The organism is Pseudomonas sp. GW821-FHT02H09, from assembly GCF_059421425.1.
In genome coordinates, this window is the sequence record NZ_JBWKVA010000013.1 from 57,672 (window position 1) to 173,014 (window position 115,343).

General features: G+C 57.0%; 105 protein-coding genes and 5 pseudogenes (1 of these 110 only partly in view). 68 read left to right on the forward strand and 42 right to left on the reverse strand.

The features are described 5' to 3' along the window. Window positions 1-405: the 3' portion of a pteridine reductase gene (locus AC07VR_RS18250; protein WP_495012070.1), read on the forward strand. The gene continues 354 nt to the left of window position 1, outside the view; only the last 405 of its 759 coding nucleotides appear in the window; the start codon falls outside the window, past its left edge; it ends in the stop codon at window positions 403-405. A gap of 75 nt (window positions 406-480) precedes the next feature. Here the strand turns inward: AC07VR_RS18250 and folE are convergent, their stop codons facing one another. After that, window positions 481-1,023, reverse strand: coding sequence for a GTP cyclohydrolase I FolE (folE, locus tag AC07VR_RS18255; protein ID WP_495012071.1), 543 nt, complete (start codon window positions 1,021-1,023; stop codon window positions 481-483). A 237-nt stretch (window positions 1,024-1,260) separates the two neighbouring features. Between folE and AC07VR_RS18260 the strand changes: the two genes are divergently transcribed. From AC07VR_RS18260 to AC07VR_RS18270, 3 genes are read left to right on the forward strand one after another with little or no spacing between them, the layout of a single operon-like run. Continuing rightward, on the forward strand, window positions 1,261-2,064 hold the full coding sequence (locus AC07VR_RS18260) for an enoyl-CoA hydratase/isomerase family protein (protein ID WP_495012072.1): 804 nt from the start codon (window positions 1,261-1,263) through the stop codon (window positions 2,062-2,064). 36 nt (window positions 2,065-2,100) lie between these two features. Further along, a complete protein-coding gene (locus AC07VR_RS18265) occupies window positions 2,101-3,021 on the forward strand; it encodes a crotonase/enoyl-CoA hydratase family protein (RefSeq protein ID WP_495012073.1) in 921 nt (306 codons plus the stop codon). A gap of 31 nt (window positions 3,022-3,052) precedes the next feature. Then, a complete protein-coding gene (locus tag AC07VR_RS18270) occupies window positions 3,053-3,283 on the forward strand; it encodes a biotin/lipoyl-containing protein (protein WP_495012074.1) in 231 nt (76 codons plus the stop codon). Window positions 3,284-3,334: 51 nt separating this feature from the next. On the opposite strand, the gene AC07VR_RS18275 is transcribed toward AC07VR_RS18270, so the two are convergent. Then, window positions 3,335-4,138 carry an enoyl-CoA hydratase/isomerase family protein gene (locus AC07VR_RS18275; protein WP_495012075.1) on the reverse strand — a complete coding sequence of 268 codons (804 nt, stop codon included), beginning with the start codon at window positions 4,136-4,138 and terminating at the stop codon, window positions 3,335-3,337. 240 nt (window positions 4,139-4,378) lie between these two features. Between AC07VR_RS18275 and AC07VR_RS18280 the strand changes: the two genes are divergently transcribed. The 6 genes from AC07VR_RS18280 to AC07VR_RS18305 all read left to right on the forward strand — a co-directional run bounded on the left by AC07VR_RS18280 (window position 4,379) and on the right by AC07VR_RS18305 (window position 12,258). After that, window positions 4,379-5,167: a cyclase family protein gene (locus tag AC07VR_RS18280; protein ID WP_495012076.1), complete on the forward strand. Its 789-nt coding sequence runs from the start codon at window positions 4,379-4,381 to the stop codon at window positions 5,165-5,167. A 33-nt stretch (window positions 5,168-5,200) separates the two neighbouring features. Continuing rightward, window positions 5,201-6,427 (forward strand): amidohydrolase family protein, encoded by a 1,227-nt coding sequence (locus AC07VR_RS18285; RefSeq protein ID WP_495012077.1) that lies wholly within the window; start codon window positions 5,201-5,203, stop codon window positions 6,425-6,427. 228 nt (window positions 6,428-6,655) lie between these two features. Then, window positions 6,656-8,782, forward strand: coding sequence for a PQQ-dependent dehydrogenase, methanol/ethanol family (locus AC07VR_RS18290; protein WP_495012078.1), 2,127 nt, complete (start codon window positions 6,656-6,658; stop codon window positions 8,780-8,782). Window positions 8,783-8,836: 54 nt separating this feature from the next. Beyond that, a complete protein-coding gene (locus AC07VR_RS18295) occupies window positions 8,837-10,036 on the forward strand; it encodes an acyl-CoA dehydrogenase family protein (RefSeq protein ID WP_495012079.1) in 1,200 nt (399 codons plus the stop codon). A gap of 10 nt (window positions 10,037-10,046) precedes the next feature. Beyond that, on the forward strand, window positions 10,047-11,237 hold the full coding sequence (locus tag AC07VR_RS18300) for an acyl-CoA dehydrogenase family protein (RefSeq protein WP_495012080.1): 1,191 nt from the start codon (window positions 10,047-10,049) through the stop codon (window positions 11,235-11,237). Window positions 11,238-11,247: 10 nt separating this feature from the next. After that, window positions 11,248-12,258 (forward strand): fumarylacetoacetate hydrolase family protein, encoded by a 1,011-nt coding sequence (locus AC07VR_RS18305; protein WP_495012081.1) that lies wholly within the window; start codon window positions 11,248-11,250, stop codon window positions 12,256-12,258. 70 nt (window positions 12,259-12,328) lie between these two features. On the opposite strand, the gene AC07VR_RS18310 is transcribed toward AC07VR_RS18305, so the two are convergent. After that, complete coding sequence (locus AC07VR_RS18310) at window positions 12,329-13,486, reverse strand: Gfo/Idh/MocA family protein (RefSeq protein WP_495012082.1); 1,158 nt, start codon at window positions 13,484-13,486, stop codon at window positions 12,329-12,331. A 58-nt stretch (window positions 13,487-13,544) separates the two neighbouring features. Continuing rightward, complete coding sequence (locus tag AC07VR_RS18315) at window positions 13,545-13,919, reverse strand: VOC family protein (protein ID WP_495012083.1); 375 nt, start codon at window positions 13,917-13,919, stop codon at window positions 13,545-13,547. 169 nt (window positions 13,920-14,088) lie between these two features. On the opposite strand from AC07VR_RS18315, the gene AC07VR_RS18320 reads away from it, so the two are divergent. The 21 genes from AC07VR_RS18320 (at window position 14,089) to pqqA (ending at window position 36,844) form a co-directional block, all read left to right on the forward strand. Further along, window positions 14,089-15,861 carry an FAD-binding protein gene (locus AC07VR_RS18320; protein WP_495012084.1) on the forward strand — a complete coding sequence of 591 codons (1,773 nt, stop codon included), beginning with the start codon at window positions 14,089-14,091 and terminating at the stop codon, window positions 15,859-15,861. A gap of 20 nt (window positions 15,862-15,881) precedes the next feature. Then, a complete protein-coding gene (locus AC07VR_RS18325) occupies window positions 15,882-17,543 on the forward strand; it encodes an aromatic ring-hydroxylating oxygenase subunit alpha (RefSeq protein WP_495012085.1) in 1,662 nt (553 codons plus the stop codon). Window positions 17,544-17,603: 60 nt separating this feature from the next. Beyond that, window positions 17,604-18,374 carry an SDR family oxidoreductase gene (locus AC07VR_RS18330; protein ID WP_495012086.1) on the forward strand — a complete coding sequence of 257 codons (771 nt, stop codon included), beginning with the start codon at window positions 17,604-17,606 and terminating at the stop codon, window positions 18,372-18,374. A 28-nt stretch (window positions 18,375-18,402) separates the two neighbouring features. Beyond that, window positions 18,403-19,236 (forward strand): NAD(P)-dependent oxidoreductase, encoded by an 834-nt coding sequence (locus tag AC07VR_RS18335; protein ID WP_495012087.1) that lies wholly within the window; start codon window positions 18,403-18,405, stop codon window positions 19,234-19,236. A gap of 1 nt (window position 19,237) precedes the next feature. Beyond that, on the forward strand, window positions 19,238-19,630 hold the full coding sequence (locus AC07VR_RS18340) for a carboxymuconolactone decarboxylase family protein (RefSeq protein ID WP_495012088.1): 393 nt from the start codon (window positions 19,238-19,240) through the stop codon (window positions 19,628-19,630). A 135-nt stretch (window positions 19,631-19,765) separates the two neighbouring features. Beyond that, window positions 19,766-20,977 carry a cytochrome P450 gene (locus tag AC07VR_RS18345; protein WP_495012089.1) on the forward strand — a complete coding sequence of 404 codons (1,212 nt, stop codon included), beginning with the start codon at window positions 19,766-19,768 and terminating at the stop codon, window positions 20,975-20,977. A gap of 44 nt (window positions 20,978-21,021) precedes the next feature. Continuing rightward, complete coding sequence (locus tag AC07VR_RS18350) at window positions 21,022-21,819, forward strand: SDR family oxidoreductase (RefSeq protein WP_495012090.1); 798 nt, start codon at window positions 21,022-21,024, stop codon at window positions 21,817-21,819. 50 nt (window positions 21,820-21,869) lie between these two features. Then, window positions 21,870-23,366 carry an aldehyde dehydrogenase family protein gene (locus tag AC07VR_RS18355; RefSeq protein WP_495012091.1) on the forward strand — a complete coding sequence of 499 codons (1,497 nt, stop codon included), beginning with the start codon at window positions 21,870-21,872 and terminating at the stop codon, window positions 23,364-23,366. An 8-nt stretch (window positions 23,367-23,374) separates the two neighbouring features. After that, window positions 23,375-23,542: a rubredoxin gene (locus tag AC07VR_RS18360; protein ID WP_495012092.1), complete on the forward strand. Its 168-nt coding sequence runs from the start codon at window positions 23,375-23,377 to the stop codon at window positions 23,540-23,542. A 32-nt stretch (window positions 23,543-23,574) separates the two neighbouring features. Continuing rightward, entirely contained in the window at window positions 23,575-24,093 is a 519-nt protein-coding gene (locus AC07VR_RS18365) for a MaoC/PaaZ C-terminal domain-containing protein (RefSeq protein WP_495012093.1), read from the forward strand. 46 nt (window positions 24,094-24,139) lie between these two features. Continuing rightward, entirely contained in the window at window positions 24,140-24,643 is a 504-nt protein-coding gene (locus AC07VR_RS18370) for a VOC family protein (protein WP_495012094.1), read from the forward strand. Between the two features lie 67 nt (window positions 24,644-24,710). Next, window positions 24,711-26,390 carry a class I adenylate-forming enzyme family protein gene (locus AC07VR_RS18375; RefSeq protein WP_495012095.1) on the forward strand — a complete coding sequence of 560 codons (1,680 nt, stop codon included), beginning with the start codon at window positions 24,711-24,713 and terminating at the stop codon, window positions 26,388-26,390. A gap of 45 nt (window positions 26,391-26,435) precedes the next feature. Then, entirely contained in the window at window positions 26,436-27,662 is a 1,227-nt protein-coding gene (locus tag AC07VR_RS18380) for an NAD(P)/FAD-dependent oxidoreductase (RefSeq protein WP_495012096.1), read from the forward strand. A gap of 35 nt (window positions 27,663-27,697) precedes the next feature. Then, window positions 27,698-28,018 (forward strand): 2Fe-2S iron-sulfur cluster-binding protein, encoded by a 321-nt coding sequence (locus tag AC07VR_RS18385; protein WP_495012097.1) that lies wholly within the window; start codon window positions 27,698-27,700, stop codon window positions 28,016-28,018. A gap of 64 nt (window positions 28,019-28,082) precedes the next feature. Next, on the forward strand, window positions 28,083-28,727 hold the full coding sequence (locus AC07VR_RS18390; protein ID WP_495012098.1) for a TetR/AcrR family transcriptional regulator: 645 nt from the start codon (window positions 28,083-28,085) through the stop codon (window positions 28,725-28,727). Between the two features lie 202 nt (window positions 28,728-28,929). Further along, window positions 28,930-29,439 carry a hypothetical protein gene (locus tag AC07VR_RS18395; RefSeq protein WP_495012099.1) on the forward strand — a complete coding sequence of 170 codons (510 nt, stop codon included), beginning with the start codon at window positions 28,930-28,932 and terminating at the stop codon, window positions 29,437-29,439. Between the two features lie 503 nt (window positions 29,440-29,942). Further along, window positions 29,943-31,601: a DUF1302 domain-containing protein gene (locus tag AC07VR_RS18400; protein ID WP_495012100.1), complete on the forward strand. Its 1,659-nt coding sequence runs from the start codon at window positions 29,943-29,945 to the stop codon at window positions 31,599-31,601. 29 nt (window positions 31,602-31,630) lie between these two features. Then, the gene (locus AC07VR_RS18405) at window positions 31,631-32,989 is read left to right on the forward strand and encodes a DUF1329 domain-containing protein (protein WP_495012101.1); all 1,359 of its coding nucleotides are present in this window, start codon (window positions 31,631-31,633) and stop codon (window positions 32,987-32,989) included. A gap of 132 nt (window positions 32,990-33,121) precedes the next feature. After that, window positions 33,122-34,216 carry a WD40/YVTN/BNR-like repeat-containing protein gene (locus AC07VR_RS18410; RefSeq protein WP_495012102.1) on the forward strand — a complete coding sequence of 365 codons (1,095 nt, stop codon included), beginning with the start codon at window positions 33,122-33,124 and terminating at the stop codon, window positions 34,214-34,216. A gap of 13 nt (window positions 34,217-34,229) precedes the next feature. Continuing rightward, the gene (locus AC07VR_RS18415) at window positions 34,230-36,716 is read left to right on the forward strand and encodes an efflux RND transporter permease subunit (protein WP_495012103.1); all 2,487 of its coding nucleotides are present in this window, start codon (window positions 34,230-34,232) and stop codon (window positions 36,714-36,716) included. Between the two features lie 56 nt (window positions 36,717-36,772). Further along, window positions 36,773-36,844, forward strand: a complete 72-nt coding sequence (gene pqqA, locus AC07VR_RS18420) for a pyrroloquinoline quinone precursor peptide PqqA (RefSeq protein WP_003243383.1) — start codon at window positions 36,773-36,775, stop codon at window positions 36,842-36,844. A 219-nt stretch (window positions 36,845-37,063) separates the two neighbouring features. Here the strand turns inward: pqqA and AC07VR_RS18425 are convergent, their stop codons facing one another. The 3 genes and pseudogenes from AC07VR_RS18425 to AC07VR_RS18435 form a co-directional block, all read right to left on the reverse strand. Further along, the gene (locus AC07VR_RS18425; RefSeq protein WP_495012104.1) at window positions 37,064-37,501 is read right to left on the reverse strand and encodes a hypothetical protein; all 438 of its coding nucleotides are present in this window, start codon (window positions 37,499-37,501) and stop codon (window positions 37,064-37,066) included. A gap of 1,002 nt (window positions 37,502-38,503) precedes the next feature. Then, window positions 38,504-38,608: pseudogene (locus AC07VR_RS18430) on the reverse strand (antitoxin Xre/MbcA/ParS toxin-binding domain-containing protein); the annotation flags it as partial. Window positions 38,609-38,930: 322 nt separating this feature from the next. Then, complete coding sequence (locus AC07VR_RS18435; RefSeq protein WP_495012105.1) at window positions 38,931-39,674, reverse strand: GntR family transcriptional regulator; 744 nt, start codon at window positions 39,672-39,674, stop codon at window positions 38,931-38,933. 135 nt (window positions 39,675-39,809) lie between these two features. Here AC07VR_RS18435 and AC07VR_RS18440 point away from each other — a divergent pair, with 135 nt between their 5' ends. The 4 genes from AC07VR_RS18440 (at window position 39,810) to AC07VR_RS18455 (ending at window position 44,835) form a co-directional block, all read left to right on the forward strand. Beyond that, window positions 39,810-40,649: an ABC transporter ATP-binding protein gene (locus AC07VR_RS18440; protein ID WP_495012106.1), complete on the forward strand. Its 840-nt coding sequence runs from the start codon at window positions 39,810-39,812 to the stop codon at window positions 40,647-40,649. Next, window positions 40,646-41,647, forward strand: coding sequence for an ABC transporter substrate-binding protein (locus tag AC07VR_RS18445; protein ID WP_495012107.1), 1,002 nt, complete (start codon window positions 40,646-40,648; stop codon window positions 41,645-41,647). Before AC07VR_RS18440 ends, AC07VR_RS18445 begins: the two co-directional genes overlap by 4 nt. A gap of 7 nt (window positions 41,648-41,654) precedes the next feature. Then, window positions 41,655-42,404 carry an ABC transporter permease gene (locus tag AC07VR_RS18450; protein WP_495012108.1) on the forward strand — a complete coding sequence of 250 codons (750 nt, stop codon included), beginning with the start codon at window positions 41,655-41,657 and terminating at the stop codon, window positions 42,402-42,404. 61 nt (window positions 42,405-42,465) lie between these two features. Then, window positions 42,466-44,835 (forward strand): CehA/McbA family metallohydrolase domain-containing protein, encoded by a 2,370-nt coding sequence (locus AC07VR_RS18455; protein ID WP_495012109.1) that lies wholly within the window; start codon window positions 42,466-42,468, stop codon window positions 44,833-44,835. Window positions 44,836-44,940: 105 nt separating this feature from the next. Here the strand turns inward: AC07VR_RS18455 and AC07VR_RS18460 are convergent, their stop codons facing one another. From AC07VR_RS18460 to AC07VR_RS18470, 3 genes are read right to left on the reverse strand one after another with little or no spacing between them, the layout of a single operon-like run. Beyond that, complete coding sequence (locus AC07VR_RS18460; protein WP_495012110.1) at window positions 44,941-46,323, reverse strand: LLM class flavin-dependent oxidoreductase; 1,383 nt, start codon at window positions 46,321-46,323, stop codon at window positions 44,941-44,943. Window positions 46,324-46,357: 34 nt separating this feature from the next. Then, the gene (locus tag AC07VR_RS18465) at window positions 46,358-47,179 is read right to left on the reverse strand and encodes an amino acid ABC transporter permease (protein WP_495012167.1); all 822 of its coding nucleotides are present in this window, start codon (window positions 47,177-47,179) and stop codon (window positions 46,358-46,360) included. A 20-nt stretch (window positions 47,180-47,199) separates the two neighbouring features. Next, the gene (locus AC07VR_RS18470; RefSeq protein WP_495012111.1) at window positions 47,200-48,021 is read right to left on the reverse strand and encodes an ABC transporter substrate-binding protein; all 822 of its coding nucleotides are present in this window, start codon (window positions 48,019-48,021) and stop codon (window positions 47,200-47,202) included. 255 nt (window positions 48,022-48,276) lie between these two features. Here AC07VR_RS18470 and AC07VR_RS18475 point away from each other — a divergent pair, with 255 nt between their 5' ends. From AC07VR_RS18475 to AC07VR_RS18495, 5 genes are all read left to right on the forward strand, one after another. Beyond that, the gene (locus AC07VR_RS18475; protein WP_495012112.1) at window positions 48,277-49,314 is read left to right on the forward strand and encodes an isopenicillin N synthase family dioxygenase; all 1,038 of its coding nucleotides are present in this window, start codon (window positions 48,277-48,279) and stop codon (window positions 49,312-49,314) included. Between the two features lie 28 nt (window positions 49,315-49,342). Continuing rightward, window positions 49,343-50,158 carry a MetQ/NlpA family ABC transporter substrate-binding protein gene (locus AC07VR_RS18480; RefSeq protein ID WP_495012113.1) on the forward strand — a complete coding sequence of 272 codons (816 nt, stop codon included), beginning with the start codon at window positions 49,343-49,345 and terminating at the stop codon, window positions 50,156-50,158. Next, the gene (locus AC07VR_RS18485) at window positions 50,155-51,135 is read left to right on the forward strand and encodes a methionine ABC transporter ATP-binding protein (RefSeq protein WP_495012114.1); all 981 of its coding nucleotides are present in this window, start codon (window positions 50,155-50,157) and stop codon (window positions 51,133-51,135) included. Before AC07VR_RS18480 ends, AC07VR_RS18485 begins: the two co-directional genes overlap by 4 nt. After that, a complete protein-coding gene (locus AC07VR_RS18490; RefSeq protein WP_495012115.1) occupies window positions 51,132-51,803 on the forward strand; it encodes a methionine ABC transporter permease in 672 nt (223 codons plus the stop codon). The genes AC07VR_RS18485 and AC07VR_RS18490 overlap by 4 nt, the downstream gene beginning before the upstream one ends. A gap of 392 nt (window positions 51,804-52,195) precedes the next feature. After that, a complete protein-coding gene (locus AC07VR_RS18495) occupies window positions 52,196-52,702 on the forward strand; it encodes a hypothetical protein (protein ID WP_495012116.1) in 507 nt (168 codons plus the stop codon). A gap of 66 nt (window positions 52,703-52,768) precedes the next feature. On the opposite strand, the gene AC07VR_RS18500 is transcribed toward AC07VR_RS18495, so the two are convergent. From AC07VR_RS18500 to AC07VR_RS18510, 3 genes are all read right to left on the reverse strand, one after another. Beyond that, a complete protein-coding gene (locus AC07VR_RS18500) occupies window positions 52,769-53,416 on the reverse strand; it encodes a helix-turn-helix domain-containing protein (protein ID WP_495012117.1) in 648 nt (215 codons plus the stop codon). Then, window positions 53,413-53,574, reverse strand: a complete 162-nt coding sequence (locus AC07VR_RS18505; protein WP_495012118.1) for a hypothetical protein — start codon at window positions 53,572-53,574, stop codon at window positions 53,413-53,415. Before AC07VR_RS18505 ends, AC07VR_RS18500 begins: the two co-directional genes overlap by 4 nt. Before the next feature lie 120 nt (window positions 53,575-53,694). Then, the gene (locus AC07VR_RS18510) at window positions 53,695-54,555 is read right to left on the reverse strand and encodes a LysR substrate-binding domain-containing protein (RefSeq protein WP_495012119.1); all 861 of its coding nucleotides are present in this window, start codon (window positions 54,553-54,555) and stop codon (window positions 53,695-53,697) included. Between the two features lie 252 nt (window positions 54,556-54,807). Between AC07VR_RS18510 and AC07VR_RS18515 the strand changes: the two genes are divergently transcribed. The 11 genes and pseudogenes from AC07VR_RS18515 to AC07VR_RS18565 form a co-directional block, all read left to right on the forward strand. Continuing rightward, a complete protein-coding gene (locus AC07VR_RS18515; RefSeq protein ID WP_495012120.1) occupies window positions 54,808-55,650 on the forward strand; it encodes a transporter substrate-binding domain-containing protein in 843 nt (280 codons plus the stop codon). Between the two features lie 67 nt (window positions 55,651-55,717). Further along, on the forward strand, window positions 55,718-56,569 hold the full coding sequence (locus AC07VR_RS18520) for a transporter substrate-binding domain-containing protein (RefSeq protein ID WP_495012121.1): 852 nt from the start codon (window positions 55,718-55,720) through the stop codon (window positions 56,567-56,569). Continuing rightward, the gene (locus tag AC07VR_RS18525) at window positions 56,566-57,990 is read left to right on the forward strand and encodes an FAD-binding oxidoreductase (protein WP_495012122.1); all 1,425 of its coding nucleotides are present in this window, start codon (window positions 56,566-56,568) and stop codon (window positions 57,988-57,990) included. Before AC07VR_RS18520 ends, AC07VR_RS18525 begins: the two co-directional genes overlap by 4 nt. Continuing rightward, complete coding sequence (locus AC07VR_RS18530) at window positions 57,987-59,198, forward strand: aminotransferase class I/II-fold pyridoxal phosphate-dependent enzyme (protein WP_495012123.1); 1,212 nt, start codon at window positions 57,987-57,989, stop codon at window positions 59,196-59,198. Before AC07VR_RS18525 ends, AC07VR_RS18530 begins: the two co-directional genes overlap by 4 nt. Further along, window positions 59,195-59,929, forward strand: a complete 735-nt coding sequence (locus AC07VR_RS18535; protein WP_495012124.1) for an amino acid ABC transporter permease — start codon at window positions 59,195-59,197, stop codon at window positions 59,927-59,929. The genes AC07VR_RS18530 and AC07VR_RS18535 overlap by 4 nt, the downstream gene beginning before the upstream one ends. Beyond that, window positions 59,919-60,707, forward strand: a complete 789-nt coding sequence (locus AC07VR_RS18540; RefSeq protein ID WP_495012125.1) for an amino acid ABC transporter permease — start codon at window positions 59,919-59,921, stop codon at window positions 60,705-60,707. Before AC07VR_RS18535 ends, AC07VR_RS18540 begins: the two co-directional genes overlap by 11 nt. Next, a complete protein-coding gene (locus tag AC07VR_RS18545; RefSeq protein WP_495012126.1) occupies window positions 60,694-61,530 on the forward strand; it encodes an amino acid ABC transporter ATP-binding protein in 837 nt (278 codons plus the stop codon). The genes AC07VR_RS18540 and AC07VR_RS18545 overlap by 14 nt, the downstream gene beginning before the upstream one ends. Window positions 61,531-61,545: 15 nt before the next feature. Next, complete coding sequence (locus tag AC07VR_RS18550) at window positions 61,546-62,142, forward strand: cysteine dioxygenase family protein (protein ID WP_495012127.1); 597 nt, start codon at window positions 61,546-61,548, stop codon at window positions 62,140-62,142. Beyond that, a complete protein-coding gene (locus AC07VR_RS18555) occupies window positions 62,139-62,795 on the forward strand; it encodes a glutathione S-transferase N-terminal domain-containing protein (RefSeq protein ID WP_495012128.1) in 657 nt (218 codons plus the stop codon). Before AC07VR_RS18550 ends, AC07VR_RS18555 begins: the two co-directional genes overlap by 4 nt. A gap of 24 nt (window positions 62,796-62,819) precedes the next feature. Then, a complete protein-coding gene (metC, locus tag AC07VR_RS18560; protein WP_495012129.1) occupies window positions 62,820-65,576 on the forward strand; it encodes a cystathionine beta-lyase in 2,757 nt (918 codons plus the stop codon). A gap of 614 nt (window positions 65,577-66,190) precedes the next feature. Beyond that, window positions 66,191-66,412 (forward strand): annotated as a pseudogene (locus AC07VR_RS18565) (integrase arm-type DNA-binding domain-containing protein); the annotation flags it as partial. Here AC07VR_RS18565 and AC07VR_RS18570 read toward each other — a convergent pair. Continuing rightward, window positions 66,399-66,542 (reverse strand): annotated as a pseudogene (locus AC07VR_RS18570) (LacI family DNA-binding transcriptional regulator); the annotation flags it as partial. The pseudogenes AC07VR_RS18565 and AC07VR_RS18570 sit on opposite strands and share 14 nt — an antisense overlap. A gap of 182 nt (window positions 66,543-66,724) precedes the next feature. Here AC07VR_RS18570 and AC07VR_RS18575 point away from each other — a divergent pair. Further along, window positions 66,725-66,922, forward strand: a pseudogene (locus tag AC07VR_RS18575) (fatty acid desaturase); the annotation flags it as partial. A 90-nt stretch (window positions 66,923-67,012) separates the two neighbouring features. Then, window positions 67,013-67,939, forward strand: coding sequence for a sugar ABC transporter substrate-binding protein (locus tag AC07VR_RS18580; RefSeq protein WP_495012130.1), 927 nt, complete (start codon window positions 67,013-67,015; stop codon window positions 67,937-67,939). On the opposite strand, the gene AC07VR_RS18585 is transcribed toward AC07VR_RS18580, so the two are convergent. The 5 genes from AC07VR_RS18585 to AC07VR_RS18605 are packed head-to-tail and all read right to left on the reverse strand — an operon-like array spanning window position 67,929 to window position 74,684. Continuing rightward, window positions 67,929-68,171, reverse strand: coding sequence for a TetR/AcrR family transcriptional regulator (locus AC07VR_RS18585; RefSeq protein WP_495012131.1), 243 nt, complete (start codon window positions 68,169-68,171; stop codon window positions 67,929-67,931). The two genes, AC07VR_RS18580 and AC07VR_RS18585, sit on opposite strands and share 11 nt — an antisense overlap. Window positions 68,172-68,190: 19 nt before the next feature. Continuing rightward, on the reverse strand, window positions 68,191-68,889 hold the full coding sequence (locus AC07VR_RS18590; protein WP_495012132.1) for a pentapeptide repeat-containing protein: 699 nt from the start codon (window positions 68,887-68,889) through the stop codon (window positions 68,191-68,193). Window positions 68,890-68,926: 37 nt separating this feature from the next. Continuing rightward, on the reverse strand, window positions 68,927-70,366 hold the full coding sequence (locus tag AC07VR_RS18595) for an efflux transporter outer membrane subunit (RefSeq protein ID WP_495012133.1): 1,440 nt from the start codon (window positions 70,364-70,366) through the stop codon (window positions 68,927-68,929). Between the two features lie 4 nt (window positions 70,367-70,370). Further along, on the reverse strand, window positions 70,371-73,505 hold the full coding sequence (locus AC07VR_RS18600; RefSeq protein ID WP_495012134.1) for a multidrug efflux RND transporter permease subunit: 3,135 nt from the start codon (window positions 73,503-73,505) through the stop codon (window positions 70,371-70,373). Between the two features lie 24 nt (window positions 73,506-73,529). Next, window positions 73,530-74,684: an efflux RND transporter periplasmic adaptor subunit gene (locus tag AC07VR_RS18605; protein WP_495012135.1), complete on the reverse strand. Its 1,155-nt coding sequence runs from the start codon at window positions 74,682-74,684 to the stop codon at window positions 73,530-73,532. A gap of 178 nt (window positions 74,685-74,862) precedes the next feature. Here AC07VR_RS18605 and AC07VR_RS18610 point away from each other — a divergent pair, with 178 nt between their 5' ends. Next, a complete protein-coding gene (locus AC07VR_RS18610) occupies window positions 74,863-75,417 on the forward strand; it encodes a TetR/AcrR family transcriptional regulator (RefSeq protein ID WP_495012136.1) in 555 nt (184 codons plus the stop codon). A 167-nt stretch (window positions 75,418-75,584) separates the two neighbouring features. On the opposite strand, the gene AC07VR_RS18615 is transcribed toward AC07VR_RS18610, so the two are convergent. The 4 genes from AC07VR_RS18615 to AC07VR_RS18630 all read right to left on the reverse strand — a co-directional run bounded on the left by AC07VR_RS18615 (window position 75,585) and on the right by AC07VR_RS18630 (window position 79,615). Continuing rightward, a complete protein-coding gene (locus AC07VR_RS18615) occupies window positions 75,585-76,607 on the reverse strand; it encodes a transketolase family protein (protein ID WP_495012137.1) in 1,023 nt (340 codons plus the stop codon). After that, a complete protein-coding gene (locus tag AC07VR_RS18620) occupies window positions 76,604-77,452 on the reverse strand; it encodes a transketolase (RefSeq protein WP_495012138.1) in 849 nt (282 codons plus the stop codon). Before AC07VR_RS18620 ends, AC07VR_RS18615 begins: the two co-directional genes overlap by 4 nt. Before the next feature lie 17 nt (window positions 77,453-77,469). Then, the gene (locus tag AC07VR_RS18625) at window positions 77,470-78,768 is read right to left on the reverse strand and encodes an MFS transporter (RefSeq protein ID WP_495001939.1); all 1,299 of its coding nucleotides are present in this window, start codon (window positions 78,766-78,768) and stop codon (window positions 77,470-77,472) included. 97 nt (window positions 78,769-78,865) lie between these two features. Then, window positions 78,866-79,615 (reverse strand): SDR family NAD(P)-dependent oxidoreductase, encoded by a 750-nt coding sequence (locus AC07VR_RS18630; RefSeq protein ID WP_495012139.1) that lies wholly within the window; start codon window positions 79,613-79,615, stop codon window positions 78,866-78,868. Window positions 79,616-79,813: 198 nt separating this feature from the next. On the opposite strand from AC07VR_RS18630, the gene AC07VR_RS18635 reads away from it, so the two are divergent. Continuing rightward, entirely contained in the window at window positions 79,814-80,728 is a 915-nt protein-coding gene (locus AC07VR_RS18635; RefSeq protein ID WP_008154195.1) for a LysR substrate-binding domain-containing protein, read from the forward strand. Window positions 80,729-81,361: 633 nt separating this feature from the next. Here AC07VR_RS18635 and AC07VR_RS18640 read toward each other — a convergent pair. The 6 genes from AC07VR_RS18640 to AC07VR_RS18665 form a co-directional block, all read right to left on the reverse strand. Beyond that, window positions 81,362-81,865 (reverse strand): hypothetical protein, encoded by a 504-nt coding sequence (locus tag AC07VR_RS18640; RefSeq protein ID WP_495012140.1) that lies wholly within the window; start codon window positions 81,863-81,865, stop codon window positions 81,362-81,364. A 31-nt stretch (window positions 81,866-81,896) separates the two neighbouring features. Next, window positions 81,897-82,673 carry a copper chaperone gene (locus AC07VR_RS18645; protein ID WP_495012141.1) on the reverse strand — a complete coding sequence of 259 codons (777 nt, stop codon included), beginning with the start codon at window positions 82,671-82,673 and terminating at the stop codon, window positions 81,897-81,899. Further along, the gene (locus tag AC07VR_RS18650) at window positions 82,664-82,930 is read right to left on the reverse strand and encodes a hypothetical protein (RefSeq protein ID WP_495012142.1); all 267 of its coding nucleotides are present in this window, start codon (window positions 82,928-82,930) and stop codon (window positions 82,664-82,666) included. The genes AC07VR_RS18645 and AC07VR_RS18650 overlap by 10 nt, the downstream gene beginning before the upstream one ends. 133 nt (window positions 82,931-83,063) lie before the next feature. Continuing rightward, window positions 83,064-83,489 (reverse strand): hypothetical protein, encoded by a 426-nt coding sequence (locus tag AC07VR_RS18655; protein WP_495012143.1) that lies wholly within the window; start codon window positions 83,487-83,489, stop codon window positions 83,064-83,066. A gap of 16 nt (window positions 83,490-83,505) precedes the next feature. Then, window positions 83,506-85,686: a multicopper oxidase family protein gene (locus AC07VR_RS18660; RefSeq protein WP_495012144.1), complete on the reverse strand. Its 2,181-nt coding sequence runs from the start codon at window positions 85,684-85,686 to the stop codon at window positions 83,506-83,508. Between the two features lie 115 nt (window positions 85,687-85,801). Further along, complete coding sequence (locus AC07VR_RS18665) at window positions 85,802-86,551, reverse strand: DJ-1/PfpI family protein (protein WP_495012145.1); 750 nt, start codon at window positions 86,549-86,551, stop codon at window positions 85,802-85,804. Between the two features lie 500 nt (window positions 86,552-87,051). On the opposite strand from AC07VR_RS18665, the gene AC07VR_RS18670 reads away from it, so the two are divergent. Then, complete coding sequence (locus AC07VR_RS18670) at window positions 87,052-88,659, forward strand: tyrosinase family protein (RefSeq protein ID WP_495012146.1); 1,608 nt, start codon at window positions 87,052-87,054, stop codon at window positions 88,657-88,659. Between the two features lie 282 nt (window positions 88,660-88,941). Here AC07VR_RS18670 and AC07VR_RS18675 read toward each other — a convergent pair whose 3' ends face one another. Next, window positions 88,942-89,799, reverse strand: coding sequence for a transporter substrate-binding domain-containing protein (locus AC07VR_RS18675; RefSeq protein ID WP_495012147.1), 858 nt, complete (start codon window positions 89,797-89,799; stop codon window positions 88,942-88,944). A gap of 96 nt (window positions 89,800-89,895) precedes the next feature. Next, on the reverse strand, window positions 89,896-90,684 hold the full coding sequence (locus AC07VR_RS18680; RefSeq protein ID WP_495012148.1) for a HalD/BesD family halogenase: 789 nt from the start codon (window positions 90,682-90,684) through the stop codon (window positions 89,896-89,898). 106 nt (window positions 90,685-90,790) lie between these two features. Here AC07VR_RS18680 and AC07VR_RS18685 point away from each other — a divergent pair, with 106 nt between their 5' ends. After that, complete coding sequence (locus AC07VR_RS18685; RefSeq protein WP_495012149.1) at window positions 90,791-91,702, forward strand: LysR substrate-binding domain-containing protein; 912 nt, start codon at window positions 90,791-90,793, stop codon at window positions 91,700-91,702. 149 nt (window positions 91,703-91,851) lie between these two features. Here AC07VR_RS18685 and AC07VR_RS18690 read toward each other — a convergent pair whose 3' ends face one another. The 6 genes from AC07VR_RS18690 to AC07VR_RS18715 form a co-directional block, all read right to left on the reverse strand. After that, on the reverse strand, window positions 91,852-92,643 hold the full coding sequence (locus tag AC07VR_RS18690) for an ABC transporter ATP-binding protein (RefSeq protein WP_494993198.1): 792 nt from the start codon (window positions 92,641-92,643) through the stop codon (window positions 91,852-91,854). 18 nt (window positions 92,644-92,661) lie between these two features. Further along, window positions 92,662-93,399 carry an ABC transporter permease gene (locus AC07VR_RS18695; protein WP_494993197.1) on the reverse strand — a complete coding sequence of 246 codons (738 nt, stop codon included), beginning with the start codon at window positions 93,397-93,399 and terminating at the stop codon, window positions 92,662-92,664. Between the two features lie 21 nt (window positions 93,400-93,420). Beyond that, window positions 93,421-94,137 carry an ABC transporter permease gene (locus AC07VR_RS18700; protein ID WP_493063474.1) on the reverse strand — a complete coding sequence of 239 codons (717 nt, stop codon included), beginning with the start codon at window positions 94,135-94,137 and terminating at the stop codon, window positions 93,421-93,423. Window positions 94,138-94,203: 66 nt separating this feature from the next. Then, window positions 94,204-94,968 (reverse strand): transporter substrate-binding domain-containing protein, encoded by a 765-nt coding sequence (locus AC07VR_RS18705; protein WP_494993365.1) that lies wholly within the window; start codon window positions 94,966-94,968, stop codon window positions 94,204-94,206. Between the two features lie 293 nt (window positions 94,969-95,261). Further along, window positions 95,262-96,941 carry a urocanate hydratase gene (hutU, locus tag AC07VR_RS18710; protein ID WP_495011039.1) on the reverse strand — a complete coding sequence of 560 codons (1,680 nt, stop codon included), beginning with the start codon at window positions 96,939-96,941 and terminating at the stop codon, window positions 95,262-95,264. A 688-nt stretch (window positions 96,942-97,629) separates the two neighbouring features. Further along, window positions 97,630-99,171: an HAL/PAL/TAL family ammonia-lyase gene (locus tag AC07VR_RS18715; protein ID WP_495012150.1), complete on the reverse strand. Its 1,542-nt coding sequence runs from the start codon at window positions 99,169-99,171 to the stop codon at window positions 97,630-97,632. A gap of 171 nt (window positions 99,172-99,342) precedes the next feature. On the opposite strand from AC07VR_RS18715, the gene AC07VR_RS18720 reads away from it, so the two are divergent. Beyond that, window positions 99,343-100,293 carry a LysR substrate-binding domain-containing protein gene (locus tag AC07VR_RS18720; RefSeq protein WP_495012151.1) on the forward strand — a complete coding sequence of 317 codons (951 nt, stop codon included), beginning with the start codon at window positions 99,343-99,345 and terminating at the stop codon, window positions 100,291-100,293. Window positions 100,294-100,416: 123 nt separating this feature from the next. On the opposite strand, the gene AC07VR_RS18725 is transcribed toward AC07VR_RS18720, so the two are convergent. The 3 genes from AC07VR_RS18725 to AC07VR_RS18735 are packed head-to-tail and all read right to left on the reverse strand — an operon-like array spanning window position 100,417 to window position 103,463. Further along, entirely contained in the window at window positions 100,417-100,767 is a 351-nt protein-coding gene (locus tag AC07VR_RS18725) for a RidA family protein (RefSeq protein ID WP_495012152.1), read from the reverse strand. A 28-nt stretch (window positions 100,768-100,795) separates the two neighbouring features. Continuing rightward, entirely contained in the window at window positions 100,796-102,040 is a 1,245-nt protein-coding gene (locus tag AC07VR_RS18730; protein ID WP_495012153.1) for an NAD(P)/FAD-dependent oxidoreductase, read from the reverse strand. Between the two features lie 4 nt (window positions 102,041-102,044). Then, the gene (locus AC07VR_RS18735) at window positions 102,045-103,463 is read right to left on the reverse strand and encodes an aminotransferase-like domain-containing protein (RefSeq protein ID WP_494993191.1); all 1,419 of its coding nucleotides are present in this window, start codon (window positions 103,461-103,463) and stop codon (window positions 102,045-102,047) included. A gap of 348 nt (window positions 103,464-103,811) precedes the next feature. Between AC07VR_RS18735 and AC07VR_RS18740 the strand changes: the two genes are divergently transcribed. The 5 genes from AC07VR_RS18740 (at window position 103,812) to AC07VR_RS18760 (ending at window position 108,453) form a co-directional block, all read left to right on the forward strand. After that, on the forward strand, window positions 103,812-105,245 hold the full coding sequence (locus AC07VR_RS18740) for an amino acid permease (protein ID WP_495012154.1): 1,434 nt from the start codon (window positions 103,812-103,814) through the stop codon (window positions 105,243-105,245). Window positions 105,246-105,329: 84 nt separating this feature from the next. Further along, a complete protein-coding gene (locus AC07VR_RS18745; protein ID WP_494993189.1) occupies window positions 105,330-106,295 on the forward strand; it encodes an ABC transporter substrate-binding protein in 966 nt (321 codons plus the stop codon). 48 nt (window positions 106,296-106,343) lie between these two features. Beyond that, complete coding sequence (locus tag AC07VR_RS18750) at window positions 106,344-107,120, forward strand: amino acid ABC transporter ATP-binding protein (RefSeq protein ID WP_493136926.1); 777 nt, start codon at window positions 106,344-106,346, stop codon at window positions 107,118-107,120. Window positions 107,121-107,123: 3 nt separating this feature from the next. Further along, a complete protein-coding gene (locus AC07VR_RS18755) occupies window positions 107,124-107,804 on the forward strand; it encodes an amino acid ABC transporter permease (protein WP_493136927.1) in 681 nt (226 codons plus the stop codon). 1 nt (window position 107,805) lies between these two features. Continuing rightward, entirely contained in the window at window positions 107,806-108,453 is a 648-nt protein-coding gene (locus AC07VR_RS18760) for an amino acid ABC transporter permease (RefSeq protein ID WP_494993188.1), read from the forward strand. Between the two features lie 66 nt (window positions 108,454-108,519). Here AC07VR_RS18760 and AC07VR_RS18765 read toward each other — a convergent pair whose 3' ends face one another. Next, a complete protein-coding gene (locus AC07VR_RS18765) occupies window positions 108,520-109,434 on the reverse strand; it encodes a LysR substrate-binding domain-containing protein (protein WP_494993187.1) in 915 nt (304 codons plus the stop codon). Between the two features lie 109 nt (window positions 109,435-109,543). Here AC07VR_RS18765 and AC07VR_RS18770 point away from each other — a divergent pair, with 109 nt between their 5' ends. From AC07VR_RS18770 to AC07VR_RS18785, 4 genes and pseudogenes are all read left to right on the forward strand, one after another. Next, the gene (locus AC07VR_RS18770; RefSeq protein WP_495012155.1) at window positions 109,544-110,356 is read left to right on the forward strand and encodes a phytanoyl-CoA dioxygenase family protein; all 813 of its coding nucleotides are present in this window, start codon (window positions 109,544-109,546) and stop codon (window positions 110,354-110,356) included. Between the two features lie 87 nt (window positions 110,357-110,443). Continuing rightward, window positions 110,444-111,412, forward strand: coding sequence for an ABC transporter substrate-binding protein (locus tag AC07VR_RS18775; protein ID WP_495012156.1), 969 nt, complete (start codon window positions 110,444-110,446; stop codon window positions 111,410-111,412). A gap of 139 nt (window positions 111,413-111,551) precedes the next feature. Further along, window positions 111,552-111,965: pseudogene (locus AC07VR_RS18780) on the forward strand (alcohol dehydrogenase catalytic domain-containing protein); the annotation flags it as partial. Window positions 111,966-112,215: 250 nt separating this feature from the next. Further along, entirely contained in the window at window positions 112,216-112,353 is a 138-nt protein-coding gene (locus AC07VR_RS18785; RefSeq protein ID WP_495012157.1) for a hypothetical protein, read from the forward strand. A gap of 717 nt (window positions 112,354-113,070) precedes the next feature. Here the strand turns inward: AC07VR_RS18785 and AC07VR_RS18790 are convergent. Further along, entirely contained in the window at window positions 113,071-113,808 is a 738-nt protein-coding gene (locus tag AC07VR_RS18790) for a UTRA domain-containing protein (RefSeq protein WP_495012158.1), read from the reverse strand. 395 nt (window positions 113,809-114,203) lie between these two features. Between AC07VR_RS18790 and AC07VR_RS18795 the strand changes: the two genes are divergently transcribed. Then, window positions 114,204-115,259, forward strand: a complete 1,056-nt coding sequence (locus AC07VR_RS18795) for an ABC transporter substrate-binding protein (protein WP_495012159.1) — start codon at window positions 114,204-114,206, stop codon at window positions 115,257-115,259. Window positions 115,260-115,343 lie beyond the last annotated feature (84 nt).

Genomic DNA, 115,343 nt, shown 5'->3' on the forward strand with positions numbered 1-115,343 from the left:
AACCTCAAGGCGCCTCTTTTCTTGAGCCAGGCACTGGCAACTGAGCTGAGATCGCGCCAGGGCTCCATTATCAACATCGCCGATGTCCACGCTGATCGCCCCCTTTCGCAACACCCGGTGTACTGCGCAGCGAAGGCCGGCAACATCATGCTGACCCAATCGCTGGCGAAGGATTTGGCACCCGATGTTCGGGTTAATGGAGTCGCCCCCGGAGCGATCCTCTGGCCTGAAAACGAAGGGGAGCTTAGCGATGACAACAAGCAGACGATCCTCGGCAAGATCGCCCTCAATCGGCTTGGCACGCCCAGGGACATTGCAAGAACGATACGATTCCTGGTGACTGATGCGCCTTATATCACCGGACAGATCATCGCTGTTGACGGCGGCCGGTCACTGGTGAGCTAGTCGCTCAAAATAATACCGGTTCCGTGGAAGTGGGTACGACAGGTCCTTCTAAGAGGTTGCCCCACCCGTTCCGCATCAATGAGCAATCAACGAAAGAAATTCGGAGCGGGTGCTGGGGTTGGTTCTGAATTCTCCCAGCATGGCGGAGGTCTTCATGCTGGAGTTCTGCTTTTCGACCCCGCGCATCATCATGCACATGTGCGTGGCTTCGATGATCACGCCTACGCCGGCGGCGTTAGTGACTTCAGCGATAGTCTCGGCAATCTGCATGGTGAGCTGTTCCTGAATCTGAAAACGGCGAGCGAACATATCGACGATCCGTGCCAGCTTTGACAGCCCGAGCACGCGACCGGTGGGAATGTAGGCGATATGTGCCTTACCCACAAACGGCAGCAGATGGTGCTCGCACAACGAATAGAGTTCGACATCCTTGACCAGAACCATCTCGCTGCAATCAGAAGGGAACAGCGCGCCATTGATGACCTCTTCCAGAGTCTGGCTGTAACCCCGGGTAAGGTATCGCATGGCCTCAGCGGCGCGATCAGGGGTGTCCTTCAAACCAGGGCGTGTGATGTCTTCGCCTACAGCAACGATGATACGGGAATACTCTGCTTTCATATCTTTCCTTCCGGGAAGCGCGGGTGGTATGGCCATAAAGGTGGCCTTTGCAACAATGCATCATTCATTTGATTCAATCAATCGATTGACAGTAAATATCCGCTTGGCTACCCTCCGGATACCTATTTCAGGTAGCTCCAAAGCCACGTCGTTTCGGTAGTCTTTGGCGCGTGACCTTCATAACAAGAATTCATGCTCGATACGTTCAGAGCGTGCTGCCGTCCGGGAGGCGACAAGGTGAGTGCAATACAGATCGATAGGCCCGCTGAGGGCATAGTTCGCCTGACCCTCAATCGCCCTGAATCGTTGAATGCGTTTACGTTCGACATGATCGAAACCTTCATCGCAACGCTTGAAGAGGTGCGCTTCGATCTTTCTGTGCGGGTGGTCATTATCACCGGTGCTGGAGAGCGTTTTTGTGCGGGCCTGGACACGCGAGCTAGCGGATTGCCGGGCTGGGTGGACGAGTCTGTGGGCAAGGCCCAGCGCATTCGGGCAGTGATGGCCAAGTTGGGATCAGTGCCGTTGTTGATGCGCAAGTTGCCACAACCGGTGATCGTTGCAGTGAACGGTGCGACGGCGGGCCTGGGTTACTCCATCGCACTGGCGGCAGATCTGTGTATCGCTGCGCAATCCTCCAAATTCGTCAATGCCTTCCACAACATGGGGACAGGCCACGAACTGGGTTTCAGCTACATGCTGCCGCGTCTTGTCGGCTATCAGCGAGCGGCAGAAATCATGCTCACGGGCCGGCAGATCATGGCGGACGAAGCAGCGGCTATCGGCATGATCCTGAGGTCTGTACCTGACGAAATACTTCAGGTCCAGGCTTTGGAGCTCGCCGGGCAGATCATGCTGAACTGCCCGATCGGCATTGACATCACCAAACAGTCGATGTGGCAAAACGCCGATGTCAGCAGCCTCGAATCAGCGATCGAGCTGGAAAATCGGGGCATTTTCATGAGTCAGAGTACTGAGGATGCTGCTGAGAAGCGCAGGTCCATGGTGGATAAACGCAAACCGGAATTCCATCAGCGGTAAGCCGAAACGCACGCGTGGTTAATAAGGGAGTAGGACATGTCCGAAAGTCGCAAGTGGCTCAAAACAACCGACAATATTACCTTTGAGGTCAAGGATCATATTGCGTTTATCACTTTGAATCGTCCGGAAAAGCGTAACGCGCTGAGTATGAAGACGCTCAAAGAACTTCACTCCGCGTTTCTCGAAGCCGATGACCGTCTGGACGTGAATGCCATCCTTCTGAGTGCTGCTGGCAAGGACTTTTGCGCCGGTTACGACTTATCTGACGGGTATGGTGGCGGTGGTCGGGAGGCGAGCGATCAACCTGGTGCCGATCTCTATCGTAGCGGAACCAGCAGGCTCGACGATGACATCTGGGCGCTGGAGCGGCAGCAGGATTACATGTCGATCATTTTCGATCTACACAAGCCGGTCGTTGCCAGCATCAAGGGCAACTGCTTGGCTGGCGGTACTGACCTGGCGTTCTCATGCGATATCGTCCTGGCTGCCGAGGATGCACGGATCGGATTCCCGGCCGCACGTGCTAACGGTACGCCTCCGAACAACTTCTGGATGTACCACTGCGGGCCGCAATGGACCAAGCGCATGCTGTTCACTGGAGATACCGTCAGTGGTCTTGATGCCGCGTGCCTCGGGCTTGTGCTGGAGTCCTACCCAGCAGAAGAGCTCGATGAACAAGTCGAACAACTGGTACGACGCATCGCCGCCGTAGATGCCGAGATCCTCGCAACCCACAAGCGGGTCGTCAATCGTCAGCTGGAACTGGCGGGGGCGCGTATTTCGCAGCGATATGCCGTGGAGCAGGATGCGATGGCGCATTTGTCTACCGGCCCGCGGCGTACCCAATTCCGCAAGGATGTGACAGAGACTGGGCTGCGCGAGGCGCTCAAGAACCGCGATGCGCCATTTGGCGACGGCAAGATTACCCTGCGTGCGCGGACACTTCAGCGCCGTTGAACAATACGTTAATCATAATGCGAGGACGAAAATGGCCGTTGAAGTGATTCTTCCAAAAATTGGCTTTTCAATGACTGAGGGCACGCTGTCGGAGTGGCTGGTGGCTGATGGTGGGCAGGTAAAACAAGGGGAGCCCTTGTTCTCGCTGGAGAGTGACAAATCCACTCAAGAGGTTGAAAGCCCGGCGTCTGGCACATTGAGAATTCGGGTTGCGACTAACGAAACCTATGACGTGGGAACGGTTTTGGCAGTCATCGAATAGCTTACTGATTGCCCTGCGGCGGCGGTCAATCCGCCACAGGGCTTCGATTTTTTAACAGCCCTTAAACCGGGGCTGTCGTCTCTCACGAAACGCCTGCATGCCCTCGGCATGGTCCTCGGTATATAGAGTCAGCAGATCGTAGGCCAACGACGTTTCAAAAGCGCCACCGATCAGCTGTTTCAGTAGCAGATTCACCGAGAGTTTGGCGTATGAAACGGCCAGGGGTGCACCTTGCGACAACCGAAGCGCCATTTGCTCGACGAAGTCATCGAGCTTGTCATTGTCAACGCAATGGTTGATCAATCCCATGTCTGCCGCTTTGCGCGCCGTAATGGTATCGCCCGTCATCAAATATTCCTTGGCTCTGTTGAAACCGATCAACAAAGGCCAGAGCGCCGCACCGCCATCACCTGGCGCGATACCGGCCTTGACGTGGGAGTCGCAGAAAACTGCATCCTCGCCGGCGATCACGATGTCTGCAGCCACGGCTATGCTCGCGCCGAGCCCATATGCCGGCCCCCGGACTTTGGCGATGATCGGCTTCTCGAAATCCAGCATGCTCCAAAACAATCGGCGCGCTCCCCGAGTGCGTGGGCGATTTGGTGGTTGCTGCTGATCCTGTGTTATGTCCTGCGCGCTGAAGTCCGCGCCCGTGCAGAACGCCTCACCTGCACCGGTCAAAATCACTGCGCGTACGTGGTCATCCGAGTCGAGGTCGTCCCATACGCGCTCAAGGTCGCGATGCATCTGCCAGGTAAGTGCGTTTTTCCGCCGCGGATTGGTGATGGTTACGACAGCGATTCCGTTCTCCTGCTTGCTGACGCTGATCAACTCGTTAGGGGTAGTTTCCGGCATGTGATTCTCCTGGCGTTTTTTGTGATGGCAGGCATTCAGATCAATTCAAACGTTTATGTACGTCGCCGTGTGCAGAGTGCTCCAAATACGCTCAAAACACTGTTATTTCCGAGGCTACAGGGGGCTTTACGGCTTAAGTCGATATTAATGCAGTTGGTTGACTCAATCAATTGATTGATTTAGTATCGATTCATGCAATTTAGAAATTGCGACTCCCAAGAAGCCCCCAGAGGACTCGTTATGCGGCGGTACGTTGACCTGTCGATTTGCATCGAGAATGAAATCATTAGTGACCCGCCTTTTGCGATCCCGGAAATCACCTACATGGATCATTCGCAAACTATCGGGCGCATGCAGCATTTCTTTCCTGAGCTCGAGCCCGGCAATTTGCCTGAAGAAGCGGCATGGGCGATTGAAAGAATCAAGCTGACTACCCACAACGGCACGCACATGGATGCGCCCTATCATTTTCATCCGACCATGAATCACGATTTGGTCGAGGGGGGCGAGCCCGCAGCGACGATCGACGAAATTCCGCTGGACTGGTGCTATCGGCCCGGCGTGAAACTGGACTTCCGCCATCTGCCTGACGGCTACGTGGTAACCGCACAGGACGTCGAGGAAGAGCTGGCACGCATCGATTGGCAGCTGTCGCCCTTTGACATTGTTCTGGTGAATACCCGGGCCGGGTCTCGCTACGGCCATGATGACTATCTCAAGGTCGGTTGTGGCATGGGGCGCGACGCAACCCTCTATTTATTGGAGCGCGGCGTGCGAATCACCGGGATCGACGCATGGAGTTGGGATGTGCCTTTTCAGTACACCAGTGAACGCGTAGAGCAGTCGGGTGACTACTCACTGGTTTGGGAGGGGCACAAGGCGGGACGCGAGCGAGCTTATTGCCACATGGAAAAGTTGCACAACCTAGAGGCTTTGCCCTCGACTGGATTCCAGGTGGTGTGTTTTCCGATAAAGATCAAGAAGGCTTCAGCCGGGTGGACCCGTGCAGTGGCCATCTTGAATGACTGAGCCGACAACAACGTTGATGAGTGGAGTGAACACATGTCCTTAGGAAATGCGAAAACCCAACCTGTGCGCCAGGTCTATGACGGCCCGATCTTCGATGCTGACACTCACCTTTTCGAGGCGTCGGACGCGTTCGTTAAATATCTTCCAGCCGAGTTGAAGGAAAAGTACACGATCGAATTTCGCATGGCGGAGGACGGTCGTCATGCGCTACACGTAGGCGATCGCAAAGTCGAGATCACTGCAGACCACTATGGCGATGGCAAGGTGCCGACGCCGGGCAAGCTTCACGAGTGGCTACGCGCGATCAAAGATGGCAAATCCGACATCGATCTGCGGGTCGAGATGACCCCCGACATGATCAATCCGGCGGATCGCGTGAAGAAGCTCGACGAGTGGGATGTGCGCTCGAGCATTCTTTTCATCGGCCACATGCTGGCAGCGCTCACTTATCTTGAAGGTGTGGAAGAGACGTACAAAGTACTCAACGCCTACAACGCCTGGATGCGTGATCACTGGACGTTCAACTACGACAACCGGATTTTCGCCGCGCCAGTGGTCACCCTGGAGAACCTGGATCTGGCCATCGAACAGGTGAAGTGGTGCATCCAGGAGGGCGCGCGCGTCATCCTCATGCCGATGGGGCCCTACAATGGTCGCGCACCTGCGCACACCGACCATGATGCGTTCTGGCAACTGGTCAACGACGCTGAAGTACGGGTCGTCTTCCATGTTGGCGAAGCTATGTACATGAAAGATCACATGGCAGTCTGGGGCGAGCGGATGCAACAGTCGCGGATGAAGCAGACCGCGTTCAACTGGATGATCGCCTACGGTGAGCGTCCGGTTGTTGAAACACTTTCCAGCTTTATTTTCTGGAACTTCTTCGAGCGGTTTCCGAAGATCAAGTTGCTGTCGGCAGAAAATGGTGCGGAATGGGTGCCTGACATGCTGGTGAAGATGGACAAGGTGCGCGGTATTGCGAAAAACGGTCATTGGCCGGCCGGGCAACTGAAGAAGCGTCCCAGCCAGATCTTCCTCGAAAACATTGCAGTGGTCGCATACCCGGAAGACGACATCAAAGGCATCATCGAGCAGACCGGTGCCTATAACTGGCTGCTCATGGGTTCTGATTACCCGCATTCCGAGGGTGTTGAAACTCCGCAGGTTTTTGCCCAGGAAGCCTGCGCTGAACTCACGCCCGAGCAGACTCGCGCGATCATGTATGAAAACGGCATGCGGTTTATGGACTTGCCGTACTGAGCAGCTCCCCAACGCCACAGGGATGTGGCACCTGATTTTGTGGGCGCTGATCGCACCTGCGGGAGGGATAGGCGTGCCAGCGTCAATTGGGGTCGGCAGGAGTGTTTGCAATCATCCTGAACGACACACTGCACGAGTACCACAGAACAAAAACAACAAGCATTGCACTAGGGCACATATTGATATTTCCAGCATGCGCGCCCTTTGCCACCACGAGGTCTGCCGTTCATGTTCTCAGGTAAATTGTTCCGGCTGTTGGCACTAGCGGTTCTGGTCACGGGGGTTGCCGGGTGTGATCGGGAACCGGAAAGTACAGCGCTTCTTCGCGACGACAGCAACGGTTCCGATTGGGCAAACTACGGGCGCACCTTCGGCCAGCAGCATTTCAGCCCGTTGAAAGATGTCAATACAGGCTCGGTAAAACGGTTGAACCTAGCCTGGTATCGTGATCTGCCAACGGGCAACAGTGTCAGCGAACCGATAGCGGTCGATGGCGTGCTCTATTACGTCCAGGGCCAAGCAGTCGTTCATGCCGTAGACGCGGCCACGGGCAAGGAACTTTGGGTCCACGATCCAAAGGTGGCCGAAGCGGCAGGGCCTAAGTTGCGTTATGCCTGGGGCTCGCGGGGGCTGGCCTGGTGGGGTGGCAAAATCTATGTCGGTACGATGGATGGGCGGCTGATCGCTATCGACGCCAAGACTGGTTCGCAAGTCTGGAGCGTGATGACTATTGATCCCAATGGATTCAACTACATCACCGGTGCGCCCCGTGTGTTTAATGGCAAGGTCGTGATCGGATTCGGTGGTGCCGACGTGAGTCGTGCGCGCGGCTACGTGACCGCCTACGACGCTACAACGGGTGAACAGGCATGGCGCTGGTTCGTTGTACCTGGCAATCCGGCTGACGGTTTCGAGAACGATGCCATGGCCATGGCTGCAAAAACCTGGCACGGCAAGTGGTGGGAGCTGGGGGGCGGTGGCACGGTATGGAATGCCATGTCCTATGATCCGGAAACCAACACGCTGATCATCGGTACCGGCAATGGTACCCCTTGGAACCATAAGGCACGTAGCGAAGGCAAGGGCGACAACCTATTCCTGGCATCGATCGTTGCGCTCGATGGCGATACCGGCCAATACAAATGGCACTATCAGATCAACCCTGGCGAGAGCTGGGATTATACGGCCACCCATGACATGGCATTCGCCGAGATTATGGTGGATGGCAAGCCACGCAAGGTGCTGGCTACAGCGCCAAAAAACGGCTTTTTCTATGTCATCGATCGCCTCAATGGCCAATTGATTTCGGCAGAGCCTTTTGCCAAGGTCAACTGGGCCAGCAAAATTGACATCAAAACTGGTCGGCCGGTTGAAAATCCTCAGGCACGCTATCCAGAAAACACTGAGTTCACCATCTGGCCCAGCTCACGCGGCGCCCATAGCTGGAACCCCATGGCTTTTAGCCCGGAAACCGGTTATGCCTACATCCCCGTTCTGGAAAAATCTTCGGTCTGGTCGAACTTCGGACTAAAGGGTGATGCGTGGAAAGCCATGCAGCCGAACGGTACAGGGCAGACAGCGGCTATCGAGTCGTATCCGGAAAGCAGTGACCCGCTCGATGGCACAACCAAGCTACTGGCGTGGGATATCCAGAACCAGAAAGCCGCCTGGTCACGGCCTATGCCAGGGCCTCAGGCTGGCGGTGTGATGGCTACTGCGGGAGGGTTGGTATTCAGTGGCAGTCTGGACGGCACCTTCAACGCTTATGCCGCGGATACCGGTCAGTTGGCTTGGAGCTTCCAGGCAGGGGCACCGATCATCGCGCCCCCTATTACCTATCGGGCGGGCAATATCCAGTACATCTCAGTGCTGACGGGGCAGGGTACTAGTGCTGCGTTGATTGGCAAGCCCATAGAACCGTATGCGCGTGATTACCACGCGATGCAACGGCGTGTCCTGACCTTTGCCATAGGAGGTAATGCGGTGCTCCCGGAAACGGTTGTAGCGCCTGTGCCGCTGCCCGAAGATCCAACCTACGCTGCGCAACCGGAAAGCGGCCTGCGCGGAGAAATGACCTACCTGTCGAACTGCGCGGTCTGTCACGGCTACAACGTGATCAGCTCAGGGTTTGCACCGGACCTACGCAAATCGTTCTTCCCGCTATCTGCCGAGGGCTTTGCCGGAGTCGTCAAAGAAGGACTGTTGCTGAGCAATGGAATGCCGAAGTTCGGCGAGTTCAAGCCCGATCAACTTCAGGATCTTCGTCAGTACATTCGCAGCCAGGCCGACCTACTGCGTCAGCAGCACCTTGCACAAGGCGCAACGGCGGACGAGGGCGGTGCCGGAAGCCTTTGAGGATTGAAGTTTGATTTTCAACGTATCAGCAGCACATGCGCACAGGAGCAATTTATGGATTTGGCATTGAGCGTGGCCGATGAGCAGTTTCGGGCCGAGGTGCGTCGCTTCCTGGTAGAGCATCTGCCTTCGGATATTGCCGAGCGCCAACGCAACATCATGACACTGACGTCCGATACACAGGATACGCTTCGCTGGATGGGCATCCTCGCGGAAAAAGGCTGGTCGGTACCTCACTGGGAACCGGCATATGGTGGTACTGGCTGGACGCCGCTTCAGATGCATATTTTCTCCGAAGAACTGAACCATGCGGATGCACCGGAATTTCACTGGGTCAGTACGCATATGGCCGGCCCGATAATTTACAAGTTCGGTTCGCCACAACAAAAGGAGAGGTTCCTGCCAGCAATCCGCGAGGGCGAATACATCTGGTGCCAAGGATTCTCGGAGCCCGGCTCGGGCTCGGATCTTGTCAGTTTGAAAACCACCGCAGTGCTGGAAGGTGATCATTATCGCGTTAATGGGCAGAAGATCTGGACCAGCGGTGCTTTCGAAGCACAGTGGGGCTTCTTCCTGGTGAAATCCGAACAGCACGCCAAGCCTCAGCAGAACATCTCGTTCCTGCTGATCGATATGCAGAGCCCCGGCATTACGGTGCGGCGTATCCCGCAGATCAGCGGCGAGGCCCATGTGTGCGAGGTATTCCTGGAAGATGTGCTGGTTCCTGTCGAGAACCTCGTGGGCGAGGCGGGCCACGGCTGGAGCTATGCAAAGGCGTTGCTCGAACATGAGCGGACAGTGAGTTCTTTCGTCTACTTCAATAAACGAGAGCTCAGGCGAGCCAAGGAGCTGGCAGCGATCGAGTACCAGGACGGCAAGCCGCTACTTGAAAATCCGGAGTTTCGCATGCGCCTGGCGCAACTTGATGCGCAGGTGACTGCACTGGAGTGGTCGGTGTTGCGCGTATTGGGGAACGAGCACAGTTCCTATGGGCCGATGATCGCGCCCTCGATCCTGAAAGTTACGGGTTCACGCCTGCAACAGGCGATCACGCAGTTGCAGGTCGATATGCTGGGTGTTCGCTCCATTCGTTACTTTGACCCGCACCTGATTGATGGCGAATACGATTCGCGATGGCCCGGGCATGTACGTGGTCGAATGAGCGCCGCGCTGACAGCCCGCGCGTCGACCATCTACGGCGGAACCGAGCAAATCCAGAAGAACATCTTAAGCAAGACAGCCTTCAATTTCTAAGGGTCATCTAATGTACTTCAATCTCACTGATGAACAAGCCATGGTGCGTGCCAGTGCTGAACGCCTGGTGAAACAGTTCGGTGTACTGGAACGCCGACGTGAGAGGATCAGCCGTGGCGAAGGCGATGACGGTCAGCTCTGGTCGCAAATGGTTGAGCTTGGGTGGCCTGCGTTATGTATCCCCGAAGAGGAGGGCGGGCTAGGCGGCACCATGACCGACGTGGCGCTGTTGTTGGTCGAATTAGGGCGTGGAATGTGCACATCTCCGATCCTCTCCAGCGCTGTATTGTGTGCTCGGCTTCTCGCTGATTCAAAATGGAGCGGGCGTACAGATTGGGTTGAAAGCGTAATATTGCAGGGCGCACGGCTTGCATTCGCACACCTAGAACCGGGTGAACGTATGGAGACGGTTGCGCCGCGGAACACAACTTACGAAGTGGTGAATGGACGCTATCGTCTCAATGGCAAGAAGCTGTTGGTGATGGATGGCGATGGCGTGCAGGCGTATCTAGTGACAGCCTCTTCAACCGACCGCTCGCAGTCGCTGATTGCGATGGTCCCGGCTGATGTCGTCGGCCTGTCTATTCAGGGGTACTCCTTGATCGACGGTACCCGCGCAGCAGACCTTACCCTGGACAACCTCGAACTGGACGAACTCAATATCGTCGCGCGTGGAGAGATTGCCGCGCTACTGATCGAGGATGCCCAGGCACGTGTCACGGTTGCCGCACTTGCTGCAGCCGTTGGGTCGATGGAGGCCTGTCTGGAGTTGTGCAGCGAGTACCTGAAGGTGCGTACACAATTCGGCCAGCCAATCGGCAAGTTTCAGGTTTTGCAGCACACTATGGCGGACATGCTAGTCGAGGCGCATAACGCGCGCTCCATGCTGTATTACGCCTTATCGAAATTCGATTTGGGCCGAAGTGTGCGTCAGGCGGCTATTTCGGCTGCCAAACTGATCATCGGTCAGGCCGGTCTCATGGTTTCCAGTTCAGGTATACAACTGCATGGTGGTTATGGCCTGACAGACGAGTTCGCCATCGGCCATCATCATCGCTTTCTCTGTCGAATCGAGAAATGTCACGGTGATACGCATGTTCACGTCAAGCTCTTGGGTGACTTAGTTCTGGGGGGGGCGACGTGTCGCCGATATCTCAATTCCAGGCACACTCATACGCTCAGGCCGACCTGCGAAGCATAGAGGTCGGAGTATGAAGCTGGCCTCTCTGCGACAAGGGCGCGACGGCAGATTGATCGTTGTCAGTGGCGACCTGGCTTTCTATACGCCTGCCGATCATATAGTAGCTACGCTGCAATCGGCGCTGGATGACTGGTCTAACATCGCACCCCGATTGCGCCAACTTTCAGTTGAGCTGACGGGGGGTGAGGCACCTTCTTATCCGCTGGATCAATCAGAACTGGCTGCTCCACTGCCCCGGGCTTATCAATGGGTTGATGGATCGGCTTACGTCAATCATGTGGACCTCGTCAGGAAGGCTCGCGGGGCGGAAATGCCAGAGTCGTACTGGGTCGAGCCACTGATGTACCAAGGTGCATCCGATGAAATGCTTGCTGCACGGTCGGGCATTGTGCTCGCAGACGAAACCTGGGGTTGTGATTTCGAAGGGGAGGTCGTGGTGGTGACGGGTGACATCCCGGCAGGTGCAAGTAGGGAGCAAGCGTTGCGAGGCATCGTCCTCGTAGGCCTTCTCAATGACGTTTCGTTGCGTTCATTGATCCCGACGGAACTGGCCAAGGGTTTTGGTTTTGTCCAGTCCAAGCCCGCTTGTGCTGTCTCGCCGGTCTTCGTGACACCTGAAGAGCTTGGCGATCGCTGGCGTGACGGTAAGCTGCACGGTCCCTTGAATGTCGAGTTCAATGGCGCATCATTCGGGTGCGCCGACGCCGGAATCGACATGACCTTCGATTTCGGCGAGCTGATCGCCCACGTCGCCAGGACCCGCAATCTCGTGGCGGGAACAATGGTTGGTTCGGGCACGGTCTCCAATCGGGGCCTAGATGGCGGACCGGGTGCAACTATAGCCGAGGGTGGGCAGGGCTACAGTTGCATTGCTGAAATCCGCTCCGTTGAGACACTGTTGCGCGGCGAGCCTCTGACACCCTATCTGAAGCGTGGCGACAAAGTCCGGATCTGGATGAATGACAATCAAGGACGCACGATCTTCGGTGCGATTGAACAGTCGGTTGTCAGTCGTGAGTAGCTTGTCAGTGAGTGGTAGGCGGGCCAGTTATGGATAGCTATCCATAACTGGCCCGCCTACTGGTGCTTCATTACCTCAGCATGGCCTTTCCATCTTTACTCACGTTTACCCAGGCTCCCGTAGCATTCGATTGATACAGCGCATCCACCAAGTGCTGGACTTCCATTGCGCGAGCGAATCCGGGCAAGGGTTCACTGCCGGTGCGAATGGCCTGAACAAACCCATAGAAAATCCGTGTCAGCGACAAATGCTGGCCACCAATTGCCGCGTCTGGAGGGGGCTGAGAAATCAGGCGGTCACCTACCGACAGCAGGTGTGCTGGGACCTCGACGAGATCACCGGAGGGGGACATCGTCGGCATGCCCTTTGATGCATACAGTTCTGCCGAAGTCATATCTGGGTAGCGTAGCGCACTGAGTTTTAAACGCCCCTTACTGCCCAGCACTTCGAGTGTGAAGCCTGGGCTGTCGGCGGCAGTCCACGACGTCACTAAACTTCCTGATGCACCGTTGGTAAATTTTAGTAGTGCGTGGCAGGTGTCTTCGGTTTCGACGGGCATCACACCTTCGCCCGGCACATTCCAGTGCTTGAGTTTGGTATCTAGATTGGCTACGACGGAGGTGATGGGGCCAGCGATGTGGCGAATGGCATGGAGCATGTGCGAACCGAAGTTTCTCGCGACGCTGACGCCGAGGCCTGACTTGCGGAACCATGAATACGAAAAGCCGGGAATGATCTCCAGGTAAAGGGCAAGCTGCCAAGAGCAGTTGACTTGATAAATCTCGCCCACGTAATCGTCGTCGATCATCTCTTTCATCAAGGCAAGATGAGGAAGCCCCATGATACTGGCGGCTGCCGCACCAACGACACCCTGGCTTTGTTGCAGCTCGACCAACTCTGCAGCGGCTGCTCCGGAGGTCGCGAACGGCAACTGGTTAAGCACATGCTTACCGCTCTTGAGCGCCGCTGTGACGATCTTTTCCCTCAGTACGGGCGTTGTTCCGGCATCAATAATATCAATGTGCGGATCGGCGCACATTGCTTCGTAGCTCCAAAATGGACGCGGTACTTTGAACTGAGCCGCCGCGACCTCGGCGGTCTCTTGGCGCGAGGTACAAATCGCTACAACCTCGACGTCCTCATGCAGCTCGCGCCAGGCTGGTAAATGCGCCATCGCACCCCAGTTGGCGCTGACGATGCCGACTCTGAGTTTTTCCTGTTCTTTCATTGTCATTTTCCAGGTCAATGCCGGCCATTCAGCGCCCGGCAGGTTTTTGAACGAGAGATCAATCCGTGCAGTAGGCGCACAACTTGTTACCGGAGGGGTCACGCAGGTAAGCCATGTAGTACCGGGCGCCGAACGCTTCTCGAATACCTGGAGGGTTTTCGCAGCTGGTGCCACCGTTGCCCACCCCGGCGCTATACCAATCGTTTACCTGATTTGGGGAGTGGCAGGTGAAGCCGATAGTGCCACCATTGGCGTAGGTGGCTGGCTGGCCATCGATGGGAAGGGTAGCAATGAAAGAGATCCCGTTCTGTTGATACATCACCCGAGCGTCATCAGAGAAAGAGCTCGTGATACCAAGGGCCCCCAAGACTGCGTCATAAAAGGTTTTGGCGCGGGAAACATCATGTGCGCCGACTACGACATGACTGAACATTTTACATCTCCTGATTTTTGTTGATGAGATGATGATTCAATCATTTGGTTGAGTCAATTAACTGATTGACACAATGCCGGTCACCTAGTTAGTGTTTGACCAAGATTGCAGGAACACACGGACTGATGCAGCCGAGTCCTGTCCACAACAAAAATAAGAGTGAACACCGATGCCAGAGGGAAACTACAGCTTCCTGAACGATCTCACGCCCACCTCGACAGAAGTCGCTCGGCCCCTGATGGTTGGGACCGCCAAAGATGTCAGCTGGGATCTGGAATGTGACGTGCTGGTGGTTGGCCTGGGGCTGGCCGGTGTGTCGACCATTCTCAAGGCATGCGAGGGTGCGAACCTGCAGATTGTCGGTGTAGACCGCGGTCTGGGTGGTGGTACCAGTGCACAAAGCGGTGGGGTGGTCTATGCCGGTGGTACTCGGGTGCAGCGGGACCTGAATATTGAGGACTCGGCCGAGAACATGGCGAACTACCTCCTTACCGAAACAGGAAGCGCAGTGCCGCCGGACATCGTGCGGCGATTCTGCCAGGCCAGCGCAGAGTTCATTCCTTGGCTGGAGAGTCATGGTGCGCGCTTCGGGGGCCCGCTTACCCACGCCAAGACTTCTTATCCGGCGACCGACTTTCTCTACTTTTCCGGTAACGAACGCTCGGCTGCGGCGCTTGAAAAGGCCGATGCCGCACCGCGCGGACACCGTGCCAAACCACCGGTTGGGGTCGAGCTCAAACCTGGGTCCCAGGTTAGTAGTGGGCCGTTCCTGATGGGGCCGCTGCTCGCCGCGGCTGAGCGGCAAACGAATGTACGTTTGTATCGCCAGAGTCGGGTGACCCGCTTAGTGATCGACGCCGACGGTGCCGTAGCGGGAGCGGAGCTACAACGCATGTCTTCGGGATTGGCTGCTAAGGCTCATGCGTTGTTGTACAGCTTGGGCAGTCATCAGGTCCTGGGCATGCTGGGGTTGTTGGGCCCCGTTCAGCGACTAGCTGCGCGTATCGAGCGCAGCTTTGCGAAGCCTTGCTTGGTCCGTGCGCGGAAAGCCGTTGTGTTAACTGCCGGGGGCTTCACCTATAACCGAGCAATGATGGACAAGACTGCGCCAGCATACCGGGCGTCTATGCCACTCGGGACGATTTCCGACGACGGTTCCGGCATCAAATTAGGGATGACGGCGGGAGGGACGGTCAGTCAGATGAACGTCGTATCGGCGTGGCGTTTTACCTATCCACCGGCCTCCTGGACCAAGTCAATCTCCATCGGCCCGCAAGGGCGACGTCTGGTCAACGAAGAGCTTTATTCGGCCCATGTCGGCAAGGCGGTATTCGAACACGCCGATGCCAAGGCCTGGCTAATTTACGATGCATCCCTGCGGGCCAAGGTTGATGAGGAAGCGGCGAGCAAGGAGCTAGGTTCCATCCTGCGTATGCAGGCGAAGTCTGCACTTCGCAGCTACACGATCAGTGCCCCGACGCTGACAGAGCTGGCGCGCAAGATTGGTGTGCCGGCGCTGAACCTCGTCGAGACGGTGGCTACCCATAACCAGCTAATTGCCAAGGATCAACCTGATGAATTTGGCAAGTCAGAGTCGTTGCGCCGTCCCGTTCTCGAAGCTCCTTACTACGCTACCAACATCGGCGCCCCCCTCAAGTTCTCCCCAATTGGAGCGGTGACCATGGGCGGTTTGGTGCTGGATGATATCACCGGCCAAGTACTTGATGACGCTGGCAAGGTGGTGGTCGGGCTATTCGCTGCGGGTCGCAGTGCAGTGGGAATCTGTTCGAACTACTACGTAAGTGGACTTTCACTGGCCGACTGCATCTGGTCTGGCTGGCGCGCTGCGGAAACGATCAAGGGTAATGGTGGGATCGATGCTTTTACCACCAGTCCTTCAGATGCCGTGACGACTGAGCAGAACGCCAGCCACATTCTCTGACCTAGAAGCGAAGGTGTCCTATGCGTAAGGATGTACATGCGATCAGTGGCGATATTTACGAAGAGATTGGGGACGGTATTGTCCGAGTCGAGAAAGCCAACGGCGATTACGGCGTGTTCTCCGTCGATGGTAATCATCTGGAAGGCGGTCTGACGTCGGCGGACAACCATCTAATTCAATACATCGGTGGTAAAGACCTTCCAGCCGGTAATGATCTGTACTGGGTCTACGCACCAGTCGGTGTCTACAACCGTCCCGGCATGCTTGAGCCATATGATCTGCAAATGCCTCGACAAGTGGCTGCGTATCAGCCGGATCCTGGTTGTATGACAGATCAGGGAATGCGTTCGGCGGGTCACATCGATGTCGACTACTTGCTCGACAAGGATCGGCAGCCCGAGCAAGTGCTAGATGTCTACCGCTTGAAGTCGCCAATGCCAGGAGGGCCCGAGAAGGTCGATGTGCGTTGCTATTACGAGCAAAGCTATCACGACCGTGAGGTCGAGGGGATCTGGAAACGCACTTGGCAGATGGCATGTCGAGAGGACGATATTCCGAACATTGGCGATCATCATGTCTATGAAATCGCTCATCTGTCTTTCTTGGTCGTGCGCACCGGGGAGAATACGTTCAAGGCCCACTACAACGCCTGTCTGCACCGTGGTCGCAAGCTGAAGGAGTGTGATGGCCGAAATGCGAAATTGTTGCGTTGCCCGTACCACGGCTGGAGCTGGAGTCTGGACGGCGCGTTAAAGGAAATTCCTGCCGAGTGGGACTTCCCAGGTGTGCGTGAAGATGTCTCTAACTTGCCTTCAGCAAGGTTGGCTACTTGGGCCGGCTTCATCTTCATCAACCCCGATCCAGAAGCGATTCCTCTTGAGGAATTCCTGGGGCCGGTGATGCTGGCGCATTACGAGAAGTTCAAGCTTCAGAATCGCTTCAAGCAGGCTCATGTGCAGAAGACCATTCAGGCTAACTGGAAGGTGGTAATGGAAGCGTTCATGGAGTCCTACCATGTGATCGCCACACACCCGCAACAGATATTTCTAACCGGCGACATGGCCAACACACCCTATGACGTATTTGGCAATTGGGGGCGTGCTGATCATATTCTGGGGGGCATCAACCGCGGCAGCCCGATGCGCGGCATTTTTCCGGACAAAGAGGAAGCGCTTGCTGCTTATCACATGGCCGCGGACAACGCCCGTGGGTTCCTACGCACGTTGATTGGGGATGAGGTGGAGCAGTACTCCGATGCCGACTTGAACTCCGAAGCCTCGTTCAACGATTTGTTCCCCAATCTGCATCCATGGGGTGGCTTCGCCCGTGTTGTGTTTCGTTTCCGTCCCAATGGCAGCAATCCAGATGAATGCCTTTTCGACGTAATGCTGCTGGGACCATGGCCGGAGGGTAAGCCCAAACCCGCGCCAGCGCCGCTGCGCGTGCTCGGCGTCGACCAGCCATGGACCGAAGCTCCAGAGCTTTTCATGCTCGCAAAAATCCTCGACCAGGATGTGACGAACGTGAAGCGGGTGCAAGAGGGGCTGAAGACGATGAGAGACCCCCATGCCTGGCTCTCGGCCTACCAGGAAGGAAAGATCAGGAACTTCCATCGCAACTACAACGAGGCACTCGCGACGGCGGCTACAGCGGACGAAACGGTTATCGCCAGAAGCCATTAAGCCACGCGCAGACGTGCCTATTCCATATCTGTGATTTGTTAATGTTCCGTGAGAGCCAACATGTCTGATATTTCGAATAACGAGTTGAAAGGTAAGGTCGCGATTGTGACCGGTGCTGCCACTGGCCTGGGCAAGCAGGTCGCGATCAAGTTGGTGGAGGCTGGCGCCCGTATCGCTATCCTGGGTCGCACGCGTCACAAGCTTGAGGCCTTGGCTGACATTTTGGGGCCGGCCGCCTTGCCGGTGGTTGCTGACGTGGCAAACCCGGATCAGGTGCGAGCCGCCTTCAATCAGGTCGATAGCCACTTCGGCCCGGTCGATATCCTGGTCAATAACGCGGCGCTCTACGTTCCGTTCCGTATTGAGGACGCCGACGACCAAGGGCTGATAGACACACTCAACACCAACCTGCTCGGTGCTGCGTTTTGCATCCGGGAAGCCACCAAACGCATGAAGACAAAAGGCCAAGGAGACATCATCAACGTCTCCTCGGAGTCAACCCGAAATCCATTCCCTTACCTGACGGTCTATGCGGCTAGCAAGGGCGGGCTGGAAACCCTTTCCGCCGGTCTGCGAGCAGAGCTTCACGAATACGGTATCCGAGTGGCGGTGCTGCGAGTTGGGCGCATGAAAGGCGAGGACGCCAATGCCAGCCTGGCCAATTGGAAGGAAGGTGAGCTCCAACAAGCACTCGCGCTCTGGGAAAAGACCGGTCACAACGCCTTTACCGGCGCAGGCATGGATACGTCGACTGTAGCTAGCGCGTTGCTGCATGCATTGACCCTGCCTCGTGAAGCCAACATGGACCTGTTTGAAGTCCGCAGCGCCTGATCTCAAACCAATTTTACTGGAGAAAACCATGATCAAGGCAGGTGTAATTGGTTTAGGGCAGATCGGCGGTGGCATTGCCCAGTGCCTGGCGCGTAGCGGAAGCCTGTCGGGGGCGTACGACGTTCGGCCGGAGGCCAGCGCTGGCTTGGAAGGTGTCGGGCCCTGCGCCACAAGTCCTATGGAGCTTGCGCGACAGTCCGACGCAATCATCATCGCGGTGGTCAACGCGCAGCAGGTCCAAGACGTGTTGAGTGGGCCTCAGGGAGTACTAGCGGGAGCTGCCCCGGGTTTTATGATCGTTATCCAGAGCACGCTCTCCATGGCAGATCTGTTGGCTATCACTTCGCTGGTCGGAGACCGGGCGACGGTGATTGATTGCGGCGTGACGGGAGGCGATAAGGCAGCAGCAAATAAGGGCCTGGTGTCGTTGGTGGGTGCACAGCCAGAGGTGTTCGAGCGCATTTATCCGCTGCTTGATCAATGCTCGGGCCGCGTACTGCACATGGGTGGACCGGGTGCTGGCATGGCGGCAAAAATTGCCCGCAATACCCTCGTCTACAACATTTGGCGCGCGGCTTACGAGGCGACTTGCCTGGCTCGTGCGGCAGGCGTGGATATCGGGAAGCTCGCCGAAGCAGTTGACTTTAGTGCGGCAGGCGTAGGGAGCCCGATGCTGTGGATGAATCGCGCTGCACCGGCGGACGTCGATGAACAGGAACTGGGTATTCGACGGCACGTTGCGGGGCTGTTGGATAAAGACCTGTCTGCAGCGCTCGAGCTGGCGGCTGATCTCGACGTGCAGTTGCCTATGGCCACCTTATCACTGCAGTCCGCGCGCAAGCTGGTCCAACTGGAGTACTGAAATGAGCAGGCACAACACGGGCGATGAAGCTCTGGATAGTGGCTTGGACATGATGGACAAGGTGTACGGGCCAGGAATTGCCGATCTTGTTCTTCCAGCTAAAGATCGACCCTACATCGATGAAACCATTCGACACCAGTTTGGGGAGATCTGGAGTCGACCGCATCTTTCTATCCGTGATCGCCGATTGCTGGTGATTGGCGCCACCGCCATGCTGGGACGTGCCGACTTGATCGAGACACAGGTCTATGGGGCACTGTGCAATGGCGAACTGGATGAACAGCAATTAGATGAGGCGGTGCTTCACCTGGCGTTTTACTGCGGTTGGGGCAATGCATCGGCGGTCGCCAGTGGCGTCGAACAGGCAAAGTCTCGCTTCAGAAACAAGGCATAACCTAGAAGATTTTCGAAGTAATAGAGGCCAGCCTCGAGTACTTGTTGAATCAATTGATTGACACAATTAAATCGCCTGTTTGTCTACGGAACTCTTAGGCGGTAGTTGGTCGAGTCTCAACCCTGGAGTTGAAACATGTTTGCATCTCAAGAGACAGAAATTCCATCCAATGTGCCAGAAGCACTGGTGCGTGATTTTGATATGTATGGCCGATTGTCCTGCGATGGTGATTATGCGTCATGGTTTTCCAGGATCAACGAACTTGGTTATCCCGATATCTTCTGGACGCCAGCCAACGGTGGGCACTGGGTTGTCACGCGCGGCAAGATGCTCAGGGAAGTATTGAGTAATGCCGAACTGTTTTCCTCACGCATCCTCATCGTACCGAAAGAGCGCATGTTGTCCCCTGCACCGGTGCCCATCACCCTTGATCCACCGGATCACAGCAAGTATCGCGTCATTCTCAACCCATACTTTTCACCAAAGGCCGTCGGTCCGATGGGCGATAAAGCTGCAGAGCTTACCCATGCTCTGATCGATGGCTTTGAGCAGTCTGGACAGTGCGAGTTTATGGGCCAACTCGCCTACCACTTGCCGATCGCGATCTTCATGGAAATGGCCGGGCTGCCCGCACATGACCGGGAGATGCTGCTGGCCCTGGTTGAGGAGATGATCCGCCCGACTAACGTCGAGAGTAACGAAGCGGGCGCAGCGCTGTCAGCCTATGCCCGCGAAGCTGTGCGACTGCGCAGGCTTAACCCAGGTGATGACCTGCTCAGCAAGCTTTCGCAGGACAAAGTGAACGGAGAACTCCTGACCGAGGACGAGCTCACCGGCTTAACCATGCTGTTGTTTTTGGGGGGGCTCGATACTGTGGCCGCCGTGCTTGGCTTCACGATGAATTACCTCGCGCGCAGCCCTCAAAAGCGTCGCGAGTTGATGGAGAAGCCTGAACGCATACCAAAAATGGTTGATGAATTGCTTCGCCGTTTCCCGGTATCCACCCTGGCGCGAATCGTTGCGCGTGACGAAGAGTTCAACGGCGTTCAACTTCGTGAAGGCGACATGGTCGTGGTCCCAACAATGGCCCACTGCATGGATGCGAGTGAGTTCGCCAATCCGACAGAGGTCGATTTTGATCGCCCGCAGGGTTTCCACGGTGCATTCGGCGATGGGCCTCATCGTTGCCTGGGTTCCATGCTGGCACGTGTCGAACTGAACGCATTCTTGCGTGTCTGGCTGACCCGACTTCCCGATTTCCGTGTCAAGCCTGGCGCTCAACTGACCGTAGACCGGGGCAATGTGTCTGCGCTACATGACCTGCCGCTTGAGTGGGATCTGAAATAGACAACGCTGCGTCGCAAGGTTTCTACCTCGATAACAACAATGGCTTGGTCGATGACGACCATCTGGGTGAGGGAACAACGATGAAATTCAATAATAAAGTGGCGATCGTAACCGGGGCTGCACAAGGCATCGGAGAAGAGTACGCGAAACGGCTGGCCCGCGAAGGTGCTGCGGTAGCCGTGGCCGACATGAATGAGGAAAAGGGGCGGGCAGTTGCCGCGGCGATCAACGCCAGTGGTGGTCGTGCGATCTTCGCTGGTGTCGACGTGTCATCCGCTCACTCCTGCATCGAACTGGCTGCGGTCGTTGAGCGCGAGTTGGGCGGAATCGATTTTCTCGTCAACAACGCTGCGATCTTTGCCGGCATGCGCTACGAAACGCCATTGACAGTCGATCTGGACTATTACCGCCGTTTCATGGAAGTGAACATGAACGGCGTGCTCTATATGAGCCGTGCGGTCGTGCCTCATATCGTCAAACGCGGTGGCGGCGTCATCATTAATCAGTCCTCTACTGCAGCCAACATGGATGCCACGGCCTCCTGTTTCTACTACGCACTGTCCAAATTGGGCGTGAACGGCCTGACATGTTCCCTGGCGGCCGAGCTGGGTGCCAGCGGTATTCGGGTCAATGCCGTATCGCCAGGTCCAACGCAAACCGAAGCGCTGGCTGCTGTGCCCAAGGAGCACCTGGACCATATCGTCGCAACCCTTCCATTGGGCCGCCTCGGGAAGACAGAAGACATCGCCAATATGGTGGTTTTTTTGCTGTCGGAAGAGGCCAGCTGGATCACCGGCAAGATCTTCTCGGTCGACGGCGGCCAGATTCGTCACGCGCTGTAGGGCGTGTTCACTCATTCCTTGAGTCCTTGTTCAACTTCGAGAATATTCACATGAGTGCAATTCCTTACACCGACCTGCAGTGTCTATATATCGACGGTCAGTACCGCAAGCCGCTGAGCAACCAGTACGAAAATGTCGACAACCCTGCTACCGAAGAAGTCATCGGTAAAGCTCCAGTGGCTGGCGCGGCAGATGCCACCGCGGCGATTGCTGCAGCCCGTAACGCTTTCGATAACGGCCCTTGGCCGCGTATGACGATGAAAGAGCGCTGCGCCATCATGCTGCGCTTTCGTGACGCATTGCTGCGACATGAGCAGGATGTGCGCAAATTGCTGCTCGCAGAGGTGGGGTCTACCCAGTTGCTGCTAAACGGTCCGCAGTTTTGCGGCGCTATCGAGGCCATAGAGCGTTGCGTTGAATTGGCCGAACGCATCCGCCCCGAGCCCACCGATGTGGTGGTTACTCCCAGCATCTTCGACCCTTCTGCAGCCGGTACTTTGGGTGGTGGTGTTACCTACCGTGATCCATATGGCGTAGTGGCGGGTATCAGTCCATACAACTTCCCGCTGTTGGTCTCCATGACCAAGATCGCACCGGCACTTGTAGTGGGGAATTGCCTGGTACTCAAGCCTTCGCCATTTACTCCATTCTCCACACTGATGCTCGGCAAGATTGCTGATGAGGCTGGGCTGCCACCAGGCGTGCTCAACATCATTACTGGTGGCGCAGAGGTCGGTGGACTGATGTGTTCAGACCCGCGAGTGGACTTGGTCAGCTTCACCGGCTCGGAGACCGTGGGCAAGGCAGTGGCTGCCCAGTCAGCGCAGACGCTCAAACAGGTCCATTTGGAGCTCGGCGGCAAGTCTGCGCTAATTGTCCGGCACGATGCAGATGTCTTTGCCGCGGCTGCGTTGGCCAGCTACGGGTTCACCGTACATGCAGGCCAAGGCTGTGCAATCCTTTCTCGCTTTATCGTTCACAACTCGATCCGCAAAGAGTTCGTCGAGGCGATGAAGACGATACTCAGTCAGATCAAAGTAGGTGATCCGGCCGAACCGGATACGGTAGTGGGCCCACTCATCTCCAATGCGGCTCGAGAAAAAGCAGAGTACTTCACCGATGTCGGACAAACCGAAGGTGCCAAGTTGGTATTCGGTGGGCGCAGACCTGCGCACCTCAAGCAAGGATACTTTTTCGAGCCAACATTGTTTGACGATGTCAACAATCGATCGAGCTTGGCGCAGGAAGAAGTTTTCGGACCTGTAGGTGTTGTAATCGGCTACGACCACGACGATGAAGCGGTCGCTATGGCCAACGATTCAGTTTACGGACTGTCGGGCGGTATCCAGTCGCGCGATAAAGTGCGTGCATTTGAAATGGCCAAGCAATTGCGCACAGGCGACGTACGCATCAACGGCGGAACGGGAGGGCTATATCTTCCAGGGCCGTTCGGTGGCTACAAACGCTCGGGTGTGGGCAGGGAGTTCGGGCCGGAATGGCTGGATACCTACCTGCTTAAAAAGTCCATTCAATATCCCGTAGGTTGAGTACGCAAATGAAAAGATGGCAGTGTTTTTTCTGTGGATATGTTTACGACGAAACCGATGGATGGCCGGATGAAGGAATTCCCGCCGGTACCCGTTGGGAGGACGTGTCAGACGACTGGATGTGTCCTGAGTGCGGCGCGGCGAAAAGCGATTTCGCGATGATCGAAATCGACTGAATTCGCGTCTCAGTAAGCGGTGTGGATAGGGCTTGCTGCGATTGTCATCGTGCAAGCCCTCCATCAACGTGGAAACCGTCGAGAGGTTCAATGTGGCACGCGATTATTTTTTTGAAGACATGCCAATAGGGTTCTATCGCGAAGGTGGCGAGTACCTGGTTAGCGAAGCGGAAGTGGTGGATTTCGGACTCCGTTTCGACCCTTTGCCGGTTCATATCGACCCTGTTGCGGCTGCCGCCAGCCCGTTTGGCAAACTGATCGCCTCAGGTTGCCATATCCTCGCGATCGCCACCCGCCTGACCTATGAACTGAACGAAGACAATCGATTCCACTACATCTGCGGCATGGGATTCGACGAAGTACGATTCCTTAAACCAGCCTACGTGGACGACGTGTTATCGGTGCGACTTGAGGTCATCGGCAGTCGTCGCAGCGAAAGCAAGCCGGACTGCGGCATTGTCACCTTGCAACAAACGATCAGGAATCAGACTGGTGAAGTGATTGCCACGCTCAAAGGTCTCGCCTGGACAGCCTGCCGGCCGGCTACCTGAGCGGCTATCTTCTCTTCGAAACAACCCGAACACAGAAGTGATCATCATGAACACGGATGAAGGTGAAGTACGCAACATCAGTCATGTAGTCATTCACAGCAGTGACCTCATGCGTTCGATCGATTACTACAAATTGCTGGGTTTCAATGTGAACCGAATCATTAGTACTGATCCTGCCATGCATACGGATATCAATGATCTACGGACTATTCCATTGAATCAAACGAGCGCCGGTGACTTTTACTGTGTGGGGCTCAGCTTGGGCAAGGAGCCTAGAGCTATCACCGCCCTGGAGCTCATGGAGTGGAAGTCTCCGGAGAAAATGTCGCGTTCACCAAAACCAGAAAGCAGCCTTGGAGTAGTACGGATCGCGCTCAATGTCACCAACGTCATGGGCATTCGTGAGCGGCTGAATCTGCATGGGTACTTGGTGGAGTATGTCGAGCGTATGCAGATATCTTCGACGCTCAGTGCCGCATTCGTGAACACCTATGACCCTGACGGAAATTGGTTGTCGTTGATGGAGTGGATCAAGCATCCACCGCAATGACTGGATCGCTTCATGCCGGCTGACCGGCGATATGCATATCGATTAAGCATTCAAGGTATACGCCAAAATGAACAATCTCGTGTCGACGTCCGCTCCAGCGCCTGTGTGCGCTTTAACCCCTGGATATCTGCCGACGATCCCCAACATGTTGCATCATGCCTGTGATGTCTTGGGCAATCAGACCTGGTTGGTACGGGGTGAGGAGCGAGTCAGTTTTCGCGAAGCCGAGCGACGCTCGGCCCGTCTGGCTTTGGCACTTCTTGAGGCCGGAATTGGCAAAGGGAGTCGCGTGGCAGTGGTGTTGCCAGATGGTCCTGATTGGGTCATCGCCTGGCTCGCTTGCAGCCGCATAGGTGCCGTATTCGTGCCGATGAGCACGCTTAGCACTTCGCGGGAACTCGGTTGGCTACTCAAGCATTCCGACGCCGCGCTGTTGATAATCGCGCGGGATTTTCTTCGTCATGATTATGCTGACCGGCTTCAGGAGATCTTTCAGGACCTGGCACCCGGACGGGAGCAATACCTATGGCATGCTCCGCTGCTGCGCCGGATCGTCATGTTGGGGGCGCAGGTGCCGGCTTGGGCTATTGCCTATCCTGCATTTCTCCAGTTTGAGAGTAAAACTCTTGATATACGCTTTTTGAAGAATGTCGAAGCACAAGTAACACCTGCAGATATCGGCACCATAATTTATACCTCGGGTACCACCGCCGACCCTAAGGGCGTCGTCCACTCCCAAGGAGCAATGGTCCGCCACAGCTACGCCTTGCATTCGCTTGAGGGGCGCGTTCCGGGCGAAAAGGCACTCAATGCCATCCCTTTATTCTGGGTCGGAGGGTTCATCTTCCAAATGATGAAGAGCCTGCACGCTGGCTGCACCATGATCACCCCGCAATCCCGAGACATCGGTGACATCATTGCGTTGATCAAGAAGGAACGTATCGGTCTTCTGGACGGGTGGATGGATGGTTTTGACAAGATGCGTGAACATCCTGACTTTCGCGAGGAAGACTTCCGCTTTGTAAAACCGGCGCTGGCACCCTTTGGATTTCGCGCTCCATTAGGCGCTGATGGGCAGCGAGTTCCATTAAATCGACTACCCAACTCCCTTGGTCAGTCGGAGACACTCGGTCCTCATACCAAGGCGCCTAGCGGCACCTTGCTCAAGGCTCACCAGGTCGGATCGTTCGGGTTCGGCATTCCAGGTTTGCAGCATCTGATCATTGATCCGGAAACGGGGGCGGAGTGCCCGCGTGGCCAACCTGGTGAAATCTATATCCGCGGCTATGCGGTGATGCAGGGTTATTACAAGAAAGAGCGTGAGGAGTGCTTTACCGCCGAGGGCTTCCATCGCAGTGGTGATAATGGCTATTTCGATGAAGAAGGGCACCTTTACTTCCTGGGTCGCCGTGGAGAAATGATCAAGACAGCCGGCACCAATGTCTCTCCGCGGGAAGTCGAATCAGTGATGATGCGTTTGCCGTACGTGGCGGAGGTGGCGGTTCTGGGTCTTGCAGACGACAAGCTGGGGGAGGTGGTGGCAGCAGCGATTGTCCTCAAGAATGCGGCTCATGAACTGGATGTTCCTGCTTTGCACGCATACCTGAAAAAGGAACTATCGCACTACAAGATGCCGCGCCGTTATGCACTGTTGGCTGCAGAAGATATGCCCCGAACCAGTGGCGGAAAAGTCAAAAAGAGCGAGCTTCTCAAAAGCGTCGAGTTCACAGGACGCATCGAAGGTTGATGGCAAATCGGCCAGCACCAGTCACTCCAGCGGGCGAGAGGGATCATGGATAAGCAACATTGCGTCATCATCGGGGGAAGCCACGCCGCTAGCCAGTTGGCCGCCAGCCTGCGTCAGGAAGGTTGGGAAGGTATGGTTACCCTTGTCAGTGCCGAACCGCTACTGCCTTACCAGCGCCCGCCGCTGTCCAAGGGCTATCTAGCTGGCAGCAAGAGCTATGAAGACCTGCTCATTCGTCCTGCCAGTTTTTACGAGAAAGAACGAATTGATCTGCTGTTAGGTACTCGGGTTGAATCGATCGACCGCGACCGCCGCATAGTGATCCTGCATGACGGGGCTGAAATTCCATACACAAAACTAGCATTGGCCACTGGCGCGCGTGTGCGACGTATTCATGTGCCTGGGGCTGACCTGGAGGGCGTGCTATACCTGCGCGAACTGAAGGATGTTGACCGCATCCAGCAGTTTGTCGCGCCAGGTAAGTCGGCTGTCATTGTCGGTGGCGGATATATCGGCCTAGAGACGGCAGCCTCCCTTCGCCAATTGGGCATGCATGTGACAGTCCTGGAGGCGATGCCACGAATCCTTCAACGCGTCACTGCGCCTGAGGTTTCGGAGTTCTTCGCACGCATCCATAAGGAAGAAGGCGTCCGCCTGATGACCGGAGCTGCCGTAACGGGATTCTACGGGAGCAAGTCCGTGGAGCGGGTGGTGCTCGCCTCGGGAGAAGAGCTAAAGGCCGATCTTGTCATCGTCGGTATTGGTGTAGTTGTCGAATCTGATTTGGCACAACACTCGGGTGTGGTTACCGATGATGGGATCTGCGTTGATGAATATGCACGTACCAGTGACCCCGACATTGTTGCGGTCGGCGATTGCACCCGACATTTCAACATCCTATACGGTCGCCAGTTACGCCTCGAGTCGGTGCAAAACGCAATGGATCAGGCTAAAGTCGCGGCGAAGACTTTATGTGGAAAGTTGGAACCCTATAACGCGCTGCCGTGGTTCTGGTCGGAGCAGTACGACGTAAAACTTCAGATCGCGGGGCTTTCGCAAGGCTATGACCGGGTAGTAATTCGAGGGGATTGGGAAACCGGGCGCAGCGTCGCGGTGTTCTACTTCCTAGGTGAAAAGCTGCTGGCTGTCGATGCGATGAGTCGCCCCAAGGAGTTCATGCTGTCGCGTCGTGCGCTGACTGAGCGCAGAACGGTGGACCCAGCACTATTGGCGGATGACTCAGTGCCGCTGCAAGCGATCTTCAACGGCTGAAAAGCTAGTCACGCGTTAAGGGTGGAAAACAGTATATGCCAGTAGTTACATTCATAACCCATGATGGCCAAACCCGGGATGTACAAGTAAAAAACGGCAGCAGCATCATGCAGGCGGCGCTGGACAATGGCATCGATGCCATCCTCGGCGAATGCGGGGGCACCTGTAGCTGTGCTACTTGTCACTGCTACATTGACGAGGCATGGTTTGAACGGGCAGGGGCACCTGGTGCGTCGGAAAGTGCCATGATCGATTGTGCACTGGAGCCTTTGGAAACTAGTCGTCTGGGCTGTCAAGTCTTCGTAACCGATGAACTGGACGGAATCGTGGTGCGGTTGCCAGAATCTCAGTTCTAAGCAAGCGAACGTGCTTACGCAGGAAGAGAATATGCGTGAGCGGTAGAGGGTAGTGGGAGTGACTTTGAAGAATCAACTGGGCCAGAAGATGGGCCGCAAAGGGCAGATAACGCGGCGAAGGATCGTGGAAAAGACCCGATCTCTCATTGCTGTCAGCTCCTACAATGAGCTCAATAGCACCGAGGTGGCCCGAGAAGCGGGTGTTTCGGTTGCCACCTTTTATACCTATTACAAAGATCTAGATGACTTACTGCTTGACTGCGTGATGGACGTCCTGGTCGAAAGCGATAGCATATTCGAAGACCTCAAAGACAATTGGAGCCAGGCCGAACTCCCGCTCCATATGGCACGTTTTGTAGAACATTACATGGACTATTGGGATAGGCATCGGTACGAATTGCGTATCTTATGCATCGAGTCCGACCGGGGAAAGCCGCAGTTCATCCGTTTACGAGTCGATCTCTCAAATCGAATCATCGAAGCGCTAGGTGCACAGTTTAAAAAATCCCGCCCGTCGCTGACTAACCACTACATGCTAGCGTCGGTCATATACACGTCGATGGAGCGTCTCGCTTCGTTAGATCAGAACATGTTGGCATCGTTTGCCAACCGCGAGTTGTCGTCCGGTTTGCACGTGATGACGCGAGAGGCCGTCAACGCAGCCATCGCTGATATTCTGGTCTTGATCGGCCTGCATTCATCGTCGTAGCCATCTTACCTGGAGTGGCCTGAAAGGGCTCTCCACAACCCCCTTTTAGCTTTCAGCCGCTAGCGAAAAAATCGCTAAATCATTTCGGTCAGGTTGGAAGTCAATCGATTTATACAATCAGTTGATTGATATAGTTGCTGGGTGTGATATACAAAAAGCGCGTCTAAAAAACAAAACAAAAACTTACGTGAGGGAGTCTGACATGGCTGAGAGCCCATTCACCGGATGCTGGAAGATCGATTACGAAAGATGCAGACAATGGAACTTTGAAACTAACAGTTGGGCTCCCGATAAAGTTGACAGAGAGGATCTGAGGCTACTGATCGACGGAGACATATACGACTGGGACCTGACGGTAGGGACTGATCCTGCCTATCGGATGGTTCACACCTCGGTGATAGACGGTGGATGGGCTCCCTATATGTGCCGAGACATTGTACGAATCAACACAACAGATGAAGGCGACCGTAGCGACGAACGTGCACTTATCAATCTGCCGAAGTACTACGCAGGCCAACCGACTGCGTATATCAAGATTGTGAAAATCACGGATTCGTACATGTACCGAATCAGTAAAGGGCTCGATGGGAAACCCAGTTACGTTCTCACAACTGAGGTCATAGACGACGGCCAGCGCATTACCGGGTATCTCATGACCCCGGACGGCCAGGTCCTCTACAATCGAACGTTGCTGCGCTCAGACCCCTTCTGAGAACCTGTTTGCGAACGAGCGCGGGCTTGATTCTGACCGCGCTCTGTTAAACAAGGAAACTCGATTGCCCAAAACTCTCCGGGTCCCCAGCAGGAGAGCGTCGGTGCGGTGTGTCGGGAATCATAAGCCTGTGAGTAATTTCACGGGATCAACACCTATTGCATGTCATTACCCGGCTTAAAACAATAGTTACGGCAAGGGCCTGTGCGTTCATGCCTGGCCAACTCATATGGCTATCTCATTCGGTCGAGCCGAACGTGCTCCTATGAGTTTGCTAAGCCCATTTTGTGGCCAATCTGCGGCCGTTCCCCCTCCAGCCTAGCTCGCCGTGTCGGACCTGATGCGGGCCTTATTATGTCTTTCGATCCATTCAATCAATTGATTGACATCATGGGGGTTCGATGCTTACATGAGCTCAGTAAGACCCTTCCATCGGGTGGGTTCTACACAGCTTTTGCTTCAAATAAATGAATAATAACAATAACCTGCACGGGAGTTCTGGAATGGCCGCAGTGGAGTGTTTCTACCCGAAGCTTTCAAAATTCAGTGTTGCGCTAGCTATAGCGACCTGTGGCGTAGCCCCTCAGGTATTCGCGCTCAATCTTGACCTTGACAACCCTGACTTCTCGGTACGCCTGGATACCACAGCCAAATACACTGCTGGTTGGCGAATGGAAGGGCGCGATAGTAAAATTGCGAATGCCCCAAACAGCGATGAGAGTGACAACAGATTCGACAAAGGTGACCAGATCCTCAATCGAGTTGATTTGTTGTCCGAAATGGATGTTATCTACAAGCGCAAATACGGATTTCGCATGAGCGCCGCAGGCTGGTATGACCAGGCGTACGACGATGGCAAGATAAAACAGAGTCCTGCAGTGGAAGGGGCTGGCTTTGATAGCAGCTACGACAATGATCACGACTCAGGTCTGGTGAAACGCTATTACAACGGCCCTTCAGGAGAGTTACTGGACGCCTTTGTTTTTGCGAACATGGATTTGGCTGGTACCTCGCTGAATGTGAAAGCAGGTAGGCATACAGTATATTGGGGCTCTGCTACATTCGACTTCTTTGCACAGGGCATAGCCTACGGCCAAGCGCCAATAGATACCCGGAAATCGACTGCCGTACCGAGTACCACTGCGAAGGAAGCGTTTCTTCCGGTCAACCAAATCTCTTTCCAATCACAGGTACTACCCACGGTATCGCTGGCGGGGCAGTATTTTCTTGATTGGAAACCGACACGCTTTTCGGAAGGTGGCACCTATTTTGGTGCGGCGGATTTCTTATTTGATGGACCTGACAAGTTTCCCCTTGCACCACATTTCAACCTGCGTCGAGAGGACGGTATAAAGCCTGATAAGAAGCATGGTAGCTTTGGCTTGAGCGCAAACTGGACACCCGACGCACTGAATGGTGGTTCTTTAGCTCTGTATTACCGTCAGTTTGATGACCCGACCCCGTGGTTGGCGCCACTGGTTGACCTCAATGCCGGCACTTATCGCCTAGTCTATCCAGAAGACATCAAGTTGCTTGGTATTGGTCTTAATATGAATGTTGACGGCGTTAGTTATGGCGTCGATTTGTCCGCTCGTAAAGACACACCGTTGATCGCTTTAGGTATAAATCCGGCGAATAATGAAGGGCCACGCGGCGATACCTTGCATCTTTTGACAAACTTCGTAGCGGGCCTTACGCCTACAGCACTCTGGGATACCGGTACAGTTATTGGTGAGTTGTCATACTCACATTTATTAAATGTTACGAAGAATAAAGAGTTTTTTAATGGTGAAGGCTACGGCTGTCAAGGTGCTATAGATCGTCACGACGGGTGCGCAACGCAAAACTTCTGGGGTGTGGGCATGCAATTCAGTCCGCAGTGGCTGCAAGTGCTACCAGGTCTAGACTTATCTATGCCTATCACCGCACGCTACGGCTTAAGTGGTAATGGCGCCACTAGCTTGAGTGGTAACGAAGGGCACTATGGTTATTCGGTCGGTGTTGCGGCGGATGTTTTCTTCAGGCACAAAATAGCACTTACTTACAGCGACACATACTATGACATTAATAGCGTAGTAAATGGTGTGGCAACCTCCGGCAATGGTGGTTATACAACCAATGACCGCGGTTTCCTGACGTTGTCGCTTCAAACCAGTTTCTAAAAAACAGAAAGCGTGGCAGGAGAACAATAATGATTCCGCGAATTTTGCTGGGCGCCGTAATTTCAATGATCATAGGGGGACAGACTTTTGCTGCAGTTTCCCCTGAAGAGGCGAAAAAGCTTGGGGCACAGCTTACTGACTTTGGAGCTATCAAAGCTGGTAATGCTGAAGGCACCATTCCCGAATACGCTGGAGGAGTCTTAACGCCACCGGCCAGCTATAAACCTGGGAGTGGCCGATACCCTGATCCGTTTGCTAACGAAAAGCCATTATTTACTATCACTGCGGCTAACATGGTGCAGTATGCCGACAAGTTGGATGAAGGCACGCAGGGGCTGCTAAAACGTTGGCCAGAAACTTTTAAGTTACCTGTATACCCGACGCATCGCACGGCACCTTATCCTGACTGGGTGTTAAGCAACACCAAGAAGAATGCGACCGTTGCCAAGCTTGTCAATGAAGGCGGTGACGGCGTGGTAGGTGCTTACGGTGGTATTCCCTTCCCGATCCCGAAAAATGGCCTCGAAGTATTGTGGAATCATTTGCTCTACTGGCAACCGGTCGCCGCAGAGTCTCGCTCTCCGGGCTATTTGGTAGACGGAGCAGGTAAAGTTAACCTGATGAGTGTTATGGATACCTACAATGAGGTGCCTTATTACAATCAGGCAAATACAGAGGTCAAAGGCCCTTGGTACAAATTGAAAGCTATCGCTCAAGAGCCGGCACGTGTCGCTGGGGATGGTTATCTACTACACTATCCGCTTGATTATGAAAAAAGCACTGACAACACGTGGTCCTATTCTCCAGGGCAGCGGCGCGTCCGGTTGGCACCTGAGTTCAAGTACGATACACCGTCTCCAGCTTATGGCGGCGGAGTATATTTCGACGAAACCTATCTTTATTCGGGACGGCCTGACCATTTCAACTGGAAGTTGGTTGGGAGGAAGGAGATGTATATTCCTTATAACGCCTATGCGCAGTTTAACGCTCCATCGGATAAGCTTCTGGGTGCAAAGCATATGAATCCAGAATATACGCGTTGGGAATTGCATCGCGTGTGGGAAGTAGAGGCCACAGTAAAAGAAGGTGTGCGCCACGCTGCAAAAAAACGCGAATTCTATTTCGATGAGGATAGCTGGAAGCTGGTCATGTACTCTGGGTTTGATCAAACCGGCCAGTTGTTTAGGGTAGGTAATAACGCACTGCTTCAATTTTACGATCCAAAGGTGCAATGGATGTTCGGTTCCGTGACGGTATACGATTTGACCCGCAGCCAATACGTATCTACTCCAGTATTTGGTGACAAGGGCGCGTATGCAAGACCTACGGATCTGCGAGCTGAGTTTGAGACCACTAGCAACGCTTTGCAAGGGACCGGTATTCGCTAGTGCTTTTACTTTCAATCTTGCGTGCGAATAGCACTGAATAACTATTGTGTTGTTAGCCTTTCCAGCTTGGTTTTTGTCGCTTCAACGCGGCAGAGACCAAGACCTGGAATTGCCAGAAGAAGAAAGAAAATAATGAGACGATACCGTTATAAACTCATCTCTGCACTCGCTGCATTACTGCTATCCACGCTGGTGGCAGCGAGTGGTTTCATAGACCCTCTTGATACTCCAGTAGTACTGACCAAACGGGCTGAGTCAAGCTTTATGCTCTCTGTCGCACGTGCTGGATCGCGATTGATAGCGGTGGGTGAGTTTGGGCGTATTATTGTTTCAAATGATCACGGAAGTACCTGGAAGCAAGTAGAAAGCCCAGTTAGTGCTGATTTGGTGAGTGTCTGTTTTTCTACAGACACAACTGGGTGGGCGACTGGGCACGGTGGCGTCGTGTTGCATACAGCCGATGGAGGCTTGACGTGGGAAAAAGTAATTGACGGGCGGCAAGTTGTTACCTTGGCGCTTGACTACTTTCAGCAAAGGCTAGCGACCGGTGACGCGGCGGCAGCGCAATATATTCAGGACGTTCAGTTAAATTTTAAAAACGGTCCGGAAATGCCGTTCCTGGACGTTTGGTTTGGAGATAAAGGCCAAGGCTTTGTGGTCGGTGGTTTCGGGCTGATTTTAGCAACGCAGGATGGCGGTAAACATTGGACACCATGGATGGACCGGGTTCAAAACCCAGATGTGCTTCATCTAAATGCGGTGAGTCGCGTTGGCGATGACGTATTTATTGTGGGTGAACGAGGAATGGTGTGGAAACTGGATGAGTCTGGCCAGCGTTTCATTGCTCACCCTAGCGGTTATACCGGAAGTTTTTTTGGTGTTACGGGTGATAAAAATAATGTGATAGCTTTTGGTTTGCGCGGAAATGCCTACCGCAGTAGCGATGAGGGCAAAAGCTGGCAATCGCTGTCGCTTCCGACTCAAGCCAGTATCAATGATGGGGTTGTGACGCCCGAAGGGATACTTGCGCTGGTTACACAGAGTGGTGAGGTAGTAGCAGGGCCGGTAAGTAGCTCAGAGTTTATTGTCTCTCGAGTAAAACATCCAACCGTGTTGGCAGGTGTTGTATTTACAGAACCAAATATTTTGGTGATCGCTGGCATGAATGGTGTGCAGACCGAGGCGTTATCTATCACTCCACATTCAACCACCCAAGCATTCAAATAATAAGAGGTGTCCCATGGCTGGCAACCAGTCAAATTCTACTGATTTTCCAGTAATAGCTGACCCTCGGTATTTTGATTTGCTCACAGGTAGTTGGGTGGAGCGGGTTATCTTCAACCATCGTTTGATTATTTTGTTATCCATTGCAATGTTGTCTGCTTTTCTCGGTTGGCATGCTACAAAAATCCCCGTCAACAGCAGCTTTGAGCAGATGATTCCCCAGTCTCATCCCTGGATTCAGAACTATTTGCTGAATAAAGAATCACTGCAAGGGCAGGGGAATACTGTAAGGATTGTCGTAGAAAACACTAAGGGTGATATATTAGACGCGGCTTACCTTGAAGTGCTGCGTCGTATTAATGATGAGGTATTTTTGACTCCGGGTGTGGACCGCTCTTGGATGCGCTCTCTCTGGATGCCAATTGTGCGCTGGACAGAAGTAACCGAAGAAGGCTTTCGCGGCGGTCCAGTTATGCCAGATCGCTTTGACGGATCTGCAGAAAAAATTGACCAGTTGCGAAGAAATATTCTGGCTGCCGGGCTTGTCGGCAATATGGTGTCAAATGATTTTAAATCAAGCATGTTACAAGTACCAGTACTTGAACGGATGCCAGGCACTGATGCGCCAATAGACTATAATGCTTTGGGTAAAAATCTGGCGCAGCTAATAGTAAAATATGATACTGACAACGTTAAAGTTCATGTTGTGGGTTTTGCTAAGCTAGTTGGCGACTTGATTGCTGGTCTCGTCGAAGTGATGATGTATTTTGCGGTATCCACAGTGATCGCCGCGCTATTTGTATTTTTTTATACCCGCTGCTTGCGAAGCACTCTGCTGCTCGTGTTGGTCTCAATCCTGGGGGTCGTATGGATGTTGGGATTGATGCAGCTGTTTGGGTTTGTCTTAGATCCCTATTCCGTTCTTGGACCTTTTCTGATTTTCGCCATCGGTCTCTCACATGGCGCGCAAAAAATGAATGGTGTAATGCGCGACATCGGACGCGGAGCTCACAAATATGTCGCCGCCCGTTACACCTTTCGACGTTTGTTTTTGACGGGGCTGATGGCGTTATTGGTAAATATTGTTGGCTTTGCTGTGCTTATGATTATCGATATTCCGGTCATTCGCAATTTGGCTCTTACGACTAGCCTAGGTGTGACGGTGTTGGTCTTTACGAAGCTGGTACTGATTCCAGTTTTGCTTTCCTATATAGGTGTGGCACCGGAAGCGGCGAAACGCGCATTGAACGAGTCCGATAATAAGGACAAGGCTAATGCCGGTATCAGTTTCTTTTGGGAGTTTTTGATCCGGTTTACTACCCGGCGGTGGGCATTGGGCGCTATTTTGCTGGCATTGATGCTAGGTGGTGGTGCGCTACTGATACGTATGGATATTCAGGTAGGCGATCTTGGCGCGGGAGCTCCAGAACTCAGGCCTGATTCCCTTTACAACAAAGACGTTGCGTTCAACAACGCTAACTTTGGTTTGTCCAGCGATCAATTCACTGTGATCGTCAAGACTCCCTCTGGACTATGTGAAAGCTTTGAGACGATGACCGAAGTATTACGGTTAAGCGAAATGTTGCGTGACGTTCCTGGTGTTTTAGCAGTGCGTAGTGCAGCGGATGCAGTGAAACTGACGGCATCGGGTTATTATGAAGCCAATCCACGGTGGATGTCCTTGAGTCGAATCCCAAGTACCCTCGCTGCAGCGCGCAGTCAAGTGTTGGTTGATCAGCCTGAGTTGACCAATAGCGAGTGCGCGATTCTACCAGTGATTGCGTACCTTGAAGACCATAAGGCCGCAACGCTCAATCGCGTTGCCAGTGCGGTTCAAGCATTTGCCCTTGCGAACGATACGGAAGATCGCCAATTCATGCTTGCCGCAGGAAGTGCAGGCATAGAAGCGGCTACAAATATTGTCGTACATAGGTCTTTTTGGCATATACATTTCTTACTCTACGGTGCAGTAACGCTGCTATGCCTTATAACGTTCCGCTCTTGGCGTGCAACGTTGGTGGCTTTGATCCCGCTGATATTGACCTCGGTATTGTGTGAAGCACTGATGGTCTTGCTTGGTATTGGAATCAAAGTTGCCACGTTACCCGTGATTGCGCTGGGGGTAGGGGTGGGGGTGGACTACGCGCTGTATCTGCTCAGCGTGCAATTACTCATGCAACGACAGGGGCATACCCTTTCCACCGCATATAGAGGATCGCTCGAGTTTACCGGAAAGGTGGTAGCCCTCATCGGTTTGACCATGGCTGCGGGGGTGGTCACATGGGTGTGGTCACCGATTAAGTTCCAGGCAGACATGGGCGTTCTCCTGACCTTCATGTTCCTTTGGAACATGCTCGGGGCACTCATTCTGATCCCGGCCTTGTCGCATTTCCTATTGCCTGGTACATCCGATACGACGGGCAAGGCGCCTACGGGGCGTGATATGGCAGACAAGAAACCTGAACCCCTTGCTGCTGAAAGACATGTCGTCGCTGACGTGTGAAAAGAAGGCATTACATCATCAATCGGACTAGTAAATCACAACAGAGGAACCGAACCATGTGGACAAAACCTGCCTATACAGACCTACGAATTGGTTTTGAAGTAACGATGTACTTCGCAAATCGTTGAGTCCGATACTGAGGGGGCCCTGGATTGCAGGGCCCGCCTCTACCTTCCTGGAGCTTTTCACATGCGCTGGTGATTGTGAAACGTCTCTGAAACAACTGCCACAGGCTGAGTCGAGTTCTGCAGCACTTCGCTGATTCGCGAAATCATGAGTCTGCGATGGCCATTTGTGGACAATCTATCAAACGAGGCCTACGGCGACTGTTATAGAGGTTTCAGGGGTCATCCCAGATTTCCGCAGAAAATATCATTATTGCCGTCGAACGGGCTGGCTCGAACGACTAGCGTATAACCACCGGACCGCAGCGCATCGTAGGCCAGCGGTACTCTCTTCCAGAGTTGTGTCGCCGCCCTCACATCATACAGATCCGTAACCCTTTCATTTAGCGAATAGACCGGGTTCGGTTCATGCGTGGTGCAGTTTCCCAAATAGATGTAAGTGTACAAATGCTCGGGTATTGTGGTGCCATCGGGAACACCACTGGCAAACACTACGAGTTCAGTCTCATTGCCCAAGGGTGTCAAAACTGCTTGGGCAATACGCCCGGCATTGAAGCTGGTTGCCTGCAGTGGAACGGTGACAATCTGCTTGGGTGCGGTTGTACACCCGGAGATCCACCCGGCCACTATCACCAATACCAGCGAAGATACGATTTTCATCGCAAACCTCCCGCGTTGTAAGGACTCGTTAAAGTGATCCCCCATTCAAATTTTAGTCGTCTATGCAGTCCCGTACTTTATTCGGATAGTCGGTCTAATCGCGATTGGATATGTACCCGTTAGCGAATCGGATTTTGACCAAATTTAAAGGCTTGCTCCAAGGAGATTACCGTTCGGCTCGAATGCGATAAAAAGCGGGGGGGGGGGGCAACAAATAGACGCAAAAATGAGGCTCTCGTGGACGGCGTAATGGCAGTGTTTCAGATGGTATTCATCATTTTCGCGACGCGCTGACCAACCCAATTCAATCAACCCATCGAAACAGTAACTAAAAACCCACCTGCCAGAAATTTACGGCAAGTGGCGTGTAACTGCAGACGAACAGCGGTGTGAGTTACCGTGAAGTGTTTTTAGTCATGACGCCGATTGAATGGGCGGGGATTACCAACCTGTCGGTGATAGGCGAAGTAAGTAGAATTGACCACGTTACCTCCGCTGATAGAAAGCAGTCAGTAGGTCAAGATTTAGTGTTGTAAGGACGACAGTCAAGTGTTCACTATAGGGCCGTAAGCCTCATCGCAAAGGCCGAGGCAAAGTTTTACAAAAAATTTCTGGAGATAGTTCGAGGATGACATAACCGCTCCTTTCTGGAGTGTCTTGGAGTTTGACTATCCAACTACTAATGCTATTCATAATATAACGTTCGTTACATAGTTCTGATCGCTTTATTATGCTCCTACTTTGTCCCGAGACCCTGATCCGTTATATCGACCGGTTCCTGATGTTCTACCTCCGCACCGCCGACAAATTGCAGCGCACCTCGGTCTGGCGTGAAAGCCTTGAGGGCGGCCTGGATTGTTGGCGCCGACGCCGAATTGCCCCAGTTGTCGAGATTTCACTGACCCAGTCTGACTCCTCGCGAATCATTGTCTGCGCTGGATTTGTGCAGGTTTGGAGATGGGTCAGTCTTACCTCGGCACGTGGGTCAATTCGGCGTCGGCGTCAACATACCAACCCTTCTGCTACCTGAATCAGCATCTCCTCAACCCGCCGGGTGCCTTGGATGGTGGAGAGCATCGCAATTGGGCTTTTGCCCGAAAAGCGATCCTTAGACTTGGATAGTCAACGCTCGACCGCGACAAAAGCGGTCAGGTCGTTGACGTTATTCCGCGCCATTAATCTGTCCTTGGTATGAGTCCATTCCGATTGTACCGCCTTATCGCGTTGCCCATGCCTTGGTAGGTTAGCTCCGGGAGAAGCTCAATGCGTATGCTTCCACCGGCGGCAACCTGGAGTACAGCACCTTTTCGCCTTACGGCTATAGTGGGGCGTTTTACTACGGCAAGGTCACCCATAACGGGTAGCCAGTGAGGTTTCGGTAGAAAGCATTTATCTCAGGTGATTTCAGCGTTGTCGATAAGCGGCCGGTCTACCTGCCGCTTGTGGATTTGAAAACCCCGCTGAGGACGAAGGCGTAGCGTTCCGGACGGATAAAAAACGTTGTGCGGTCGCAGCAGCGACCGTTGGCAAAATAGGAGGTGCGCTCCATGACCAACAGTGCTGCGCCGCGTTTGACGTGCAGCGCGCTGGCCAGGCTTTTATCGGCCTCTTGCGCGCGGATCGCCAGGTCGGCGCGGATGACCGCCGAGCCCGTAATCGACTCGAGAATGGAATAGATCGGCTGATGTTCGACCTCGGTCCATATCACGCCGGCCAACTCGGCGGGCAAATGGCTGCGCCCCAGTGCGATGGGTTCGTCATCGACGAAATGCAGTCGCTCCAGAAGCAGGCAATCGTCCGCTTCTTCAAATAAGCCGCGCAATGCCTCTGGAACTGGCTGCAGGGTATGGCTGATGACGCACATGCTCGGTTCGAGCCCTTGCAGCAGCAAGGCTTCATGAAAACTGCGTAACGCATCGAGGCCGTGCCGAACCTGTTTGGCGGCCACGAAGGTGCCTTTCCCTTGTTTGCGCTCCACCACCCCGTCTTCGCTGAGCTTGCCCACCGCCAGGCGAACCGTGACGCGGCTGACCGCAAAGCGTTGGCCCAACTCCGCCTCTGACGGCAGCTTGCCGCTGGGTTCGTAATCGCCACGTTGAATTTCTTCGAGCAGCTGATGGGCGATCTGTTCGTAGAGTGAGGTCGTGCTGTCGCGAAGAATGGACGTGGACACTGTCGGCTTCCATGGCCTTTGAGTGAGGCGATGTGGCTTCACTTCTAAGGTTATAAAAATAGGTTATTGGGACTACTTGTATTAATACGTATTATGTCAGGCACTCTCATTGTAAACGACCTGACGACACTTGCCATGCCCGAAACCACTCCTTACTCACAGCAGCAAGCCGACGCGCTAACGGTCGATGACATCAGCTTCAGCTACCCCAGTGGGCATCGCGTATTTTCCTCTTTCAGTCTGAACGCCAAGCCCGGCGAATTCGTCGCGATTCTGGGGCCATCTGGCTGCGGGAAAACGACGTTGCTGAACTTGTTGTCAGGTTTTGTGCAACCGCAGAGCGGTCAGATCAGTATCAACCAGACGGCGGTGCGTCCGGAGCGTTCGGAGTTGGGTTATGTGTTTCAGGCTCCTCAGTTGTTTCCCTGGTTGAGCGCTTTGGAAAACGTCCGTTTCGGTCTACGGATGACGGCTCAGGCCAGCGAACCGCAGCAGCGTGCTCAAGCGTTGCAGTACCTGCGTCTGGTCGGTCTGGAGAATGCGGCGCATCGGTTGCCGCATCAGCTCTCCGGCGGTATGCAGCAGCGCGTATCCCTGGCCAGAACCCTGGCACTCGAGCCAAGCGTGTTACTCATGGATGAGCCATTCGCCGCGCTGGATGCCATCAGCCGCAACAGCATGAATGAAGAGACGTTGCGTATCTGGGCCGAACTGGGTCAGACGGTGCTGTTCATTACCCACGATATCGACGAAGCGGTGTTTCTGGCGGATCGGGTCATCGTGCTCAACATTGCCCCTGGCGGTATCCATAGCGAACTGAATATTCATTTGCCGCGCCCTCGCTCCAACCTGAAAACCCGCCGTTTGCCGGCCTTCCTCGATTACCGCAATGAGCTGATGGAGCGCATTTCCCAGGTCATGGAAGTGTCTGAAGCCACGGCTTACCCAACCCGTCAACCCGAGTTAACCGCATGATCAAACGTTCGCTGCTTACCCTTTCATTGTCTGTTGCCGTATTGGCAAGCAGCACATTTGCCGTGGCTGGCGAAGAGAAACCCTTGCGTGTGGGGTATGTCTTCGCCATGGCCAATGCTCCGGCGTTGATCGCAGACAAACAGGGTTACTACCGTGAGGAAGGCTTGAATGTCGATCTCAGGGCATTGGGCGATGGACCGGTCATCCAGCAGGCGCTGGCGGCCGGTGAGCTGGATGTGGCCTATGTCGGTACGCCGCCGGTGTACCAATGGTTTTCCCGGGGGCTGCAAAGCCGGATTCTGGCGAAGGTCAACTACGGTCAGGCCGCGGTGATCGTCGATGCCAAGAGTCCGATTGCCACCCTGGATGAGCTCAAGGGAAAAAAGCTGGCCGGGGTCAAGAAGGGCAGCGGAATGGATGTGCTGCTGCGCGGTTATGTCCTGAAAGAAAAGGCCGGGCTCAATCCTGATCAGGACCTCGACATCATTGATATGCCGCCAGGCAACATGAACGCCGCGCTGGAACGCGGCATCGTCGATGCAGCATTTTCCTGGGAACCCTTCGTCAGCCAGTCGTTGCTGCGTGGGTCGAGTCGGATTCTGTTCGACGTGAACCAGGCGCTGCCTAATTACCCGTGGTACGTGGTGATCGCGTTACCCAAAACCTTGCAGGAACGACCGGACGACGTGGTGAAGCTGCTGCGTGCGCACCGCAAGGCCATCGCTTTCCTCAATGAGCATCCCGCCGAGTCGAATCGAATCATCGCCGAGGCGTTCAAACTCGAGTCGGTGCAGGGGGCTGACGGCAAGACCATTGCTCCAGAAACCATCGTCGCCCAAGCGCGTACGCGACTGGGCTGGTCGGCGGGCTTGCAGGCTTCAGATATTCAATTCATCCAGCGCTTGATGAACTACTCCCACGACCTGGGCTTTATCGATACCACGCTCAAGACCGAGCAGATCGTGGATACCTCCTACCTGGAAAAAGCCTCGCGCTGAGTCTGTCATGTCCTTGCCAAAACCGAATTGGGGATGGGCTTCGTTGCCATTCCTGCTGTTGATCTGGATGGCCCTGGCCAGCCGCTTTCCCACTTACATCCTGCCGCAGCCATGGGATGTCGCCCGTGAGGCGCTGCGCTGGTTGGGCGATAGTTCGCTCTGGCAGCACCTCAGGGCCAGCGTCATCGAAGAGGTTGGCGGTTTCTGCACAGCGGTGATTGTCGCGATTCTGCTGGGCACGGCCGGTGGCCTGTCCTCGCGTTTTCGCGATTTCATCTCGCCGCTCAACAGCCTGTTCATGGCCATCCCGCCGATTGCCTGGGCGCCGCTGATCATGATCATTTTTGGCCTGGGTTATGTCTCCATCGTGCTGGTGATTTTCATTGCCGCGGTGTTCCCCATGGCAGTGACCATTCAGGAGGGCGTGCAGAGTATTCGGGGTGGCGAAGTCCGCGCGGCACGCACCTTGGGCGCCACCCCCTGGCAACTGCTCGCCCATGTTTACCTGCCGGCCTCGTTGCCGTTTGTGACAGCAGCCCTGCGCATCGGCTTCAGTCAGGGCTGGCGGGCGCTGGTCGCGGCGGAAATGATCGGCGCGTCCCAGGGCATCGGCTGGATGGTGTCCACGGGCGGGCAGATCGGCAACAGCAGCCAGGTGCTGCTGGGCATTGTCCTGATCGGCCTGATTGCCTGGCTGATGGAGAGTTTTGTGTTCAGGCGCATCGAGCGTCACTACCAGAAATGGCGGGTGCAATAAGCATCGGCATTTGTCTTCGAACCCCTTCAAACCTTCAGTGGACCACTGCACGAGGTGTCATGTGAGTAACGTTTTCGATCCCCGCGAAGCCGGGCATTACATTGCCCCGCAAGGCCTCTACGAACGTAACAAGAAACGCCCGTTTCTGGGCAGCATCAACTGCGATCGTGACACGCTGATTGCCGGTCAGTGGGATGAAATCACCCTGGTCTACGAGGTGGGTGGCAGCGGCCTGGCGGATGGCGCCTGGGTGAAACTGGCCTTCAAGTTCTACTCCGACTGGGCGTTGTTCCAGACCTCGAATCCGGCCGGCCCGAACTATGTCAGCACCGAATATCAGGCGGGTGAATTGGTCCCCGGTCAGAGCCAGGCCACCGTGCAACACTTGAAAGTGCGCTTCGACCAGAAGGGCCATGAACGGCCGTTTCAGAAAGCGATCATCATCGACATCATCGACGGTTACCTGAATCCGGGGGACAAAATCACCATTCGCCTGGGCGATCGTCGTCAGGGCGGCGCGGGGACACGGGTGCAGAGTTTCGTCGAGAAAGACTTCCGCTTCCGTTTGTTCATCGACCCGCTAGGCAGCTCGAAATTTGCCGAGGTGCCTGGCGATCCACTGCTGAACATCCTGCCGGGACCCGCGCAAAGCGTGCAGTTGATTGTGCCTCGTCTGGTCAGCGCGGGTGAGGCGTTCGACGTTTTGCTCAGGGTTGATGATGCCTGGGGCAACACCTGCCGCAACTTGCCGCTCAAGGGTGTCCTGACCCTCGTTGACCCCGAAGGGGGCGAGCGACAACAGCCGTTCAACTTGGCGGCCGAAGGCTGGGCGACTGCCCGGCTCGAGGGTTTTGATCTCGGTGCGGTGGGCGAGTGGCGTTTGTCGGCCGAGGTGGCGGCGCCTTTTGTGCGCGCGGCTCAGGCCTTTGTCACGGTCGATCCGGCCGGCACCGCACTGCGCCCGCTGTACGCCGACCTGCATGTGCACTCCGATGACACCGTGGGCACTAACGACACCTTGTACAACCTCAGCTACGGTCGCGATGTTGCCGGGCTCGATGTGCTGGGATACACCGCCAATGACTTCAATATCACCGAGCAACGCTGGGATCAGGCGGTCCAGCTGATTCACGAGCTCAACGAGCCCGGTCGATTCGTTTGTTATCCCGGTACCGAATGGTGCGGCAATTCCTGCGCGGGCGGCGACCGTAATGTGGTGTTCCTGCATGACCGAAAACCCGAGTTCCCATTCGATAATCAAGGGCGGCTGGTGCGTTCCTTCGAATGGAACGAGTTCACCGCCGGCACCATCAAGCCGGGCGCTTGGCCGGTGGACGAGCTGTACGCTGCCTATGCCAAGGACCCTGAAGGCCATCTGATGATGCCGCATGTGGGTGGGCGGCGTTGCAACCTCGATTGGCATCATCCGGAGCTGGAGCGGCTGATCGAAGTCGGTTCGGCCTGGGGGCAATTTCATTGGGTCTACGCTGAGGCCCTTCAGCGCGGTTATCGGGTCGGTGCCGCTGCCAATAGCGATGAGCACCAAGGCCGTTGCGGCGGCGGTGTTCCGGCCACGGCGGTGTTCGGTTCTCGCGGCGGGCTGACCGGTGTCGTGGCTGACGGCTTTGACCGCGCCAGTGTCGGCAAGGCGCTTCGCGCACGACGCACCTTTGCCACGACCGGCGAGCGTTCATTTGCCAGCCTGCGTCAGGGCAAGCACTTTATGGGCGAAGTCTTCACTGCCGATTCGAATGCCACACTGGATTACCGACTGCTGGGCGAGGCGGGCTGGGAGCAGGTCGATCTGTTCGATGGCGACAAGCTGATCTGGTCGCGCAACCTGCATCAGGAGCTGGGTTTTTCCGCCCAGCGCATTCGTTTGCGGTTGGGTGGCGCAAGGATCAAGGACCGCTATCGCGGCGCTTATTGGACCGGCGAGATTCGCGTGACGGGCGCAGTCATCAATGGCTTTCGCGCCTTGGGTCTCGATCACCCCGAGCAAACCGTATGGCGTAAGGATGCAACGGTTCTGGCTTTTCGCACCGACACCAACGGCGATACCGACAGCATCGAAATCGACCTGTCACAACTGGCCGGCGCTACGCTGCAGATTCACAGCCGCATTGACAACTACATCAAGGTCGGCGACCCGTCCGAACCGCAACCCTACGTGCACGCGCCGACTGTGCTGATGGAATTGTCCGGCGAAGCGTTGCTGGCGCAATCTCAAGTGATCGAAGAGTTGCCGGGAGCGGAATTGAAAGTGTCCCTCGAACGGACAACCTCTGCGCCACTGCCTCGTGAGCTGCAAGGGCAGATCGAGCTTGCCCGGCTGAATCTGGAACAGGGCCGTGAACATCCATTGTTCATCTGCGCCCGTCAGCGGGATCAATCCAGAGTCTGGACCTCGGCACTGTTTCTTACGTTGTAAACGTTTATGCGACAGCGGCGGGGCTTCTCAGGTCAGCCCCGGTTCGCGACGTTATCGTCGATCGCTCGGCGACTGCTTGATAACTCATAAGCAGTCGCCTTCGGGCTATAGGTCGTTGCCGAAGCGGAATGAGGCTCCGTAAGCCGAATCGGGTAAATGGTTGTCGCCATCCTCCCTCAGCCTGGACCTGAAGGTTCCACTCTGCGGTTGGGTTCTGTAGAGGCCGCGCTTCTGTAATTCGGGAATGATCAACTCCACGAAATCTTCAAGTGTGCCGGGACTGATCAACGGATTGATCATGTAACCGCTGGTGCCGGAAATGCGCGCGTGCTCTTCGATCTTGTCGGCGACCTGTTGCGGGGTGCCGACCAGGATCAGGTCGCTGCCTCGGGTGACGTTGGCAAAACGTTGCTTCACATCCCCGGCAGTCAACGGTTTGCCACTGCCATCGGGGTGCATGACATAGGACGTCAGCCCTTCGGTATGGGTCGACAGTGCATCGCTGTCGGCGTAGCGGCTGATGTCGATGCCGGTGTCGCCCGCATAACTGACCAGTTGCGCCTGAAGATGGTAGTTGCTTTGCAACGCGTCATATTTACGCTGGGCTTCAATCTCGGTTTTGGCAGTGACAATCCGCAGCACGGTCAGGGACTTTACATCCTCACGCTGGCGGCCTCGTGCTTGGGCCTTGGTCCAGATGTCCTCCAGGCCCTGGCGGATTTCCTGAGGGTTGGATTTGGCGATGAAAATCAGCTCGGCGTGCTTCGCGGCAAACTCGCGACCACGACCCGACCAGCCGGCCTGGATCAGCAGCGGTGTGCGCTGCGGCGACGGTGAGGTCAGATGCGGTCCAGCCACCCGATAGTGCTCGCCAGCGTGATTGATCGGCCGTACCCGATCACCTCGAGCATACAATTGACGAGCCTTGTCAGCAACCACGGCGTCATTGGCCCAACTGCCTTCCCAGAGTTTGTACACCACGTCGAGAAACTCTTCGGCGCGTTCATAGCGATCGTCGTGTTTGATCATCTGTTCAAGACCGAAATTACGCGCAGCGCTGGACAGATAAGAGGTCACGATGTTCCAGCCCACCCGGCCATTGGTCAGGTGATCCAGGGTGCTGAAGCGCCGGGCGTGGGTGAAGGGGTGTTCGTAGCTGGTGGTGACCGTAACGCCGAACGCGAGGTTTTCCGTTACCGCAGCCAGGGCGGGAATGATCATCAGCGGGTCGTTGGCCGGAGCTTCCACGGCCCATTTCATCGCAGCATCGGCATTGCCACCAAAGACATCGTAGAAACCCAGCACGTCACCGAAGAACAGCATGTCGAGGTTAGCCTGGTCGGCAATGCGCGCCAGGTTCGACCAGTAGCCTAGGGAGTTGATTGCCAGACGCTCGTCGGCCGGGTGCGTCCAGAGGCTCGGCGCACCGCCGCAGCCCACACTGGCTTGTTCGTAGAGTGCAAACAACAGAGGTTTTGGATCGGACATCGTAGCTCCTGAAAAAGTAGTGGTAGGGGCGGACTCACCGCTGGTGCTTGAACCCTTTGCCGAAATGTCGCTCAAGGCGCGCCTGTATCAATTCCAGGCCGATGGAGAGCAGCCAATAGATGACGGCCGCGGTGGTGAGCATTTCGATATAGCGATAAGAGGACCGGCCATAGGACTGCGCCAGGAACATCACTTCCCAGACGCCCATGACCGAAATCAGTGACGAGTCCTTGAGCATTGAAATGAACTGACTGGTTGTCGGGGGAATGATCGTGCGCATGGCTTGCGGCAGGACGATGTGCAGGAATGTCGCCGCCGGCCTCAGCCCCAGAGCCATCGCCGCTTCGCGCTGTCCGGGTGCTACAGCCATGATGCCAGCACGAAAAATCTCGCTGAGGTAGGCACCATAATTGAGCGAGAGCGCAATGATCCCCGCACTGATTGCGCCAGGAACAACACCCAACTGCGGTAGACCCAGATAGATCAGCAGAATTTGAATCAGCAGCGGAGTACCGCGAAAAAAAGACGCATAGAAACTGGCAATGCCGAAAGCCACTGCACTGCGAGACAGGCGCGCAAGCGCCGTCACGAAACCAAGGAGCAACGAAAACCAGATCGAACAGAAGCACAAAAACAGCGTCAGTGCGGCGCCTTGCAAGAAACCGTTTGGCCCCAAATGCAGACCGACCAGATTGGGCAACTTCTCCAGAATGATCGAGAACTTCAGATCGAAGCTCATGAAAAACATGACGCACAGTCCGAGCATGACCGCCCAGGTCAGATAAAGTCGGGTCCGAAAACTGAATAGATGGCGCCAGCGACGCGGCTTGATGTCGGGTGCTGAAGTCGCGCGCATCGGGTTTGGTTCAAAGGCTGTCATTGGCTGATATCGGCACCGATCCACTTCTGCGAAATCTTGCTGAGCGTCCCGTCGGCCTTAAGCTGAGTAACAACCTGAGTGACTTTGGCATTCCATTCGGCATCGCCTTTTTCGATTGCCACTACGTTGGGTTCCGCATACAGCGTGTCGCCGGCAATTTTGAAACGATGGTCCTGGACAATACGTTCGCGGGCGGTGATGAGGTTGGTGACCATGGCATCAAGGCGCACGCCAGTACCCAGGGCGAGGTCCTGGAAGGCCACGGTTTCATTGTCGTAGGGCGCCACCTGGACCTGATCGAACGGGTAGATCAAAGGCTTGTCCTCGGCCCCCTCGATCACCAGATCTTTGTTCAAATAAGCTTCGTAGGTGGAGGCGCTGATCACGCCGACTTTCTTGCCCGACAGATCCTTGCCCGAGGCGATGTCATTGTCCTTGGCGTTCACCACGATGACCGCCGGCGACTGGTAATACTCCACCGGGAAATCAAACACTTCAGCGCGCGCCTTGCTGGGGGTCATCGAGCAGACACAGATGTCATAACGTCCGCTCCAACGGCCCGCGGCGATGACATCCCAGGAGGGCGTCTCCAAGTGCAGCTTGACCCCAAGGCGCTGCGCCACGGCTTTGGCGACATCGACGTCAAAACCGTCCAGTTGGTTTTGCTCGTTAAGGAAGGAGAACGGCGGATAGTTTTCCATCAAGACGCCGGTCAACTCACCTTTTTTTGTCACTCGATCAAGAGTGGAACCGGCGAGTGCTACGGAGCAGGTAGCAAGCAGAGCGAGACCAAGCGGAAGAAGGGCTGTTGTTTTCAAAGGCGAGTACTCAGACAGTTATTTAAAAAGAACGCATAGATTGAAACGCACTATAAAATCTATGTGTACTTCTTTAATGGAATAACCGGCTTGTATCGGGCTATATCGAGTGGGTGACTTCGAATGCTCAACTTTCTGTCAAGAACCGAACCTAAGCTAATGCAAAAAAGATATTTATTGCCGGTTTTTAAGATCGTTTAGCTTCAACAGGACGCCAGGCTGAATGCGTTTAGTCAATTCACATGGGAGTGAACCATGCCGCACACACGGGACATCACCACCTTACCGACCCTGGATCTGTCATTGCTCGATGGCGGTCCGGTGCCGCGCCAGGCGTTTCTTGACGATTTGCGCCACGCCGCACGGGATGTAGGGTTCTTCTACCTGACCGGCCACGGCATCGACAGCATCTTGTTGAAACAGGTGCAGGAGCATGCCCGACAGTTCTTTGCCCTGCCGGACAGCGAGAAGGCGACAGTTGGCATGATCAACTCGCCACATTTTCGCGGTTACAACCGTGCGGCTTCGGAGATCACTCGCGGCAAGCCCGATCTGCGCGAGCAGTTCGATCTGGGGGCCGAGAGGGACGTGTTGCCGCAGGATGAACACAGCCCGTACTGGGCGCGTCTGCAAGGCCCCAATCAATGGCCGGCGGCGTTGCCGCAACTCAAACCGCTGCTGCTGGATTGGCAGCAAGCCATGACCCGCATGTCGCTGCGCCTGTTGCGTGCCTTCGCCCAAGCTCTGTCGCTGCCGCAAGAGGCTTTTGATCAGTTGTACGGTGACAAGCCCAATGAACACATCAAGCTGATCCGCTATCCGGGTCGCGCACCAGACGAAAGCAATCAAGGCGTGGGCGCGCACAAGGATTCCGGGTTTCTGAGCTTCCTTCTGCAGGACCACCAAGCGGGCCTGCAAGTCGAGATCGAGGAGGGTCGCTGGATCGATGCACTGCCCCGGGACAACGCCCTGGTGGTGAACATCGGCGAATTACTGGAACTGGCCACCAACGGCTATCTGCGCGCCACGGTGCATCGGGTGCTGTCGCCGCCTGCAGGGACCGAGCGCTTGTCCATTGCGTTTTTCCTAGGCGCGCAACTGGACGCGGTGGTGCCGCTTTACCCCTTGCCCACGGTGTTGCTGCGTGAAGCGCGGGGCCCGGCCAGTGATCCCGACAATCCCTTGTTTCGTGACGTGGGCTGGAACTACCTCAAAGGCCGCCTGCGCTCCCATCCCGATGTTGCCCAGCGTTTTTACGCCGATGCACTAATCCCCAAAGCGCTAAGCGCTTGAACCCATCACTCGATCAAGGACTATGAACATGTTCAAGAAAACAGGATTGACCCTGGCCGTGCTGGGCGCTCTGGTTGCTTCTTTCAGTGCCCTGGCCCTGGAGCCGTTGCGAGTGGCAGCGGACCCCGTGCCGCATGCGCAAATTCTGGCGTACGTCCAGAAACTCGACCCGCAGCTGAACCTCAAGGTCATCGAAATCCCCAACGGTGTGAACTCCAATGAGCTGTTGGTGCATGGCGACGTGGATGCCAACTACTTCCAGCACTTGCCGTATCTGAAGTCCCAGGAACAGGCGCTTGGAGAAAAACTGGCGGTGGCTGCGACGGTGCATATCGAGCCGTTGGGGATCTACTCCCATAGGCACAAAAGCTTCGCCCAGGTTCCGCAAAAAGGCACGGTGGCCGTCCCCAACAACGTCACCAACCTCAGTCGCGCCCTGTACCTGCTGCAGGACAACGGCCTGATCAAACTCAAGGCCGGCTTCAACGACCCGGCTACCGAACAGGCGACGCCCAAGGACATCGCCGAGAACCCGAAACAGCTCAAGATACTCGAAATCGAGTCGCCGCAGATTCCCCGGGCCCTGGATGACGTGGACCTCGCGGTGATCAACGGCAACTACGCGCTGGAAGCGGGTTTGGTGCCGGCCAAGGATGCGCTGGGGTTGGAGAAAGCCGAGCACAACCCGTACGCCAATATCCTGGTGACCACGCCCAAGTTGCAGGACGATCCACGGATCAAACAACTGGCCAAAGACCTGACTTCGCCTCAGGTGGCCAAGTTCATCACGGACAACTTCTCGGGTTCGGTAATCCCGGTCACGGTGGCGGACAGCAAGCCATGATCGTCGTCGAGCAATTGAGCAAAACCTACGCGCCAGGGCAGGCACCTGCGCTGGATCGGGTGTCCCTGAGCATTCCCGATGGCGCGATCTACGGGATCCTCGGGCGTAGCGGGGCGGGTAAATCGACGCTGCTACGTTGTCTCAATCTGCTCGAACGCCCCAGTTCCGGGCGCATTTTTCTGGATGGTCTGGACCTGACAGCACTGTCCGATCTGGAGCTGCGCCGGCAACGCCAGCGCATCGGCATGATCTTTCAGGGCTTCAACCTGCTGCACTCGCGCAACGTCTTCGACAACATCGCCGTGCCACTGGAAATCGCTCGCGTCAGTAAAGACCGGCGCACTGTACGAGTACGCGAGCTGTTGGATCTGGTGGGCTTGAGCGATAAGGCTCGGGCGTTTCCTTCCCAGCTGTCCGGCGGCCAGAAACAACGGGTGGGCATTGCCCGGGCCTTGGCGGCGCGACCGGCTTATCTGCTGTCGGACGAAGCTACCAGCGCCCTGGACCCGGAAACCACGGCCTCGATTCTTGAGCTGCTGCGCGACATCAATCGTCAACTGGGGCTGACCATCGTGCTGATCACCCATGAGCTGGACGTGGTCAAGTCCATTTGTGATCACGTGGCTTCACTGGCCCATGGCCGGTTGGTCGAGGCGGGACCTATCACACAACTGTTGGCAAACCCGGATTCCAGCCTCGGCCGCTCACTGCTGCCGGGATACAGCACGCCCTTGGGCAACGATACCCAAGCCTTGGAGCTGAGCTTTTTCGACAATCTTCTGGCCACCCCTGTGCTCAACGAATTGGTGCAGCAGCAGGGTGTGGATGTGACCCTTTTGGCCGGTGGCGTCGAGTCCATCGGCGGGCGGCGGGTCGGGCGTTTGCGCGTGGCATTTCGTCATCCCGGCGATGAGCTGAAATTGAATCGGGTGGTGGCCTTTCTCAACCAGCGCGGCGTCAGGGTGGAGCGCTCATGAACCGTATTATCGACTGGAACGAGATCTTCCAACTGGTGCTCAATGCAACCGGCGAAACCCTGTACATGGTCTTGCTGGCGGGATTCTTTACCCTGCTGATCGGCTTGCCCCTGGGCGTGTTGCTGTTCATCAGCCGTAGCGGTGGTCTGTACCCAATGCCTACGCTCAACAGATGCCTGGGTGCTCTGGTCAACCTTGGCCGCTCGTTACCCTTTGTGGTGATGCTGATTGCCTTGATCCCGCTGACCCGGCTGGTGGTCGGCACAACCCTGGGCAGCACCGCGGCGGTGGTACCGATCACCATCGGCGCCTTTCCGTTCTTTGCCCGTATCGTCGAGAACGCCTTGGACGAAGTCGACAAGGGGCGGATCGAAGCCATTCTTGCCATGGGCGGTGATATTCGCCATATGATTTTCAAGGTGCTGTTGCCCGAAGCGCTGCCTGCGTTGTTGGCGGGCATCACCTTGACCCTGGTGATGCTGATCGGATTTTCTTCCATGGCTGGCGTCATTGGTGGCGGTGGTCTGGGGGATCTGGCGATCCGCTACGGCTACCAACGCTTCGACAACCAGGTGATGGTAGCCACGGTGGTGGTGCTGGTGATTCTGGTCCAGAGCGTGCAACGCCTCGGCGATCGGCTGGTACGTTCCCTGGCCCACCGACGTTGATACGACTTTATTTAGCGAGTTGAAGAGCATCGTCATTATAAAGGGGCGCCTAATAGCCATAAAAGATTAAAAAATCATCCTGATGTGAACGTGCGGAATAAGCTGGCGGGTGAAAAAAACTGGGTGCTGTTTAGATCGATTATTTCTTTGAGTTATTTATATAGATGTCAGTCGCATATCCATGACCGATAAAACAACGTAGTAGTTTTTATCCTGTCTGTGATGACATCTAATTGGTCGCTACAACAGTAATTAATGCCCTGAACACGGCACTAAAGTGGCTCTAACATCCATTTGTGCTGTTCGATCATCATCTTGTCGCCCCTTTGGCAGTCCTTAGAATCCGCCCCATCAGCTTTGTCCAACTATCCAATCCTTCAGGGAGCAACACCATGATGAACGCCATGCAGATGCAAATGCCGATGAACGCCAACATGCCGATGATGTCGATGATGGGCATGCCGATGATGGCGACCATGAGTTGCGAAATGATGGACGATGGCATGATGTGCAAGATGATGCCGGTCGCTGGCATGGACATGGCCATGTTCAGAAACAGCGCTGAAATGATGCAGATGATGATGAACTGCGGCATGCCGATGATGATGCACTGCGGCAACATGAGCATGATGTGCATGTCCCCGGTGGGCATGGCCATGCCGATGATGAACATGATGATGCCAATGCCGATGATGGGTATGCCGATGCCGTCGATGAAGTGCGTGATGGAGTGCACCCTTCAGGCAGATAGCATGATGTGCAAAATCATGCCGATGGCCGGCATGAACATGGACATGATGAAAAGCTGCTGCGCCCTGATGATGAAGATGATGAACGACTGCAGCATGCCGATGATGATGAGCTGCAATGGCATGCCGCTGATGTGCTGCACCTGCTGATTCAATGCTGCAGCAAACAAAGCCCGGCAGGGGTTATCCCTGCCGGGCTTTTTCAATGGCAGCCTGTCAGTCCAGGCGTTCCGGGTAAGTCACCACCAGATATGCCACCGCTTCACTGTCGGCGGGGTTGCGATAGCGGTGGGGCTGGTCGGCATAGAACAGGATCGAGTCGCCAGTGGAGAGCAGGTAGCGTTCGTCGTTGACGCTGATTTCCAGCACGCCCTGAGACACCACAAGGTTTTCCTGCACACCAGGGCCATGCCCTTCGGATTGGTCCTCACCCAAAGGGCTCAGGCGCAGCTCATAAAACTCCGATTGGCGCGCCACGTCGAACGGGAACAGGGCGCGGCTGACAAAGGCTCCGTTGGCACTGACCAGGCGTTTGCTCTGGCTCGCCGACAGCACTGCCACACCTTCGAACGCCCGGTGCTCAAGAAACGCCGCCACCGATACCTTCAAACCTTTGGCGATTTTGCACAGCACTTTGATGGAGGGCACGCTGCGGCCGGATTCGATCTGCGCCAGCATTGCCCGGCTCACTCCGCACTGCCGGGCCAAGGCGTCGAGGGACAGATGACGCTTACCCCGCAGACGTTGCAGGTTCTGTGCGACACGCTCGCAGATTGGGTCTTCTTGCAGTGGCTCCAGGTTATTCAGGTCCAGAGCGGGTTCGTCGGCGCTCACCAGAAAGCGCGAGGGCTCCTGCGCGTTCACGCGTGACGAGTCTCGGTCGAATGGGCGGCCTGAATCCATGGAAATGCCTGATAACCTGCGTTGCGTGCGTACATCTCCCACATGGCCCGTGCCCGTTGCTGAGCCTGTTTGCGTTTGCGGTAGCTGGCGAAGTCGATAAGGTTGTCAGTCGGATTCATGGGGCACTTCACTGTGGTGATGAATGACGGGATGAGCTGAGATTACGCGGATATTTTTATAACTATAAATACTGTTTATTTATTTATTAATTCATTTTTGATCTTATAAAAGGGCCAGCGTCATAGCCCCCGGCTGCTTCTGATCAGCTCATAGGCCCGACGCACCAGCGGATTCACGGTGTTTGGCCGAATCCACAAGTGATAGGTCACGTCCGGCAGTCGTGGCAGGCCGTCGTTTTCACCCAGTACGCGCATGTCGGGACCAAGCATTTCCATGCTTCTGGGGGTTACGCCCAGCCCGGCACGAGTTGCCGCTTTGATACCAATCAGGTTCGACGCCAGATACGCCTGGCGCCATGGAATATTGGCGCGCTCCAGGGCTTCCAGCGCGTAGCGACGATAGATGCTCGGCTCATCCACCAGAATCAGCGGCAAGGGTTCGCCGGGGGTATGAATGTACTGCGCCGAGCAGATCCACCACACCGGCGAGGTGCGTAAGGCAAAGCCTTCGAGGCTCGGGTCCTCGCGGGTAGAAATCACCATGTCAACCTTGCCCCGGTGCAGGTCTTCCATCAGAAACGGGCTGCGGCCGACATCGATCTCCAGTCGCAAGCGCGGTGCCGAGCGGGCGATGTGGCTGAGGATCGGCGGCAGGATGGTGTCGGCGATGTCGTGGGGCGAACCGATACGTAACACGCCGCTCAAGCTGCTTTCGCGCAAGGAGTTCAGAACGTCGTCGTTGAGCGACAACATCTGCCGCGCATGGCGCAGTAACTGCAAACCAGCTTCCGTGAGTTGTTTTTGCCGGCCGCGCTTCTCGAACAGGCTCACCCCGACTTGTTGTTCCAGGCGTTGCATGTGTTGGGTGACCGACGATTGCGTGCGGGCCAGTTGCGTGCCGGCCTCGGCAAAACTGTGGTGATCAACGACGGCAACGAAGGTGCGCAGCAATTCGAGGTCAAGGGTAGGTGGGGTCGACATGGCCATTCCCGGGGCTGTTTTTATATCAAGGGTATGAACATAAACATTACAGTTGTTTATGTGTTTTCTGGGGTTTATTTAATTTTAGCGCTATGAGCGTCAATAAATACTGGTTGTGCAGAGGTTTTCTCTAATCGGAAATACGCTGAGTTATAACGATATTAGATATTTGAATTTCCGTTACTTCAGGACTGTACCTAGGATGCCCACACATCAGGTCGGGGTACGCCGATCATCCATGAGGGGAAATCCATGTTGCTCGAGCGCTCACCCGTTAAACGATTGTTGCCTGTGATGCTGAGCGCCTTGATCTCATTGGCGGCCAGTGCCGGTGCTCAGGCTGATACAACCCTGGACAAGATCCAGCAACGCCATGTGCTGACAGTGGGTGTTGTACTGTCCGGCGGCCCCTTTGGCAGCATCGATCCGAGCACCCAGAAACCACGGGGGTTGAACGTTGACCTCGCTCAAGAGCTGGGACGGCAATTGGCTGCCGAGGTGCAACTGGTGCCGGTATTGCCCGCCAACCGCGTGCAGTTTCTGCAGCAGGGTAAAGTTGATTTACTGATTGCCAACATGGAGTGGACTGCCGAGCGCGGCGAAATCCTCGGGTTTGTGCCGACGCCGTTCTACCGTGTCGGCGGTACTGCAGCGGTGCTCAAGGACAGCAAGATCAGCCGCTGGGAAGACTTGAAGAATCAACCTGTCTGTACTTCCCAGGGCAGCAGCTACATCAAGCCGCTCACCGAGTTGGGCGTCGAGATCAAGGCCTTCAAGAGCTCGTCGGAATCCTTGCTCGCACTGCGCGGCAACAACTGTGTCGCGGCGGTGCATGACGCCACGCAGATCAACCCGTTGATCGCCGACAGCGGCGAATGGCAAGGCTATCGCACGCTCACTCCGGAACTCAACCCGGCCCCTTCGGTGATCTGGACCCGGCGCGGAGAAAGCGATACCCAGGCCCGGCTCGACCCCATCGTCAAGGAGCTGCACCGCAGCGGCTGGCTGATCCAGGCCCAGACCCGCAACCACATCACTCCCGCGTCACCGGCGTTGGTGGAACTGCAGAAGCAGTTCCAGGCCAACGGTGCCTGACCCCGGTTCACCTCATCGTTTTCAACAGACCGTCGCTTGGCTCGGCGGTCGTTCAAGGTAGTCGTGCATGAACCGTTATTTTTCCGCTAAAGCCCTGAGCACGCTGTGCCTGGCAGGGTGTGTCGTGCTGGGTGCCAGTTTCGCGCAGGCCGATGCCACGCTGGACAAGATCGAACAACGCCACGCCATCAGCGTCGGGGTGATTCTCAGTGGCCCGCCGTTCGGCACCATCGACCCCAAGACTGGCGAGCACCTGGGCTATAACGTCGAGCTGGCCAAGGGCGTTGCCAAGGCTCTGGGGGTCGAAGCGAAGACGGTTTCGGTATTGGCACCGAACCGCGTGCAGTTCCTGCAACAGGGCAAGGTCGACGTCCTGATCGCCAACATGCAGTTCACCGAAGAGCGCGGCGAGATTCTCGATTACGTGCCCACGCCTTATGAAGAAGTCGGCGGCGCCGCGTTGATTCGCAAGGGCGCGGGCATTACTCAGTGGGCCGACCTCAAGGGCAAGCCGGTGTGCGTGTCCCAAGGCAGCAACTTCATCAAGCCATTGCAGGAAACCTACGGCGCGCAGATCAAGGCTTTCCGCAGTCAGTCCGAATCGTTATTGTCGCTGCGCGGCAATGGCTGCGTGGCGGCGGTGCATGTCAGCCCGACCCTGCATGCCTTGTTGAGCGATGCCGAGTGGGCTGGCTATGAAATCCCGCTGCCGGGGGATTTGATCCCGTCGAACTCGGTGATCTGGATCCGCAAAGGCGAGCGCGATACTCAGGCCAAACTCGATGCCATTGTGCGCGATTGGCACCGTAGCGGCTGGCTGATCGAGTTGGGCGAGCGCACCGGCATGGCGCCGTCCCAGGCCCTGCGTGATCTGCACGAGCAGTACCGCAACGCCGCACCGCTGGCGGTTCTGCCATGAGCCAAGGGTTGTTCAAGGATTTGCAGCAACTGCTCGGCGCCAGTCATGTGCAGAGCAGCGAAGACGCCGCAGCGTACCTGACCGACAAACAGGGGCGTTACGTGGGGCAGGTGATTGCCGCCGTGCACCCGGCCAACACCGAGGAGGTCGCGGCTGTCGTCCGCTCCTGCGTGGCCAATGACACACCGGTGGTGGTGCAGGGTGGCAACACCGGGCTGATGGGCGGCGCGACCCCGGACACCAGCGGCCGCTCCGTGTTGCTGTTGCTTGATCGAATGAATCGCGTACGGGCGGTGGACACTGACAACGACACCCTGACCGTCGAGGCGGGCTGCATTCTGCAAACCGTGCAGGAGGAGGCTCGCGAAGCGGGGCGTCTGTTTCCCCTGAGCCTGGGCGCCGAAGGTAGTTGCACCATCGGCGGTAATCTGGGCACCAATGCTGGCGGCACCGCAGTGCTGCGTTACGGCAATATCCGTGAACTGACCTTGGGTCTGGAAGTGGTCACCGCCCAAGGCGAAATCTGGAACGGTCTGCGCGGCTTGCGCAAGGACAACACCGGTTATGACCTGCGCGACCTGTTTATCGGCAGCGAAGGTACCCTCGGCATTATCACCGCCGCGACCCTGAAACTTTTTCCGCTGCCCAAGGCCCAGGCCACCGCGCTGTTGGCCTTTGACTCTTTAGCGCAGGCAGTGAAATTCCTGTCCCATGCCCGCGGCGGGTTTGGAGCGAGTCTGACCGCGTTCGAACTGCTCAGCGCCGATTGCCTGGCGTTGCTGCGTGAGCAATTTCCACAAGGTCCGCAACCCTTTCTTGGCGCTGGCCAGCCGTGGTTCGCACTATTGGAATTATCCGACAACCACAGCGAAAGCCATGCTCGCGAAGCTTTTGAAGAAGTACTGGGCGAAGCCTTCGAGAAGGGACTACTGGCCAATGCGCTGATCGCCGAAAGCCTGGCTCAGAGCGAAGCCCTGTGGCTGTTGCGAGAAAACATGAGCGAGGCGCAGAAGCGCGCAGGTCGAAATATGAAGCACGATATCTCGGTGCCGATTTCCCAGGTAGTGGCTTTTGTCGCCCACACCGATGCACTGTTGCAGACCCATTTTCCCGGTGTCCGCCACTTCACCTTCGGCCATTTGGGCGACGGTAACCTGCATTACAACGTCGCGCATCCGCTGGATTCGACGGTCGAGGCACACATGGCCAACTACGCCGCACTTAGCCTGTTGGTTCACGACAGCGCCCATGCTCACGGCGGTTCCATCAGCGCCGAACACGGGATCGGCCAGCGCAAAGTCGGATTGCTGGACCGCTACAAAAGCCCGGTGGAGCTCGACCTGATGCGGCGGATCAAGCATGCACTGGACCCGAAAAACCTGCTCAATCCGGGCAAAGTCGTGGAGGTGCTAACGCCATGAGTCTTCAACTGTCCAAACGCGTGCAGCGCGTGTCGTTGTCGGCCAATGCGGCGGCCAAATCCCAAGCCTCGGCATTGCGAGACGCCGGTCGCGATATCCTCGACCTGACCACCGGCGAGCCGGATTTCGACACGCCAGAACACATCAAACAAGCTGCTTACGCAGCCATCGCGGCCGGCGCCACCAAGTACACGCCGACGCCGGGGGTGAAAGCGCTAAGGGTTGCAGTACAACGCAAACTCCAGCGCGAGAATCGACTGGATTACCCGCTGGAATCCATCGTGATTGCCAACGGCGCCAAACAGATCATCTTCAATGCCTTCGCCGCGACCCTGGATGACGGCGATGAAGTGCTGGTGCCGACGCCGTACTGGCCGTCGTTCCCGGACAGCGTGCGCTTCAATGGCGGTGAACCGGTATTCATCGAGTGTGGCTTGGAGCAGGGTTGCAAGCTGACACCACAACAGTTGGAACAACACATCGGCGAGCGCACGCGCTGGCTGATCCTCAACGGCCCTGGCAATCCGAGTGGCGCGGTGTACAGCGCCGACGAATTGCAAGCCTTGGCCGAGGTGTTGCGCCGGCATCCGCAGGTGTTGATTCTGCTGGATGAGCTTTACGAACATATCCGCTTTGACGGCCAGCCGGCCCAGAGCCTGCTCAACGTCGCCCCGGATTTGCAGCCGCGTTGCCTGTTGGTGGGTGGCGTGTCCAAGACCTACGCCATGACCGGTTGGCGCATCGGTTTCGGTGCCGGGCCGCAAGTGCTGACCAGTGGCATGGCGGTCGTGCAGTCGCAATCGACCTCCGGAGCTTCTTCGGTAGGACAAGCTGCTGCGTTGGCAGCCTTCGACGGTGGGCTGGATTTCTTTCCGGAGCAGGTCGCCGCCTATCACCAGCGACGCGATCTGCTGGTGACAGCGTTAAGCGCAGTGAATGGTCTGGAAGTGCTTGAACCTCAGGGCGGCTTTTTCGTGTTCATCCGCTGCGCAGGGCTGTTGGGACGTTATCGCCCGGACGGTGCACGCCTCACTAGCGACGCCGATGTCGTCGCCTATTTGCTGGAGGAGGGCGTCGCTGGTGTGGCGGGCAGTGCTTATGGCTTGTCGCCGTGGTTTCGGCTGTCTATCGCCACCGCGACCGACAGCGTCGCCGAGGCGGGACGTCGCATCGCTAACGCCTGCGCGCAATTGCGGGGCGAAGCATGAGTCATCTGTTGGAGCTTTTCGTCCACTGGACCGCCGGGTTCGGCCTGAACTACGGCTTCCTGCTGGACGCCTATCAACGCGGCACGCTGGAACAAGGCGCGCTGACCACGGCGTTGCTGTGCCTGTTCACCATTGTCGGCAGTCTGCTGGCGGGTGTCGGGTTGGCGGCGATGCTGACCTCGGGCAAACCCTGGCTGGCGACACCGGCGCGGATCTTCATCGAAGTCACCCGCAACACGCCGACGCTGGTGCAGTTGTATTGCGCGTTCCTGGTCTTGAACATGTTGCTGACCCAAGCCGTCGGCACCGCCAACCCGCTGACGCCGTTCGCCTGGGTGGTGATTGTGATCTCGCTGCACAAGGGTGCTTTCCACGCAGAAGCCTTGCGCGCCGGCATCGAAGCGGTGCCCGCGGTGACGCTCGAAGCCGCCAGCTCCCTGGCGTTCAGCAGCCGCCAGTTGCTGTGGAGCGTGCAACTGCCGCTGGCCCTGCGCTTTGCCTTGCCGTCGCTGATCAACAACCTGATCGACCTGGTGAAAATGACCGCCGTCGCCTCGGCGATAGCCGTGGGGGATATCACCTATGCGGCGATCATGATCTGGACCCAGAGCGATAACGTGCTGGAACTGATGATCCTGATCCTGGCCTTTTTCGGTCTGCTGAGTTTTATCGTCAATTGTGTGGGGCGCCTGCTTGAAGCGCGCCTGAGGATGCCCGGCTATGGCCATTGAATCGTCCGTCAGCGCACCGCTGGCCTGGCCGCGCCGGCATGTCGGCAAGTTGCTGCTGTTGGCTTGCGCGGTGTTCTGGTTGCTGAATTTCGCACCGCAGAGCCCGGTGTTCAAGGCCTTGCTGCAATGGTCGCCAGCCCTGGCCGTTGGTTTTGGCCAGAACATTCTGATCAGTCTGGTGGCGATCGGCTTGGGCTCGCTGTTGGGATTGCTGGTGGGCGCCCTGGCAGTGTCGCCGTTAAGGCTGTTGCGACTGCCGGCACAGATCTGGGTGCAGATTTTTCGCAATGCGCCGTGGCTGGTGCTGATCTACTTCACCACCTACGTGTTCCCGTTCGAAATCAAGATCGGCAGCGCCTATGTCTCGTTCCCGGACTGGGTCAAGGTCACCATTGGCCTGGCCTTGCCGGCGAGTGCCAACGTCGCGGAAATCTTCCGTGGCGCCATCGCCTCGATCCCCAGCACCCAGTGGGAAGCCGCGCGTTCCCTGGCCTTCACCCGTGGGCAGATTTTCCGTTCGATCATCCTGCCGCAGTGCTTCAAACGGATGTTGCCGCCGTGGATGAACCTCTACGCGGTGATCACCATGGGCACCGCGCTGGCCTCGCTGGTGGGCGTGCATGACGTGATCGACACCGCACAGATCGCCAGCAACACCGTGAACCTGACTGGTTTCACCGTGGTGATTTACCTGAGCCTGCTGGTGCTGTTCTTTGCCTATTGCTACCCGATTTCCCGACTGACCCAACGCCTGGAGCGACGTTATGCCTTCTATTGAAACCGTCGCCGAGCCTCTGGTCAGCCTGCGTGATTTGCACTTGTCGTTCGGCGCCAATCCGGTGCTAAAGGGCATCAACCTGGACGTCCATCGCGGCCAGGCCGTGTCGATCATCGGCCCGTCCGGTTCCGGCAAGTCGACCATCCTGCGCTGCATCACCGGTCTGTTGCAGCCCCAGCGAGGCAGCATTCGTGTCGGCGCCACCGAGCTTCACACCTTGGCCAAGGAAGCCCAGCGCATCGAGTTGCGCAAACGCGTGGGCTTTGTGTTCCAGCAGTACAACCTGTTCCCGCATCTGTCGGTGCTGGAAAACCTGGTGATTGCGCCGCGCAAGGTGCTGGGACGCAGCCGGGTCGAGGCCGAGAAAGAAGCCCGGGCACTGCTGGCCAAAGTGCGCATGGAACACAAGGCTGACGCTTATCCCGGCCAGTTGTCCGGCGGCCAGCAGCAGCGGGTAGCGATTGCCCGCGCCTTGGCCATGCGCCCGGAACTGATTCTGTTTGATGAGGTGACCTCCGCGCTCGATCCGGAAACCGTCGGTGAGGTGCTGACGGTGATTCGCGAACTGACCGAAGAGGGCATGACCTGCGTGCTGGTAACCCACGAAATGCGTTTCGCCGAAGAAATCAGCGACATCGTCTACTTCACCGAAAACGGCGTGATCGTCGAACACGGCAGCGCCGCGCAAATCTTCCAGCATCCGACCAGCGAACGCACCCGGGATTTTTTGCGCCATGCCTTGGGTGATCCGGGGCGCCGGCCACCTATCGCAAATGATCCGTACCTGTTGACCAACCTGAGCCGCTACAGCCTGTCCGTGTAACCGAGGAGCTAATTCATGAGTACCGATAACCGTGCCGTCGTCATCGAGGATTTCCTCAAGAAAATCCGTGTCATCAATCAACGGGGCGTCGACCGCGCCGCGCTGGTGGAAATCGTCGCTTTGCTCGAAAACCTGGCCGAGCGCCGTGACCTGTTCAATTTTGACGCGTTCCCGGCACCCGTGCCGGGGCAGGGCAGTACCGCGTTCCGCTACCGCCTCAATGACGATGGCGACACGCCGACGCTGTACCTGAACTCACTGTTGCCGGGCAAAAGCACATTGCCGCACAACCACGAAACCTGGGCGATTATCAGCGCCGTCGAAGGCCAGGAAATCAACTACGTCTACGGTCGCAGCGATGAAGGTCGCGAGCCTGGGTTCACCACCTTGCAGCTGGAAAAAGAAGTGATCGTGCAACCCGGCACGTCGATCTCGTTTCTCGGCGATGACCTGCATGGGATTCGTGTCGAAGGCGAGCAAGCGACCCTGCATTTCCACCTTTACGGCTTGCCGCTGGAATCCCTCAACGGCCGCTACGGTGTTGACACCGACGGCCGGATTCTCAATTACAACGCCTCGCAAATGGCGCCGTCGATTAAGGCCTACGCATGATCGATCTGTACTACTGGCCGACCGGTAATGGCCTGAAGATCGGCATCCTGCTCGAAGAGCTCGGGCTTGAGTACCGCGTGCTGCCAATCAACATCCGCGAAGGCGAGCAGAAGCAGGCGGCGTTCCAGCGCATCAGCGCCAACGGGCGGATTCCGGCGATTGTCGATCATGCGCCAGAGGGTTTGGACCAGCCGCTGAGCCTGTTCGAGTCCGGCGCCATTCTTAATTACCTGGCCGACAAGGCCGGGCGTTTTTTGCCAACCGCTGGCAGCGCCGAACGGCAAAAGGTTCAGGAATGGCTGTTCTGGCAGGTGGGGCATGTCACCCCGTACCTGAGCCAGTTGCAGCTGTTCAAGGAGAAGGCGCCGGAACCGATTCCGTTCGCGCTGGATTTGCTGAATGCCGAAGCGACGCGCCTATACGGCGTGCTGGAGCAGCGCCTGTCTGAAGCGGCGTATGTGGCGGGCGAATACTCCATCGCCGACATGGCGATTTTCCCGTGGATTCAACCGCTGCGTCAGGGGCAGGACTTGGCGGACTACCCGCACATCCATGCCTGGCGCGAGCGTCTCAAGTCGCGCCAGGCCGTTCAGCGCGCGTACGCCAAGGGCCGTGAAATCGCCGCTAATGAGCGCTCTCTGGCGCTTCAATAACACATTTTTTCAGACGGGATTCTCATGAGACAGACCATCACTCCAGGGCAACTGCAGCAATGGCTGTTCGACGGGCAGGAAATTGCCCTGTTTGACGTGCGGGAGCACGGTCAATATGGCGAAGCCCACCTGTTTTTTGGGGTGAATCTACCCTACAGCCGTCTGGAGCTGGAGGTCCGGCGTCTGGCGCCGAATCCGCAGGTACGGCTGGTGATCTATGACCAGGACGGCGGGGAAGTTGCGGCGCGCTCGGCTCAGCGTCTGCATGCGCTGGGGTATGGCCGCGTGCATATTCTCGACGGCGGTGCAGACGGCTGGCAGGCAGCAGGACTGCAGCTGTTCGCCGGGGTGCATGTGCCCTCCAAGGCCTTTGGCGAATTGGTGGAAGAGGCCAGCCATACGCCCCACGTCACCGCGCAACAGCTGGCCGAATGGCAAGCCCGTGGCGAACCGCTGGTGGTGCTGGACGGTCGGCCGTTCGATGAATACCGCAAGATGACCATTCCCGGTTCTGTCTGCTGCCCGAACGGCGAGCTGGGGTATCGCGTGCACGATCTGGTGCCGGACGACAGCACGCCGATTGTGGTCAATTGCGCCGGTCGAACCCGCAGCATTATCGGGGCCCAGACGTTGATCAATATGGGATTGAAGAACCCGATCTACGCCCTGGAAAATGGTACTCAGGGCTGGTACCTGGAAGACTTTCAGTTAGAGCATGGCAGCACCCGACGGTATGCCGATGAGGTGTCATCGAGGACATTATCGGGGCAGCGTCTTGCTGCCACACGGCTGGCCGAACGGGCCGGGGTGAAAACCGTTGAGGCCGCTCAGGTCGAACAGTGGGCCAAAGAAGCCGGACGCAGCCTGTTTCTGTGCGATGTGCGCACCGCCGAGGAATTTGCCGCCGGTAGTTTGTCGGGCGCACAACACACTCCGGGTGGGCAGTTGATTCAGTCCACCGATCTGTACATCGGCGTGCGTCAGGCGCGGTTGGTGTTGATCGACAGCGATGGCGTGCGGGCACCGATCGTTGCCAGTTGGCTGCGGCAGTTGGGGCATGAGGCCTATGTTCTGGCGGGGGGCGTGAGTAACGGTCTGGCATTGCTGGCGCTTGAGGCGGCCGCACACGTGGCGCTGCCATTGATCACGGCACAGGCCTTGGCCGATGCGCTGAAGGATGATGCAGTCGTACTGATTGATCTGCGTCCGAGCATTGCCTATCGCAAAGGCCACATCACCGGGTCGCGCTGGTCGATCCGTTCGTTGCTGGCTGCCGAAGTGGCCGGTGAGCAGCGGCCCTTGGTGTTGTTGGCCGATAATCCGGCGTTGGCTGCTTTCGCGGCACTGGAGTTGCCCGAAGCTCAGCGCGTGCAAGCCCGGTTGTTGGATGGCGGACTCGGCGCCTGGCGTTCGGCTGGCCTGGTGTTGCAGGAAGATGCCAATGCGCTGCCGGACAGCCAGTGCATCGATTTTCTGTTCTTCACCCACGACCGCCATGCCGGCAACAAGGACGCGGCGCGTCAGTACCTGGCCTGGGAAGTCGGCTTGTTGGCGCAGATGAGCGAAGATGAAATCGCCAGTCTCAAGCCGCTGCGTGCGCTTCCTCAAGCAACCCGTGATGCGCGAGTCCGTACCCGGCTGGTCCATTCGGCGCGTACCGAGAAGGGCAGTGGCAGTCGAGCTGTCAACGTGCCGGTCACTCGTTTGAGCACGGTGTTGTTCGACAACCTGGCGCAAATGCGTGACGCCCGTGCTCGCCGTGATAGCGAGCGAGTACTGAGTTATGGCGCCCGCGGCAATCCGACGGCCTTCGCCCTGGAAGACCTGGTCACTGAACTGGAGGGCGGTTATCGAACCCGCTTGTTCGGCACCGGGCTGGCGGCGGTCGCGCAGACGTTCCTGGCCTATTTGCGGCCAGGCGATCACGTCTTGATCACTGACGCGGTGTACTCGCCAGTACGGCGCCTGGCCGGGGAGTTTCTTGAGCCGTTCGGCATTCAGATCAGCTATTTCGCGCCTGACGGCAGCGGCTTGCAAGCGCAACTGCAAGCCAACACCAAAATGGTCTACACCGAAGTGCCCGGTTCACTGCTGTATGAACTCTGCGACTTGCCGGCCATCGCCGCGCTGTGCAAAACGCGGGGCATCTTGCTGGCAGTGGACAACACCTGGGGCTCGGGCTATCTGTACCGGCCACTGGCCTTGGGCGCGGATATCTCCATCATGGCCTTGACCAAATACCTGTGCGGCCACAGCGATGTGGTCATGGGCAGTGTCTGTACCCGGCAAGACGTCTGGCAGCCGCTGGCGTCCATGAGCGACACCTTCGGCAGCAGCGTCAGCCCCGATGATGCCTACCTGGTGCTACGCGGTGCCCGAACCCTGGCGCCACGCCTGGAGGTTCACGAACGCCAGGCGTTGGAAATCGCTCATTGGCTGCAGGCACAACCACAGGTAAAACGGGTGTTCCATCCGGCCTTGCCCGATCACCCCGGTCACGCCCTGTGGCAGCGGGACTTCGATGGCAGTAACGGTTTGCTGTCCTTTGAACTGCGTGACGCAGATGCCACTTACGTCGAGCGATTCATCGATACGCTCAAGTTGTTTGGTCTCGGCGCCTCCTGGGGCGGCTACGAAAGCCTGATCACCGTTGCCGACATAAAGGAGCGCATCAGTGCTGCGGATCGCCCATGGAATCCGGTGCTGCGATTGCACATCGGGCTTGAGGATGTCGAGGCGTTGATAGAGGATTTGAAGCGCGCGTTCGCTGCCGCAACGTAAGCCAGAGGTGTCTCGAAAGCTAAAATAGAGATGGCCAGGTGGAGAGTTTTCAGGCGCCGATAGCAGCCATTTGTGAATTGACCAATGAGAGGAGGGCATGGCGTCAGCTGGCGAATTTTCGGTGAGGACTCATCCCAGGTTGATCCTGCGCAATTGATATCGTCGCCTGATGACTGCTCCTCCGATTGGCTGTAGATAGAGCTCGGTAACGTGGCTTGGAATCAACCTCTCTTCTGCTCTTGAAACACCCTGAAAACAAGTCCAGAATCAAGTCCGTTCCTGCTTCAGGAATATAAGAAACCCCATAGATTTCAATGGGTCGGACGCTAGATGAGAGTCTCGTTTCCCGCTCCAAGATTCACAAAAACGCCACTCAATAGAGTGGCGTTTTTGTTTGCGCGTGATTTGTGTCTGGCATTGAGAAAAGAGGCTTTGGCCTAATACTAGTCAGTCATGAAAACCAGATGACTGCGCAAATCCTGTAGCCGCTGCCGACAGGCTGCGCTCGAGCGCGAAGCGGTCGTGCTTTTGGCTGCGAAAGATCCTTCGGAGCTCTCGCAAGAAGGTCCTTCGGACCTTGGCGCAGCCTTCGGCAGCGGCTACAAGACACCTGCAAGCCGCAAATCAGCCTCAAAGAAGCGCGTATCCGTCGTGATGAGGCACGTGCCTTGGTTGCCCAAGGCATCAATCCCTATGAGCACCGTAAACAGCAACGCCGTGCTGTTCGTAGCGTGGCAGAGCATACCTTCGAAGCGGTGTTCAATCAGTGGGTCGAGTTCCGCAGGCTGAGCCTGAAGGAAGGCCGCCGGAGCGCGCTCTCGCAACTGCCTCGGCTGCCTGGAACACTCGCTCGGCGGTTTGCGGATTGACCGGGGCACGGGTGTTGAACACCCGGTCGACGGTCGCGACACTCAGGCCGGCCTGCTCGGCGACGGTCGTGATGGTGGGACGTGTGCGCCTGTTCATGGCGAGCCCCAGGAGTGCCTTGATAGAAAACTATCAAGCTCTATAGGGGCCGGATGAAAGCTTGATAGGGAATCGGTGCAAGGGATTGAGTGCAATTTCCCGGTCCCCTATATTTTCTCCAGCGATGTGATTCCACATCCATGCAAGCGCCTGAAACCATCAAGCTTGCGGAGAATAAGAACATGTCCGAACCCAGTCTGGCTTTTGTACATGTCATCCAGCCTTTATCCCGTGACTACCGATTGACCGGTCCCGAAGCCGCCCGAGCGGCGGAAAAAAGCCTGGTATCGGCTCACTGGTATCAATCGGCGCTACTGCGCAAACGCCTCAAGGAACTGATGCGGCGCCGTGATGGCCCGGGTTTGCACGACACTGCGATCTGATAAATACCCCCGATAGCCTCTTTTTTATTGCGCTCTAATTGTTTTGATAACGTACAAACACCAACAATAAAAATAGGAGTTGTAAATATGCATATCAAGTCTCGCGTGCTGGCTTCTGCGATGTTGCTGCTGATGAGTACTTCTGTGCTGGCTGAGCTCAGAATCGGTGTCAGTATGCCGACATTTGATGATACTTATCTTACGGCCTTGCGAAATTATTTAAGCAGTCGGGCCGAAAAGGAAGGGGTGGATCTACAGTTTGAAGATGCACGGAATGACGTGGTCAAACAATTAAACCAGGTTCAGAGCTTCATTAGCCAGAAAGTCGATGCCGTCATAGTCAATCCGGTGGATACGGGTGCCACGGACGCCATTACTGAATCGGCCGTCAAAGCTGGAATTCCTTTGATTTACCTTAACCGGAGACCCGATAAGCCTAAGCTGCCTGACGGCGTAGTAACAGTGACCTCTGATGACAAGGAGTCTGGGAGAATGCAAGCGCAATTCTTGGTTCAGAAGCTGGATGGCAAAGGTCGAGTGGCCATTTTGTTGGGGGACTTGGCCAACAATGCGACTCACAGTCGTACGGCTGGTTTTAAGGAGGTCCTTGCCAAGTATCCGAATATTAATGTAGTCGAGGAACAGAGCGGTTCCTGGCTCCGTGAAAAAGGTATGGATATTACAAATAATTGGTTGGTGGCCGGTAAAAAAATTGACGCGATTTTATCAAATAACGATGAAATGGCGATTGGGGCGGCCATGGCACTACGTCAATCAGGCGTAAAGGAAGTTTTTGTTGGAGGGGTTGACGGTACTCCCGACGGGTTGGCCGCGATTCAACGAGGCCTCATGACGGTATCCGTATTCCAGGATGCTAGAGGTCAATCAGAAGGTGCTCTGGAGGCTGCCATAAAAATGATTGATAAAAAAGCAGTTGAACGAAGTGTGTTTATTCCCTATCGCCTTATCACAGCCGAGAATGTTGCGGAATTTCAACGGCTAACTAATAACTAGAATTGTCCATTGACTGGATAGGGTTTCGAAGGTCTTGGAGTGCAAGTTTGTCGGCATCGCGCAGGATGTCCAGCATGATTTCCTGCTTGTTGCCGAAGTACTTGAAGACCTCGGACACCAAGACCCCGGTCTGGTTGGCGATCTGTTCTTTGGTGTTTTGGAAACCCTGACGCTCGAACAATTCGATCGCCGCCTGACTGTGGGTTGCCAGCGGCTCAATTCCTATGAGCAATGTAAACGACAGAGCCGCGCTACAACACTGTCAGGCCTAAACCTGATAGCAGCATCGCCGCCTGGCTTTTGGAGATAATCGCGCTCTTGAACATCTTCGCATCGACAAGGCGCAGTCCATCCAGACTCGCCTCCCGCAAATCAGCCTGGTCAAAGCGAGCATTATTGACCCGAGCCAACGACAAGCTTCCCCCCTCAAGAAAGACGGCATGACGAAAGTCGCAGTAACTCAGATCGGCGTCGGCAAAGTCGAGGCCTCGCAGTTGCGATTTGTAGAATGAAAGGCCGGACAGGCAGGCGCTGCGCAGCACGCAGTCGGAAAAACTTAAACCCAGGGTTGAGGTGTCAATGAAATTGGCGCCCGTCAGCTTGCAGCCGTCAAAGGAGGCGTGAGCCAGCTTGCTGTGCTGCCATTGGGTATTGTTCAGGTCGGAGCTGACGAACCTGGCATCAACCAATGTTGCCGAGCGAAACATCGCGTGTGCTGCTCGGCAACTCAACCACTCGGTGCTATCGAGCTTCGCCGCGGTCAGATTGCTGCCTGCGAAGAGGCAGCGCTCGAAGCGTGCGCCTTGCAGATTGACCCGCGACAGATCCTGACCGCTGAAATCGACGCCGGTGAACCAGAGGGGCAAGGACTGCCCCTGGATCAACTCCGCTAGAGAAGTTGCGTCGAGCTCGCCGGGACCGATCTTCAGATAATTGCTTTCTGTGTGCATTGACCCTCCTGGGGTGTTCGATGATCAGCGGCAGGGCTCAGTAATTGCGATTTTCGGCCGTATCGGCGCGCCATCCACCGCCCAGGCTCTTGAACAGATTGGTCAGTGCGATCTGTCGCTCGGTACTGACCACAATCAATGTGGATTGATCGTTGAAGGCACTGCGCTGGGCATCCAGGTAGCGCAGATGGGTATCCATTCCTCCTTCATAGCGGGCCTTGGCCAGTTTCAGTGCCTCTTGGCTGGAATCGGCCAGTGCCTGGCGGGCGACTTCCTCGCGGCGCAGCGTGTCGGTGGCGGCGAGGCTGTCGGCGACCTCGCGGAAGGCGTTCTGGATAGTGCCTTCGTAGTTGGCCACTGCCGAATCCTTGCGCACCTTGGCCAGGTCCAGGCCGGCACGGTTACGCCCGCCGGCGAAGATCGGCAGTGACAGGCTCGGGGCAAAGGTCCAGGCATTCGAGCCACCGTCGAACAGGCCGGACAACTCCTTGCTGGAACTACCGAACGAGCCGGTCAGTGACAGACGCGGGAAGAACGCCGCCCTGGCGGCACCGATATCCGCATTGCGCGCCCTGAGTCGATGTTCGCTGGCGAGGATGTCCGGGCGCCGCTCAATCAGCGTTGAAGAGGTGCCGGGTTCGATATCCTGCACCAGCAGCAACTCGTCCTGAGGTGTGGCGGGCAGGTAGCTCTCTGCATCCTGTGTACCGATCAGCAGTTGCAGGGTATGACCGGCCTGGCGCAGCTCTCGATCGGTGCTCTCCAGTTCGGCCCGGGCCTGTTCGGTCAGCCCCAGGGCCTCTTGATAGTCCAGTGCCGTGGCGGTGCCGGCCTTGCGTCGCTGGGTCACCAGTTCCAGCGAGGCCATGCGCGTCTCCAGGGTCTGTCGGGTAAGTGCCAGGCGCCGTTGTGCGCCGTCACGGGTCAAGTAGGCCTGGGTGACTTCGGCCACCAGGGCGATCTGTGTGCCACGTGTTGCTTCTGCGGTCGCGAGGTACTGTTCCAGCGCCGCGTCGGACAGGTTGCGCACTCGACCGAACAGATCGAGCTCGAACTCGCTCAGCCCAAGGCCGACCTGATAAGTGCTGTTGACCTGCGGGTTGCCTGTGGTTGAAAGGTCACCGGGCAGGCGCTGGCGATTGCCGCTGGCGATTGCGTTGAGCGACGGTACTCGGTCGGCGCGCTGGATCCGGTACTGGGCGCGCGCCGCGGCGATGTCCAGCAGCGCCTGGCGCAGGCTGCGATTGTTATCCAGGGCGGCCGTCACGGCCCGGCGCAGCTGTGGGTCGACGATAAAGGCTTGCCAGTTCAGGGTGTCGGCATCGACGGCGGCGGTGCCGGGCGTTTGCGCCGCGGCGTCGCTCCATTGCACCGCAACCGGTGATTCGGGCCGTTGGTAATCAGGGGCCAGCGAGCAGCCCCCCAGTACGACGCTCAGTGTCGCTACGGTGGACCAGCGGAAGTTATTCGACTGCATGGGGTTACTCCGTGGTCCGGGTTTCGCCAGAGATTGATGGTTGGGGTTTGCGTTGCAGCCAGGACAGCACCCAGACGAAAAACACCGGCACGAAAATCACCCCCAGCAAGGTGGCGCTGAGCATGCCGCCAATCACCCCGGTGCCAATGGCCCGCTGACTGGCAGCGCCGGCTCCGGTGGCCAGGGTCAGCGGCACGACGCCGAGGATAAAGGCCATGGAGGTCATCACGATGGGGCGAAAGCGCAGGCGCGCGGCCTGAATCGCCGCCTCGCGTACGGGCATGCCTTGCTCCCACAGTTCTTTGGCAAACTCGACAATCAAGATCGCGTTTTTCGCCGCCAGGCCGATGATGGTGATCAGGCCGACCTTGAAGTAGACGTCATTGGGCATGCCGACGGCGGTCACGGCCAGCACGGCGCCCAGGGCGCCGACAGGCACGATCAGCATTACTGTCAACGGGATGGCCCAACTCTCATAGAGCGCCACCAGCAACAGAAACACCACCAGGAAGGCCAGAGCGAAGACCATCAAGGCCTGGCCGCTGGCGACCTTCTCCTGATAGGACAGGCCCGTCCATTCGTAACCTATGCCGGCTGGCAGTTCGGCGGCCAGACGCTCCAGCTCGGCCATGGCTTCACCGGTGCTGACCCCGGGCGCCGCATCCCCGGCGATCTTGATGGCCGGATAGCCGTTGTAGCGGGCGATCTGTACCGCGCCTTCCTCCCAACGGGTAGAAACAAACGCGCTCAGCGGCACCAAGGCGTTGCTGTCGTTGGGGACATACAGCTTGAGCACGCTTTCGGGCGTCATGCGGGCGGCCTGTTCGGCTTGCACCACCACGCGTTGCAGCCGCCCGGCATTGGCGAAGTCATTGATCACCGTGGAGCCGAATGCCGTTGACAGAGCGTTGTTGATCGAATCGAAACTCACGCCTAGCGCTCGGGCCTTCTCCCGATCGATATCCAGGCGCAACTGCGGTGCTTCTGCCAGGCCTTCCATAATCGTGTAGAGAATCTTCGGATTGCCGTTGGCCTTGCCCAGCAACTGGTCACGCGCTGCCAGCAGGGCTTCTCGGCCGAGTCCGGCGCGATCCTGCAGGCGCAGGGCGAATCCGCCGGAAGTGCCCATACCCTCGATCGGCGGCGGGCTCACGGCCATGACGGTGCCGTCATTCAGGCTGGCAAACCGTTGGTTGAAGGCTGCCGCCTCATCCGCTGCTGACTGCCCCTTTCCGCGTTCCGACCAATCCTTCAACGTCGGGAAGGCGATGCCGGCGTTTTCGCCCTGACCGGAAAAGCTGAAACCCAGCAACATGGTCATCGAGGCTGTGGTGTCCCGGGACATCATGTAGCGTTCCAGTTCTCGGGCCGTCAGGTCGGTGCGGTTTCGAGTGGCGCCAGGAGGGAGCTGGACATCAATGATCAGGTAGCCCTGATCCTCCACCGGGACGAAGGATTCCGGCAGGCGCAGGTAGAAAAAGCCCAGCAGGGCGACGATGCCCGCATAGATCAACATGTAGCGCCCGGTGCGTTTGACCAGCGTGGTGTTGAGCCGCTCATAGCGCTGCGCGAGGCGATTGAAGCCACGGTTGAACGCGCCGAAGAAACCGCGCTTTTCGTGATGACCAGTCGGAACGGGTTTGAGCAAAGTGGCGCACAGCGCAGGGGTGAAGGTGAGGGCCAGGAAGCCTGAAAACAGAATGGACACCGCCAGCGACAATGAAAACTGCTGGTAGATCACGCCCACCGAGCCGGACATGAAGGCCAGCGGCATGAACACCGCCGACAGGACCAGGGTGATACCGATGATTGCGCCCGACACCTGGCCCATCGCCTTGACCGTCGCCGCAGCGGGGCTGAGTCCTTCCTCGGCCATGATCCGCTCGACGTTCTCTACGACCACTATGGCGTCGTCCACCAGGATGCCGATGGCCAGCACCATGCCGAACATGGTCATCATGTTCACCGAGAAACCCAGCAAGTACATGAAGGTCAGCGTGCCCAGCAGACAGACCGGCACCACGATGCCCGGGATCAACGTGTAGCGGATGTTCTGCAGAAACAGGAACATCACCAGAAACACCAGGACCATGGCTTCGATCAGGGTGTAGATCACTTTTTCGATGGCCACGTCGACGAAGCGCGAGGTGTCGTAGGGAACGGAGAACTCGGCATCGCTGGGCAGGTTGACTGACAGTTCGTTCAGGCGTTGTTTGACTGCCGCCACGGTTGCAATGGCATTGGCGCCGGGGGCGAGTTGCACCGCGGCGGCAACGGCAGGCTTGCCGTTGAGGCGCGACTCGAAGTTGTAGCTTTGACTGCCCACGGCGATGCGTGCCACATCGGCCAGGCGCACAGTCGAGCCGTCCTGTTTGGCCCGCAGGACGATACGGCCGAACTCCTCTGGGTTGTCCAAGGTACCCTTGACCGCCAGGGTCGCGGTCAGCTCCTGTTGTGACGAGCCGGGAGTGCTGCCAAAACTGCCGGCCGGTACCTGGACGTTCTGCGTGCGGATCGCCGCATTCACATCGTCGATGGACAGCCCGTAACCGATCAGTTTCTGCGGGTCGATCCAGACCCGCATGGCGGCTTCAGCCGCGAAAAACTGCAGCCGACCGACACCGTTGACGCGACTGATTTCATTGTTGACGTTGCGCGCGGCGTAGTCGGCGAGGGCCACGGTGTCTTTGCCTGCGCTGTCGCCTTTGTAACTCAGGGTGTAAATCATCAGGAAGCCGGAACTGGCTTGCTCGACCTGCAGGCCCAGATCGAGCACAGCCTTGGGCAGGCGGGCCTCGGCTTTTTTTATCCGGTTCTGGACGTCGACCTGGGCCAGCGGTGGGCTGGTCCCGGGCTCGAAGGTCACGACGATCTCGCCGGTACCGTTGGAGTTGCTGGTGGACTCGTAATAGAGCAGGCCCTTGGCGCCATTGAGTTCCTCCTCAATGACGCTGGTGACCGAATCCACCAGGACCTTCGCCGAGGCGCCCGGGTAGTTGGCGGTAATGGTGATCTGCGGTGGCGCGACGACCGGGTACTGGGACACCGGTAGCAAGGGGATGACCAGCAAACCGGCGAGCATGATGAACAGCGCGACGACCCAGGCAAAATTCGGGCGTCGGATAAAGAACAGAGACATCTCGTTTCCTCGAGCGCTAGGCCCTTACTGGATCTTGGCCTGTTGGGTGGTCAGCGATTTGGGAATGACTTTGTCACCAGGATTGATGCCGCTCATTGCGCCGGTGATGATCTGGTCGCCCACGGCCAATCCCTTGGTGATCTGCCAGCGTGAGTCCTGCATGGCGCCGGTGTTCACCGGTTTGGCTTCGACTGTTTGGTCTTGGCCGATGACCAGCACTCGTGCCTGACCATCTGCAGAACGCTGCACAGCGCGTTGCGGTATCAGGATGGCGGCCTTGTCCAGGCCTTGCGGAGCACTGACGCGCACGTACATGCCCGGCAGCAGCACCGCTTCCGAGTTGGCGAAGCGCCCGCGCAGGGAGATCTGGCCGGTGGCGCGGTCCACGGCGATATCGGAGAACAGCAGCTCGCCCTGACTCTGGTGCTCTGAGCCTTCGACGCTCAGGGTCAACGGGGTTTCAGCGTTGCCGGTAAGGCGTCCCTGTTCGATGGCGGCGCGCATGCGCAAGGCATCGGCCACGGGTTGGGTGAAGTCGACGTAGATCGGGTCCAGCTGCTGGATGCGCGCCATCATGGTCGCGTCGCCTTGACCGACCAATGCACCCTCGGTGACCAGGGCTCGGCCTATGCGCCCGGCGATAGGGGCTTTGACCGTGGAGTAGCTCAGATTCAGCCTGGCTGTTTCGATATCGGCCTGGGCCGAGCGCTTGGCTGCCAGGGCGCTTTGCAGGGCCGCTTTGGCGGTATCGAAGTCTTGCTGGCTTACCGCCTCGATCTTGACCAGTGGTTCGTAACGCTTGACGGTCGCCTGGGCCTGGAAGAGCGCCGCATCGGTCTTGGCCAGCTCGCCCTGAGCCCGCGAAAGCGCTGCCTTGAACGGCGCCGGGTCGATCTGAAACAGCAGATCACCGGCTTTGACATCCGCGCCCTCCTCGAAATGCCGAGCCAGCACGATGCCCGCTACCCGTGCGCGCACTTCAGCAACGCGCACCGGCTCTACACGTCCCGGCAATTGTGCGATCAGGGTCAGTGGTTCGCTGCTAACTGTCATGGATTCGACTTCACGCGGCCCCCCGGGTCCGCCCCAACCCTGCGGCGGCTGTTCACAACCTGCCAGGCTCAATGCGGCCAATAAAGGGAGTACCGGAACCACTTGCCATCTGCGCGACGTACTCATCTTTCACCTGGGCCAGGCCCGTTAGCTGCTAAAGATGCGAATGATTGTTTGTTTTGTCAAATGAGTCAATATTGACTCATTTGGTTCTTTTGTGAGCGGCTTCGTCGTTGTGCTTGAGAAGCTGGGCAATTTCTGGACAATGGCCCGCACGTCATTCTGATAATCGAAGAAACGCCTAATGGATTTATCCGCAGCGAACGAGAAACTGTTGAAGGCCCTGGCGATTGCCATGGTCGATCACCCGGCAGGGACGTTCAAAGACATCGCCGAAGCCGCAGGCGTGAGCAAGGCCACGTTGAATCGCTTCTGTGGCACGCGTAACAATCTCATTGAGATGCTGTTCAATTACGGCTCTATTGTGATCAATCAGGTCATGGATAACGCGAACCTGCAGGAAGCACCGCCTCTTGAGGCCCTCCAGCGCCTGATCGAAAACCATTTGACCCATCGTGAACTACTGACTTTCCTGGCCTTCCAGTGGCGGCCTGATTCGCTGGATGAATGCGCAGGCGGCAGTCGCTGGAAGCCTTATTCGGACGCGCTGGACAATTTCTTCCTGCGCGGTCAGCGCGAAGGGGTGTTTCGCATCGACATTAATGCCCAGGTGCTGACAGAGATGTTTGCCTCGATCATTTACGGATTTGTTGATGCAGAACGGCGCGGGCGGGTTGCCCGGGTGGGTATGGCGCCGCAGGTCATGCAGTTTTTTCTGCAGGGCGCTACCAGCCGTTAAAGGCTTGGCCTCGGAACCGATGCTGCGGTGTCGATGCTCGCGGGGCAGGGGACTTGCACGTATATGAATAGCGACCGCTGTCTCCATAGGCCGCTATCTGGGCGCAGATTCAGGTTTTCAAACCGTTCGATTGAGTCTGATGTTGTGGGTGCTGCTGGTGTCTGCGGTCAAAGCCAGGCTTTGATTTGGGCGCTGACAGCCTGAGTCGAAATGCCGTAGCGATCATGCAGCGTCGGTAATGCACCCGCATCCAGAAACGCATCAGGCAAGGCGATTTGCCTGAAGGTTGGTGTCACCCCATTGCGCAGTAATACCCCGGCAACGGCTTCACCTAGCCCACCGATAATGGAGTGGTTCTCTGCGGTCACTACCAATCGACCGGTTTTTCTCGCTTCGGCAAGAATGGTCTGTTCATCCAGTGGTTTGATTGTCGGCACGTGCAACACGGCGACATCAATTCCGTCAGCCTGCAGCTGTTTGGCCGCTTCCAGTGCGCGCATCGTCATCAAACCCGTGGAGATGATCAAAACATCGTTGCCGGTGCGAATGGTCTTGGCCTTGCCGATCTCGAATTTGTAGCCGTATTCATCCAGCACCAGCGGCACATTCCCGCGTAGCAAACGCATGTAGACGGGCCCTTGATGCGCGGCAATGGCCGGCACTGCCTGTTCGATTTCCAATGCATCGCACGGGTCGACGATCATCAGGTTGGGCATGGCGCGGAAGATCGCCAAGTCGTCTGTGGCCTGGTGGCTTGGGCCGTAGCCGGTCGTGAGGCCAGGCAATCCACAGACGATTTTGACGTTGAGGTTTTCCTCGGCAATCGCCATGCAGATGAAGTCGTAGGCGCGACGGGAGGCGAAAACCGCGTAGGTTGTGGCGAAGGGAACGAAGCCCTCCCGAGCCATCCCCGCCGCCGCACTCATCAGCAGTTGCTCAGCCATGCCCATTTGATAGAAGCGATCTGGATGCGCCTTGGCGAAGATGTGCAGGTCGGTGTACTTGGACAAGTCGGCGGACATGCCGACGATATCCGGACGCTGATCCGCCAGCGCGGCTAACGCATGCCCGAAAGGTGCCGACTTGGTGGCTTGGCCTTCGGAGGCGATCGAGGCGATCATCGCCGAGGTGGTGAGGCGTTTTTTTGCCGGTTCGCCCGTCGAGGTCGGAGTGTTGGCTGCGTTACTCATTGGTTTTTTCCTTCTTCAAGGTTGTTCAGCGCCAGATCCCATTCGTGTTCTTCCACGCGGATGAAATGTGTCTTTTCGCGGGTTTCCAGAAACGGCACGCCCTTGCCCATGCGGGTATCGCAGATGATGACGCGTGGTTGGGTTCCAGGGTGGCTGCGGGCGGCGTCGAATGCGCTGACCAATGCATCAAGGTCATTGCCATCGACGCGCTGGGTGAACCAACCGAATGCCTGCCAGCGATCCACGATCGGCTCGAACGACAGAATTTCACTTGAGTAACCATCGGCTTGCTGGTTGTTGACGTCGACAATCGCGATCAGGTTGTCGAGCTTCCAGTGAGACGCCGACATCACCGCTTCCCAGGTCGAACCTTCATTCAGTTCGCCGTCCGATAGCAGGTTGTAGACGAAGGAGGGCGATCCTTTCCGCTTCAGGCCCAGGCAGGCACCTACCGCGATGCCCAAGCCCTGGCCGAGTGAGCCTCCGGTGATTTCCATTCCCGGGGTGTAGGTGGCCATGCCCGACATGGGTAGGCGGCTGTCGTCCGATCCGTAGGTTTCCAGTTCTTCCAGCGGAATGATTTCGGCTTCGATCAATGCCGCATACAGCGCAATCGCGTAGTGACCGATGGACAGATAAAAGCGATCTCTGCCTTCCCATTCCGGGTCTTCTGGCCGATAGCGCAGGGCGTGGAAATAGGACACCGCCAGCAGATCGGCAGCGCCGAGTGCCTGGCCGACATAGCCCTGTCCCTGAACCTGGCCCATTCGCAGCGCGTGGCGACGAATGTTGTGGGCGCGGTCCACGAGGTCTGTAGAGCCGGGGTGTGATGTGTTAGTCGTCATGCGTGAACTCCTTTAACTTAACGGTTGACCAAGGCAGCGGGGACGCGCAGCACTAACAAGGCGCCGCCGACCAGTACGCCAGTGATCAGATACATGCCAATGGCGCTGGAACCAGTCACGGTGGTGACCCAGCCGATCAGATAAGGCGAGCAGAAGCCTGCGAGGTTGGCGAAGCTGTTGACGGCCGCGATGCCTGCGGCAGCGGATACGCCACCCAGCAACGTGGTGGGTAGCATCCAGAACAGCGACGTGGCGGACAGAATTCCGGAAGCGGCCAGGCAAAGGCTGAGAATGGAGAGCGTCACATTTCCCCCCATTAGAGCCGCCAGGCTCAGCCCGATAGCACCTGCGATCATCGGTACAATGAGATGCCAACGGCGCTCGCGATGTTTGTCACCACTGCGTCCGGCATACAGCATGGCCACAATCGCGCAGAGGTAGGGCAGGCTGGTCAGCAGGCCGATTTTCAGCGGATCGGAAACCCCTGCGTTACGCACCAGGGTCGGCAGCCAGAAGGTGATTGCGTATTGCCCCATCACCACGCAGAAGTAGATGGCGGCGAGCAACCAGAGACGCCGATCACGGATGAATGCACCAGGGGAGGCGTGGGTAACCTTCTTGCCCTCATCCTCGGCCAGCTCCCGGCTGATGAGTGCTTTCTCTTCGTCGTCGAGCCAGGTGGCTTGATGCACGCCGTCTTTGAGGTAGCTCAGCACCAGCAATCCGACCACGACAGTGGGAACGGCTTCCAGGGCAAACATCCACTGCCATCCAGCCCAGCCATGCATACCGGCGAAATGGTTCATGATCCAGCCGGAGAGGGGCCCGCCCACCATCCCGGAGAGCGGAATGGCGATAAACCACAGCACGGTCATACGGGCGCGACGGTAGGACGGAAACCAGTAGGTCAAATACAGCAACAGTCCAGGCGCCAGACCAGCTTCGGCAATGCCGAGCAGAAAGCGCAGTGCATAGAATTGCCAGGCGGTTTCGACGAAGGCGAACAGGGCAGACACGATGCCCCAGGTGATCATGATCCGCGCAATCCAGATGCGCGCACCCACCCGATGCAGAATGATGTTGCTCGGCACTTCGCACAGGAAATACCCAATGAAGAACATGCCCGCGCCCAGTCCGTAGACCGTTTCGCTGAGCGACAGATCGTTCATCATCTGCAACTTCGCAAAGCCGACGTTGACCCGATCAAGGTAAGCGCACAGGTAGCACAGCATCAGAAAAGGCATCAGGCGCCACGCGGTTTTACGGTAGGCGTTGGAGCGCACGGTCGAAACCGCTTCGAGCGACAGGGTTGTCATGAGGTCTGATCTCTTGTTTTTATTGATCGCCAAGCCATAAGGCCCGGCTGCATCGTCGATCCAGAACCGCACGGGCCGCGAGGCCCGCCAGGTGTGCTCAGTGAATCAGCATTCCGCCGTTCACATCCAGAGTGATGCCGGTCAGGTAGGAGGACAGGTCGCTGGCCAGGAACAAGGCGGCATTGGCCACGTCCTGGGCTTCACCCAGACGTCCCAGCGGGATGCCGTCGATGATCGCGTGCCGGCGTTCGTCCTGCATCAAGCCACCGGTGATATCGGTGTGAATTAAACCGGGGGCGATTGAGTTGACCCGTACCTTGTCCGGCCCCAGTTCGCGTGCCATGGCTTTGGCTAGACCCAACACGCCCGCTTTGGCGGCACTGTAATGAGGGCCACCGAAAATGCCACCGCCCCGTTGAGCGGAAACGGACGACATGCACACGATGCTGCCGGAGGACTGTTGACGCATGGTTGGAATCACTGCCTGTGACATGAGCAGGGTGCCGCGCAGGCTGACGTCCAGCACCTTGTCGTAATCGGCAGGGCGGATGTCCAGGGTCTTGAGTGGTTGGGTGATGCCGGCGTTGTTGACGAGAATATCGATGCGGCCGAAATGCTCGATGATTTTGGCGACTGCCTGTTGAACTTGCGATTCGTCAGCGACGTTGGCTGCGAGCCCGAGATGGCCTTCGCCCAGGGAAGCTGCGGCATCACGTGCGGCGGATTCATCCAGATCCAGTATCACGACGTGGGCGCCTTGTTGCGCGAAAGTGATCGCTGTTGCCCGGCCAATGCCACGTGCTGAAGCTGCACCGGTGATGATCGCGACCTTGCCTTGAAGAAGCATGGGAGGGTACCTCTGATTGTTGTTATTGGGTCGATCCGAATCGAATCGATGACTCAGCTTGTTCCCCAGGCCCGCCTTGAGCAATAACGTGAACTTCACTGGATGCTGAAAAAAATTCAGCACTCGCCAATGAAATGATCGGATGGTTGAATAGGTGAACGCCCGGCCTATGCCACTTGCAGCGGAATAACAATAATCATGCGTTCACCCGGCGATGCACCTGCGATACTGCCACCCCTGAAAGCCATTCAGGCCTTTGAACAGACCGCCCGCTTCGGCAATGTAGCGCGCGCGGCTGAGTTGCTCGACCTGACACCCTCGGCGGTCAGCCACCAGTTGGCCAAACTGGAGGCGATGATCGGTCGACAGTTATTTTTCAGAACGGCCAGAGGCGTGACGCTGACCCCGATCGGCGAGCAATACCTCACTGAGGTTTCTGGCATCCTGCACAGTCTCGCCGTGGCGACCGAGCGCGCCGCCAGTGATGTCAGCCTTGATTGTCTGCGATTGCACTCGTCGCCCAGTTTTGGCCTGTTATGGCTGATGCCGCGTCTGGAGCAGTTTCGCCAGAGCCATCCCGATATTCAGCTCAACCTCTCGTGTTCCTACGAATCACTGCACTTCAGTCGAGACAAGATCGATGTCGACATCCGCCATGGGATGCCCAATTGGCCGAGCTTCGAAGTGCGAACGATACGTGATGAAAAAATTGCGGTGATGGCGTCCCCGAAACTGTTGGAAAAGCACCCGATCCGAATGGTCGCGGATCTGCTGGACAGCAATCTGATCCTTTCGGAGGCCACGCTGATCAAGTGGCCACAGCTGTTTGCGCAACATGGCTTGTCACGTCCAGAAAAACCCTATTCGCTGAGCTTCGACCGGTCTTACATGACATTGGAGGCCGCCAGCCACGGGCTTGGCTTTGCTTTGGAAAGCACATTGCTGGCGCAGGATTATCTCGCGCGCGGTGCTTTGGTAGAGGTAGCACCGGAGCTGAGCGCTTCGATTACTGCACACCATTTGGTTTTCCCAAGGGCCCACTCAAACTTTCCTCGGGTCAGACGATTCCTGGAATGGATGCAGAAAGAGTTGGGGCATGATTTCAGTTATTGACTGTCAGTTAGGTGCGGGGAGCTCCGATACCATGGTCATCAAGAGTCCATCGACGGCGAGGCCGCTTTTGCGGCGTTCGATATTTGGAGTGGTGTTCGACCGGGCGCTGTCGTTTCTGAATCGCCACGATAAACGAGAGAACACATCTGATCGACGCACCTCCGGCCATCGCGGCAATCCTGCGGAAAATGATACCCGCGGCCTGATAGCTGCTTCTCCACGTGGCTGTAGAAAGCACTCGGTAGCGCGACTTGGACTTATGTTCTTCTCGTTCTTGACATGCCCTCCGAACAAGTCCAAAAATGAGTCCATTCCTGCTGAGGGAATATTAAAAAACCTTTAGATTTCAATGGGTCGGACACCAGATGCGAGTCTCGTTTCCCGCTCCAGGCATTAAAAAATGGATCTCTGAAAAGAGGTCCATTTTTTTTCGTCCAAAGAAAAGTCTTTCTTTGATTTTCCCGCTACATCCTCTGAAAACACTAAAATCCAGCCCCAATGGGTAACGCCAGTCAGTTAAAGAGTTTCAGGTTCAGCACTGTCCCCCGTAGCAGCTGGCGAAGCCTGCGTCCGGCGGCGAAGCCGTCGCAAATCCTGCTTCCACGATTTGTCTGGAATACCGCAGTGACTGTATTACGACTGCTGCGCAGCCGGACGCAGGCTTCGCCAGCTGCTACGGTTCGCGTAATGTCTTAACTGACTGGCATTAGCCCCAATGGGTACATTTTCCAGTACATCAATCCGGTGCTTGGCAGATCGGTTTTTTCGTGGTGCCTGCGTCATTGAAAGCTGTACAAATCTCCTCAATCCATACGAGACGGAGTTTGTAGGGGCAAGTCCATCGCTGAACAGCCATGAGATTGAGCCGATATTCGTATCGGTGAGTCCATGACCGCAAAATGCCAGGATCAACTGGTCAACGACCTCGGCGCCCACCGGAAACAACTCATCGACTGCCACCTGCACCCGTTCGCGTGTGACTGGATTCTCGATGCCGCCGGTGGGACCGTCGTCGACGACTCTTATGTTGTCGGCGCCGAAACCCTTGCGTAGCGCCCATTCACCCATTGAACGGGCCGCGAAAATGGCTCCGTCCAGATACGCGAAGCGCATGGCCAGGTTTAGGACAGAAGTCACCGTGCTCACTCCGATTGCCAGACAAGCACGCCTAACCATGGGGACCCTCCGCATTGCGCTTAGTGAGGAGGGTGTAAAGGTGAACCGGTAAAAAAAACGGGTGCCAGCACCAACGCGGCGGCCCAGGAGGCGTGAGTCGTTCAGCCAGCATGGTGGCGCCTGCGAACAGCATCATCGGAATGTGCCATGCCCCGCTAACAAGCGGCACGAACATCCAGGCCCAGCACGAAACGATACAAAAGACGCCATGTGTCATGCCGAATATCAGACAATCCCTGTCGGCAGCCCAGCCGAACATACCTATTCGGCGCAGTAGATGGCCCCGATTGAGTGCTGCACGGTGCCACGGGCTTGCGCTCCATAGCATCGCGATCAGCAGTGCCACGGCCAGGGCGTTTTTTATGACAGCAATCTGTAGCAACAACGCTAGGGCTGTCAGAATGGGGCCAACAGCCATCCATAGCGCACAGTAACCGAGCAGGAACCCGACTGACGCTCGTATTCGCCTGCTTGGCAGGCTAGAGCGCCAGACATGCATGAGTGGCATCGCCAGAAGGGGTGGCATCATGGCCAAAAGCATCAAGGCCCAACCCGCCAGAATTCGATGGAGCGGGTTGAGTGCGAGCTCAGCTTGCAGCGCCGCGGGCCAACTCGTGATGATCGATAGCCCATTCGCGGCCACGCAAAACGCGGGACCTTCTGTGTTCACCTCGTTGTAAGCGCAAAGGGCCAGGCCGAGTCCCGCCGTGGCAAAAAGCAATGGCCAGGGGTCGTAAGTAAAACTGCGTAGAACTGGGCCTAGCCGCATGATGTCGCTCTCAACTCACGACACCACTTCGCGTGAGAACGCTTACCCTCCCAGTCAGGGGACCAGGGTCGCAGCGGCATGTTGCCCGCCGCCACTTGTTGGTAGATGTTGCCGGCGAGGTTCATCACCGCGTCGTAGCTGGCCAGGTCGAGGCCTTGCCTGGCCGTGTGCTCCCGGTCTTCGGAGGTGAACATATCGCGGATCTGCCCATACCAGGCAGGGTTGGTGATAGGCGCTGTGGTGGAGGTCATTGTCATGCCCGACTCCTTGTCGTCAATAACAAACAAAAGTTCCAGTGGACCGGATCCTGGTCGCCAGCGTGCTCGTGCTCAACGCATGCACGTTGCTCGAAATGCCCTGGCGACTCGGTAGTATCCCGACCAGCAGCGCCTAGGTTGCCTTGATGGCGATGAACGAGGCGACCAGTCCAGCTGGCGCGCCGTTGTGAGGCTTCATGCGGATGACCGATCCAGTGATGGCCGGAACCTGATTCACTCCGTTCGGCCAGCGCTCCGTCAGCGATCCGTCATAATCGTAGAAGTAGTCTTGTGTCGAGGTCCCCGGCCGTCCGCTGCCCTCAATGTGTACGTGGTCTGGAACACCGTTGTGGGCGGGGGTGATGACCCCCTTCAAGTCCATGACGGCGTTCGACCCGAAACCGAGTTCGCCGATGAATGTCCCGTTGAAGGTGTCCTCCACTGTCCACACGCCTTCCGCGAACAACAGGTTCGCCAGTTTTTCCGGGTCACCGTCTGTCAACGCAGGGTTGTTGAGAAAGCTCCTATAAGTCCATTTTCCTGCAAAGGGATTGTTCATTACTGACATCTCCTTATCAGTGTTGCTTGGAATCTGAGTGTTGATTCGATGCGTGCTTCATACCTGCCATACCAATGCCGCCGCCAGCGGCATTGAGGTCTGGAACGATCTGGATATTGGTCATCATGCCGCCGTCTTCGTGGTCGAGGATGTGGCAGTGGATGACGAACTCGCCGATGTAACGGTCGTAGTGCGTGCGCACCAGTACCTGGTAATCGTTCTGCACAAAGATCGTGTCCTTGAATTCGTGCCACATCCCGCAGTATTGGTTTTGCAGGCCCAGTTCGTCGGCCGGAACCAGGCACTCGCCATTGGGGCCGAAGATACTTTTGGGTTTCTCGCCGGGCTTGGCGTAGAGCACGTCCATCACTTGGAACGGGTTGACGTGAATGTGAAAGATGTGGGGTTCGCCCTGCGAGCTCAGCACCCAGTCGTCGGTGGTGTTGACCTGGCGAGTGAAGTCGATGCGGTCCGGGTCATAGGACTTGTAGTTGATGAAGAAGCCGAACGCGCCTGTCCACGGATCTCCCGGTTTTGTCGGCGGGGTGGCAGGCGGTGAGGGCGGGAATGGTGGATTGCCGATGAAGAAGTCAACCTTCTGGATGTCGTTGTTGACCACCGCATCCTTGAGGTTGTCCATTCCGCGCCAAGGGTTCAGATTGCCGCTGCGCAATCCTTCGAGGGCGGCGGCGGGCAGCGATGGGTCCGTTTTGTTGGCATCGTAGAGCGCCTGCTGGATATAGCTTTGCGGATCGTCGGTCACGACCTTGCCGCCAGAGACGATCACCGTCGCCAACAATTGGGTTTCGTTCGGGCCCTGGCCGCCCGGGCCTCCATTGGGGCCGGCATTGGCGCGTTCTGCGGGCGTGGCCGCCTGGTTCAGCACACAGTAGGTGCCGTCGCGGGGGAACATCAGCAACACATCACTGCGATAACCGGGTTGCAGGAAGTTGCTGCCGATGCCACCGCTGACGCTCTTTTTGTTCACTCCGATGGGGCGAATAGCGGTGCGCGTGAGTCCGTCGGCGGCGATCTCGAATTGAGGGACGAGCTCGACCGGTTTGCTGGAATCGGGCACGGTCACCGGGCACAGGTCGGCGATCAGCGCAGCCTGTTCCTTCGGTGTACCGCTGAGCACGCCTTTGAGCGCGAGACTGGCTTTGGGGCTGGTCGTGTTCATGGGCACGATCTGCAGGTTCACGGTGTCGTGGATACCCCCGTGAATGAAGCGCCAGCGTTGGATTTCTCCTGCGGCAATGCCCTGGAGGGTCGGTTGCACCACGCCATTGATGCTGGTGAACCGACCGCTCTCATCCCAGACAGTGGCCGAGGAAAGTTGCGCATCGAAGTTTTCTACAACACCTGTTTTGCCGCTGGGACACGTCCAGGTGCCATCCTTTTGCGTAATGATGGCGCCCTTGTCGTCGAAACAGGCATACGGGATTTGCTGGAACAGAAAGACTTGTTCGGTGATGGGCTTCCCGGCAGCGTCCTTGAGAATGGTGTCGATGTCTCCTGGCTTGCCGCCGGTGTAGGGTCGGTCGCCGCGCACAATCAGGGCGCCCGCGGCGCCGCTGGCGACCTGCAGCGCCGTGGAACCATGCCGGTGCGCGTGGTACCAGAAGGTGCCCGAAGGATGGTCGGTGGGGATGTTGATTTCGTATTCGAATTTGGTTTGCGGGGCGATGTTCAACAGCACGTTGTCGCTGTTGCCCGACGGTGAGACGTGCATCCCGTGGTAATGCAGATTGATTGTATTGAAGCAACCCGCCCCACCATTCGCCGGATCGCTTCCCCCCGGACAACTGGGATCGTTTTTATCCAGCTGGTTGTCCAGGTGCACCCGCAGGGTGTTGCCTGGCTGCACATCAATGAGCGGCCCCGACAGGCAACCTCCATAGGAACGCAGCTTGACCTTGTCCTTGGCGCCGTCGGGATTGCCCGGGTTGTAGATATAATTTTCGCGTTTCTGCACTTGCAGGTTGAGTTCGACGGTTTGACCGTCGCGGGTGATGTCGCCCGCCGGGTTGCAACCTGTTTCCGGAAGGGCCAGTTCGGTCGCCTTCAGTGTGCCCGGTGGTCCCTTTTCAAGGAGTCTGGGCGGTGCGAGGAAAGGCTGGGCCGCGAGTTCGGCGAGCGCTGCCGAGGAGGTTGTACAGGCCATCAACCCGGCCAGGACTATACGAAGCGAAGTCATGTTGTTCTCCCTGCGCCATTGCGCGAATGTGAGCGACAGCCTCGACGGCTGTGTGTCCTTTGATCAACTGACTTACATGGGAACCGGCATCGACCTTCCGGTGGCTGCGCGACTCCTAGGAAGAACCTTTGCGCTTGAGCACATTGGCGATGGTCGCGGCCATGCCGGAAAAGTCGCACGTGCTGCCGGCGCCAGGGGTGTAGACCGGAGGCTGGGCGACGGAAGGATCACCGCTGGTGAAAGGAGGGTCGGGATTGTACTGGATGGTCAACTGCACCTTTTGGGCAACGATATCGCTGGAGATCATGGCGATAATTTCCAATGCCTCATCCAGCCCTGACGAAATGCCGCCACCGGTGATGCGTTGTTTGTCGACGATGAAGCGCGGATAGCCTTCCACCACATTGACGCGGCTGAAGAGTTTCAGGCAGGCGATGAAGGCCCAATGAGTCGTCGCATTGTAACCGTCCAGCAAGCCGGCCGCGGCAGCCAGCAATGCACCCTCGCAGACGGAGGCGGAAAATTTCGCGGCCTCGCCTTGTCGCAACAGCCAGTTCATACGCAGGGGATCGCCCATCAGGCGTTGTAAGTCGTCAGGTTCGCCGCCGGGAATCCACAGCAGGCTGATGTATTCAGAGAGTTGATCGAAAATCGGTAAATCGCCGCCGAGCGTCAGGCCGTCCCGGGTGGTGATGGACGGCCCATCAAGGGATATCAGCCGAACTGCCCGGGGTGGTGCTGCGGGGTTGTGCTGCGGTTCGATCCGGGCCATCCAGTTGAACAGCTCGTACGGGGCACTGACGTCGAGCAAGTCCACGCCATCGTAGACCGGGATTGCAATCAAGTACTGTCCTGGTGCGGGCATGGCTCCCTCCTGGAGAACACCGCGGCGAACGCGCTTGCGTCGTCAGGTGTATAGCGTCCTGCTAATCAGCGTTGCGATGCCCGGACGGAAAAACCGGAGGTCCTGCTGCCTGAAACCAATGCCCAAGGGCAGCTTCTGGGGAGCGTAGTTGACGCCAGCCCACCTGCAAGGCGTTTTCGTTGGCATGTGCTGAGTGGTACTGATCGACGCTGGCGGTATCTATGGGGGTGAGGTAGTGATTAGCGAGGAGGGGATTTCGGGCGGTGTTTTTCGCGGTCGCGGCAGGACCGTTTCAGGCCGAAAACCTATACGGGTAACCGGAGGTTTCCGACCCGAAGGCTGAAATCGTCAGGTGCCGCTCATCTGTTTTCGACCAATATGAGCCGCTGGTCTGTGCTGTATTGGCGTTCGTACTGGCACGTTGCTAGATCCCATATATGCTGACGATGGCGCAGTACCCCCCCGAGCCTTTCGGGACTTCTGGCAACAAGGAGGTCACCATGTCATCCGCCCCTCGTGTACGCCGTTCTCTCAGTGATGTTCAGTACGACTATGACCACGGCAAGAAAGATGAACTTGAAGCACTGATCCGTGCCTGGAAAGGCATCAAGGATCTTCCCGCTAGCCACCCCAACTCCTTCTTCTCCATCGGTGGCCTGCATGGCGAGCCGTTCCGTGGTGAAGGCAAGACCGACCCCAACTGGTGGGGCGGCTACTGCCAGCACGGCACGGTGCTCTTTCCGAGCTGGCACCGCGCCTATCTCTGGCGCCTGGAAGAGGCGCTGCGCAGCATTCCCAAATGTGAAAACGTCACCCTGCCGTTCTGGGATGAATGTAGCGACGAGTCACGAGAAAATGGCCTGCCTTCAGCCCTGACCCAGGAATCCTTCGTGATCGACGGTCAGAAGATCGAAAACCCGCTGCGCTCTTTCGTGTTCCCGCAAGCCATCGCCGATGAGGTCACGGGCACACCGATCATCTACAGCAAGCCCGAAGGCTACGAGACCGTGCGCTATCCGCTGTCCGGGTTGTTGGGCACCGAACCGGACCGCGTAGCCACGGCGGCACACAACGCGCAGTTCAAGGACCCGGCGAAGAACATCACCTACCTCAATGAGAACGTCAGCACCTGGCTGAGCGGCAAGATCAAGATCGGTGGCAAGTGGCGCGGCGAGGTGTTCAGTCGCTTCGAAGCCTGCCTCGACTCTCCGAGCTACACGCTGTTCTCCAATACCACCTCCGCCGGCGCGAAGAACGACGCCGTCCCGGAGGGCCCTCACCATGTGCCGCTGGAGGAGCCCCACAACTTCATGCACCTGGCGGTCGGCGGTTTCGACTACCCGGGCCAGGGCGACAGTTCGGCGATTCCCGGGGCCAATGGCGATATGGGCGAGAATGAAACCGCCGGCCTGGACCCGGTTTTCTTCTTCCACCACTGCTTTATCGACTATGTTTTCTGGACTTGGCAGCGCCGGCAAGGGGCCACCGATGAATTCAGCATCGACTCCAAGGATCCCGGAGCCACTTACTATAAACCCGACGGCGTGCAGCCCCCTGCGGGCGGCGCGGGCCTGGACCCGAACGCCATACTGAGCCTGGACACCACCCTGGACCCCTTCGTCAAGGCCGACGGCAACCCCTTCACCACCCGTGACTGCATCAACATCGAGAAGCAACTGGGCTACATCTATGGCGCCGGTTCCCTGGATGCCTATGCCCAACCCGCCAAGCAGTTGTTGTTCAAGGCCGAGGCACCGCAGCCAACCGGCAAGACCCTGCGGGTCAGCCGTATCAACCGAGCGAAAATCCGTGGTTCGTTCCTGATCTCGGCCTACGCCAAGGTCGACGGCAAGCGCGAGTACCTGGGTACCCGGCCGATCCTCAGCCGTTGGCACGTCGAAGGTTGCATGAACTGCCAGACGCACCTGGAAGCCAAGGCCACCTTCAAGCTGCCGCTCAACGCCGATAACTCGGCGATTGACGATGACAGTATCGAGGTGGAAATACAGACCCGTGACACGGTCCTGAAGCGGCCAAATGCGGCAAGTCTGCTCAGCACCGGCAACGCCGCCACTGCGGACGCGCCGTTTAAGCTGGAAACCTACTGATCCACAGCGGGCTTTGCCCACTGCTGGCGCGGCGGCCGAAGGCAATCTTCGGTCGCTGCGCCTAAGCTACCCCGTATTTCCCTCGGTACCTATCCTGAAATTGGTTTACGGGACGCGCGCGTTGCGTGATGCTGCCAGGGCTCTGATTGCCAGGGGGATCGATCCGCGTACCCTTCGGCGGCTGGAGCGAAATGCCAGGCGCCTGACTATCATCTTGACGCCCTGAGGTCGCGGTGACCATTAGCGCGCCACGGCTCGTCAGGCCGTGGCGAACAGCCTTCCCTAAGGCGCTATGTCAGCCTTGAACCACTTCTGCGAAAGCTGTTTGACAGTCCCATCCGCCAGGGCTGCGCTCAGGGCATGGTTGAATTCTTCCTTCAAGTCAGTATCACCCTTCCTGAACGCCAGGGCCTCGCCCGGGCCCCAGATGGGCCCACCTATCTTGGGGCCGACCATGTGCACCGCCTGGTTTTCCGGGTTTTGCAGCACGGAGGAGAAAAACGTCACGTCATCGAAAGCAAAATCAATGCGGCCTGCGTTCAGGTCCATCATGTGCTCGCCGGACTTTTTGTAGACCCGGATGGTCGCGACACTTTTAAAGTTTTTCTCCACAAAGTCCGTGTAAGCCGTGCCGGACTGAATACCAATGACCTTACCTTTGACCAGCGAGCGCAGTTGATCGATGGTGGCCTGGTCGTTGTTCTGATCACCGCTGAGCTTGACCACTTCATCGCTCGGGGCGCTTGAAGTCGCCGCTGGCGTTGAGCTGACAAACACACCCTGCGTGGCCGCATACGGCTGTGAGAAAGCGACGATGGCCTCACGCTCCGGGGTAATCACGATGGCATCCATCAGCATGTCGAATTTGTTGGCATTAAGCCCCGCGATCATCCCGTCCCAGTCCTGGGCTTGAAGCTTGCACTCAAGCTGGATCCTCGCGCATAGGTCCTTCAGCAGTTCAGGTTCGAAACCGGCAATCTCGCCGTTGGGTAGTGTGGTGTTCCAGGGTTCGTAAGCCCCTTCGGTGGCCACACGAACCGTTGTCCAGTCCTTCGCAGCGGCCATGCCAGTAAACAGCAGGCTGCTGCCCAGGGCGGTACAGGCGAGCAGCTTTCGGGTAAAGCGAGTGATGGAATGCATGTGTTTCCCCAAAGAGTTCGAAAAGGATCGGCAGGGGCAAGCAATGACCGCCATAAGGCGAGGCTAGGGCCTTTTTATTAGAGTGTTGCGTACGAGTCAGGCAGTTCGGCCGTAAAAGCCCAGTTGTTCCTCAGCGCTGAACAGCACACCGGGTTTTTCGTAGTACGAGAAAACTGCCACCATCCGTTCGCGGTTACCCTTGACCGGGGTGACGCGGTGCGCCGTGTTTTTACCGCGAAACACATTGAGCGTGCCGGCGCGCAGCTTGAGTGTCTGCACCTGGGGATCACGCCCCTCAAGCAGTTCGGCCACGCCGGCGTAGTTGGGATCATCACTGGTGCGCAAGTCGCTGCGGTACTGGAATTCGCCACCTTCTTCGGGGGCCTGCAGCATCAGTGTGGTGGTGAATTCGGAGCGATCGAAGTGCCAATTCAAGGTCTCGCCCTGGCGATAGCTCATCACGTTGACGCGCGCCAAGGGGTCGGCCATCACGTGCAAGTGCGGCTTCTGCATGACGGCGGCCAGAAAGGCCACCAGGGGCGGGTACTCGTAGACGTCACTGACAAGGCTGCCCTTGAGTTGGTCTGCGCACAGGGTATGGCTGACCGTCTCGACGTTGCGTAATGCCGGATGATCCGCCGCCAAGCCCTCGATCTGCGGTTTGAAGTAAATATTGTGCGTGCGGCTGTGGGTATGGGATTCGCTGTTCATGGTCGGCTGAATTTGCTTGGTCGCCAGGCGCACTTTGTCCTCTGCGATAAAGCCTTCCAGATTGAACATGCCGTTCAGGTTCAGCTCGTTGCGGGACTTCTCAACCAGGCGGTTCCACTCTTCGCTGCCTTCACGGTCGAGTGGATAGCGCTCAAGATCTATGACGTTGTTCATGATGCCCCTCTCGTTGTAGATGGCTCCAACGTACCCCATGAAAATCTTCGTAACAACGGCATAAATTGTTAGGATCCCCCTAGTAAAACTTATGGGAGACGCGCTCATGCAACGGTTACCACCCCTCAATGCCGTTCGGACCTTCGAAGTCGCAGCACGGCTGGGCAGCTTTGTGCTGGCGGGGGCAGAACTGGGCGTGTCATCGGCGGCCGTCAGCCAGCAGATTCGCCATTTGGAAGACTACTTCGGCAAGAAACTCTTCGTACGCAACGGCAACCGCCTGGCCCTCACCGACGCCGGCCTGGCGATCTATCCGCAAACCTCTCGGGCGCTGGGTGACATTGCCGCGATGACCGTGCGCATACTCGAAGGTGAAATGCGCACACGGCTTATTGTCAGCGTGCCGTTTTCCCTGGCCGAATGCTGGCTGGCCCCGAAGTTGTCAGAGCTGCTGGAGATCTACCCACAACTGTCGGTGGATGTTCGCGTGGAAGATGACCCGGTCGACCTCGCCCGGCATGACGTGGATCTTCGCGTCAGCTATGGGGATTATCACTACCCCTCGTTTGAGGCCATCCCCTTGTTCCATGACGAAGTGCTGCCGGTTTGCGCGCCGGAGCTTTGGTATCGGCACGGTAACAAGGACTTCGATCTCACACAGATTCACGAAAGTTTGTTTATCCATACCCAATGGGGGCCCAACTATGCGTCGCATCCTACGTGGAGTGATTGGTTCACCAGCGAAGTAGGGGACTCACCGGACCCCGCACATGGCCGCCGCTCGGGGTTGTCGAGCCTGTCGGTGACCCTTGCGAAGCTGGGGATGGGGATTGCTTTGGGGCAGAAGGTAATTGCGAAGCGGGATTTGGAGGCGGGGCGTTTGATTGCGCTTTCTACTGCGTCGTTGAAGTTGGGGCATGCTTATTGTGCGTTTGTGCCAGCGGCCAAGCGGGGGCGGGTGGATGTGCAGAGGCTGATTGGGTTGTTGCAGCTTTCGAAAGTTGAGGCGGGCCCGTAGGCGCGGATGTATCCGCGAAATCCAACGTGATCGCTTCATTGGAACGTATGAGTAAGTGAGTTGCTTTTGCCGGCTGTGCTCTTTCGCTTCTCACCCAGTCTGAAGCGGACTGGCAGGGTGCGCGCCAAGGCGCGCACCCTGGGTGATGCTTATTCGGTACTTCTCTCATGATGGCTTGAGACGAATTGCCGAAAGCGTTCGGTGGGCAAACCTTCGAATAGTTCTGCTGGCGTGCCCTGGGCATCGATCAGGCCACCGTGCATGAACACCACCCGGTTTGACACGTGCCGGGCAAAGCCCATCTCGTGCGTGACTACAAGCATGGTGCGGCCTTCCTCGGCCAGAGAGCGCATCACCCGCAACACCTCTCCAACGAGTTCAGGGTCAAGTGCCGAGGTCGGTTCGTCGAACAACATGACTTGTGGATTCATCGCCAGCGCGCGCGCTATCGCTACCCGCTGCTGCTGTCCGCCGGACAGGTGCGCGGGGTAATAGTCGCGGCGATCGTACAGGCCGACCTTGTGCAACAGGGCCTCAGCTTCCTCGATACATTCGGCACGGGAGCGTTTGAGCACCCGCATCGGTCCCTCAATGATGTTTTGCAGCACCGTCATGTGCGACCAGAGGTTGAAGCTTTGGAACACCATACCCAGGCAACTGCGCATGCGCTCGACCTGGCGGCTGTTGCTCGGGGTCTGGCGGCCGTCGGCATGCTGCTTCATTTCGATCACTTCACCATTGACGCTGATGATGCCTTGATCGGGCGTTTCCAGGAGGTTGATGCAACGCAGGAAGGTACTTTTACCTGATCCACTGGCACCGAGGATCGAGATTACGTCGCCCTTGTGGGCTTCCAGGGAAATGCCCTTGAGGACATGTGCGCTGCCGAAGGACTTCTGAATGTTAGTTACCGACAAGGCTGAAGCGGGCTGAGTGCTCATGGCATGCTCCGTATCAAATCAGGAATGGGTAGTCAGCGGAGGGCTGGCTTTTTTGATGGTGTCAACTGGCCGCTCACGCAAGTGCGGCGAGAGGCGATGCTCGAGCCAGGCGACAGCACGGACGACCAGGAAATTCAGCACCAGGTAGATCAAGGCCGCGCAAATGAACACTTCCATCGTGCGATAGGTGCGCTGGATGATCTGTTGCGCGACGCCAGTGACGTCCCAGACAGTCACCAGGCTGGCCAGCGCCGTGGACTTGACCAGCAAAATGGCTTCGGTGGAGTAGGCCGGCAGGGCCTGGCGCAGGGTAACCGGCGCAATGATCCGGCGTAGCAGTTCCCAGGGCGACATGCCCACGGCCTTGCCCGCCTCGATCTGCCCCTGTGGCACGCTAAGCAGCCCGCCGCGAATGATTTCGGCGGTGTAACCGGCGGTACACAAGGCCAGTGAAACCACCGCGCAGCCATAGGGCGATTTGAGCAGTACCCAGGCGAAGCTGTCGCGAATGGCCGGGAACTGGCCCAATCCGTAGTAAATCAGGAACATTTGAATCAGCAGCGGCGTACCGCGAAACAACATGATGTAGAACCGCGCCGGATAGCTGAAAAACCACCAGCGGCTGACCCGCAGGCTGACAATGCCTACGGACAGGGTAAGGCCGATCACCAATGAGCTGAAAAATAGCGTCAGCGTTGTGGGTAACGCTGCCAAAAGCTTGAGCATGGTGTCAGCGAGAAACGGAAAATCGATCATAAGTGGCGCTCCCGACTCGAACTAGACTGGGCTGCGTTGCCGCGTGCGACGCACGCGAGCCTCAGCCATGTGGAAAAGCCGACCAGACAGGCCAGTGAGAATGAGGTACACGATGCCCCCGATGATGTAGAACGTGAAATATTGACGAGTGGAACCGGCCGCGACCTGGCTGGCACGCATCAATTCCACCAAGCCGATGACTGAAATCAGCGCGGAGTCTTTCAGACTCATTTGCCAGACATTTCCCAGCCCGGGCAGCGCAAATCGCAGCACCTGGGGGACCAGAATACGTTTGAAGCGCATCGCGCGGGTCATACCGATGGCCAGTCCTGCTTCCAGTTCGCCGCGCGATACCGCAAGAAAAGCGCCACGGTAGACTTCAGCCTGATAGGAGCCGGAAATCAGCCCGACCGCCAACGCGCCGACCAGAAAAGGCGGTACGTCGATATAGCCTTCACCACCGAACCAGTGGCCAACCGCCGTAACCACACTGGCACCGCCGAAGTAGAACAGGTAGATCACCAGCAACTCAGGGATCCCCCTGAACAGTATCGAATACAGATCCCCCAGCCAGCGCAAGCTGCGTCGACGGGATAGCTTGGCAGCAGCGACCAGGCTGCCAAATACCGCACCCACCAGCAGGGCTGCCAGGGTCAATATCACGGTCATGCCCGCTGCCTTGAGCAGCGCCATTCCCCAGCCTGAGTCACCGAAACTGAGTAGCTGCAAGAGGTTCATAGAGGGTCCTACTTATGAGAAGGTTTAAGCAGCCCGGCAACCTTCACGGTGTCGGGCCATTCAGAATCAATGCTGAGGGGTGAGGTCTGCCTTGAACCACTTCTCGCTCAGTTTCTTGATTGTGCCGTCAGCCATGGCTTCCTTGAGGGCTGCGTCGAACTGGGCTTTGAGTTCTGGGTCTTTCTGACGGAAGCCCAGCGCTTCGCCTGCACCCCAGATCGGGCCTTTGATGACCGGACCGGTAAAGACCAGCGGTTTGTTCTCAGGCTTGTCCATGACCGAATTGAAGAAGGTCACGTCATCGAACGCTACGTCGATACGGCCGGCCAGCAGATCGAGAATGGCTTCGGCCGAGCTGCCGTACTCACGAATGGTCGCCACATCCTTGAAGTTCTGATCAATGAATGACGTGTAAATGGTGCCAGAGGCGATGCCAATGGTCTTGCCCTTGAGCGCCTTGCGCAGCTCTTCAACGCCGGCACGTACTTCCTTGGCATCGGTACCCAGCGTGACGGCGGCGTCGGCGCCGGTTTTGCCCGGCAACAGATCGGCTTTGAGCGCGACGAAACTGGCCGGTGTCTGGGCGTAAGGCGTCGAGAAGGCCATGACCTTCTGGCGTTCGTCGTTGATGACAATGGCGTCCATCAGCACGTCGAATTTACCGGCGTTGAGGCTGGCGATCATGCCGTCCCAGTTTTGTACGACGATGTTGCACTTGAGCTTCATGCGCGGACAGATGACATCCATCAGCTCCGGTTCGAAGCCGCCGATTTTTCCACCCGGCAGCGTCAGGTTCCAGGGCTCATAGGCGCCCTCTGTTGCAATATTCACCGAGGTCCACTCTTTGGCCTGCAGTGCCGGAGCACAGGCCAGAACCATTGCACTGAGCGCTACAGAACCCAACCAGCTTGATTTCTTCGACATCTTGATACTTCCTGCCTAATCAATGGAGTGTTGCGAACTGATCCGGCTCAGGCCGAATCTCCAATGTCTGTGCGCACAACTATTTTTGTGCACACAAGACAAAACCATAAAAGCCACCGTCAGTTACGCCGGTTAATTCGCACCCATAATGGTTTCAGCCTGGACAGCTTCCCCATCTCCATGTGCCCCTGACCGACAGATCAACCGGTGATCATCGGCAGGTTCAGGCCCTGCTCGTTGGCACAGTCGATCGCGATCTGGTAACCGGCATCGGCGTGACGCATGACGCCGGTGGCCGGGTCGTTGTGCAGCACGCGAGCGATACGCTCGGCCGCTTCGTCAGTACCGTCGCAGACAATCACCATGCCCGAGTGCTGGGAGAAGCCCATGCCGACGCCGCCGCCGTGGTGCAGGGACACCCAGGTCGCGCCGCTCGCGGTGTTGAGCAGGGCGTTGAGCAGTGGCCAGTCGGACACGGCGTCGGAGCCATCCTGCATCGATTCGGTTTCGCGGTTCGGGCTGGCCACCGAACCGGAGTCCAGGTGGTCGCGACCGATCACGATTGGCGCGGACAATTCACCGCTGCGAACCATTTCGTTGAACGCCAGACCGAGCTTGGCGCGCAGACCCAGACCCACCCAGCAGATACGTGCCGGCAGCCCCTGGAAGCTGATGCGCTCGCGCGCCATGTCCAGCCAGTTGTGCAGGTGGGCGTCGTCCGGGATCAGCTCTTTGACCTTGGCGTCGGTCTTGTAGATGTCTTCAGCGTTGCCCGACAGCGCCGCCCAACGGAACGGGCCGATGCCACGGCAGAACAGCGGACGGATGTAAGCCGGTACAAAGCCCGGGAAGTCGAAGGCGTTCTCGACGCCTTCTTCTTGCGCCATCTGACGGATGTTGTTGCCGTAGTCGAAGGTCGGAATGCCCATTTTCTGGAAGTCCAGCATCGCTTTGACGTGCACGGCCATCGATTGCTTGGCGGCTTTGACCACGGCAGCCGGCTCGGTCTTGGCGCGAGCGCGGTATTCGTCCCAGGTCCAGCCGGCTGGCAGGTAACCGTTGAGCGGATCGTGGGCGCTGGTCTGGTCGGTGACCATGTCCGGGCGCACGCCGCGTTTGACCAGTTCCGGCAGAATTTCAGCCGCGTTACCCAGCAGGGCGATGGAAATCGCCTTGCCTTCCCTGGTGTATTTGGCGATGCGGGCCAGCGCGTCGTCGAGGTCGGTGGCTTGCTCGTCGACATAACGGCTGTTCAAACGGAAATCGATGCTCACTTGTTGGCATTCGATGTTCAGCGAGCACGCGCCGGCCAGGGTCGCGGCCAGCGGTTGAGCGCCGCCCATGCCGCCCAGACCGGCAGTCAGGACCCAACGACCGGTGAGGTTGTCGTTGTAGTGTTGGCGACCGGCTTCGACGAAAGTTTCGTAGGTGCCCTGAACGATGCCCTGGCTGCCGATGTAGATCCAGCTGCCGGCAGTCATCTGGCCGTACATGGCCAGGCCTTTGGCGTCCAGTTCGTTGAAGTGTTCCCAGTTCGCCCAGTGCGGCACCAGGTTGGAGTTGGCGATCAGCACGCGCGGGGCGTTGCTGTGGGTCTTGAATACGCCGACCGGCTTGCCGGATTGCACCAGCAGGGTTTCGTCGTCATTCAGATTGGTCAGGCTTTCGACGATCTTGTCGTAGCACTCCCAGTTACGTGCCGCACGACCGATACCACCGTAAACCACCAGCTCCTTGGGGTTCTCGGCCACTTCCGGGTCGAGGTTGTTCATCAGCATCCGCAGCGGCGCTTCGGTCAACCAGCTCTTGGCGGTCAACTTGTTGCCGCGAGCAGCGCGGATTTCGACGTCACGGTATTTAGTAGGCTTATTCTCGGTCACGAAAAAAACTCCTCAGCGATCAATCCAAACCAACCCAGGCAGTGGGTAAGCCAGCCTGTGCGCATCGTTGCGCCACAAGCGAATCAATGGACGATGGTCGAGTCTTCGTGACCCATACTCATACGTCTTTACTTGTACATACAAGACTATGCAATCAAGCGGCCAACTTGCTGGATGGACATTCAATAAAGTGTTGGATCTGGCTGAAAAGCCCTTGGGGCAAAGGTTTGCCGGGTATCGAATTTTTTCAGAGGGTTTTTGCGAAGGCGTGGTGGTTGTAACTTGAATATGGTTTTGCGCTACGTTGGGGCGTTCGGTAACAAGTTGGTGCGCTTTGGAAACGGCTTCAAGCCAGGGCCGAATCGGCTCTTTCAGACTGGATTTCCGGGCCGCTCACATTCAGCATTCGCGAGTACTTTGGTTTATGGCCAGTGAGTGGTTCGAGGCGGTCATCATGTCCAGGATTGGCACGGACACCGTAGCTATGTTTATCAGATGGGGCAAAGCAGGTGAGGTTATCGACTTCCCGGATTTGCTGATTGATGACCATGTTGAGGAGGTGCCCCACATCGCTTCCGAAAACGCTGATACAGATCCAGGCTCGGCCCCAAGGCAATCCATCAGTCGTCGAAATGCAGAGAAACGCATACCCTTGACAACCAATGGACAGCCTTGGAGTACAACAGATTTACTTCCGGTTTTTCAGCACCGTGGCAAGTACTTCACCGCTACGTACCTGTTCGGTGACACTCATCATGTCCGAATAGAATGCACGATCATTGTCGGCGACCGGTACTCGGCTACGCACCAGATCATAAACTGCCTTGGTGACGCTGGAGGCCTTGTGCACATCATGGAAGTCCAAGGCCTGGCAACCCACCAGCAGTTCAATCGCCAGCACCGACTCCAGTTTTTCGGAAACCTTGTAAGCCTTGATGACGGCGTTGTAGGCGAGGCTGACCAGATCCTCCTGGTTGCCGCAGGTCGAGAAACTGTCGACAGAGGAGGGGAACGACAGCGTCTTCATTTCCGCGTACAGGCCAGCCGCCGTGTATTGAAGGATCATGTACCCGCTGTTAAGGCCCGGGTTGCGCACCAGGAACGCCGGCATTTCACTGAAGTGTGAATTGACCATCCGGTCGATACGGCGCTCGGAAATCTTCGCCAGGTTGGCCAGCGCCACGCACAAAGTATCCGCTGACATGCCGATGTAGGTGCCGTCGAAGTTGGCGCCTGAAATGGCAATGCCGTCGCCGTCGTCAAGAGGGTAGATGACCGGGTTGTCGCCCGAGGAGTGAATTTCGTTCTCGATATTTTCGCGTGCGTGATCAATGAATTTTTTCGAAGCGCCATGCACCTGGGGAATGGCACGCAGGCTGTAGGCATCCTGAAGCCGGTAATCGATGTTTTCGGCGACCAGTTGGCTATCATGCAGCATCGCCTTTATATCCCTGGCGGTTTGCGCCTGTTCTTTGTGTGCTTTGACCGAGTGATAGCGAGGGTCGAATGCGCGAATCGTGCCCTTCAACGCTTCAAGCGAAAGTGCAGCGGCAACATCGGCAAGAGAGGCTGTCTGCATGGCGTTGTAGAGCGCCAGAATAGCGATGGCGGTAACTGACGTGGTGCCATTGAGCAGGGCTAATCCTTCTTTGCACTGCAGGTCTGTCGGTTGCAGGCCGACCTGTTCAAGCGCGGTGGCGCCATCCACCCATTCGCCGCCATTGACCCTGGCTTGGCCTTCGCCTAGCAGTACCAATGCCAGGTGCCCCTCGACGGCCAGATAGCCCACCGAACCCTCGCCAGGCGCAAACGGCACGACTTCGTTATTGAGCAGAGCGGCAATCAGCTCCAGCAACTCCAGGCGCACCCCCGAAAAACCTTTGCCAAGGCTGATCAGAACCATCAACTGGATCGCACGAACCTGCTCACGCTTGAGCGGCTCGCCCACGGCGACGGCATGGGAGCGCACGATATTGACCTGGAGCTCCTTGGCATTCTGCGGAGAAATCACATGCCGAACGTTATCGCCGAACCCGGTGGTCACCCCATAGACCAGGCGATTTTCATCGAGGAAACGCTCCACCAGGCCACGGGACTTTTTCACGCGGTTCTTGTAGGTCTCGGAAAACGACACTTTGGCCGAATAACGGGCTACCGCGACAAACTCTTCGATGGAGGGCTCCCTATCGCCGAGGACTACCTGAGTGATCTGTTGAGGATGAGCTTTCATTGCGAACTCCCGAGAAACGAAATGATTGAGGGGGGCTGGACCGGCCAGGCCGTCGCTCGATTGAGCGTGGGAGAAGGCTAAAGCGGTTTTGATATGAAGAAAATATGGTAATTTCTGTCAGTTTTATTAGAATTTCTAAACTTAAAACGCTTTCGAGGCCTTCGCGTCGCCATGAGTCGCTTACCTCCCTTACGAGCACTTCAAATATTTGAAACCGTCGGTCACTGCGGCGGTATATCCCAAGCCGCAAAGCGATTGAACATCTCCGTGGGCGCGGTGAGTCAGCAGATGAAGTTGCTTGATGAGGCGCTGGGCATGAGCTTGACGGTCAAGGAGGGACAGCGCTTGCGGCTGAACGCCATTGGCCAGCGTTTTCATGCGCGGTGTTCTATAGCATTTGAAGAATTGAGAGCCGCTGTTTCCGAAGTAGAGCGTTCGAAAAACCCCAACAATTTGTATGTCAGTGGCCTGCCTTCTCTCATGACCAAGTGGCTGGCGCCTCTCACCTACGAATGGCAGCATGAGGATGGTGATCTCGACATCTATCTGGATGGCACGCTGGCGGATACTTCGGAGGAGGAAAACGCAGATTTTCGTATCGGCTATGGCGAACCCGGCCAATATGCCGGGCATAGCGTCGTACTGTTCCGCGATTGTGTGGTACCGGCATGCTCACCGACGCTTTTAGGCCATCCAGGCAATGTGGAGCATGCCGCTGACCTGCTCCAATACCCACTTATCCGTATCGATTCGCGGCCGAAATTTGACTCACCCCCCTCATGGGCCGAATGGTTTGAGCTGGGAGGCGCTGCCGTCGAGCAGACGATTGCCATACGTCGTAGCTTTTCTTCGTCCAGCATGGCTATTCAAGCCGCCATCGATCACCAAGGAATAGTGCTGGCGCAGTTTTCCATGATTGCCCGTGACATCGATGAAGGGCGCTTGATCATTCCCTGGCAGCGAGCCATGCCTCTTCCCTCGCCGTATTACCTGAGTTGGCACCCTAACACTCTGCAGAAAGCGCAATGTCGGGCATTTCAACGCTGGCTGATTGGCCGAGGGAGAGCACAAGAGGAAATTACTGACTCCTTGATAGCTGCGCAGCCCGCTAGCAAGAAGTGATTCGCAACCACAGCGTGCTACCAGGTTTCGAGCTTTTGACAATCTGGGCCGATTGCTGCCCGTCACTAAAGGCATCTATCGGCTGTACTTGACATTTGAAACGTATGAGAACGTCCTGAGAGTTCACTTCCTCGACGCGCAGACGATGACTTCCACCAACAACCGTGGGTCAGCCAGTTTCGCCTCGCCACAGGCACGAGCCGGGGCATGCCCCTTCGGTACCCAGGCGTCCCATACTGCGTTCATTGCGTCGAAGTCCGCCATGTCGGCCAGCCAGATGGTGGTTTGCAGCAAATGCTCCCGCGTCGAGCCAACCTCTTTGAGCAAGGCATCAACCCGTGCCAAGGCATCGCGGGTCTGGTCGGCGACGTTGTGGTGGGTTTCGCCGACCTGACCGGCGAGGAACACGGTGTTGCCGTGAATGACAATTTGGCTCATGCGCTGATTGGTGTGTTTGCGTTCGATGGTTGGCATCAATTGCTCTCCTGTGGAATAGCGCGGTTTAGAAGCGTTGCACGGAAAAACTGTCCAGCCAGCCAGGTGCCTTGCCGGCGATGCAGTCCGCGACCAACTGGCCGGTCGCCCCGGCGAGGGTCAGGCCCAGGTGTTGATGGCCGAAGGCATAGATCAGTCGTGGTTCGTTCGGCGATGGGCCGATCACTGGCAACGAGTCCGGCAGGGACGGGCGGAACCCGAGCCACTTGCGGGCCACCGGTTCGGTCAGACCCATAACTCGGCGCACGTGTCGCTCCAGGTAATCGAAACGCTTGGGATTGGCCGGGTCATTGATCGAGCCGAGCTCCACTGTGCCCGCCACCCTCAGGCGGCCGGCCATGGGCGTCATGTAGAACGCACTTTCCACTGGGCAGCAGGGGCGGTGGAGCAGGGTGTCTTGCAGGTCGAATTCGATGTGATAGCCGCGCTCGGTATCCAGCGGGATGCGATCCCCGACCTGGCGTGCCAGCGCCGCGGACCAGGCGCCGCCGCACAGCACCACCCGGTCGGCGCGGTAGGTCTGGCCTTCGGCACTGAGCAGATGCAGGGCGTTACTCTGCCGTTGCACGTCAGTGATCGTCGCCTGATGCAGCGCCCCCTCGGCGATCAGCGGCGCCGCCAGCGCTTCAATGAAGGCTTGCGGATCATCCATATGGGACGACTCGGGAAACAGAATGCCGGCCACCGATTTGCCAGCAAGGGCTGGCTCCAGTTGTTCGACATCGGCCGCGCTCAATACCTGCTGCGCAATACCCAGAGAACGGCGCAGCTCGATGGCTGACTGCGCGCCGGCGAAACTTTGCTCGGTGCCGTAGGCATAAATGCAACCGTTGTGACGTAAATGCTGATCAGCCTGCGGGCAGTCGGCCAGCAACGGCGCATAACCGCTGTAGGTGTGCTGGAGTATTTTTGTCAGGGCCAGGGTATTGGCTTCGCAACGCGAAGCGCGACATTCATTGAGAAACCGTAACAGCCAGGGCATCAGCCGGGGCAGGCGTGCCCAGTTAATGACGAAGGGCGAGTCCGGTGAAAACAGCAGGGACGGAATCGCCTTCAGCAGCGATGGCTGGGCAATAGGCATCACGCCGTAAGGCGCGAGGGTACCGGCATTGCCGTAAGACGCGCCGCAGGCAATTGCGTCGCGCTCGAGCAACAGCACCTGATAACCCTGGCGGCGCAGCCAGAGTGCGCTGGCAACCCCGATAACGCCTGCGCCGATAACGGCAATTTCACAATGAACTGGCTGTGTCATGTCCTCAGATCCGGTTGTGCATATGGAGATGACCCTGGCGTGCCAGTTGGCTGATGACGCTCAAGGCTTTGATCAGCTGCTCGCGTGACAGGGCAGCTGAAATGTTGATCCGCACTGCTTGTGGCGAGAGCTCCGGGCGCAAGGTGAAGGCCCCACCAGCGAGCAGCACCACGCCGTGGTCCTGGCACAGGCGTGCGAAGCGCGAACCGGTCCAGGGTTCCGGCAGGACCAGCCAGGCATGGGTGCCGGTGGCGCTGTGCTGGAATTCCAGACCTTCAAGGTGAGTGGCGAGCAGCGCCTGGCGGATGCGCAGTTCTTCGCGTTGTTCCGAGACCAGGTGGTCGGCATGACCGTCCTCGATCAGCCGGGTGGCAATCAGCGCTGTCAGCGGCGAAGTACTCCAGCAGTCGATGCGCTGCATGGCGGCGATGTCTTGCACCAGCGGCTGAGGAGCCATGACGAAGCCCATGCGCAACCCCGGGGCGATGCATTTGGACAGTGCCGAAATGTAAATCGTCCGCTCCGGCATCAACGCCGCGAAGGCCGGGGGCGATTGATCCAGTAGCGGCCGATACACATCGTCTTCAATGACCAGCAGGTTGGTTTTCCGAATCACTGCTGCCAGTTCTTCGCGGCGCTCGGCGTCCAGAGTGATGGCGGTCGGGTTATGGATCGAGGGCACCAGAAACAACAGTCGTGGCTGATGTTCGGCGCAGGCCAGGCGCAAGGCTTCGGGTGAAATGCCGCGGGCATCGGCGTCGACCCCAATCAGGATCAGACCCAGCGAGCGACACAAAGCGTTGATGCCCTGATAGGTCACACTGTCGGCCAGCACGGTATCGCCGCTATTGGTCAGGCTGCGCAGGGTATTGGCGATGCCATGCTGGGCGCCTTCGACGATCAGCATCTGCGAGGCTTCGGCCTGTACGCCGGTGTGGCGCAACCACTGCGCTGCGGCTTCACGAGCCCAAAGCGGACCTTCGGACGGGTGATAGTCCTTCATGTCACCAAAGCGCGGGTCGCTGGAAAGACGCGGCAGCAACTGCGCCAGCACCCGATTAAAACCATCGGTTGCCGGACGATTGACGCTCAGGTCGACAGTGCCCGGGTCATTGCTCGGCGCCGACTGGAACTGCGCGGCTGGATGCCGAGGCAGGGCGACTTGCGTACCGCGACCCGGACGGCTTTCGACCAATCCTTTCTGCTGCAACACGGCCATGGCCTTGGTCACTGTGGTGATGTTCACCCCCAGTGCGCTGGCGAACTCGCGATGGGGCGGCAAACGCTCGCCCGGCTTGAGCTTGCCGTTGCCGATCGCCTCAGCCAGTGAGTCGGCCAATTGGGCGTAAAGGGTTTCGGCTTTGTCGCGCTGCAAAGCCGCATTGGCTTTCAGCTCGTCCAGCAGTTGTTCGAATTGACTCATGGTGCTTTATCCCTGCTTGTCATGCTTGTAGCAAGACAATAAGCAAATTTGTATTGCTTTTTATCTGATACAAAGCCCATTGACAAGCTAAAAAACCGTGATTAGTGTGTGAGTTGTAATGCTTGTCATGCAACACAATAAGAAAATGGCTGCCATGCTCAGCCCAATGGGTACGCACATGACTATCAAAACGTTCCAGCCGGGTTCGCCCTTCGCGCTCCGGCACCACCTACTCTGCAGCCCGTCAGCGGGCGGCACAGAGTATCCGGTGTGTTGTCCCCCTCGCGCAAAGTCTTCGATGAATTTATCCGGTCGATCGACCTCACCCAACAACGCGGAGGTCATCCAATGAACAACGCCCGGCAATCCGTTAAAAAATCAGGCGAACAGCGGCTGAGCGGGGCTCTGCGCCAACGCCATATCACGATGATTTCGCTCGGCGGGATCATCGGCGCAGGCCTGTTTGTCGGCAGTAGCGCAACGATTCAGGCCATTGGCCCGGCGGCATTTCTCAGTTATCTCGCTGCCGGCATCGTGGTGATGCTGGTCATGCGCATGCTCGGTGAAATGGCCGTGGCCTTGCCCGGTGTCGGCTCCTTTACCGAATACGCCCGAATCGGCCTGGGCAATTGGGTCGGGTTCACCAGTGGCTGGTTGTACTGGTACTTCTGGGTGATCGTGGTGGCGGTTGAAGCGGTGGTCGGTGCCAATATCCTCCAGCAATGGATACCGCTGCCGGCGTGGATGATCGGTCTGAGTCTGTTGGCGATCATGACCGCCATCAACTGTCTGTCGGTGAAGTCCTATGGTGAATTCGAGTACTGGTTCGCTTCATTGAAAGTCTTCGCGATCATCGTCTTCATCTTTGTGGTTGGCGCTTACCTCTTCGGTTTCGCCCCAAGCACCAGCGCGCTGCTGGGCAATCTGGTGAATGACCGCGGCTTCATGCCTTACGGCGTGAGTGCGATTCTGGCCGGTGTACCCACAGTTATTTTTGCGGTAGGCGGCGCCGAGATCGCGACCATTGCCGCCGCTGAGTCGGACGATCCATCGAAGAACGTGGCGAACATGACCCGTTCGGTAATCTTCCGGGTCATCACCTTTTATGTCGGCTCGATCTTCCTGATTGTCTGCGTGGTGCCCTGGGGGCAGATCGTCGCCAGCCATTCGCCGTTCGTGGCGGCGCTGGAGGTCATGCGCATTCCCGGGGCCGCGATGATCATGCAAGCGGTGGTGCTGGTGGCCGTGCTCTCGGCGCTGAACTCCGGGTTGTACGTGTCTTCGCGGATTCTCTTCGGCCTCAGTCAGCGCGGTGATGCACCGGCGAAACTGTCGACCCTCACCGGTCGCAAAGTACCAAGAGCGGCGGTGCTGCTGAGCAGTGTGATCGGCTACATCGCAATCATGGCCGCGATCATTTCTCCAGAGGGTGTGTTCCTGTTTCTGGTCAACGCTTCCGGTGCGGTGATGTTGTTCGTTTATCTGGCAGTGGCGCTGGCGCAGATCAAGGTTCGACGCCAGGTAGAAGCCACGGCGCCCGCGCGACTGACCCTCAAGATGTGGCTGTTTCCGTGGTTGTCCTATGCTGTGGTGGCAGTGATTGCGGGTGTTTTGGTAGCCATGGCTTTTCAAGAATCCTTGCGTACGCAGTTCCTCGCCAGCCTGGTCAGTCTTGGCGTGGTATCCGCGGCTTACCTGCTGCTCAAGCGTCGCCGGCAGCAAGCTGGCAAGCCCCACGTCAATGCCATCGACATTCTGGCGGGCTTGCCGACACGATCATGAAACCCAGGGAGATCGAGCCACGGACGGCGGTTGAGTTGTATGGCTTGTAATGGTCCAAAACAATAATTTGCCAATAGGTGATCTATGTCCGATTTCAAGTTTGATACTCAAGGTTTCTCCCGACGCGGGCTCCTCAAAGCCGCTGGCTATGGTTCATTGGCGGCCCTGTTGGGTAGCGTGATAGGCCCGATGCCGCTCGCATTCGCTGCCGGGCAACCGATCAAAACCGTGCGCCCCGGCTATCTGACCGCGGCCTGCCTGGGCGACATGCCTCTGGGGGCGCTGCGCGAAGGTACACCCGTGGGCACCGATCTGGAACTTATCAAGCTCATCGCCGACCGCCTCGAACTCAAGCTCGATGTCCTGACCATGGGGTTTCCAGCGGTGGTGGAAGCGGTGAGGTCGGGACGCGCCGACTGGTTCGGCGGCAACTTCGCCTGGAACCCGATGCGTTCGAAGATCCTGCTGTTGACCGACCCGGTGTTCTACACCGGTGCCTACGTGATCATGCGCGACAGCGAGCCGTTCGAAACCTCGATCACCGTGAACGATGTGAAGGGTCGCACCATCGGCGCCATTACCGGCTATTTCACCATCCCGGACATGAAGAAAATCGAGGGCGTGAAGGAGGTCAAACTCTACGACAATACCGACTCCTGCCTGCGAGACGTGCGGGCCGGACGGCTGGATTTTGCCGTGCTGGATGCCCCGACCATCGACTACATGATCCTTCAGGACCCCAGCCTCAAGCTCAAACAAATCCCCATGTCCTACGATGAAAAATTCCCCAGCCTGACCGCCAAGTTCGAGGCGATCTGGGGCGTTCATCCGCAGAACCAGGACTTGTTCGATGGCGTGAACCAGGGCCTGCGCTGGCTCAAGAGTACCGATCAGATCAAACCGATCCTCGCCAAGTACGGGATCAAGAACCCCGACTACCTCGTGCCTCCAGCCAAGGACCCGCGCATCGGCGTGGATCGGGACGAGAAGGGCAACCTCATCGGGCCGTTCGAACATACGCCGCGAGATTTCAGTCAGGCCTTCGCCTGAGTCGACGTCGCGATCACAGTTTGCGTCATCCACTTACGGACATTGCTCATGGCTGAATCAACCCCACTGGTGCGGATCGAGGGGCTCTACAAGTCCTTCGGTAGCCTGGACGTTCTCAAAGGCATCGACCTCAACGTACAGCAGGGCCAGAAGATCTCGCTCATCGGGCCCAGCGGGTCGGGCAAGACCACCTTGCTGCGCTGCGTCAACTACCTCGAAGAGCCGACCAAAGGTGACATTTACATCGATAACGAACTGATCGGCCAGCGTTTGGTGGGCACACGAAAAGTGCCCATGAGCGATAAGGAGCTGGCGCGGATGCGCACCGAGATCGGCATGGTGTTCCAGCGTTTCAACCTGTTTCCTCACCTCTCGGTACTGGAAAACATCATCCTCGGCCCGCTCAAGGTGCAACAACGCAGTCGCGCCGAAGCGGTGGAACTTGCCGAGGATCTGCTGAACAAGGTGGGCATGTTCGCCAAGCGTGACGTGTACCCGGAACAGCTCTCGGGTGGGCAACAGCAGCGCATCGCCATCGCCCGGGCGCTGGCGATGCGACCCAAGCTGATGTTGTTCGACGAGGCCACTTCGGCGCTGGATCCGGAACTGGTGGGCGAAGTGCTGACCGTCATGCGCAAGCTGGCGGAGGAGGGCATGACGATGATTATCGTGACCCATGAAATGCATTTCGCCGAAAGCGTCTCCGATCAGGTGATCTTTATGGCCGACGGCAACATTGTCGAGCAAGGCCCGCCCCGGCAGATTTTCCGTGAGAGCCAGATCGAACGTACCCGCTCCTTCATCCGCGCTGTGCAGGAGCACTGATTGATGTTCGATTCCACCGCACTGAACAAAGCCATCGAGATGCTGCCGTACTTTTTGAATGTGCTGGGCATCGGGGCGCTGACCACCGTCGGTCTGACCGCCGCTGCGTTCGTTGTGGCTGCGCTGTTGGGGTTTTGCCTGGCGCTGATGCGGCTCTCGCGCAGCCGGGTGCTGAGCTTGATCGCCAGCGTGTACCTGGAGGTGTTTCGCAACGTACCGATCCTGACCCAGCTGTTCATTCTGTACTTCGGGCTCACCTACATCGGAATCACGTTGCCGGCGATTGGTGCGGCGATCATTGGTTTTGGTCTCAACGGTGCGGCGATTCTTTCGGAAGTGTTCCGTTCGAGCATCCGCACCATCGATCGTGGGCAAAGCGAAGCGGCGTTTTCCATCGGCATGACCCGCTCCCTGGCGATGCGCATCATCGTGCTGCCCCAAGCGTTCAAGGTCGCCATTCCAGGGATGGCCAATTTCGCCATTGGTCTGCTCAAGGACACGTCTCTGGCGTCAGCGGCGGCGGTGCCGGAGCTGACCTTCAAGGCGCGGATGCTGGTCAGCGAAACCTACCAGACCAACCTGATCTACTTCCTGTTGGCGATCATCTACCTGGTGTTAAGCCTGGTACTTTCCCACTGGGCAGCGCGGACCGAACGGCGACTCAAAGTCGTCAAGGAGAATTGATATGGGCTATGGCGACCTGTGGGAAGCAACCCATGTCGAACTTCTTACAGCGGCCTGGGCCACTCTTCAATTGGCATTCGGTGCGCTGGTCATTGGCTTGATCGTCGGTCTGCTGGTGGCGCTGGCGCGACTCTCGAGCAATCGGGCATTGCGGCGCGCGGCGCTGATCTACATCGAAGTGTTTCGCGGTACTCCGGCTCTGGTGCAGTTGTTCATCGTCTATTTCAGCCTGACCGAAATCGGCGTTCAGTTCAGCTCGTTCCAGGCAGCGATGATCGGGTTGGGGCTGAATGCTGCCGCCTACCTGTCGGAGATTTACCGTTCGGGTCTGGAGGCGGTGCCCAAGGGGCAGGTGGAGGCGGCGAAAGCGATTGGTATGCCTCATCTCAAGGTGTTGCGCTGGGTTGTGTTGCCCCAAGCCATTCGTATTGTGCTGGCGCCGATTGGCAATGTGGCGATCTCGCTGTTGAAAGATACCTCGGTTGCCTCGCTGATCGCGGCGCCGGATTTGATGCTGCGGGCTCAGGACTTGAGTAGCGTGTACTTCATGCCGCTGGAGATCTACATCCTCGTGGGCGCGATCTACTTTGCGCTGTGTTATCCGCTGTCACTCGGCGTGCGTTTACTGGAGCGCAAGACGAGGCATTGAACCAATGGCTCGTCCGGTTTTCATCCGGACGAGCAGTGCTGGATGCGGATGGCCCCTGCGGAATATTCAATTTGACGCAAACGGCAGTCGTTCCTTGAACCAGGTCACGGCTTGCATTTTGAACGCTTCAGCAGGTGGCGTTAAAGGGTAGCGCTGATCATAGGCTAAGACGATGCGCTGAGCGGGCAGCTCTTCCCGTATGGGACGACAGACCAGAGGCTGACCATCGTAGCTATGGTCGCCGAAGGGTCTGGTATAGGTCAGCGCCACACCGAATCCGTTTGCAACAAGGCTGCGTTGAAACTCGAAGCTGTGTGTGCGCTGGACGCTGTCGGGCGCGAGTCCATAGAAGTTGAACAGGTCCAGCACGTGCTGCCAGCTGTGGATTTGATCAGTCACCACCAGATTACATTCGCTTAGCGCTGCCAGACTGACACGGGGCTCGTTTGCCAGCGGGTGATCAGCAGACAGTAGGGCATGGGCGGTCAGCTGGCATAGCTCTATGCATTCCATATTTGCCGGCAACCCCAGATCGTACGTCAACGCCAGCTCCAAAGTGCCCTCAGCGAGACGCTTGCCCAGATATTCGAACCCGCCTTCGCGCATATCGACAGTGACCTGAGGATAGTCTTGTTGGAGGCGTCTCAGAATCTGCGGCAGGCAATATGGAGCCAGGTCCTCGTAGCACCCCAGTACCAGTTCCCCGGCAAACTCGCTGCTATTGCTCCCGATATCCGAAAAGGTCCGAGCCTCGGCCAAGACGCGTTTTGCCTGAGCCATCACCGTGCGGCCGAAGGGGGTCAGAGTCACGCCGAGCCCGCGTTGGCGAACAAAGAGTGGCTGGCCGAAAAGCAGTTCCAATTCGGTAATGGCGGTGGAGATCGATGGCTGGGAAACGTGCAACTCTTCGGCAGCCAGCGTGAGGTTGCTGTGTTTGGCTGCAGCGAGTGCGTAACGGAGTTGTCGCAGGCTGAACTTCATAAGATTTTCTTAGGTGATAAATCAATACATATTATTTTATCATTGTTGAGTGTCATGAAATATTTGTCCTGCGCCCACCTTTATTTTTTGCTTCTGGGAGTTTCAGGTCATGACACACAGCTCATACACCATTAATGAAAAGGACATCGAGGCCTTTCAGCGCGATGGAGCGGTCTGCCTGCGCGGCATTTTCAGTGACTGGATCGAGACCATCGTCACCGGTATTGAACGCAACCTCGCCGAGCCGGGCGTTTACGCCAGCAGATACGTCGAGAAGGATGACAAACCGGGCGGTTTTTTCGATGACTATTGCAACTGGCAGCGGATTCCAGAGTTTCGCGCAATGGTGGAGCAGTCACCTGCCGCCTCCGTCGCTGCGGCGGTCATGCGTTCGAGTTCGGCGCAGTTCTTCCATGATCATGTGTTGGTTAAGGAGCCGGGTGCGCAGAAAGCCACGCCCTGGCATCAAGACATCCCCTACTACTTCGTCGAAGGCAACCAGAACGTCAGTTTCTGGATACCCGTGGACCCGGTACGAGAGTCGACTCTGCGACTTCTTGCAGGCTCACATCGGTGGGAGAAAGGGATAAAACCCGTCCACTGGGCCGATCAAAGCGATTTTTACAGGGACGCAGACGGATTCCGGGACGCGCCCAATCCCGACACGGAAGAGGGCATGCACGTACTGGAGTGGGAGATGCAACCTGGCGATGCGGTGCTGTTCGATTTTCGGACGGTACATGGCGCCAGAGGCAATGCGTCAGCGCAGCGTCGACGTGTGTTGTCGCTTCGCTGGCTGGGCGACGATATACGTTACATCGAGCGTCCAGGACGGACCTCTCCACCGTATCCAGGGCATGCGATGCAGACCGGTCAGAGACTGCGCGAAGATTGGTTCCCGACGATACATCAAGGAGCTTGAGTTTCACGTTGATGACAGATGTTCGCCACTGACGTGGCGAACACTTGCACTGCCATAACCCTGTTCACTGTGTTGGAGCGTGCGATTGTGAAAATCAAAAAAAGTCTGGTAGTCCCTTTGCTTTCCGTTGGTCTGTTGGCTGGTAGTACTGCGAGCCAGGCCGCCAGTTGGTGCGAGTCGGGTAAACCGGTGAAATTCGCCGGGCTCAATTGGGAAAGCGGCATGTTGCTCACCGACGTGTTGCAGATAGTGCTCAAGGATGGCTACGGCTGTGATATCGATACGTTGCCGGGCAATTCCATCACCATGGAGAACGCCTTGAGCAGCAACGACATTCAAGTGTTAGCTGAAGAGTGGGTCGGTCGAAGTGAGGTCTGGAACAAGGCAGCCAATACCGGAAAGGTAGTGGGTGTCGGCGCACCGATTATCGGTGCAGCCGAAGGCTGGTATGTGCCGCGTTATGTGGTCGAGGGTGATGTTAAACGCAACCTCAAGCCCAAGGCACCCGACCTGAAAAAAATCGCCGATTTGACCCAATACGCTGGACTCTTCAAGGATCAGGAAGAGCCGAACAAGGGCCGTTTTTACAACTGCCCGGCCGGCTGGACCTGCGAACTGGAAAACAGCGAAATGCTTAAAAGTTACGGCCTCGAAGCGAGCTACACCAACTTCCGCCCAGGTACCGGCCCGGCTCTGGATGCCGCAGTCCTGTCGAGCTACAAGCGTGGCGAGCCTATTCTGTTCTACTACTGGTCGCCGACGCCGTTGATGGGGCAAGTTGATCTGGTCAAGCTGGAAGAGAAGCCAGGCATCGACAAAAAGATCAGCATCAAAGTGGGTCTGTCCAGCGTCTTCCATCAGCAGGCGCCAGAACTGGTTATGGTGCTGGAGAAGGTCAATCTGCCGATCGACCTGTTAAATCAGAACTTGGCTCGGATGACCAAGGAGCACATTGATTCTCCCAAGCTGGCCAAAATTTTCTTCAAAGAGCACCCGGAAATCTGGCACACCTGGGTAAGTGAAGCTGCTGCGAAAAAAATCGACGCAACGCTCTAGCTCGCTATAGGGGGCATGGATGCCCTGTCTCTTACCATCGTTGCAGCATCACTTTGCGTGATCCCCGTCAGCACAACCCCATTCATGTTCTTTCTTCGCCCAATTGCGAAGTGCCCCTTGGCACCCAGGAATAAAGATAATAATCAAATCGCGAGCCGCCGTAGCCTTCGCGGCCAACCAGCCTCTGCAAATCGTTGAAGTCAATGTGGCGCCTCCGCAAGCCGGTGAGGTGCTGGTCCGCATTATCGCAACCGGTGTCTGCCATACCGACGCCTTTACCCTGTCCGGCGCCGATCCGGAAGGTATCTTTCCGGCTATCCTCGGTCACGAGGGCGGCGGTGTCGTCGAGGCCATTGGCGAGGGTGTTACCTCCGTAGCGGTGGGCGATCACGTGATCCCGCTCTACACCCCGGAATGCGGCAAGTGCAAATCCTGCATGTCCGGGAAGACCAATCTCTGCCAGAAAATTCGTGCGACTCAGGGCAAAGGGCTGATGCCTGACGGTACCAGCCGCTTTTCCTACAAGGGCCAACCCATATTCCACGATGAAGGGCAGGATCACCGCCAGCAGCGTGCAAGTACCGAGCATCCACAGTTCGAAGCGACGGACCGAGAGCGTAATGGCAAACCACGCCGAAAATGGCATGGCAATCAATTCCCCGGCGCTGTACACGGTGGTCAGCCAGGAGGCGTCGTCGAGGCCAAAACCGAGTGCACCGCGCACATCTGCCAGCGCTAATGCGCCGACGCGGCTGTTCAACCCCACCATCATGGCCGCGAGGAAAATGCCAGCGAGACCTGCCATGGGGCGTTTCGAGGGCCTGACCAAGGGCGCTCCGGTAGCAGGGAGGTCCGCAGGCGACAATGTGGCGCTACTCATTACCGGAAGTTTGCTTGTCAGCCGGACCGAATGCTTTGCCGACGCCTTGGGTTTCTATTGAGTTTTGTTTGGATATTTGCCCAGGAGCCCGTGTCGTTATCGTGTTTTAAATGACGTAAGACCCTTGCGGTGGACGTGAAATGTATTTTTGGTGAGGACTCATCTCCCGTTGATTCTGTGCAATTGACACCGCCAGCTTGATAATCATGCGTCCGGTTGGCTATGGGTAGAATCCAATAGCGTGGCTTGGGATCACTCCTTTTTTGTTCTTGATACACCCAAAAAACAAGTCCAGAATTGAGTCTTTTCCTACTTCAGGAATAAAAGAAACCCGTTAGATTTCAATGGGGCGGACGCCAGGTGCGAGTCTCGTTTCCCACTCCAGGATTTACAAAAACGCCACTCAATAGAGTGGCGTTTTTGTGTGCGCCCAGCATGGGCGCAATCTTGTGGGTGAAAGTCCCGCCGTAAGCTGACCACAGCGAACGAAGTGAAGCGCAACTGCATGAGGGCGACCGAGTGTGGGGAGGAAGCGTGAATCGAAGCCATGAGCCGATGTACAAGAACCGGATACAAGGCGAAGCCGACCAGGGCGAGCGGGCACAAAATCGCGAAGCTCTTGTGGTCAAGGGTCAGGCGGCGTAAATCCGGTGGTTGTGTGGTGAAGGATTGCGTTCTTACCTGGGGAGATCTCGCCTTGTGCCTGAAAGGGCGACGGCGCTAGCCGGAGCGAGAAGTCAGCAGAGGCCGTGTATCATCCGCTCAACCATGAGGATGATTAAGCTATCTTGTCAGAATGCAGTGTTTGGCTATCCATAGAAATTCGGACTGCGTCATGACGCCAAAACTCGCGATCGCAATCAAGAATCTGTCCATGTTGGTCATAGTTGATGCGAATGATCATTAACAGCGGGCTGCCCTCTGGCAGATTGAGATAATTCGCCACGCTAGCCTGCGCCGCAGTGGGGTAGATATCAAAAGTGGCGCGGCCGCATTGGATGTCATAATGCTTTCGGTAAATGGATGTCAGCGACTGAGTCAGATCAAGCTTCAATATATCCGGGACAAATTCTGGTTTCAGATAATGTTCTACAAACATGACGACGCGCCCATCGACATAACGTAGGCGACGTATGCAGTGCAGCATGCTTGACGGTGGCAGCGCCAACTTCAGGCATAACTCCGGGCTCGCCAATTCCGTACTGGTCGAAATGACTTGTGTGAGCGCCTTGCGCCCCTGACTTTCGACCATCTGGTGGAACAGCGAATTTGTGAAGGGGTTGTACACCAGTCGAGGTGGGGTAACAAACCAGCCGCGCCTGCTTTCCCGATAGATCGATCCTTCCGCCTCCATTCTTTGCAGGGCTTCTCTGAGCGTGATGCGGGTTGTGGAAAACAGGTCGCTCAGCTCTCGCTCGGAAGGGAGCTTGCTACCGGACGCCAGCGTGCCATTGATGATTTGCGTTGCCAATGCGTGATAGATGGTGGCAGCTTGGGTAGTGATTTTTTCTGTCACGGTGTTGGTCTGGATGATTTTAGAGCGCTGATATTATCCCAGTTCATGATTTCATTACCTTTATGACATTCAACTGACTCTCTTCGGGCACACCTCGCCCACTACCCCTCTGACGTTTGATCACCCGAAGCGGGGCTCGACCTTCGTCCGCGTTTGCGCTCTGGTGCATCTTGGGATCGCGTTTACCTTCCTTGTTCCTGGTCGAGCCGGGCACGTGAATGTGCTGCAACGACAGCCCTCAGTGCGCCTCGATCAACGCCAGCAGGTCGCTCCAGGGCAGCACCTGTTCCATCTCGATCAGGTGCTTAACGCGTCCCAACTGTCACATTTCGGTCATTTTTTATGGGTAGCATCCAGTTTCCGCCTCAATCTGGTCTATACCACACGGCTACCCCATGAAAAAAATGCTGATTACGAGTTTGCTTGCAAGTGCCTTGTCGATTGCAGTTTCTAGTGCGTACGCGCAGCCGGACCTGGATGTTTTAGTCGCCGCCGCCAAAAAAGAAGGCGCGGTCAATAGCTTGGGCATGCCGGATAACTGGGCGAACTGGAAAGATACGTGGGCCCAGATCACGCAAAAATACGGCCTGGTACATCAGGACACCGACATGAGTTCGGGACAGGAAGTCGCAAAATTCGAAGCTGAAAAATCAAACGCGTCAGGCGATATCGGCGACGTTGGCCAATCTTTCGGCCCGATTGCAGTCAGAAAGGGCGTTACCCAGGCCTACAAGCCGACCACCTGGGACGATATTCCGGCTTGGGCCAAGGACGCAGACGGTCATTGGATGGTGGCCTACAGCGGGACCATTTCCTTCATCAGCAACAACAAGCTGGTCAAGGATCCGCCCAAGACCTGGGGCGATTTGCTCAAAGGCAACTATAAGGTCACCGTAGGTGAAGTGGGCGTCTCGGCGCAGGCCAATAGCGCTCTGCTGGCAGCGGCGATTGCCAATGGCGGCAACGAAAAGAATCTGCAACCTGCGTATAAGTTATTTGCCGAGCTGGCTAAACAAGGGCGGCTTTCCATGACCGATGCGAATATCGCCAACATGGAAAAAGGTGAGGTGGAAGTTGCGCTGTTATGGGACTTCACATCATTAAGCTACCGCGACAAGATCGATCCATCGCAGTTCACGGTATCCATTCCCGTGGACGGTAGCGTGAGTGCTGGCTATTCAACCCTCATCAACAAATACGCACAGCATCCGAACGCCGCCAAACTGGCGCGTGAATACATCTTCAGCGATGCCGGCCAGATTAACCTGGCGCGTGGTTATGCGCGCCCGATTCGCAGCAATGTCGTCCTGCCGCAGGACGTAACAGACAAGATGCTGTCGGCTGAGCAATATCGTAACGCCAAACCGATCCAGGATTTTGCAGCTTGGGAGACGACCACCAAGGCCATACCACGACAGTGGCAAGAACAAGTCATGATTTATAACAAGTAATTCCACCCGCGTTAGTTCGCTTCTAAAAACCTGCTGCGCGACTTGGGTCGTTCGCTATGGTTTTTAGAGGTGAGCATTAGAACA

Coding starts and splice junctions, on each gene's coding strand:
- folE (WP_495012071.1), bottom strand. CDS start 1,023: ATGAAAGCAGAGTATTCCCGTATCATCGTTGCTGTAGGCGAAGACATC.
- AC07VR_RS18265 (WP_495012073.1), top strand. CDS start 2,101: ATGTCCGAAAGTCGCAAGTGGCTCAAAACAACCGACAATATTACCTTT.
- AC07VR_RS18270 (WP_495012074.1), top strand. CDS start 3,053: ATGGCCGTTGAAGTGATTCTTCCAAAAATTGGCTTTTCAATGACTGAG.
- AC07VR_RS18275 (WP_495012075.1), bottom strand. CDS start 4,138: ATGCCGGAAACTACCCCTAACGAGTTGATCAGCGTCAGCAAGCAGGAG.
- AC07VR_RS18280 (WP_495012076.1), top strand. CDS start 4,379: ATGCGGCGGTACGTTGACCTGTCGATTTGCATCGAGAATGAAATCATT.
- AC07VR_RS18285 (WP_495012077.1), top strand. CDS start 5,201: ATGTCCTTAGGAAATGCGAAAACCCAACCTGTGCGCCAGGTCTATGAC.
- AC07VR_RS18290 (WP_495012078.1), top strand. CDS start 6,656: ATGTTCTCAGGTAAATTGTTCCGGCTGTTGGCACTAGCGGTTCTGGTC.
- AC07VR_RS18295 (WP_495012079.1), top strand. CDS start 8,837: ATGGATTTGGCATTGAGCGTGGCCGATGAGCAGTTTCGGGCCGAGGTG.
- AC07VR_RS18300 (WP_495012080.1), top strand. CDS start 10,047: ATGTACTTCAATCTCACTGATGAACAAGCCATGGTGCGTGCCAGTGCT.
- AC07VR_RS18305 (WP_495012081.1), top strand. CDS start 11,248: ATGAAGCTGGCCTCTCTGCGACAAGGGCGCGACGGCAGATTGATCGTT.
- AC07VR_RS18310 (WP_495012082.1), bottom strand. CDS start 13,486: ATGAAAGAACAGGAAAAACTCAGAGTCGGCATCGTCAGCGCCAACTGG.
- AC07VR_RS18315 (WP_495012083.1), bottom strand. CDS start 13,919: ATGTTCAGTCATGTCGTAGTCGGCGCACATGATGTTTCCCGCGCCAAA.
- AC07VR_RS18320 (WP_495012084.1), top strand. CDS start 14,089: ATGCCAGAGGGAAACTACAGCTTCCTGAACGATCTCACGCCCACCTCG.
- AC07VR_RS18325 (WP_495012085.1), top strand. CDS start 15,882: ATGCGTAAGGATGTACATGCGATCAGTGGCGATATTTACGAAGAGATT.
- AC07VR_RS18330 (WP_495012086.1), top strand. CDS start 17,604: ATGTCTGATATTTCGAATAACGAGTTGAAAGGTAAGGTCGCGATTGTG.
- AC07VR_RS18335 (WP_495012087.1), top strand. CDS start 18,403: ATGATCAAGGCAGGTGTAATTGGTTTAGGGCAGATCGGCGGTGGCATT.
- AC07VR_RS18340 (WP_495012088.1), top strand. CDS start 19,238: ATGAGCAGGCACAACACGGGCGATGAAGCTCTGGATAGTGGCTTGGAC.
- AC07VR_RS18345 (WP_495012089.1), top strand. CDS start 19,766: ATGTTTGCATCTCAAGAGACAGAAATTCCATCCAATGTGCCAGAAGCA.
- AC07VR_RS18355 (WP_495012091.1), top strand. CDS start 21,870: ATGAGTGCAATTCCTTACACCGACCTGCAGTGTCTATATATCGACGGT.
- AC07VR_RS18360 (WP_495012092.1), top strand. CDS start 23,375: ATGAAAAGATGGCAGTGTTTTTTCTGTGGATATGTTTACGACGAAACC.
- AC07VR_RS18370 (WP_495012094.1), top strand. CDS start 24,140: ATGAACACGGATGAAGGTGAAGTACGCAACATCAGTCATGTAGTCATT.
- AC07VR_RS18375 (WP_495012095.1), top strand. CDS start 24,711: ATGAACAATCTCGTGTCGACGTCCGCTCCAGCGCCTGTGTGCGCTTTA.
- AC07VR_RS18380 (WP_495012096.1), top strand. CDS start 26,436: ATGGATAAGCAACATTGCGTCATCATCGGGGGAAGCCACGCCGCTAGC.
- AC07VR_RS18385 (WP_495012097.1), top strand. CDS start 27,698: ATGCCAGTAGTTACATTCATAACCCATGATGGCCAAACCCGGGATGTA.
- AC07VR_RS18395 (WP_495012099.1), top strand. CDS start 28,930: ATGGCTGAGAGCCCATTCACCGGATGCTGGAAGATCGATTACGAAAGA.
- AC07VR_RS18400 (WP_495012100.1), top strand. CDS start 29,943: ATGGCCGCAGTGGAGTGTTTCTACCCGAAGCTTTCAAAATTCAGTGTT.
- AC07VR_RS18405 (WP_495012101.1), top strand. CDS start 31,631: ATGATTCCGCGAATTTTGCTGGGCGCCGTAATTTCAATGATCATAGGG.
- AC07VR_RS18410 (WP_495012102.1), top strand. CDS start 33,122: ATGAGACGATACCGTTATAAACTCATCTCTGCACTCGCTGCATTACTG.
- AC07VR_RS18415 (WP_495012103.1), top strand. CDS start 34,230: ATGGCTGGCAACCAGTCAAATTCTACTGATTTTCCAGTAATAGCTGAC.
- AC07VR_RS18425 (WP_495012104.1), bottom strand. CDS start 37,501: ATGAAAATCGTATCTTCGCTGGTATTGGTGATAGTGGCCGGGTGGATC.
- AC07VR_RS18440 (WP_495012106.1), top strand. CDS start 39,810: ATGCCCGAAACCACTCCTTACTCACAGCAGCAAGCCGACGCGCTAACG.
- AC07VR_RS18445 (WP_495012107.1), top strand. CDS start 40,646: ATGATCAAACGTTCGCTGCTTACCCTTTCATTGTCTGTTGCCGTATTG.
- AC07VR_RS18450 (WP_495012108.1), top strand. CDS start 41,655: ATGTCCTTGCCAAAACCGAATTGGGGATGGGCTTCGTTGCCATTCCTG.
- AC07VR_RS18460 (WP_495012110.1), bottom strand. CDS start 46,323: ATGTCCGATCCAAAACCTCTGTTGTTTGCACTCTACGAACAAGCCAGT.
- AC07VR_RS18465 (WP_495012167.1), bottom strand. CDS start 47,179: ATGCGCGCGACTTCAGCACCCGACATCAAGCCGCGTCGCTGGCGCCAT.
- AC07VR_RS18475 (WP_495012112.1), top strand. CDS start 48,277: ATGCCGCACACACGGGACATCACCACCTTACCGACCCTGGATCTGTCA.
- AC07VR_RS18480 (WP_495012113.1), top strand. CDS start 49,343: ATGTTCAAGAAAACAGGATTGACCCTGGCCGTGCTGGGCGCTCTGGTT.
- AC07VR_RS18485 (WP_495012114.1), top strand. CDS start 50,155: ATGATCGTCGTCGAGCAATTGAGCAAAACCTACGCGCCAGGGCAGGCA.
- AC07VR_RS18490 (WP_495012115.1), top strand. CDS start 51,132: ATGAACCGTATTATCGACTGGAACGAGATCTTCCAACTGGTGCTCAAT.
- AC07VR_RS18495 (WP_495012116.1), top strand. CDS start 52,196: ATGATGAACGCCATGCAGATGCAAATGCCGATGAACGCCAACATGCCG.
- AC07VR_RS18505 (WP_495012118.1), bottom strand. CDS start 53,574: ATGAATCCGACTGACAACCTTATCGACTTCGCCAGCTACCGCAAACGC.
- AC07VR_RS18510 (WP_495012119.1), bottom strand. CDS start 54,555: ATGTCGACCCCACCTACCCTTGACCTCGAATTGCTGCGCACCTTCGTT.
- AC07VR_RS18515 (WP_495012120.1), top strand. CDS start 54,808: ATGTTGCTCGAGCGCTCACCCGTTAAACGATTGTTGCCTGTGATGCTG.
- AC07VR_RS18520 (WP_495012121.1), top strand. CDS start 55,718: ATGAACCGTTATTTTTCCGCTAAAGCCCTGAGCACGCTGTGCCTGGCA.
- AC07VR_RS18525 (WP_495012122.1), top strand. CDS start 56,566: ATGAGCCAAGGGTTGTTCAAGGATTTGCAGCAACTGCTCGGCGCCAGT.
- AC07VR_RS18530 (WP_495012123.1), top strand. CDS start 57,987: ATGAGTCTTCAACTGTCCAAACGCGTGCAGCGCGTGTCGTTGTCGGCC.
- AC07VR_RS18535 (WP_495012124.1), top strand. CDS start 59,195: ATGAGTCATCTGTTGGAGCTTTTCGTCCACTGGACCGCCGGGTTCGGC.
- AC07VR_RS18540 (WP_495012125.1), top strand. CDS start 59,919: ATGGCCATTGAATCGTCCGTCAGCGCACCGCTGGCCTGGCCGCGCCGG.
- AC07VR_RS18545 (WP_495012126.1), top strand. CDS start 60,694: ATGCCTTCTATTGAAACCGTCGCCGAGCCTCTGGTCAGCCTGCGTGAT.
- AC07VR_RS18550 (WP_495012127.1), top strand. CDS start 61,546: ATGAGTACCGATAACCGTGCCGTCGTCATCGAGGATTTCCTCAAGAAA.
- AC07VR_RS18555 (WP_495012128.1), top strand. CDS start 62,139: ATGATCGATCTGTACTACTGGCCGACCGGTAATGGCCTGAAGATCGGC.
- metC (WP_495012129.1), top strand. CDS start 62,820: ATGAGACAGACCATCACTCCAGGGCAACTGCAGCAATGGCTGTTCGAC.
- AC07VR_RS18580 (WP_495012130.1), top strand. CDS start 67,013: ATGCATATCAAGTCTCGCGTGCTGGCTTCTGCGATGTTGCTGCTGATG.
- AC07VR_RS18590 (WP_495012132.1), bottom strand. CDS start 68,889: ATGCACACAGAAAGCAATTATCTGAAGATCGGTCCCGGCGAGCTCGAC.
- AC07VR_RS18595 (WP_495012133.1), bottom strand. CDS start 70,366: ATGCAGTCGAATAACTTCCGCTGGTCCACCGTAGCGACACTGAGCGTC.
- AC07VR_RS18600 (WP_495012134.1), bottom strand. CDS start 73,505: ATGTCTCTGTTCTTTATCCGACGCCCGAATTTTGCCTGGGTCGTCGCG.
- AC07VR_RS18605 (WP_495012135.1), bottom strand. CDS start 74,684: ATGAGTACGTCGCGCAGATGGCAAGTGGTTCCGGTACTCCCTTTATTG.
- AC07VR_RS18610 (WP_495012136.1), top strand. CDS start 74,863: ATGGATTTATCCGCAGCGAACGAGAAACTGTTGAAGGCCCTGGCGATT.
- AC07VR_RS18615 (WP_495012137.1), bottom strand. CDS start 76,607: ATGAGTAACGCAGCCAACACTCCGACCTCGACGGGCGAACCGGCAAAA.
- AC07VR_RS18620 (WP_495012138.1), bottom strand. CDS start 77,452: ATGACGACTAACACATCACACCCCGGCTCTACAGACCTCGTGGACCGC.
- AC07VR_RS18625 (WP_495001939.1), bottom strand. CDS start 78,768: ATGACAACCCTGTCGCTCGAAGCGGTTTCGACCGTGCGCTCCAACGCC.
- AC07VR_RS18630 (WP_495012139.1), bottom strand. CDS start 79,615: ATGCTTCTTCAAGGCAAGGTCGCGATCATCACCGGTGCAGCTTCAGCA.
- AC07VR_RS18635 (WP_008154195.1), top strand. CDS start 79,814: ATGCGTTCACCCGGCGATGCACCTGCGATACTGCCACCCCTGAAAGCC.
- AC07VR_RS18645 (WP_495012141.1), bottom strand. CDS start 82,673: ATGCGGCTAGGCCCAGTTCTACGCAGTTTTACTTACGACCCCTGGCCA.
- AC07VR_RS18650 (WP_495012142.1), bottom strand. CDS start 82,930: ATGACAATGACCTCCACCACAGCGCCTATCACCAACCCTGCCTGGTAT.
- AC07VR_RS18655 (WP_495012143.1), bottom strand. CDS start 83,489: ATGAACAATCCCTTTGCAGGAAAATGGACTTATAGGAGCTTTCTCAAC.
- AC07VR_RS18660 (WP_495012144.1), bottom strand. CDS start 85,686: ATGACTTCGCTTCGTATAGTCCTGGCCGGGTTGATGGCCTGTACAACC.
- AC07VR_RS18665 (WP_495012145.1), bottom strand. CDS start 86,551: ATGCCCGCACCAGGACAGTACTTGATTGCAATCCCGGTCTACGATGGC.
- AC07VR_RS18670 (WP_495012146.1), top strand. CDS start 87,052: ATGTCATCCGCCCCTCGTGTACGCCGTTCTCTCAGTGATGTTCAGTAC.
- AC07VR_RS18675 (WP_495012147.1), bottom strand. CDS start 89,799: ATGCATTCCATCACTCGCTTTACCCGAAAGCTGCTCGCCTGTACCGCC.
- AC07VR_RS18680 (WP_495012148.1), bottom strand. CDS start 90,684: ATGAACAACGTCATAGATCTTGAGCGCTATCCACTCGACCGTGAAGGC.
- AC07VR_RS18685 (WP_495012149.1), top strand. CDS start 90,791: ATGCAACGGTTACCACCCCTCAATGCCGTTCGGACCTTCGAAGTCGCA.
- AC07VR_RS18690 (WP_494993198.1), bottom strand. CDS start 92,643: ATGAGCACTCAGCCCGCTTCAGCCTTGTCGGTAACTAACATTCAGAAG.
- AC07VR_RS18695 (WP_494993197.1), bottom strand. CDS start 93,399: ATGATCGATTTTCCGTTTCTCGCTGACACCATGCTCAAGCTTTTGGCA.
- AC07VR_RS18700 (WP_493063474.1), bottom strand. CDS start 94,137: ATGAACCTCTTGCAGCTACTCAGTTTCGGTGACTCAGGCTGGGGAATG.
- AC07VR_RS18715 (WP_495012150.1), bottom strand. CDS start 99,171: ATGAAAGCTCATCCTCAACAGATCACTCAGGTAGTCCTCGGCGATAGG.
- AC07VR_RS18720 (WP_495012151.1), top strand. CDS start 99,343: ATGAGTCGCTTACCTCCCTTACGAGCACTTCAAATATTTGAAACCGTC.
- AC07VR_RS18725 (WP_495012152.1), bottom strand. CDS start 100,767: ATGCCAACCATCGAACGCAAACACACCAATCAGCGCATGAGCCAAATT.
- AC07VR_RS18730 (WP_495012153.1), bottom strand. CDS start 102,040: ATGACACAGCCAGTTCATTGTGAAATTGCCGTTATCGGCGCAGGCGTT.
- AC07VR_RS18735 (WP_494993191.1), bottom strand. CDS start 103,463: ATGAGTCAATTCGAACAACTGCTGGACGAGCTGAAAGCCAATGCGGCT.
- AC07VR_RS18740 (WP_495012154.1), top strand. CDS start 103,812: ATGAACAACGCCCGGCAATCCGTTAAAAAATCAGGCGAACAGCGGCTG.
- AC07VR_RS18745 (WP_494993189.1), top strand. CDS start 105,330: ATGTCCGATTTCAAGTTTGATACTCAAGGTTTCTCCCGACGCGGGCTC.
- AC07VR_RS18750 (WP_493136926.1), top strand. CDS start 106,344: ATGGCTGAATCAACCCCACTGGTGCGGATCGAGGGGCTCTACAAGTCC.
- AC07VR_RS18755 (WP_493136927.1), top strand. CDS start 107,124: ATGTTCGATTCCACCGCACTGAACAAAGCCATCGAGATGCTGCCGTAC.
- AC07VR_RS18760 (WP_494993188.1), top strand. CDS start 107,806: ATGGGCTATGGCGACCTGTGGGAAGCAACCCATGTCGAACTTCTTACA.
- AC07VR_RS18765 (WP_494993187.1), bottom strand. CDS start 109,434: ATGAAGTTCAGCCTGCGACAACTCCGTTACGCACTCGCTGCAGCCAAA.
- AC07VR_RS18770 (WP_495012155.1), top strand. CDS start 109,544: ATGACACACAGCTCATACACCATTAATGAAAAGGACATCGAGGCCTTT.
- AC07VR_RS18785 (WP_495012157.1), top strand. CDS start 112,216: ATGGGGCGTTTCGAGGGCCTGACCAAGGGCGCTCCGGTAGCAGGGAGG.
- AC07VR_RS18795 (WP_495012159.1), top strand. CDS start 114,204: ATGAAAAAAATGCTGATTACGAGTTTGCTTGCAAGTGCCTTGTCGATT.